Origin of the sequence: Paenibacillus sp. Soil522, from assembly GCF_001428245.1 — a bacterium.
Classification (GTDB): domain Bacteria; phylum Bacillota; class Bacilli; order Paenibacillales; family Paenibacillaceae; genus Pristimantibacillus.
The window spans coordinates 173015-288357 of sequence record NZ_LMRV01000044.1; the positions used below are offsets into that span (position 1 = coordinate 173015).

The 115343-nt window shown below is 48.3% G+C and carries 102 protein-coding genes and 3 pseudogenes (2 of these 105 running past the window's edge); 94 read left to right on the forward strand and 11 right to left on the reverse strand.

All coding sequences use genetic code 11. The features are described from left to right. The 20 genes from ASG81_RS14525 to ASG81_RS30905 form a co-directional block, all read left to right on the forward strand. Positions 1-1056, forward strand: partial view of a glycosyltransferase family 4 protein gene (locus ASG81_RS14525; RefSeq protein ID WP_056635285.1) — the 3' portion only. The gene continues 201 nt to the left of window position 1, outside the view; 1056 of the gene's 1257 nt are visible here — the last part of the coding sequence; its start codon lies beyond the left edge, outside the window; the stop codon is at positions 1054-1056. Positions 1057-1079: 23 nt separating this feature from the next. Then, positions 1080-2429 carry an O-antigen ligase family protein gene (locus tag ASG81_RS14530; RefSeq protein WP_162255030.1) on the forward strand — a complete coding sequence of 450 codons (1350 nt, stop codon included), beginning with the start codon at positions 1080-1082 and terminating at the stop codon, positions 2427-2429. Next, positions 2426-3673 carry a glycosyltransferase family 4 protein gene (locus ASG81_RS14535; RefSeq protein WP_056635293.1) on the forward strand — a complete coding sequence of 416 codons (1248 nt, stop codon included), beginning with the start codon at positions 2426-2428 and terminating at the stop codon, positions 3671-3673. The genes ASG81_RS14530 and ASG81_RS14535 overlap by 4 nt, the downstream gene beginning before the upstream one ends. Positions 3674-3676: 3 nt before the next feature. After that, positions 3677-5050, forward strand: coding sequence for an oligosaccharide flippase family protein (locus tag ASG81_RS14540; protein WP_056635296.1), 1374 nt, complete (start codon positions 3677-3679; stop codon positions 5048-5050). After that, positions 5043-6089, forward strand: a complete 1047-nt coding sequence (locus tag ASG81_RS14545; protein WP_056635299.1) for a glycosyltransferase family 4 protein — start codon at positions 5043-5045, stop codon at positions 6087-6089. Before ASG81_RS14540 ends, ASG81_RS14545 begins: the two co-directional genes overlap by 8 nt. After that, complete coding sequence (locus ASG81_RS14550; protein WP_056635302.1) at positions 6086-6973, forward strand: glycosyltransferase; 888 nt, start codon at positions 6086-6088, stop codon at positions 6971-6973. Before ASG81_RS14545 ends, ASG81_RS14550 begins: the two co-directional genes overlap by 4 nt. Before the next feature lie 30 nt (positions 6974-7003). Further along, positions 7004-9970 carry a chitobiase/beta-hexosaminidase C-terminal domain-containing protein gene (locus tag ASG81_RS14555; RefSeq protein WP_235548874.1) on the forward strand — a complete coding sequence of 989 codons (2967 nt, stop codon included), beginning with the start codon at positions 7004-7006 and terminating at the stop codon, positions 9968-9970. Positions 9971-10115: 145 nt separating this feature from the next. Continuing rightward, complete coding sequence (locus ASG81_RS14560; protein ID WP_056635305.1) at positions 10116-11102, forward strand: polysaccharide pyruvyl transferase family protein; 987 nt, start codon at positions 10116-10118, stop codon at positions 11100-11102. A 23-nt stretch (positions 11103-11125) separates the two neighbouring features. Continuing rightward, complete coding sequence (locus ASG81_RS14565) at positions 11126-12496, forward strand: sugar phosphate nucleotidyltransferase (RefSeq protein ID WP_056635308.1); 1371 nt, start codon at positions 11126-11128, stop codon at positions 12494-12496. A gap of 32 nt (positions 12497-12528) precedes the next feature. Next, complete coding sequence (locus ASG81_RS14570) at positions 12529-13869, forward strand: UDP-glucose dehydrogenase family protein (RefSeq protein ID WP_056635312.1); 1341 nt, start codon at positions 12529-12531, stop codon at positions 13867-13869. A 24-nt stretch (positions 13870-13893) separates the two neighbouring features. Further along, the gene (locus ASG81_RS14575; protein ID WP_056635315.1) at positions 13894-15060 is read left to right on the forward strand and encodes a nucleotidyltransferase domain-containing protein; all 1167 of its coding nucleotides are present in this window, start codon (positions 13894-13896) and stop codon (positions 15058-15060) included. Positions 15061-15187: 127 nt separating this feature from the next. Continuing rightward, positions 15188-16075: an ATP-binding cassette domain-containing protein gene (locus tag ASG81_RS14580; protein WP_155971535.1), complete on the forward strand. Its 888-nt coding sequence runs from the start codon at positions 15188-15190 to the stop codon at positions 16073-16075. Then, the gene (locus ASG81_RS14585; RefSeq protein WP_056635322.1) at positions 16072-16365 is read left to right on the forward strand and encodes a lasso peptide biosynthesis PqqD family chaperone; all 294 of its coding nucleotides are present in this window, start codon (positions 16072-16074) and stop codon (positions 16363-16365) included. The genes ASG81_RS14580 and ASG81_RS14585 overlap by 4 nt, the downstream gene beginning before the upstream one ends. Positions 16366-16433: 68 nt before the next feature. Then, on the forward strand, positions 16434-16856 hold the full coding sequence (locus tag ASG81_RS14590) for a lasso peptide biosynthesis B2 protein (protein ID WP_442952883.1): 423 nt from the start codon (positions 16434-16436) through the stop codon (positions 16854-16856). A gap of 21 nt (positions 16857-16877) precedes the next feature. Then, on the forward strand, positions 16878-18683 hold the full coding sequence (locus ASG81_RS14595; protein WP_056635328.1) for an ABC transporter ATP-binding protein: 1806 nt from the start codon (positions 16878-16880) through the stop codon (positions 18681-18683). Positions 18684-18734: 51 nt separating this feature from the next. Beyond that, complete coding sequence (locus ASG81_RS14600) at positions 18735-20672, forward strand: asparagine synthase-related protein (RefSeq protein ID WP_056635331.1); 1938 nt, start codon at positions 18735-18737, stop codon at positions 20670-20672. A gap of 27 nt (positions 20673-20699) precedes the next feature. Beyond that, positions 20700-20849, forward strand: coding sequence for a paeninodin family lasso peptide (locus tag ASG81_RS30895; protein WP_155971537.1), 150 nt, complete (start codon positions 20700-20702; stop codon positions 20847-20849). A 167-nt stretch (positions 20850-21016) separates the two neighbouring features. After that, complete coding sequence (locus ASG81_RS14605) at positions 21017-22939, forward strand: asparagine synthase-related protein (RefSeq protein ID WP_056635334.1); 1923 nt, start codon at positions 21017-21019, stop codon at positions 22937-22939. 35 nt (positions 22940-22974) lie between these two features. Next, positions 22975-23112 carry a paeninodin family lasso peptide gene (locus ASG81_RS30900; protein WP_155971539.1) on the forward strand — a complete coding sequence of 46 codons (138 nt, stop codon included), beginning with the start codon at positions 22975-22977 and terminating at the stop codon, positions 23110-23112. Between the two features lie 192 nt (positions 23113-23304). Next, entirely contained in the window at positions 23305-23442 is a 138-nt protein-coding gene (locus ASG81_RS30905; protein ID WP_155971541.1) for a paeninodin family lasso peptide, read from the forward strand. A gap of 111 nt (positions 23443-23553) precedes the next feature. On the opposite strand, the gene ASG81_RS14610 is transcribed toward ASG81_RS30905, so the two are convergent. Together ASG81_RS14610 and ASG81_RS14615 are read right to left on the reverse strand one after the other, a co-directional pair. Next, complete coding sequence (locus ASG81_RS14610) at positions 23554-25905, reverse strand: golvesin C-terminal-like domain-containing protein (RefSeq protein ID WP_056635337.1); 2352 nt, start codon at positions 25903-25905, stop codon at positions 23554-23556. Positions 25906-26378: 473 nt separating this feature from the next. After that, positions 26379-26735, reverse strand: a complete 357-nt coding sequence (locus ASG81_RS14615) for a helix-turn-helix domain-containing protein (protein ID WP_056635339.1) — start codon at positions 26733-26735, stop codon at positions 26379-26381. A 449-nt stretch (positions 26736-27184) separates the two neighbouring features. Between ASG81_RS14615 and ASG81_RS14620 the strand changes: the two genes are divergently transcribed. The 11 genes from ASG81_RS14620 (at position 27185) to ASG81_RS14670 (ending at position 41034) form a co-directional block, all read left to right on the forward strand. Continuing rightward, complete coding sequence (locus ASG81_RS14620; RefSeq protein ID WP_235548875.1) at positions 27185-28189, forward strand: LacI family DNA-binding transcriptional regulator; 1005 nt, start codon at positions 27185-27187, stop codon at positions 28187-28189. Positions 28190-28310: 121 nt separating this feature from the next. After that, positions 28311-29243: an ABC transporter permease gene (locus ASG81_RS14625; RefSeq protein WP_056635707.1), complete on the forward strand. Its 933-nt coding sequence runs from the start codon at positions 28311-28313 to the stop codon at positions 29241-29243. Between the two features lie 13 nt (positions 29244-29256). Continuing rightward, complete coding sequence (locus ASG81_RS14630) at positions 29257-30153, forward strand: carbohydrate ABC transporter permease (protein WP_056635345.1); 897 nt, start codon at positions 29257-29259, stop codon at positions 30151-30153. A 102-nt stretch (positions 30154-30255) separates the two neighbouring features. Then, positions 30256-31887 carry an ABC transporter substrate-binding protein gene (locus tag ASG81_RS14635; RefSeq protein ID WP_056635349.1) on the forward strand — a complete coding sequence of 544 codons (1632 nt, stop codon included), beginning with the start codon at positions 30256-30258 and terminating at the stop codon, positions 31885-31887. Between the two features lie 120 nt (positions 31888-32007). Beyond that, positions 32008-33504 (forward strand): glycoside hydrolase family 32 protein, encoded by a 1497-nt coding sequence (locus ASG81_RS14640; RefSeq protein WP_056635352.1) that lies wholly within the window; start codon positions 32008-32010, stop codon positions 33502-33504. 43 nt (positions 33505-33547) lie between these two features. Beyond that, positions 33548-35800 (forward strand): GH32 C-terminal domain-containing protein, encoded by a 2253-nt coding sequence (locus ASG81_RS14645; RefSeq protein ID WP_056635355.1) that lies wholly within the window; start codon positions 33548-33550, stop codon positions 35798-35800. A gap of 14 nt (positions 35801-35814) precedes the next feature. Next, positions 35815-36693 carry an ROK family protein gene (locus ASG81_RS14650; RefSeq protein WP_056635359.1) on the forward strand — a complete coding sequence of 293 codons (879 nt, stop codon included), beginning with the start codon at positions 35815-35817 and terminating at the stop codon, positions 36691-36693. Positions 36694-36915: 222 nt separating this feature from the next. Then, positions 36916-38499 (forward strand): spore germination protein, encoded by a 1584-nt coding sequence (locus tag ASG81_RS14655; RefSeq protein ID WP_442952878.1) that lies wholly within the window; start codon positions 36916-36918, stop codon positions 38497-38499. An 8-nt stretch (positions 38500-38507) separates the two neighbouring features. Next, positions 38508-39674: a Ger(x)C family spore germination protein gene (locus ASG81_RS14660; protein ID WP_056635361.1), complete on the forward strand. Its 1167-nt coding sequence runs from the start codon at positions 38508-38510 to the stop codon at positions 39672-39674. Positions 39675-39685: 11 nt separating this feature from the next. Continuing rightward, positions 39686-39931, forward strand: coding sequence for a hypothetical protein (locus tag ASG81_RS14665; RefSeq protein WP_056635364.1), 246 nt, complete (start codon positions 39686-39688; stop codon positions 39929-39931). After that, positions 39928-41034 carry a GerAB/ArcD/ProY family transporter gene (locus tag ASG81_RS14670; RefSeq protein ID WP_056635367.1) on the forward strand — a complete coding sequence of 369 codons (1107 nt, stop codon included), beginning with the start codon at positions 39928-39930 and terminating at the stop codon, positions 41032-41034. Before ASG81_RS14665 ends, ASG81_RS14670 begins: the two co-directional genes overlap by 4 nt. 98 nt (positions 41035-41132) lie before the next feature. On the opposite strand, the gene ASG81_RS14675 is transcribed toward ASG81_RS14670, so the two are convergent. After that, a complete protein-coding gene (locus ASG81_RS14675; RefSeq protein ID WP_056635369.1) occupies positions 41133-42317 on the reverse strand; it encodes a hypothetical protein in 1185 nt (394 codons plus the stop codon). 135 nt (positions 42318-42452) lie between these two features. Here ASG81_RS14675 and ASG81_RS14680 point away from each other — a divergent pair, with 135 nt between their 5' ends. The 4 genes from ASG81_RS14680 (at position 42453) to ASG81_RS14695 (ending at position 44936) form a co-directional block, all read left to right on the forward strand. Beyond that, positions 42453-43394 carry a VanW family protein gene (locus ASG81_RS14680; protein WP_056635371.1) on the forward strand — a complete coding sequence of 314 codons (942 nt, stop codon included), beginning with the start codon at positions 42453-42455 and terminating at the stop codon, positions 43392-43394. A 188-nt stretch (positions 43395-43582) separates the two neighbouring features. Next, positions 43583-43870, forward strand: a complete 288-nt coding sequence (locus tag ASG81_RS14685) for a HesB/YadR/YfhF family protein (RefSeq protein ID WP_056635373.1) — start codon at positions 43583-43585, stop codon at positions 43868-43870. Positions 43871-44086: 216 nt separating this feature from the next. Continuing rightward, entirely contained in the window at positions 44087-44302 is a 216-nt protein-coding gene (locus tag ASG81_RS14690; protein WP_056635376.1) for a helix-turn-helix domain-containing protein, read from the forward strand. A 343-nt stretch (positions 44303-44645) separates the two neighbouring features. Beyond that, positions 44646-44936: a 4a-hydroxytetrahydrobiopterin dehydratase gene (locus ASG81_RS14695; RefSeq protein ID WP_056635379.1), complete on the forward strand. Its 291-nt coding sequence runs from the start codon at positions 44646-44648 to the stop codon at positions 44934-44936. 121 nt (positions 44937-45057) lie between these two features. On the opposite strand, the gene ASG81_RS32810 is transcribed toward ASG81_RS14695, so the two are convergent. From ASG81_RS32810 to ASG81_RS14710, 4 genes are all read right to left on the reverse strand, one after another. Beyond that, the gene (locus ASG81_RS32810; RefSeq protein ID WP_235548876.1) at positions 45058-45189 is read right to left on the reverse strand and encodes a DUF6254 family protein; all 132 of its coding nucleotides are present in this window, start codon (positions 45187-45189) and stop codon (positions 45058-45060) included. Between the two features lie 115 nt (positions 45190-45304). Continuing rightward, a complete protein-coding gene (locus ASG81_RS14700; RefSeq protein ID WP_056635381.1) occupies positions 45305-46159 on the reverse strand; it encodes an SDR family oxidoreductase in 855 nt (284 codons plus the stop codon). Next, positions 46156-47247, reverse strand: a complete 1092-nt coding sequence (gene uxuA, locus ASG81_RS14705) for a mannonate dehydratase (RefSeq protein WP_056635384.1) — start codon at positions 47245-47247, stop codon at positions 46156-46158. Before uxuA ends, ASG81_RS14700 begins: the two co-directional genes overlap by 4 nt. 20 nt (positions 47248-47267) lie before the next feature. Beyond that, entirely contained in the window at positions 47268-47945 is a 678-nt protein-coding gene (locus ASG81_RS14710; RefSeq protein ID WP_056635388.1) for a GntR family transcriptional regulator, read from the reverse strand. 292 nt (positions 47946-48237) lie between these two features. On the opposite strand from ASG81_RS14710, the gene ASG81_RS14715 reads away from it, so the two are divergent. From ASG81_RS14715 to ASG81_RS14775, 14 genes are all read left to right on the forward strand, one after another. Beyond that, positions 48238-49605 (forward strand): ABC transporter substrate-binding protein, encoded by a 1368-nt coding sequence (locus tag ASG81_RS14715; protein WP_056635391.1) that lies wholly within the window; start codon positions 48238-48240, stop codon positions 49603-49605. 84 nt (positions 49606-49689) lie between these two features. Next, entirely contained in the window at positions 49690-50574 is an 885-nt protein-coding gene (locus ASG81_RS14720; protein ID WP_056635394.1) for a carbohydrate ABC transporter permease, read from the forward strand. Beyond that, on the forward strand, positions 50567-51385 hold the full coding sequence (locus tag ASG81_RS14725) for a carbohydrate ABC transporter permease (RefSeq protein WP_056635398.1): 819 nt from the start codon (positions 50567-50569) through the stop codon (positions 51383-51385). The genes ASG81_RS14720 and ASG81_RS14725 overlap by 8 nt, the downstream gene beginning before the upstream one ends. Before the next feature lie 201 nt (positions 51386-51586). Then, positions 51587-52906 carry an ABC transporter substrate-binding protein gene (locus tag ASG81_RS14730; protein WP_056635401.1) on the forward strand — a complete coding sequence of 440 codons (1320 nt, stop codon included), beginning with the start codon at positions 51587-51589 and terminating at the stop codon, positions 52904-52906. Further along, entirely contained in the window at positions 52866-54698 is a 1833-nt protein-coding gene (locus ASG81_RS14735; protein ID WP_081417348.1) for a sensor histidine kinase, read from the forward strand. Before ASG81_RS14730 ends, ASG81_RS14735 begins: the two co-directional genes overlap by 41 nt. Further along, positions 54673-56289, forward strand: coding sequence for a response regulator (locus tag ASG81_RS14740; RefSeq protein ID WP_056635404.1), 1617 nt, complete (start codon positions 54673-54675; stop codon positions 56287-56289). Before ASG81_RS14735 ends, ASG81_RS14740 begins: the two co-directional genes overlap by 26 nt. A gap of 78 nt (positions 56290-56367) precedes the next feature. After that, positions 56368-57714: a GntP family permease gene (locus ASG81_RS14745; protein ID WP_056635407.1), complete on the forward strand. Its 1347-nt coding sequence runs from the start codon at positions 56368-56370 to the stop codon at positions 57712-57714. Positions 57715-57957: 243 nt separating this feature from the next. Beyond that, on the forward strand, positions 57958-58176 hold the full coding sequence (locus tag ASG81_RS14750; RefSeq protein WP_155971543.1) for a SpoIIE family protein phosphatase: 219 nt from the start codon (positions 57958-57960) through the stop codon (positions 58174-58176). Between the two features lie 94 nt (positions 58177-58270). After that, complete coding sequence (locus ASG81_RS14755) at positions 58271-58879, forward strand: hypothetical protein (RefSeq protein WP_056635413.1); 609 nt, start codon at positions 58271-58273, stop codon at positions 58877-58879. Positions 58880-58957: 78 nt separating this feature from the next. Next, the gene (locus ASG81_RS32095) at positions 58958-59116 is read left to right on the forward strand and encodes a hypothetical protein (RefSeq protein ID WP_200961512.1); all 159 of its coding nucleotides are present in this window, start codon (positions 58958-58960) and stop codon (positions 59114-59116) included. Beyond that, positions 59113-59550 carry an ATP-binding protein gene (locus tag ASG81_RS14760; RefSeq protein WP_056635417.1) on the forward strand — a complete coding sequence of 146 codons (438 nt, stop codon included), beginning with the start codon at positions 59113-59115 and terminating at the stop codon, positions 59548-59550. The genes ASG81_RS32095 and ASG81_RS14760 overlap by 4 nt, the downstream gene beginning before the upstream one ends. A 284-nt stretch (positions 59551-59834) precedes the next feature. Next, on the forward strand, positions 59835-60263 hold the full coding sequence (locus tag ASG81_RS14765; RefSeq protein ID WP_056635420.1) for a DUF948 domain-containing protein: 429 nt from the start codon (positions 59835-59837) through the stop codon (positions 60261-60263). Between the two features lie 37 nt (positions 60264-60300). Continuing rightward, on the forward strand, positions 60301-60744 hold the full coding sequence (rsbW, locus tag ASG81_RS14770) for an anti-sigma B factor RsbW (protein ID WP_056635423.1): 444 nt from the start codon (positions 60301-60303) through the stop codon (positions 60742-60744). After that, entirely contained in the window at positions 60741-61523 is a 783-nt protein-coding gene (locus ASG81_RS14775) for a sigma-70 family RNA polymerase sigma factor (protein WP_056635426.1), read from the forward strand. The genes rsbW and ASG81_RS14775 overlap by 4 nt, the downstream gene beginning before the upstream one ends. Positions 61524-61607: 84 nt before the next feature. Here ASG81_RS14775 and ASG81_RS14780 read toward each other — a convergent pair whose 3' ends face one another. After that, entirely contained in the window at positions 61608-61787 is a 180-nt protein-coding gene (locus ASG81_RS14780) for a hypothetical protein (RefSeq protein ID WP_056635429.1), read from the reverse strand. After that, the gene (locus tag ASG81_RS14785; RefSeq protein ID WP_056635432.1) at positions 61762-62118 is read right to left on the reverse strand and encodes a YtxH domain-containing protein; all 357 of its coding nucleotides are present in this window, start codon (positions 62116-62118) and stop codon (positions 61762-61764) included. Before ASG81_RS14785 ends, ASG81_RS14780 begins: the two co-directional genes overlap by 26 nt. Positions 62119-62513: 395 nt before the next feature. Between ASG81_RS14785 and ASG81_RS14790 the strand changes: the two genes are divergently transcribed. The 26 genes and pseudogenes from ASG81_RS14790 (at position 62514) to ASG81_RS30910 (ending at position 93350) form a co-directional block, all read left to right on the forward strand. Further along, complete coding sequence (locus ASG81_RS14790) at positions 62514-62699, forward strand: YezD family protein (RefSeq protein ID WP_235548877.1); 186 nt, start codon at positions 62514-62516, stop codon at positions 62697-62699. Between the two features lie 11 nt (positions 62700-62710). Further along, complete coding sequence (locus ASG81_RS14795; protein WP_056635434.1) at positions 62711-63019, forward strand: hypothetical protein; 309 nt, start codon at positions 62711-62713, stop codon at positions 63017-63019. Positions 63020-63090: 71 nt separating this feature from the next. Beyond that, positions 63091-63594 carry an aldo/keto reductase gene (locus ASG81_RS14800; RefSeq protein ID WP_056635437.1) on the forward strand — a complete coding sequence of 168 codons (504 nt, stop codon included), beginning with the start codon at positions 63091-63093 and terminating at the stop codon, positions 63592-63594. Beyond that, positions 63573-63788 (forward strand): aldo/keto reductase, encoded by a 216-nt coding sequence (locus ASG81_RS33995; RefSeq protein WP_056635441.1) that lies wholly within the window; start codon positions 63573-63575, stop codon positions 63786-63788. The genes ASG81_RS14800 and ASG81_RS33995 overlap by 22 nt, the downstream gene beginning before the upstream one ends. A 114-nt stretch (positions 63789-63902) precedes the next feature. Further along, complete coding sequence (locus ASG81_RS14810; RefSeq protein WP_056635444.1) at positions 63903-65012, forward strand: ABC transporter ATP-binding protein; 1110 nt, start codon at positions 63903-63905, stop codon at positions 65010-65012. 36 nt (positions 65013-65048) lie between these two features. After that, the gene (locus ASG81_RS14815) at positions 65049-68006 is read left to right on the forward strand and encodes an extracellular solute-binding protein (protein WP_056635448.1); all 2958 of its coding nucleotides are present in this window, start codon (positions 65049-65051) and stop codon (positions 68004-68006) included. Continuing rightward, positions 67996-68892 carry a carbohydrate ABC transporter permease gene (locus tag ASG81_RS14820; RefSeq protein ID WP_155971545.1) on the forward strand — a complete coding sequence of 299 codons (897 nt, stop codon included), beginning with the start codon at positions 67996-67998 and terminating at the stop codon, positions 68890-68892. Before ASG81_RS14815 ends, ASG81_RS14820 begins: the two co-directional genes overlap by 11 nt. 48 nt (positions 68893-68940) lie before the next feature. Beyond that, positions 68941-69744 carry a carbohydrate ABC transporter permease gene (locus ASG81_RS14825; protein ID WP_081417351.1) on the forward strand — a complete coding sequence of 268 codons (804 nt, stop codon included), beginning with the start codon at positions 68941-68943 and terminating at the stop codon, positions 69742-69744. A 12-nt stretch (positions 69745-69756) separates the two neighbouring features. Then, entirely contained in the window at positions 69757-71904 is a 2148-nt protein-coding gene (locus tag ASG81_RS14830) for a YIP1 family protein (RefSeq protein WP_155971547.1), read from the forward strand. Further along, positions 71901-74171 carry a DUF5696 domain-containing protein gene (locus ASG81_RS14835; RefSeq protein ID WP_056635457.1) on the forward strand — a complete coding sequence of 757 codons (2271 nt, stop codon included), beginning with the start codon at positions 71901-71903 and terminating at the stop codon, positions 74169-74171. Before ASG81_RS14830 ends, ASG81_RS14835 begins: the two co-directional genes overlap by 4 nt. Beyond that, positions 74168-75031, forward strand: a complete 864-nt coding sequence (locus ASG81_RS14840) for a carbohydrate ABC transporter permease (RefSeq protein ID WP_056635458.1) — start codon at positions 74168-74170, stop codon at positions 75029-75031. The genes ASG81_RS14835 and ASG81_RS14840 overlap by 4 nt, the downstream gene beginning before the upstream one ends. A gap of 25 nt (positions 75032-75056) precedes the next feature. Then, the gene (locus ASG81_RS14845) at positions 75057-76031 is read left to right on the forward strand and encodes a carbohydrate ABC transporter permease (protein ID WP_056635461.1); all 975 of its coding nucleotides are present in this window, start codon (positions 75057-75059) and stop codon (positions 76029-76031) included. A 175-nt stretch (positions 76032-76206) separates the two neighbouring features. Beyond that, a pseudogene (locus tag ASG81_RS34000) lies at positions 76207-77192 on the forward strand (LLM class flavin-dependent oxidoreductase). Then, positions 77192-78508, forward strand: a complete 1317-nt coding sequence (locus ASG81_RS14860) for an LLM class flavin-dependent oxidoreductase (protein WP_056635485.1) — start codon at positions 77192-77194, stop codon at positions 78506-78508. Before ASG81_RS34000 ends, ASG81_RS14860 begins: the two are co-directional and overlap by 1 nt. A gap of 40 nt (positions 78509-78548) precedes the next feature. Next, positions 78549-79919: an ABC transporter substrate-binding protein gene (locus tag ASG81_RS14865; protein ID WP_081417352.1), complete on the forward strand. Its 1371-nt coding sequence runs from the start codon at positions 78549-78551 to the stop codon at positions 79917-79919. Between the two features lie 20 nt (positions 79920-79939). Continuing rightward, on the forward strand, positions 79940-81262 hold the full coding sequence (locus ASG81_RS14870) for an LLM class flavin-dependent oxidoreductase (protein ID WP_056635497.1): 1323 nt from the start codon (positions 79940-79942) through the stop codon (positions 81260-81262). Positions 81263-81335: 73 nt separating this feature from the next. Further along, on the forward strand, positions 81336-82088 hold the full coding sequence (gene nfsA, locus ASG81_RS14875; RefSeq protein WP_056635500.1) for an oxygen-insensitive NADPH nitroreductase: 753 nt from the start codon (positions 81336-81338) through the stop codon (positions 82086-82088). 38 nt (positions 82089-82126) lie between these two features. After that, a complete protein-coding gene (locus ASG81_RS14880) occupies positions 82127-83494 on the forward strand; it encodes an LLM class flavin-dependent oxidoreductase (protein WP_056635503.1) in 1368 nt (455 codons plus the stop codon). Positions 83495-83530: 36 nt separating this feature from the next. Next, positions 83531-84505, forward strand: a complete 975-nt coding sequence (locus ASG81_RS14885) for an aldo/keto reductase family protein (RefSeq protein ID WP_056635506.1) — start codon at positions 83531-83533, stop codon at positions 84503-84505. 177 nt (positions 84506-84682) lie between these two features. Beyond that, positions 84683-85273, forward strand: coding sequence for a PadR family transcriptional regulator (locus tag ASG81_RS14890; protein WP_056635509.1), 591 nt, complete (start codon positions 84683-84685; stop codon positions 85271-85273). Continuing rightward, complete coding sequence (locus ASG81_RS14895; protein WP_081417353.1) at positions 85270-87096, forward strand: ABC transporter ATP-binding protein; 1827 nt, start codon at positions 85270-85272, stop codon at positions 87094-87096. Before ASG81_RS14890 ends, ASG81_RS14895 begins: the two co-directional genes overlap by 4 nt. Positions 87097-87126: 30 nt before the next feature. Continuing rightward, on the forward strand, positions 87127-88890 hold the full coding sequence (locus ASG81_RS14900; protein WP_056635513.1) for an ABC transporter ATP-binding protein: 1764 nt from the start codon (positions 87127-87129) through the stop codon (positions 88888-88890). Next, the gene (locus ASG81_RS14905; protein ID WP_056635516.1) at positions 88865-90748 is read left to right on the forward strand and encodes an ABC transporter ATP-binding protein; all 1884 of its coding nucleotides are present in this window, start codon (positions 88865-88867) and stop codon (positions 90746-90748) included. The genes ASG81_RS14900 and ASG81_RS14905 overlap by 26 nt, the downstream gene beginning before the upstream one ends. Positions 90749-90821: 73 nt before the next feature. Next, on the forward strand, positions 90822-91766 hold the full coding sequence (gene cysK, locus ASG81_RS14910) for a cysteine synthase A (protein WP_056635518.1): 945 nt from the start codon (positions 90822-90824) through the stop codon (positions 91764-91766). A gap of 375 nt (positions 91767-92141) precedes the next feature. Beyond that, positions 92142-93074, forward strand: a complete 933-nt coding sequence (locus ASG81_RS14915) for an AEC family transporter (RefSeq protein WP_056635521.1) — start codon at positions 92142-92144, stop codon at positions 93072-93074. A 111-nt stretch (positions 93075-93185) separates the two neighbouring features. Then, on the forward strand, positions 93186-93350 hold the full coding sequence (locus ASG81_RS30910) for a hypothetical protein (protein WP_235548878.1): 165 nt from the start codon (positions 93186-93188) through the stop codon (positions 93348-93350). Positions 93351-93496: 146 nt separating this feature from the next. On the opposite strand, the gene ASG81_RS14920 is transcribed toward ASG81_RS30910, so the two are convergent. After that, positions 93497-94681, reverse strand: a complete 1185-nt coding sequence (locus ASG81_RS14920) for an MFS transporter (RefSeq protein ID WP_056635525.1) — start codon at positions 94679-94681, stop codon at positions 93497-93499. 105 nt (positions 94682-94786) lie between these two features. Between ASG81_RS14920 and ASG81_RS14925 the strand changes: the two are divergent. The 19 genes and pseudogenes from ASG81_RS14925 (at position 94787) to ASG81_RS15000 (ending at position 114775) form a co-directional block, all read left to right on the forward strand. Next, positions 94787-95730: pseudogene (locus tag ASG81_RS14925) on the forward strand (helix-turn-helix transcriptional regulator). 15 nt (positions 95731-95745) lie between these two features. Continuing rightward, on the forward strand, positions 95746-96369 hold the full coding sequence (locus ASG81_RS14930) for a protein phosphatase 2C domain-containing protein (RefSeq protein WP_056635527.1): 624 nt from the start codon (positions 95746-95748) through the stop codon (positions 96367-96369). A gap of 15 nt (positions 96370-96384) precedes the next feature. Next, a complete protein-coding gene (locus ASG81_RS14935) occupies positions 96385-96819 on the forward strand; it encodes a DUF4871 domain-containing protein (RefSeq protein WP_056635530.1) in 435 nt (144 codons plus the stop codon). Continuing rightward, the gene (locus ASG81_RS14940; RefSeq protein ID WP_235548879.1) at positions 96816-97286 is read left to right on the forward strand and encodes a GNAT family N-acetyltransferase; all 471 of its coding nucleotides are present in this window, start codon (positions 96816-96818) and stop codon (positions 97284-97286) included. Before ASG81_RS14935 ends, ASG81_RS14940 begins: the two co-directional genes overlap by 4 nt. A gap of 169 nt (positions 97287-97455) precedes the next feature. Next, positions 97456-99141, forward strand: a complete 1686-nt coding sequence (locus ASG81_RS14945) for an alginate lyase family protein (RefSeq protein WP_056635533.1) — start codon at positions 97456-97458, stop codon at positions 99139-99141. Between the two features lie 2 nt (positions 99142-99143). Further along, a complete protein-coding gene (locus ASG81_RS14950) occupies positions 99144-99713 on the forward strand; it encodes a DUF3885 domain-containing protein (protein ID WP_442952884.1) in 570 nt (189 codons plus the stop codon). A 507-nt stretch (positions 99714-100220) separates the two neighbouring features. Continuing rightward, positions 100221-102497, forward strand: coding sequence for an AraC family transcriptional regulator (locus tag ASG81_RS14955; RefSeq protein WP_056635539.1), 2277 nt, complete (start codon positions 100221-100223; stop codon positions 102495-102497). A gap of 426 nt (positions 102498-102923) precedes the next feature. Further along, on the forward strand, positions 102924-104136 hold a 1213-nt coding region (locus ASG81_RS14960; protein WP_235548885.1), incomplete at its 3' end, for an extracellular solute-binding protein. A 1-nt stretch (position 104137) separates the two neighbouring features. Continuing rightward, positions 104138-104303: pseudogene (locus ASG81_RS33710) on the forward strand (DUF3502 domain-containing protein); the annotation flags it as partial. Positions 104304-104552: 249 nt separating this feature from the next. Beyond that, positions 104553-105470: an ABC transporter permease gene (locus ASG81_RS14965; protein ID WP_056635545.1), complete on the forward strand. Its 918-nt coding sequence runs from the start codon at positions 104553-104555 to the stop codon at positions 105468-105470. A 15-nt stretch (positions 105471-105485) separates the two neighbouring features. Next, positions 105486-106361 (forward strand): carbohydrate ABC transporter permease, encoded by an 876-nt coding sequence (locus tag ASG81_RS14970; protein WP_056635548.1) that lies wholly within the window; start codon positions 105486-105488, stop codon positions 106359-106361. A gap of 118 nt (positions 106362-106479) precedes the next feature. Then, the gene (locus tag ASG81_RS14975; protein WP_056635552.1) at positions 106480-107703 is read left to right on the forward strand and encodes a hypothetical protein; all 1224 of its coding nucleotides are present in this window, start codon (positions 106480-106482) and stop codon (positions 107701-107703) included. A 192-nt stretch (positions 107704-107895) separates the two neighbouring features. Beyond that, on the forward strand, positions 107896-109980 hold the full coding sequence (locus tag ASG81_RS14980) for a hypothetical protein (protein WP_056635555.1): 2085 nt from the start codon (positions 107896-107898) through the stop codon (positions 109978-109980). Positions 109981-110434: 454 nt separating this feature from the next. Beyond that, a partial coding sequence (locus ASG81_RS29920; RefSeq protein WP_155971570.1) for a DUF3502 domain-containing protein occupies positions 110435-110654 on the forward strand: 220 nt, incomplete at its 3' end. 45 nt (positions 110655-110699) lie between these two features. Then, on the forward strand, positions 110700-110825 hold the full coding sequence (locus ASG81_RS34005; protein WP_442952885.1) for a DUF3502 domain-containing protein: 126 nt from the start codon (positions 110700-110702) through the stop codon (positions 110823-110825). 406 nt (positions 110826-111231) lie between these two features. Next, positions 111232-111645, forward strand: coding sequence for a hypothetical protein (locus tag ASG81_RS32815; protein WP_056635561.1), 414 nt, complete (start codon positions 111232-111234; stop codon positions 111643-111645). 341 nt (positions 111646-111986) lie between these two features. After that, positions 111987-112241, forward strand: a complete 255-nt coding sequence (locus ASG81_RS32820) for a hypothetical protein (protein WP_235548880.1) — start codon at positions 111987-111989, stop codon at positions 112239-112241. Beyond that, entirely contained in the window at positions 112189-112647 is a 459-nt protein-coding gene (locus ASG81_RS14995; RefSeq protein ID WP_235548881.1) for a hypothetical protein, read from the forward strand. Before ASG81_RS32820 ends, ASG81_RS14995 begins: the two co-directional genes overlap by 53 nt. A gap of 46 nt (positions 112648-112693) precedes the next feature. Continuing rightward, positions 112694-114775, forward strand: coding sequence for a hypothetical protein (locus ASG81_RS15000; RefSeq protein WP_056635566.1), 2082 nt, complete (start codon positions 112694-112696; stop codon positions 114773-114775). Positions 114776-114867: 92 nt separating this feature from the next. Here ASG81_RS15000 and ASG81_RS15005 read toward each other — a convergent pair whose 3' ends face one another. Beyond that, a protein-coding gene (locus ASG81_RS15005; RefSeq protein ID WP_056635567.1) for a DUF5667 domain-containing protein crosses the window boundary here: on the reverse strand, positions 114868-115343 show its 3' portion. 448 nt of this gene lie beyond the right edge of the window; only the last 476 of its 924 coding nucleotides appear in the window; its start codon lies beyond the right edge, outside the window; it ends in the stop codon at positions 114868-114870.

Consider the following 115343-nt stretch of genomic DNA (forward strand, 5'->3'; position numbering starts at 1 on the left):
GGTATGGCCGAAAAACTTTTCAATGTACTGGTCTATTCCTTGTTAATGCGGAAGTGGCCGATACAAGTATCCGTTTATTATTCCCGGAGAACACATCGGCTGATCAAAGAAATCGTCAAGGAAGAGCAGCCGGAATTCATCTTTTATGATATGGTGCGGGTAGCGGAGTACGTTACGGATGGAACCTCGCAAAAGGTGCTCAGCTACGATGATCTTCTGTCATTGCGTTATGAACGGCAGCTTCAATGGTTTCATTACATTCCGTCCGTATTCGGCAGTTTTTCGAACAAGCTCCCAGACGGTATCAAGCGGTTTGCAAATTTGAAGTTCTTTCAAAAATGGCTTGTTGCTTTCGAAAGCAAGCTGCTGGACAAGTACGAGAAACATGTAGCTAATAATTTCCAGCATCTTATCTTTACTTCTCCCAAAGAAGCGGAGACCTTCCGGGATATTGTCCGTCATCGGTCTTGTCTCGGCATCCCGATGAGATTCGACCCGGATAAGAAAATGACAAAGAATCCTCGTACGTATGACAGAAACAAGATCGTCTTTGTAGGGAAAATGGACATCCCGCACAATACCTCCGCTGTAGTCTATTTCTGTGAGAAGATATGGCCCAGGATGAAGCAGCAGGCACCGAAAGCAAAGTTTTATATCGTCGGAAAAAATCCTTCCGCCGAGGTGCTTCAGCTGCAGAAGGACTATCCTGACATTATCGTAACCGGCGAAGTAGATAACGTTAAGCGGATCGTGAGCGATGCCGCTTTAATGATCGCTCCGCTGCTTTTTGGCACAGGAATTAAAACGAAGATCGTCGAGGCTATGTCTTGGGGAGTTCCGGTCGTAACCAATCCGATCGGCAGCGAAGGCATCAACGCAATCAATCATGAGGATCTGTTCGTCTGTGAAACGGATGATGAGATGGTAAAAAATATTCTCCTATTATTGAACAACGAAGAGATAAACGAAAAAGTTTCGCGCAATTCGATCCGTTACGTGACCCAACATTTCAGCAGCTCCGTGACCCGTAAAAATCTGGAGTTGATTCTATCGTAGGGACATTGCGCAAAGAGCAGGTGTTGGTTATTCGAAATCTTGTTATTGCGCTATTTATGTTATCCCTGACGCTCTTGACGTACGACAGCTTGCCATATATCAATTTCTCGGTCTATAGGCCAATATCCATGTTTCCGATGTTCCTTGCTTCTATCTTGCTCCTGTTTACCGACTTCAGGTTTAAGAAGTGGGATATATTTTTACTCGTCTTCGTGATGTACAGCATCGGGCATTCCATGATCGTTGCAACGATAAACGGGGATATCGCCAGCAGTGTGTCGCATATTATCACGCTGCTGTTTGGTCTTTCTATGTATCGGGTATCGGTATATGCCGCTGAACAAGCGAAAGAAGATCCGGAGATTAGAAAGAGCATCGCCAAATGTATTGCTATAGCCTTTATTCCTCCGCTTGCAGCCGGTTTTCTGCAGCTATTCGATGCATTTTTCGTCCGCAACGGGTTTTCCGGAGTCTTTACGGGACTGTTCGCGGATAAAGTGTATCTCCGGAGGATTCAAATGCTGTCGGGCGAGCCTTCATGGGCGGCGATCCATATGCTGAGCGGCGGGTTAATCATGTTCTTCCTGCATAAACAGGGGTTCCGTAAGCAGTTGCTTCTGCTTGTCGCTACTATGCTGCTTATGGTACTTTCCTTCTCCGCTTACGCTTACAGTGTACTGCTGACCGCGCTGGTCATTTATGTACTGATCACGAACAAGAACAGGGGCCGGATGCTGGTCGTTTTGGCGGCCTGCGCCTTTGTCGTCGTAGTGGGCGTGCCTTATCTGATCGAAACATTCAAGGTAAGCGGCTATTTTACGCAGCGGTTTCAATTTAATTTCGATCAACTAATAAATAATGATAATTCGTTTTTTGTTAGGCTGGTGTTTCCGGCCATCGGTTTTATGGAATTTGCCAGACATCCGATCTTTGGAGTCGGCGGCGGTTTTTATTATACGGAAGTTGCCTCCCTCCTACAGCAGCATTTCAGCAGCGGATTAAAATTCAGTGAAGTTTACGATCTGGTATTTATTGATCCCTATTCAGCAACGTCGAGAAATATGGTGTCGAAGGTGTTCGCTGAGGAAGGCCTTATCGGGGTTATCCTTTTTGGAGGATTTCTGGTTTCGATTTTTCGCAGCTGTGGGGCAAATTCGTATTCGAAATTCGCTTTTGCGTTATGCATTTCACTCGTCATGAACTTTGATTCATATGCTTTTCTGGATTTCTGGTTGTTGTTCGGATTCATCCGCGGTGGAGGGTTCGAAACGGAAGCTATACGTACCGGGATGCCTGTACGTCTGCCCGTTCGGGCTAAAGGTCCGATACCACCTGTTAGACCCATCTATAGCGAATGGAGACGAAGGGCATGAAAATCGTTATTGTAAATACTTTGTACAGCCCGCATATTATTGGCGGTGCGGAAATATCGACACAAATCTTAGCCGAAACGTTTGTAACAACGGCTGAAGTGCATGTCATTACGACAGGCGGACAAAAGAGAAACGCCGGTATAACGTCAGAGTCGATCAACGGGGTTACGGTTCATCGAGTTCCTTACAACAATATATATTGGATCGGCGATACGGAAAAACGCGGCAAGCTGAATAAGGTGGCCCGCAGACTTATCGATCTTTATAATCCCATGCAAATCGGGACGGTTGCGAACCTGTTGAAGGAATTAAAACCTGATTTGGTTCATACTCAGAATTTGTCCGGATTCGGGCCTGGGATATGGACAGCTTTCTTCAAAGCGGGTGTACCGATCGTTCATACATTAAGGGATTATTCGCTCATCTCGCCTGTCAGCTCGCCAATATCCTATCCGCTGATGTCGCGGTTATACAGGCTGACTTCTCTTGGATTCAGCAAACGGGTTGCCGCGGTTGTTGGTATATCTTCTCATATTTTGAACCGTCATACAGAAGAGGGATTGTTTCCGAATGCTCAAAAACTGGTCATTCCGAACGTAGTGGATGGCGACATCGTCGCGGGAGAGAAAGATTTCACCCGTAAGCCGCTTCGCATTGGCTATTTCGGCAGAATCGAACCGGAGAAGGGCGTCCGTGAATTAATTGATGCCATCCGCTCGTTACCGGGTGAGGTGATTGAACGCCTATATGTATGCGGTGATGGCAAGCTGAAAGAAGAGCTTTCGGAATCGTGCCGGAATGACGGCCGCATCGTGTTCACCGGTAAAGTGAAGCCGAAAGAGGCGCGGGAGCTCATGGCCCAAGTAGATGTCACAGTTGTTCCTTCGATCTGGGAAGAGCCGTTCGGGCGGGTCCTCATCGAATCCTATCAAGTCGGTACGCCCGTATACGCCTCAGCAGTTGGAGGAATTCCGGACGTTGTGCCGGATCGTCAATTTCTTTTTGCTCCAGGCAGTTCAGGAGCCATTAAAGATAAGTTAAAGGAGTATTACTTATTCTCGGATGAAGAAAAAAGAACGATTCAAAGACAATGTCTGAAACACAGTCTCAAGTTCACCAAACAATCACTGCTTGAACGGCATACGGAATTATATAAATCGGTACTTTCTCAGGTAACCGGTACTGCACATTCGGAAAAGGCTTTTTCAAGTGGAAAAAAAATAAAGGCCGATGTGGGAAGGTAGTCTATGGCACAATTGGCAATCCGTAAAGTATTAAAAGGGAATGGTCTTGTTCAAACGATTTTGCGTACAAGCGCAACTAATTTTATGGTGATGGTCGTAACTACGCTGACCTCCATCGTGACAGCGAGAATGTTCGGCGTCGCAGGCAAAGGGGAATTTTCGGCGATTCTGTTCTGGGCGACCTTCTTAGTAGGGGTTGTTGGATTCGGTCTTCCCACTTCCCTTATTTACAACATGAAGCAGCATGTCGGCAAAGGAGCGGAGTACATTAGAGCAGGCTTTCTGTTCCAGCTCCCGGTCAGCATCATTGTCGGCGTGATTTCATGGATCTATCTTCCGGTTTGGCTGGGTAACTATTCTGCCGACGTCATTCAGACCGCTCGGTGGTACACCGTGCTGACGCTGCCGCTGCTGCTTGCGGTCAATCTGATCGCGGCACTTGCGCAAAGCACGGACAACTTCAAAATCTATAACGGTGTGAGGTTGTTAGTTCCGATTTTTAATTTGGCGGGTATCGTCGTACTCTTTATGACCGGAGTGCTGAATATCCATGCTGCCGCGTTGGTCTACCTGATTACGACGCTGCTAGTCGTCATGTGGTCCTTGTTCCAATTGAGGCGCGAGCTGAAAATCGACTGGTTTAAGCGGATGGTTGACCGGGTAGCGGCAAAGTCGTTGTTCGGTTACGGAAGCAGGGTATTTGGTGTCGAGCTGCTGGGAACCTTGTATTCGCAGTTTGACAAAATCATTATCCTGTCGCTCCTCACGCCGCGGGATTTCGGTCTGTACAGCGTCGTTTATGCGCTGTCCCGCGTTTTCAATACGGTTCAGATGGCCATCTCGAATGTCATCTTTCCAAAATTGACAGGGCTGGACAAGGACAAGATTATCTCAACGGTCGGCCGGGCTTTCCGGTTGTCGCTTATCCTGATGACGATCGTGGTCGTACCGAGTATATTCATAGGCAGATTCCTGATGGGTATTTTATTCGGCCAGGAATTTCTGGAGGCCAGCATAGCCTTTTATCTTCTATCTATAGAATGCATTCTCGGCGGCGGCTCATGGATTCTGGCAGCTTCGTTCAACGCATTGGGCCGCCCCGGTCTCGTGCTAATCCGGCAAGTTATAGCACTTGCGATTACGATCGGACTATTTTTTGTATTTACCCCTTTATACGGTCTGAACGGAATCGCCCTTGCTTTAGTAGTCGGTGCGCTGGTAAGAATGCTGATCACGATAGCCGCGATGAGGGTCGTGTTTAAGGTAAGGTTTGCCGGCATGCTTTTTGATAAAGACGATTTCCGCTTTTTGATCGGTCGTCTGAGAGAAAAAAACATCATTAAAAGAGCGGGAAGAGCAGGTGGAATGGATGAGTAACCCAACAGTTTACATGGCGCCAAAAGTTAGCGAACATAACAAATACTCCGAGTTGCTGACAAAGTCCATCGAGGAAAACGGTCTGCAGGTGGAACATTACGATAAAAAAAATACGCTTAAACCTGCAAAGGGAGACATCGTTCATCTGCATTGGCCCGGTAACTCGTATCGGGCATCCAACTTCCCCCTAACGATCGTGAAGTCTCTGTTATTTGCCGGACTTCTTTTGTTTTTGAAAATCCGGGGTGTACGGTTGTTTTGGACCGTTCACAATATTTGGCCGCATTCGACGGGCAAAAACAAATGGGATTATATGATGCGAAAGTTCATTTTGTCCGTCTGCAACAAAGGTTTCGTCATGAGTGAAACGGTAAAACGAGAAGTTATCGAGACGTTCGGCGTGAGCGCTGATAAGCTGATCGTCACACCGCATGGACATTACGTGGATGCATATGTCGGCAAAGGGACGGATATCCGTAAGCGATTCGGCATTCCGCCGGAACAGTTCCTGTTCTTGTTTGTCGGCAGAATCAACGCTTATAAAGGAATTGAGAAGCTTGTCGAAGCATTTGTATCGATTAAGATGGAGTCGGCTGGACTGCTGATAGCGGGTAAAGTGGATGAGGGTTATAAATTGGATTACATCGATCCGGTTAACGACGGCAGCATCAAAGTTTATCCTCATTTTTTGGATGACCACGAACTTGTCGACTACTTACATGCAGGTAATGTGATGGTGCTCCCTTATAACCAGATAACGACTTCCGGAAGCGCGATTCTGGCTCTTTCTCATTATAAGCCGGTTGTTGCGCCCAAGCTCGGTTCGCTCAGCGAATATGTTTCCGAAGGATGCGGTATCTTATACGATCCTGCTGACCCGGACGGATTACGCAAGGCGCTTGCGATGTCGGTCAACATGAATATGAATGAGGTAGAGAAGAACATTTCGAAAAAATTGGCAGAACTGGACTGGCAGGGTATAGCCGGAAAAATGATAAAAGTTTATACCGGAACAAAACGGTACGAGGTGAACGCATGAAAGCAACGGTAGCGATTTGCACCCATAACAGAGCTGAGGACGTGAAGGAAGCTCTTTTAAGTCTTTTACGGCAAAACTGTACGGATGCTTTTGAGGTGATTGTGGTTGACAACCGTTCCACCGACAACACCAAACAGGTTACTCAAGAAGTTAGTCAGATGACAAGCATCCCGATTATTTATGTTTATGAAGAACGGCTGGGGCTCTCGGTAGCCCGGAATCGTGCGCTTCGAGAAGCGAAGGGCGAGTATGTGCTGTTCTTAGACGATGATGCAGTGGCATCCAAGGAATGGATTAGCGGAATTGTCTCCTTATTTGAGAGCGATCCGCGGATCGGATGCGTCGGCGGCAAAATCGAACCCGCATGGGAAGGGGCGGAGCCGACTTGGCTTTTGCCGGAAAACCGGACGCTCTATACCATTTTGGACTATTCAGATGAAATTGTAGAAATGCAAAAGCCGGCCATACCATTCGGAGCCAATGTAGCATTCCGCAAATCCGTCTTCCAATCGCTTAAACCCTTCCGTGAGGATCTGGGCAGAGTGGGGAGCAACCTGCTTTCAAGCGAGGAAGCCGAGCTCATTGATCGAATCCGCAGCCGCTATACCGTCTATTACACACCTCATGCCTGGGTGCGGCACAAAATTCCGCGCAGCAGAGTTAGCAGAAAATGGCTGCTGCGAAGGATTTATTGGCAGGGTGTGAGCAGTGCAGTCAGCTCGGAGCGGAAATCAGGTATTTTTGTCAAATCCGTCCTGAAGGTTCCGGTGTTTCTGCTGTTGACGATCATTTTTTTCTTCGATAAGCGTCGGATATTCCGCAATGTAAGCAAAATTATATACAATAACGGCCAGATCAATGGAGTATTGCGAACCTTTAACTAAACTAACTAGAAACGAAAGTGGAGGTACATTTTGGATAGTAGAGCAAACTTAAAGAAAAATAATAGAGCACGAGCACGGCTTTATTTATTGTTGATTTGTAGTTTACTTATAACTCTAATACCGACACACAGTTTTGCAGACAACATTACTTCTCCTGAAATAGTAGTTGATGATTTTCAGGATTGGAATCACGTTTACAAGCATTCGAAGACACTTTCTCTACAAGTAAATCCGGATGCCGATGATCCTACCCGGGTGAAACGAGGCTATACGTCTAATGAATACATGACCTACAAGACGAACGGTCCTCTCAGAAATTTTTCTTTATACACGTACTATCGTTCGGGCATCGAGACGTACAATCATCCGAATTTTTATGTTTCCCACGATGGTAAGAATTACGAGAAAGTGACTCCGCAAATTTACAAAGACGGAGATAACATGAATTTTGTCGTGTATGAAGTACAAAATTTACGTTGGGATACAAGATATTTGAAAATAGAATACACCGGCAGCGATATCGTTAAATCGCCGGTAATTGGGAAGGCGGTGCTGAATGGCGCATTGGGCGTAAGTTCCAACCTGCCTTCGGGGTCCGTCCCTTACGGCAGTATGGTGATGTTGGAAAGAGCAACTGCCGGCGATGCCGTATATTACACCACCGACGGCAGCGACCCCAGAACATCTCTTACACGCAAGCTTTATACTTCACCGATTAAGGTGGTGAACGAACTTGTGTTAAAGATTATCGCCGTGAACCATTCGGCTTCGGGCAAAGCAGCGGCCAGCAGGGTTTCCAACTACCGGTATGTGCCGGAAGGTTCTTTGAATACGGAAGTCGGCTTGGACGATCCGCTCGAAAATTTCAAACAGATTGACAGCCGCTCAAGTATATATATTTTGAAAAATAAACCTTATCACTTCGGCAACGATTCGAATCGGATGGTGCGTACTTCAACTAAGCCTGGGAACATCATTTATAAGACGGATTTCGATATTTCTTCCTTTATGGTCTACAGCTACTTTTTCGCTGGAAATGCCATCGAGAAGAATCGTTTCTTTATCTCGAAGAATGGAAAGGATTATACGGAAATTTCTGCTGAAGCCTATTCGGTAGGCTATCCGGTAGCCAATTGGCAGAAATACGCTTACGAGGCTTCATCACTGCCGGCGGGCACGAGGTATTTGAAAGTCGAGCTGCACGGACCGGTGTCTTGGTCGCCTCAAGTTTCGAATGTGATTTTAAATCGAAACACGGCTTCCGTGGACGTTAAATCAACCAGAAGCGACGAATCACTGGAGACTGAACTGTCCACGGCTTCGAGCGGGGCAAAGATTTATTTCCGTTTGAATAAGGCGCCCGCTTTCGAGCCATATAACAAACCGCTCCAACTCACTGGTTATAACGAGCTGGAAACCTATGCCGTTACAGATGGTATGGAGCCAAGTCCCATCCGTAGATATAAGCTCAATGCAAGTGACCAAATTCAAGTGGACAGGTTCGGTCAAATGAAATCTGCCGGGTTTCCCGAGAAGGTGACAAACGAACAGCAGCTTGAAGCGGATGCCGAGGCAGACGCCTCCTATTATGGCGGTTTAACACCGCCTTCGGACCGGGACCATTACGGTGGTCTGGCAGGAAGCGCAGAAAAACATGGTTTGCAAAAAACGGGCTTTTTTGCAATTCAGCAAATGGGAAGCCGCAAAGTGATGACAACACCGGAAGGCAATCTCTTTTTCAGCTTAGGGGTGAACGGACTTACGGCCCATGAAACCTATACGATGGTAAAGGGTCGAGAGGAGCTGTTCGAATCTATTCCTTCTCAACAAGGGGAATATAATTCGGCATTTATCGGGTCCGATAACTTCTCATTCTATTTGGCGAACAAATACCGGAAAACAGGGGAAGTTCCAACCGAGCATGCCATATATTCGGAAGCTGCCGAGCGCCTCAAAAAATGGGGTTTTAACAGTGCGGGAGGCTATTCACCTGAAAAGTACGGCAATGAAAACAACTTGCCTCACGTGCGGATGCTTCCGCTGAACAGCATGAGCTGGGCTAAGATTGACGGGATTTCGATATTCGACATTTTTGCGCCGGATGCATCAGCCAAGATCGATAAGTCGTTTGCAAAAACAGTCAAGCCGAACAAGGACGATCCGATGCTGATCGGGTATTTCATCGACAACGAATACGATTTCCATAAGTTTTATTCCCATGTGCCGAAGCTGAAGGCAAGCCAAGCGGCGATCAAAGGACGTTTGGTTAAAAGGCTGAAGGATAAATATCAAGACATAAACAAATTCAACAGCCATTGGGGAACAAGCTTCCAATCCTTTGCAGACTTGAAAGAAGCGGAACTGCCGATCAAAACATCGGCTGCTTGGAGCGATATGGACGCATTTTTTAGGTATTATCTGGATACGTTCTTCGGAACGGTTTCGCAGATCTACCGCAAATATGATCCGAATCATCTTCTTCTCGGAGACCGCTGGATAACGACGCCTTTCCACAAGGAGAAGTTTCGGAGCGTTATGGCAGAGGTGGAAGGGAAATACGTGGATGTCATCAGTATCAACTACTACACTTATAAGCTCGAAACCGATCTATTGGAAGATGTGTACAAAAAGTCGGGCGGCAAACCGATTCTGCTAACCGAATTCGGTTACGGTACGGCGGAACAAGGATTGAAGCCTCTCCTTCCAAATTCAGCTATGAACCAGTCACAGAGGGGAATGCGTTACCGGAATTATGTGGAGGGGGTAGCCAGTCTGGACTACATTGTGGGAGCTCATGTGTTCAATTATGTGGACCAGGCAGGCCTGGGAAGATATTGGCAGGGAATTTGGGGAGAACACTATAACTCAGGCCTTGTGAATGTCGCCGACCGTCCTTATAAGGAATACCTGAAAGGGATCATGGCGACCAACTACGACATCTACAAGGTGATTCAGGGAGAACGGCCGAAATTTTATTACGATTTCAGCAAAAATTGATCGAAAAAAACTGCAGCTTCTCGATTGTCTCGTCGGCGTTGGCCGTTTTCAGTGGAGTCTCTAGGGAGTAGATTGCAGAAATGGTTTCCGGTTTTTTGACCATCGAATGATAGAGAGAGAAAACAACCTAAAGGAGAGGGTTATCATGCAGAGTACCCCGAATATTCACCCTATGGATGGACTTAAAAATGAGCTTCGCAAAATTTCAAATGTCATTCCGCCGGGCTCCAATATTTACTATATCGATATTCCCGTTCACAGCAACGGCGGCGACCTGCTCATTATGAAAGGCACGGAAGCGTTCTTCAAGGATTATAATATTCGCGTCCGCGCACGCTACAGCGTGCTTGATTTTCCCGATTCGCTGGTGATTCCGAAAGATCATATCATCGTGCTGCACGGGGGAGGGAACTTCGGCGACCTGTATCCGGCACATCAGAAGCTGCGCGAGAAAATTATTACCAGCTATCCGTACCATCGGATCGTGATGCTTCCACAGACGATATTTTATAAGAACGAGTCTGAATACGACCGGACGGCGCAAATATTCAATGGGCATAAAGATATTCATCTCTATGTCCGCGACACGCTGTCCCTTCGCTCGGCATCCGAGAAATTCCATAGATGCAACGTTTATCTATCACCCGACATGGCCCATCAATTATGGCCGATCCGGCACAAAGACAGCCCGGGCAAAGAACTGCTCTGCTTCTTCCGCACGGATATTGAGAAAACGAATGAGCAGGAGCAGCTCGAAGCTGCGGGCCGCGGCGATTATTTGGATTGGGCCTCCTTGTACAACCGGGTGGAGCAGAAATCGATTAATCTCATTGTCAGAATGATTAAGAAAGGCGGCACTCCGCTGCCGATGCAGGCGATTTGGGGCAGGTACACCGATTATCTGGTAGATAAAGCAGTCAAGCGCTTCAGCGGATACCGAACGGTGCAGACGTCAAGGCTGCATGGCCATATCTTGTCCTGCCTAATGGACAAGCCTAATACGCTGCTGGACAATTCTTACGGCAAGAACTCCAACTATTATCATACATGGACAAGCGGCATAGGTTCCGCCCAATTGATTGTGAAGAATGAAGGAAAAACAACAAATTCGAATGCTTCGCAAATCAGTTAACTATTATTTTAGGAGGAGTCACTATGAAAATTGTTCTTCTCTCGGGGGGCTCGGGCAAACGCCTGTGGCCGCTATCGAACGATTCCCGTTCCAAGCAGTTCTTGAAGGTGCTAAGGAATTCGGAAGGCGAGCTTGAGTCGATGGTACAGCGGGTTTGGGGGCAGATTGCGAGTGCCGGGCTTGGCGACCATGCTTTTATCGCAACGAGCAAGCCGCAGGTTGAAATGATCCACAACCAGCTAGGAAGCGAGATTGGAGTAATTGTCGAACCGGAAAGAAGGGATACGTATCCTGCGATCGCGCTGGCGGCCACCTATTTGTATTCGGTTGAAGGTGTCAGCCTGAATGAAACGGTCGTCGTCATGCCGGTCGACCCTTACGTTGAAGAGTCGTTCTTCCACAAGACCAAAGAATTGGACCAGGTCTTGAACGAGTCGGGCGCGGATTTGGCGCTTATGGGAGTAAAACCGACATATCCATCGGAGAAATACGGGTATATCGTTCCGCAAAGCGGGACCACGCATGACGCGCCATATATGAATGTACAAAGCTTCCGAGAGAAACCGAGCGAAGAAGCAGCAGCGGCCATGATTGAGCAGGCAGCACTTTGGAACTGCGGGGTTTTCGCATTCAAGCTGGATTTCATCATTAATATTCTGCTCTCGCACGGGCTTCCGATCCAATACGATGAGATGGTGAAGCAGTACGACAAGCTTCCGAAGACCAGCTTCGACTACGAGGTGGTGGAGAAAGCTAATCTTATCGTCGCGCTGCCATACGAGGGGGATTGGAAGGATCTTGGAACGTGGAACACGCTGACGGAACAAATTGCCAGCCCGCTGATCGGCAAAGGAATCATTACCGACAGTTCATCCAATACGCATATTATCAACGAACTGGATATTCCGATTACGCTGCTTAATTTATCCAATGTCGTCGTCGCGGCGAGTCCGGATGGCATTCTCGTCTCGGACAAGGCATCAAGCCCGATGATCAAGGAGGTCATGAAGCACTCGGATCAGCGTCCGATGTATGAGGAGAGGCGTTGGGGCCGTTACAGGGTACTCGATTACTTGAAATATCCGGACGGGAAAGAAGTATTGACCAAACGGATTTGCATAGAGCCGGGCAAAAATTTAAGCTACCAATACCATTTACTTAGAGACGAGGTATGGACCGTCGTTTCCGGTAACGGGGTGATGATTCTAAACGATAAGCGGTTCCCGGTTAAGGCCGGAGATGTACTCGTTATATCGAAACAGAGCAAGCACAGTTTGCTGGCGGAGACGGAAATGGACATCATTGAGGTGCAAACCGGGTCAGAGCTTATTGAAGAAGATATCGTCCGGCTTGCCTTCGATTGGAATGAAATTATGCAAATATGTGCCGTATAAGTGACAGGATTTCAATATAGGGAGTGATGAGAATGAACATTACGGTCATTGGAACCGGTTATGTCGGGCTTGTATCGGGTGTCTGTTATGCGGAGCTGGGGAATAGAGTTATCTGTGTCGACAAGGATCTTGGGAAGATCGAAATGCTGCAGGCTGGCGAGATTCCCATCTATGAGCCGGGGCTGAAGGAATTGGCGGCTAAGAACCGTTCCGCCGGAAAACTCGATTTCACAACTGATCTGACCGAAGCGGTGCGTCAATCGGATATCATCATTCTGGCTGTCGGAACGCCTCCGATGCCGAGCGGCGAGGCGAATATGGTTTATATCAATCAAGCCGCCCTTGATATCGCCGAAGCGATGAACGGCTATAAAATCATTGCTATAAAAAGCACGGTGCCGGTCGGCACGAACGAACGGATCGGAGATCTGATCCGCACCCGCACATCCGAGCCGTTCGACAGCATTTCGCTGCCGGAGTTTCTGCGCGAAGGTTCTGCCGTCAAGGATACGCTAAATCCGGACCGGATCGTCATCGGCGCTGATACCCAAAGCGCGGCCGATACGATGGCCCAGCTGCATCGGCCGCTGACGGAGCAAATCATCGTGACGGATATCCGCAGCGCAGAAATGATTAAATATGCGTCCAATGCTTTTCTCGCTACGAAGATTTCGTTCATCAACGAGATTGCGAACATTTGCGAGAAGGTAGGCGCAGACGTGACGAAGGTTGCGGAAGGAATGGGCTACGATAAGCGGATTGGACAGTCGTTCCTTAAAGCCGGAATCGGCTATGGAGGCTCCTGTTTTCCGAAGGATACCAGAGCCCTTATCCAAATCGCCGGCAACGTCGATTACGAGTTCAAGCTGCTGCGGTCGGTTGTGGAAGTAAATCAAGATCAACGGTTTAATGTGATCCGCAAGCTGGAGACGATCTTTAACGGTCAGTTGCGAGGTAAGACAATCGCGGTATGGGGATTGGCCTTTAAGCCGAATACCGATGACGTCCGCGATTCACCGGCGATGGAAATCATTCAATATTTGGTAGAGAACGGCGTGAAGGTGAAAGCTTACGATCCAATTGCTATGGAAAACTTCAAAGCCTTATACGGCAAGGAAGGCGTCATATGGTGCAATGAGGCGCTCGAAACGGCACAAGACTCAGATGCGCTTTGTTTACTGACGGAATGGGATGAATTCGCGGAAGTAGATTTGAATCTGCTGCAATCCGTCATGATGCAGCCTATTCTGATCGACGGACGCAATGTATTTAAAGAGGAAGATTTGCTCGGAACCGCATTCGTTTATTATTCCGTCGGCCGTCCGAGCCTGAATCAAGGCGTCAAACAGCAAATTCCTGTTGTGCAATTGTAATTCTAACGATAGCGGGGTTTAATCATGATTAAAGCAGAGAAAATTGATTTAAGCGATATTTCGAATGAATTATCATTTATGCTATTCATTCTGCGCGACGTTCAAGTGTTGGATGAGAAGAGGATACGAGAATACACTTCAAATATGAAGTGGAATTCATTCTTACAATTAACTTTACATCATCGTGTTTATCCGATTGTTTACTTGAAACTAAATCAAATCGATTCATCTCTTATTCCTGCTGACGTTATGGAGAGGCTCCGCTATCATTACAACTCCAATATTCTTAAGATGATGCAGCTAACTAGAGAAATGAATAAAATTTGCGGTGAATTTTCAGACAACGGTATAAGCACCATTTTGTTGAAGGGTCCCATTCTAGCGATTCAACTTTACGGAGATTTGTCGCATAGGACTTCCAAAGATCTGGATATTCTGATCGATGTAGAAGATGTAGAAAGATCAGAGGAGGTCATGACACAGCTTGGATATGAATTAGAGGAGAAACGTTCATTAAATCAAAATTGGAAAGATAAGCATCATCATCTTTCCTACCGGCATAAAGAACATTCTGTGCAGGTTGAAATTCACTGGCGATTAAATCCTTATTCCAAAGGTTCTCATTCATTTGATCAACTGTGGAAACGTAAAAATACAGTTCAATTATTAAATCAGTCATTTCATTGCTTAGGGAATGAAGATCTGCTCTATTATCTTGCTGACCATGGCGCTAGGCATGCCTGGTTCCGATTACGCTGGTTAATGGATATAGATCGTTTAATACCTAAAATAGATAGCGAGAAAATGCATGTTTATTTTAGACAGTTCGGTGGACAAGCGTTCACAGGGCAGGCTTTCATATTAGCTTTCAATCTGCTTGATTCAAATGTTCCTCATTCTTTAAATTATCTGACGGATAATAAGAAGAATCTTCGGCTAGCGAAAACATCTTTGTTTTTTATCAAAAGAATAGTTAAATTAAACCCGGTGCCTGAGAAAAGCGTGGTTTGGCATTATTTACGATACACTCTATCACTAATGACAGGCAGGCAGAGAGTGAGGTATCTGTTGAATTACCTGGAACCTAACAAGCAAGATATGTCGCTGCTGCCGCTATACAAACCGCTTCATTTTCTCTATTTCCCTCTCCGGCCGTTTCTATGGTTTTGGAGACATATAATAAATAATTGATTTTTATAACAAAATGAGACACAAAAAGCATTTTGATTGCGAATAGTATAAACATATACAAAATATATATTATTTGCTAGATGGGGTGTTTACTTTGTTTTATTATCGATTATTCGGATTGAATATAATGAGTAGAATTTTTCTGCCTGAAGGATATGAAATACAGGGAACTAATGAAAAATTTGATGTTGAAATAGAATTAAATATATCGCAACAAGATTGCCAGGATCCATTTACATCGTCCAACTTCCATTTCGACAATGGCCGACTCTATTTTCACATACCTGATACAGCCGTTTACAGCATTACATCCGGCACCCATATCATGGTAACCCCGTATCCGGGAGCGGATGAGGCGAAAGTTAGGCTTTATCTGCTGGGAACCTGTATGGGCGTACTGCTGATGCAGAGAGGGATTCTACCCCTTCACGGGAGTGCTGTTGTCATTGACGGGAAGGTCTACGCGATTGTCGGGGAATCGGGTGCAGGTAAATCGACTCTTGCCGCAGCGTTTGCTCAAGCAGGATACCCATTAATGACAGATGACGTTATAGCCGTCTCCTTATCCGATGATTCGGCAGCAGCTACTGTCAATCCGTCCTATCCGCAGCAGAAGCTGTGGGAGGAAAGCATAGAGCAATTAGGGCTGCTTTCTCAGAACTATTCATCGATTTACCAAAGGGTTAACAAATACGCAGTGCCTATACAGTCCCAATTTTACAGAGAACCTCTCTCTCTCGCCGGGATAATTGAACTAACCAAAACATCTGAACCGGAACCATCTATTAAAGCTTATAACACATTAGAAGGCCTTCACGTCTTAAATGTGCATACTTATCGAAATTCCCTTCTCCATCTGTTGAACCTGCAGCAATGGCACTTTCAATCCATTGCCCGGCTGGCTTCCCAGCTCCCGGTGTACCAGCTCCGCCGCCCGGTTGACGGCTTCTCTGCCTTTAACTTGGTTGATCAAATTGTTAGTTTGACCAATAAAAAGGAGGTTGTTATTTCATGAGCGTTGATATCATTACCGCTAACGAACTTGTTGTACAGTCGGATGGTTACCTGGTAAGCGAAATGAACGGGGAGAAAGTCATGCTGAGCATCGAGAACGGCAAGTACTATAACTTAGGCCAGATCGGGGGCCGGGTGTGGGAGCTGATTGCATCCCCTGTGTCCATACAAGATATGGTGAAGCAATTAGTGACCGAGTATGAGATAGAGCCCGGAACATGCGAACAGCAAGTTCGCCATTTCTTGCAGCAGCTTAAAGCTGAAGGACTCATACAAGTTAGAAAGGAATAATGAACTTGTATAGGAAAGCGACAAGAAAAGTACGAAGATTTATAGCTTACCCCGCTGATTTGAAGTGGATGTTCGTGGAGGCATATTTTTACTTAGCTTGGGGCAGAGTGCTTAAGCTGCTTCCATTCGCAAAAGTAGCGCCTTCTCTTGGCGAACATATGAGGGAGACACCTTATACGAGCACTTTGGAGCAGGATCTCTTACATCGTAAGGTATCCAAGGCCGTTCATGCGATGAGCCGCATCACATGGTGGGAAAGTCAGTGCTTGGTCAAGGCTGTTGCGGCAATGAAGATGCTGAAGCGAAGAGGGGTCGAGAGTACGCTCTATCTGGGCAGCGGCAGGGATGAGGCAGGTAAAATGATTGCTCACGCTTGGCTGCGCAGCGGGTCGTACTATGTAACCGGCAATGAAAGATTGGAGCGGTATGCTGTCGTTGCAGTATTCGGGAATCGCACAGAAGCTGCGGTTCTGTCGCCAATTGAGCGGTAATCCGCATTAGGGGTTTATCTTATGAAGGATTTATCATATTTTTTACGAAAAATGCACCAGGCCTCAGGATTGCGTCTGTACCTTAATATGTTCACTACATTCGTGATCAGCTGTCTGGACGGCATTGGTATCTATCTGATCGTTCCTCTGCTGAGCATTATAGGCGTATTTCAAATGAATATGGATGAAGTGCCGCTTGTCTCCAACCTATTTGCATTCATTGAGTCACGGTCGATCGAGCTGAACCTGCCGGTCGTACTAGCGATATACTTGATCATCGTAGGAGGACAGGCTCTGCTGCAGCGAAGCCAGATGGTATTGAACTCGCGCATTCTGCAGGCCTACGTCCGTTCGCTCCGGACGGAAACGTATCAGGGGCTGCTTGGGGCGAAGTGGGAGTTCTTCCTCCGCAAGCGTAAGTCGGACTTTCATCATGTCATGGTGAACGAGCTTGGACGGGTCAGCTACGGCACTTCCCTCTTCCTGCAAATGGTCACAGGCATTATTTTTACGGTTATTCAAACCGGTCTGGCCTTCTTGCTGTCTCCGCTGCTAACAACAGTCGTGCTTATCAGCGGCGGACTGCTTGCGCTATTCTCGCGCAAGTTTATTAAGAAGGCGGGGCATATTGGCGATAAAGCGTCGGAGCTGTCTCAGAGCTTTTTTGCAGGAATAAGCGATCATTTTAACGGGATTAAGGATATTAAGAGCAACAGGCTTGAAAGCTCCCATATCTCTTGGTTCAGCGGCCTGAGCAAGGAGCTGGAGAGCAACGTTGTCCAATTAGTACGGGTCAATTCTCTGTCCCAGTTCATTTACCGGATCTCTTCCATATCTCTTATTGCCGGATTCGTCTATTTAGCTTTAGAGGTCTTCCATACGCCTGCTGAGCAATTGATTCTGGTAGTTCTCATCTTCTCGCGGCTGTGGCCGAGGTTTATCGGGATTCAGTCGAATGTCGAACAGCTGTCGACCAATCTTCCCGCTTTCAAAGCCATGCGCAAGCTGCAGAAGGAATATGAGCAGGAGAATGAGCTCAGCCTGTCAGGCACTTCGGAGGTAGGAAAGCAATTTCAATTGCAAGACGGAATCGAATGTAGACAAGTCAATTACCGGTACGACCCTAAAGAGCCGGTATTCGCTCTGCGAGATATTAATGTATATATTCCCGCGAATCGCATGACGGCTATCGTGGGGACGTCCGGTGCGGGTAAAAGCACGCTGATTGATATGCTCATGGGGCTTATTCAACCGGAGAGAGGGCAAGTACTGATTGACGGCGTTACGCTGAGAGACGAGAAGCAGCTTCTCTCGCTTAGAAACGCAATCGGCTATGTAGCACAGGATCCCTTTCTCTTCAATGCGAGCATTCGGGATAACCTGAAGCTGGTAGACCCTAATGCCGGGGATACCGAGCTGTGGAGCGCTTTGAAGTTCTCAGCATCCGATGAATTTGTACGCATGCTGCCGCAAGGTCTGGATACGGTCATCGGTGACCGGGGCATTCGGTTGTCCGGGGGAGAACGGCAGCGTATTGTACTCGCGAGAGCTATATTGAAGCGTCCCTCCATTCTTGTGCTGGATGAAGCGACCAGCGCGCTGGACAGCGAGAATGAACGACTGATTCAAGAGGCGCTTGACCGTCTTAAGGGAAGCATGACGATTATTGTCATTGCCCATCGGTTGTCGACCATCCGCAATGCGGATCAGGTCATAGTCATAGAGCAAGGCGAAGTTATTCAGCAAGGCGGCTATAAACAGCTGTCTCAAGAGGCCAAAGGAAAGTTCAGACAGCTGCTTAACTATCAAACAGGCGTTAACAGTTAGTTCGGTTACCCCAACAGCTATTAAATATAACTAGAAATGATTGGAGTAATAATGAGTGCGATAACCGGTGTTTTTAATTGTAATGAAGAACCTGTATCTGTCGAAACGATCGAAAATATGATGCAAGCCTTGCAAAAATACCCTGCCCATGATGTGCGGGTTTGGCATGACCGTTTCGTATTTTTAGGTTGTCACGCGCAATGGATCACACCCGAATCGACTAAAGAACGGCTGCCCTATTACGACGAACAACATAAGCTGGCCATTACCGCAGACGCGATCATTGACAACAGGGAGGAATTATTTAACCGGTTGCAGGTTGAGTATTTCCGGCGGAAAGAGATGACGGACAGCGAGCTTATTTTGGCGGCATACCTGAAATGGGGGAAGGAAGCCCCGCGATACCTGATAGGAGACTTTGCTTTCATCATATGGGATGAGCAAAAACGCCTTCTTTTCGGAGCGCGTGATTTGTCGGGAAATCGAACGCTGTATTATTATCATCATTTACGACAGTTTGCTTTTTGCACGGTGATGAATCCGCTGCTTACTATGACCGGTGTCAAGAAGGAACTGAATGAGTCATGGTTGGCCGAGTTTCTCATGATCCCTATCATTTTGGATACGATCGATGTTCACTCCACGGTTTATCATAATATCGATCAAATTCCTCCCGGCCATTCGATTACGGTGGCGGACGGAAACATTGCATTGGAGCAATACGGGACATTCATTACGCCTGGCGGGACTCTTAAACTAAAAACAAACGGTGAATACGAAGAAGCATTTCGTGAAGTCTTTCAGGAAGCCGTTACATCGAAGCTCCGGACATACCGGAAAGTTGGTGCAAGCTTAAGCGGAGGGTTAGATTCCGGAGCTGTCGTAAGCTTTGCCGCAAACCCGTTGCGGCAGGAAGGGAAGACATTACAAACTTACAGTTATGTCCCTCCCTCTGATTTTGTGGATTGGACACCGAAAAGCTTGATTGCCGATGAGAGTCCTTATATCCAAGCCACGGTCCAACATGTAGGAAATATCGCGCACAACAATTTGGACTTCTCGGGTCGAAACTCATTTGAGGAAATTAATGACCTGCTCGAGTTGATGGAGGCGCCTTATAAGTTTTTTGAAAATTCATTCTGGATCAAAGGGATTCTCGAGCAAGCGGACAAGCACGGAGTCGGAGTATTACTGAATGGAGGGAGCGGGAATTACACGATCTCGTGGGGTCCGGCGATGGATTACTACGCTCAGCTTTTAAGAAAGCTACGCTGGATACGTTTTAACCATGAACTGAAGCTCTATGGCAGAAACATGAGAATCGGGAGATCCCGATTGCTGCCCATAATCAGCAAACTGGCATTTCCATTTCTGGATCCGTCTTTTTTTACGAAGCCTCGGTCGGATATCCCGCTTTTAATCCATCCGGATTTAGCGGAACGAACCAAAGTCTTCGATAAACTTAAAAATCATAATGTCGGATTGACCGAATTTTCAATGAACGAATTTGCAGCAAGAATCGATCAATTCGAAAATTTATCGATCTTAAACCATCAGGGAACGTCATCAACGAAATTATCGTTACGGTATGCCGTCAGGGAAAGGGATCCGACCTGTGATCCGAGGGTGGTTCGATTTTGCTTATCCGTGCCTGTAGAACAATATGTCCAAAACGGTATGGACCGTTCTTTAATTCGAAGGTCGACCGAAAATTATTTGCCCGATAAAGTCCGTTGCAATCTTCGTGTTCGGGGTGTGCAGGGGGCGGACTGGATCCATCGCATGATTCCATCGTGGAGTGCTTTTATGGAAGAACTTCATCAGCTTTGTCGTGATACCGGGGCTTCGTATTTTTTAAATGTGAAACAAATTAAAGAATCGCTTTCGAAAATTGGAAACTCACCCAAACCTGAATACGCCTTTGATCCGAATGTAAGATTATTAATGCAGAGCTTAATTGTTTACCGGTTTATACGGCAATTTTCATAACGCTACGCATGAAAGGAGGTGAGATAAATGAAAAAGGAAATGATGAAAGAATGGCAGCAACCGATGTTGCAAGTCCTTGATGTCAGCGAGACCATGGGTGGAAAAAATGGAGTGTATCCTGACAGAAATGGTAAAGGTAACAATAATGGTCAGCCTCATGAGGACATGGACTCTTAGGATGACTTACTACTAGTCCCATTATTTTCATGGCCCTTATCATATTAACGGATAAGGGCCCCTCTTAAAGATAAAGAAAGTTTTAAATTCACGGAGGCTTACTTTATCTTTAAGAGGGTAAGGAAGAAATGGGTGTTATGAATCATAAGTCGAGGGGGTGTGATTGCATGAGCGTTATTGCCGGTGTTATACAATTCGATAGGCCTCTGCATCCATCCGATGGTACTGCAGATTTCATGGAAGCTGTGCAGCATTTTCCCGGAAATGCCTTTGAGACATGGAAGGATACATCGGCTCTTCTCGGCTGCCGGTCTCAATGGATAACACCGGAATCGGTTGATGAACGGCTTCCTTATCGGGATGAGCAATCCGGACTGGTTATAACCGCTGATGCAATCATCGACAATCGCGGGCAATTGTTCGAGCAGCTCGAGATTGGACGAGACAGAAGAAGCCGGATTACTGACAGTGAGCTCATTCTGCTGGCTTATCTCAAATGGGGGCCGGAGACGCCGCGTTATCTAATAGGAGACTTTGCCTTCGTTATATGGGATGCAAGCAGAAAGCTGCTGTATGGGGCGAGAGATCTGCTTGCAAGCAGAACATTGTATTATCACCTCAGTTCGAATCAATTCTCGTTCTGCAGTGTGATCCATCCGCTATTCTCCCTAGCGGGAATAGATAAGAGACTATGCGAAGAGAGATTTTCCGAATTTTTGGCGATACCGACTCTCTTAGATGCCGTCGATGTCCATACGACCTATTATGCAGATATTTTGCAGCTGCCTCCGGCACACGCTTTTACATTGCAAGAGGGTAAGCTTACGGTTACAAAATATGGTTCGTTAATGCCGGAAGAGAGGCTAACCTTAAGCTCTGATGACGAATATGTGGAGGCCTTCCAGGAAATTTACCAAGAATCGATTCGTTCCAGACTGCGTACCTTCAAGCAGGTGGGAGTCACCTTAAGCGGGGGACTCGATTCCGGCTCGGTTTCAGGGCTCGCAGCGAGGATGCTCTCCAAGGAAGGCAAGAGCTTACAAGCCTACAGCTATGTTCCCGAGCGGGATTTCATCGATTGGACGCCCAGAAGCATGTTTGCGGATGAAAGTCCATACATTCAGTCCATCGTCGATTATGTAGGAAATATTAAGGCTAATTTTCTAGATTTTCCGGGGATAAGTCCTTTTACTGAGATTGATGGATGGATAGACAGTTTAGAAGGGCCTTACAAAAATTTCGAAAATGCATTTTGGGTTAAAGGCATTCATGAAGAAGCGGCGCTTCAAGGAGTAGGTGTTCTGCTCACGGGCGCCAGAGGGAATTACTCCATATCCTGGGGTTCTGCTGTCGGTTATTACAGCTTGCTGCTGAAGAAGCTCCAATGGCTCCAATTATACCGTGAGATTACAATGTATGGCAGACAACTCGGTACCGGTCGTAAACGAATCGTTCGCGCCATAGGGCAGCAGGTTTTTCCGGAAAGAGCAGCCCCGTTTCAACCGGGAGTACCTTCCATCATTCAACCTGATTTTGCAAGGAGCTCCGGGGTATTCGAGAAGCTATCGCAGTATGATGTAGGTTTGCGGGAGTCTACCTATCAAATGCTGAGGGAACGCGAGGATTATTTCAGCAATCAGGCGGTTTTAAACATGCAGGGCACCATTTCGGCGAAGTCATCCTATCGACTGGGAATATGGGAACGGGATGCAACCAGCGATGTACGCCTTATTAAATTTTGTTTGTCGATCCCCGTGGAGCAATATGTTAAGAATGGCTTCGGGCGTTCTCTTATCCGTAGAGCAACCAATAATATTCTGCCGGACAAAGTTCGATTGAATCAGCGAACACGAGGCGTTCAAGGCATGGATTGGGTGCATCGGATTATTCCCCGGTGGCAGTCTATAGAAGAAGAGCTTCGTACGCTGTGCAGGGATGAACAGACTTCCCGCTACCTGAATTTGATGCAGGTGAAGGAATCGATGAGCAAGGTTGGTTCTGCCATTAAGCCGGAGCAGGCTGATGACCCTCACTTAAAGTTACTTATGCGCAGCTTGATTGCCTATCGTTTTCTTAAACGGCTACAATAGAAATACGAACTGCACTTGAAGGGAGGTGAAGTATAATGGAGAAAAAACAATGGACAGCACTTTCCTTGGAAGTGATGAATGTATCAGAGACTATGGCGGGTTTCGGTGTAGCGAAAATGGACTTTACTTATGTTGACGGCAAGCTCGTAGACATGGACGTTTATGATTCCTAGGATTCATCTTACTTAACTGATGTACCAGAAAGCACCGTAGAGGATCACAGCATAAGTTGTGCCTTTACGGTGTTTTTTGTGTTCTGCTTGCCCAGAGGCACACATCCTTTCTATGCGCAGCTTGATTGCCTATCGTTTTCTCAAACGGCTTCAATCGTAATACGAACTGCAATTGAAAGGAGGTGAAGTGTAATGGAGAAAAAACAATGGACAGCCCTATCCCTGGAAGTGATGCATGTATCTGAGACTATGGCAGGTTGGGGTATTTCGAAAATGGACTTTACTTATGTTGACGGCAAGCTCGTAGACTTGGACGTGTATGATTCTTAGGATTCATACTTCGTGAAACAATGCGAAAATCGGCTCTTGATCGCATCCATTGCGAAAGAGCCGATTTTCATTCTTCTCTGGATTGCTTGAAACAGCTAATTGGATGCGCTTTCAGTTCGACGATACAAGGATGTTATCGAAAACAGTCGTCTGATCGTACGTCCGCAAACCGATGTACCCGCTTGTCAAGCTGGAGTCGCTAACGCTGATTTTTTTCACGCCGTTCACGTAACCTTTGAGTGAGCTTCCGTTCATCTCAAGCTTAAGCAAATACCAAGTGCCTGGAGCGGCTGTCATATCCGCTTCCCCGAGTTTGGTCCAATTACTGCTTATTTTTTTGTAGAGTTGGACTTTATTCAGATTAAAATTGATGCGCAGGGTGTACATGTTTGAGAAATCGGAATTTGCCCGGGCAACTAAGCCGGCAGAAGCGTTAACCATTTTATTGTCATACGCTTTAACGGCTATGGTTATGGTGGCGTTGGAGTAGGTCGATCCGGTAACCGTTTCGGCAATGCCCGTGCCCGATTGTTTCAACACTTTACTGGAGACGTCAATGGTGTCGCCACTCACGTCGCTCGTTAAGGACCAGCTGCCGCTCAAAGAGGTCCAGTTGCTTGAACTGTTATTTTGAAAGCCGTCACCAAAATATTGCGGTTCGAGCATGACCGCATCGGCTCTGTAGTTGAAACCGCTTCCGACGGCCAACTTCACATATTCTTCCGGTCCACCGGTGAAAAACACCGTATCAATCAAACGCCACCGGCCATCCGCAATGGTCGTCTGGTCGATGGATACAGTGTTCGTCACCCCATTGTGATAGATTGTATATTGGGCATTCACCGCCGAACCACGATGGTACGGATATCGGACATACACATTGTAGTATCCCGGCGTCGAAATGTTCGGCTTCCACGTTGCCGTACTTCCGAAGGTACTGCTGTAACGGGAGCTGCCGCCATAACTGCCGCTCAGCGTACTAGTCCCCCACGTACCCGTTTCGGCATAGCCGCTGCTTTCATTATCAACGATGGTCCCGCTTTTCGCCTTAATTGGGCCGATTATGTTGGAATACGGGGAATACAAACCGTCTACATTTTTTGCTTTCACCCTGTAGTAATAGCTTGTTCCGTCATTAACAGACGCATCGTTGAAAATCGGTACGGTAAACGAATGATGGCGTGGTGTAGTAATATCGTCCGTTACGTCACTGCCGACTGTTGTCCATGGACCGGAAGAACTGGTCGAACGTTCGACATCATAAGTGCTCGCTCCCGAGACACCCATCCAGGAGAGGGTATGCACGGAATCGACAGGGAACATAACAGGCGCATCCGGTATCGGCCAAGGTGGAACGGTTGAACCTTTTATTGAGTACGCATAGTTACGCAGTAAAGTGATGATGGTCGATTCATTCGCCCAATCGCCGGTTGGGAGACCGGGATAGCGCAAATAGGACCAATCATTTGTATTTTTTTGGGGAAGAGGCCAATGCCATCCGCCCATCTTATGATGGTACATGCTGCCCCAGTAAAATACGCCCGTCGTTCCATTGTTCTGAACGATGTCGAGCAGTTGTTCGGTTTTCGTGGGGGTGTAGTCACCGAATTCACCAATAATCAATGCTTTTTTTCCTTTGGTTTGATTTCTCCACTCATTGAGCTTTGTAACCATATCGACATTGTGGTATTCGTAAATGTGCGGATCAATGATATCGATATGGTTGTCATTCAGCGCATTGGTCTTTATTCCCTGTGCCCGAACATATCCTCCATCGGTTAAAAGGTGGTTGGAATCAATGCTCTTTACGTAAGCAGCCATCTCGCTTACCCAGCTATCTGTGGAGTAAAGTTCATTTCCCAACTGCCATGCGAGAATGGCTTTATCGTTTTTGTACTGTACACCCGTATACGTATTGGTCCGATGGGTCACATAATGAATGAAATTTTTGAAGTCCTGCTTCACGGTCGGATCACTCCAAAACTCACTCGCCGCTTTCCCTCGGAAAGCCGCCCAATCGGCAACCCCTCCGATATAGTTGTGAGTGTCCACGAAGGGCACAATAAGCCGAACGTTGTACTGGTTTGCCAATTGAAGAATCTTGTCCATTATCTTAAATGAGCTTTCATTATAATTGTCGGGCCCCATCACATGCCGGAAAGTTTCTACGGGATCGCTGTTCATTTTCACCTCAAACGGATACAAGCGGAGTACGTTAATCCCTGAGTTGCCGGCCGCGCGAATCGCATCCTCGATCTCAGTCGGATCAGTCCATGCTCTATTCAATAAAGGTGCGTTGGCTCCGATAAAACGAAACGTGGACGTTCCCTCCATCAATGTATCTCCGCTGCGCGTGATAAAGTCTGTGAATCCCGCTTGAGCCCGAACCGGCCACAAGTTAAAGAAGCAATTGAACGTAAGCAGCATAACGGTCAAGGTGACGTATTTCAGCCATTTGTTCATGCCATTTTTCCTCCTTATTATTTGTAGATGTCAATCAATATGAACGCATCTCCAGAACTGGCTATAATAAAGGGTGCATCCCCCCTTAGTTGATTTTATGAAAGCGGATACAAAACCAGACCTATTTAGTAATATAGAAACATCCTGCTGACTCATGTATTCACATAGCGGGCTGTCGGATGTTCTAATCCAAATAGCAAGCGTTTTCAAAACTTGATAGCGAATCAGGAATAGGTACTTTTGCGGATAATGGAGGAGAGAGGCTGCTGAATCGCAATCTTGGGATATTCACATAGCGGGCTTGGCCGAGATGTTCTAATCCGATTGGCAAGCGCTTTCAAAACTTGACTGCGAATCAGGAATGGATGCTGTTTCGGATAATGGAGGAGAGAGTCTGCTGAATCGCAATCTTGGGGTACAGCGGTGGGTACAGCCGACATAGCCGCACCCACGGCGAAAAGGTTCAGAGTGGTTTATTCTTCTTTGGGTAAAGTTCGGTCGCGGAGTACGCGTTCGAGCAAGTTGCGTATCAGATTCAGATCGTCCCTTTCCAAAGGAACCCCGTCCCAATGAAGTTGCTCGTAATTCAAATATTCTTTCGCATTATGGTTTAGTTCTGTTGGCGGATCCGAATACTCGGTGAGCCCTAGAAGATAATCGGCGGATGTGCGCAGCTTGCGTGAGATCGTCTGAATGGATTCGATCGTCGGCTGCCGGTAGCCGGATTCATAGCCCGCATATGTGCTTTTTGCAACTCCTAAGTAATCGGCCACTTCCTGCATGGTCAATTTCCTCGTTTTACGCAGCTGCTTCAGGCGCTTCGCGAACATGATTATCCTCCCCTCTCCGATAGCTTCATATACCATTCTACTTGTTAGGCAAATGCCCACATCATTATAGCATGTTTACCAATTGTATGTACAAGTAGATTGTTAGCCCGTTTCGATAGGTTCTGTACCACTGCCGTTATGGAGCGGTATCTAACAAAACCGGGAAAACCTCTTGCGTGACCTCATGAACAAGCCTGGGCGCATGGTAACGGCTTGTAAGATGCCCGCTAATGCTTGCCCTCTGTTTAAGGCCCTAGTCATTTACTGTTACTTGAAAGAGTTCTCCCATCTTTTACATTATACTCCAATAGCAGTGAAAGGGATAGAATGGGGAATAATTAATGTCATGTAAAACAACAAAAAAATCGCTTGACGAGCCTAATGTAAGCGTTTATAATTCAAAGTAATCGATTACGTAAACGATTACATGCAGAAGGGAGCTTGAGCCAATGAGCATCAAGGAAGTGGCCAAAAGAGCTAACGTATCGACCGCCACCGTATCCCATGTGATCAACGGAACCCGATACGTATCCAATGAGACCAAGACGAGAGTGCTTGAGGTTATGAAAGAGCTGAAGTATCATCCGAACAGCGTCGCAAGAAGTTTGCGCAGCAAGCAATCTAAGATTATCGGCCTTATGGTGCCGATTCTGCCGAATGATACGTCGAGCTTTTTCTTTATGTCAGTTGCCCAAGGGATTGAGAGCGTTCTTATGGAGAAAGGATACAGCTTGTTTCTCAGCAACTCCAAGGATGATATTATAACCGAGCAGGAGCAGGTTAAAGTATTCAATTCTCAATTGATCGACGGTTTGATCATGGCGCCTACCTACGAGGATCATACTTATCTCGATTCACTTATGACGGATGCTTATCCGGTTGTCTTTATTGACAGGAAACCAAAGGATGCACAAGGTGACTGTGTGCTGACGGAAGGAGCTGACGGCGCTTATGAAGCGGTCGCTCATTTGATCAGCAGAGGGCATACCCGAATCGGATTCGTTACGGGCTCGCTGGGATTAACGACAAGCGACGAACGTTTGGCCGGTTACAAAAAAGCGCTTATGCATAACGGTATACCGGTGGACGAGCAGCTGATTCAAGTCGCAGACAGCAGTTATTCCAGCTTTGACAGCGGATACCGGTTAACGGAGACTTTAATCTCCAAACACCGGATTTCCGCGCTATTCGTAGCAAACAATGTCATGACGATGGGCTCGCTTCATTATTTGCAAGAAAATGATATTCAGGTGCCAAACGATATTGCCATCATTGGATTTGATGATTACGAATGGGCCAAAATAACAAAGCCTGCGCTGTCAATGGTGAAGCAGCCGTCATTTGAACTAGGTGAGACAGCCGCCAGAATTTTGCTTGAGCGCATTGAGCAGCCTGATGACGAATACAAGGAAGTACGGCTGCCAACGGAATTGATCATAAGAGGTTCTTCTTGAGAATAGACCTCCTTTTAAGAAAAATGAACGACATTTAAGCTATCGTTTACGTAAACGATTACGTGAACGTATGAAAGGTGGAAACAAGATGAAAACGGCAAGCCCGGATGTTGTGCGTCCGATGAAGGGAAGAGCGGCGGAAAGGTCGGCAAATCATACTTGGGTGAAGATCAAGCAAAATTACGAGCTGTATCTGTTCATTCTGCCGGTCGTGCTCGTGTATGCCATTTTCAAATATTACCCGATGTATGGCGTCCAGATCGCGTTTAAAAACTTTAGAGCGAGCAAAGGGATTTGGGGGAGCGAGTGGGTCGGCTTTGAACATTTCATGCGATTTTTCGATGCATACAATTTTTGGCCGATTATGGAAAATACGATTTTGCTCAGCGTGTATTCGTTGATCTTCGGTTTTCCGATTCCGATTCTGGTCGCTCTGATGCTTAATCAGATGCTCGCTAAACGGTATAAGAATTTTGTTCAAACGGTCATTTACGCTCCGCATTTTATTTCTACAGTCGTGCTGGTTGGGATGCTGAATGTATTTCTGTCTCCGAACAGCGGGATCGTCAACCATATGATTTCGTTTTTCGGTGGGGATCCGGTTTTGTTCATGGCGGATGAGGGCTGGTTCCGACCGTTGTATGTCTTATCGGGCATTTGGCAGGAAACGGGCTTTGCGACCATTATTTACTTGGCTGCTTTGGCCGGCGTCAATCCTGAGCTCCATGAGGCAGCCGTTATGGACGGCGCAAGCAAATGGAAGCGGGTTAAGCATGTAGATATTCCGAGCATTATGCCGACGATCATCATCCTGATGGTGCTTGCGGTAGGCAATATTATGAGCGTGGGCTTCGAGAAAGCGTTCCTTATGCAAAGCGATCTCAATTATGGTGCATCTAACATTATTCCAACCTATGTGTACGAGCTGGGAATTCAGAAGGCGCAATACAGCTTATCTGCCGCAATTGGATTGTTTAATGCGATCATTAACGTGGTGCTGCTCGTAACGGTTAACCGTGTCGCGAAAAAACTGACGGAAACAAGCTTGTGGTAGGGGGCGGGAAGAGATGAATGCGCTGTTAAAAAGAAAAACAAAAGGCGATTTGCTGTTTGATGTCATCAATTATACGACTCTGACGATTGGTATGGTGCTCATTTTATACCCGTTATATTTTGTCTTAATCGCATCCTTCAGTGATCCGAACCGGATTTTTTCGGGAGAGATTTGGTTATTCCCGAAAGGACTTACTTTAGACGGCTATGAACGGATATTTAAAGATGCGATGATCTGGATTGGCTACGGCAACTCCCTTCTGTACGCGATTGCGGGAACGGCCATCAGCGTCACGTTAACTTTGTTGGCTGCCTATCCGCTTGCGCGCAAAGATTTTGTCGGCAGAGGTTTGTTTATGTGGTTCTTCATGTTCACGATGTTTTTCAGCGGAGGGTTAATTCCAACCTATCTGCTGATCAAAGACTTGAACATGCTTAATACGATATGGGCGCTGGTTTTGCCGGGTGCTGCGGGGGTGTTCAATATTATTATCGTCCGCACATTCTTCCAGAGCACGATTCCCGATGAAATGCGCGAGGCGGCCTTTATCGACGGCTGCAGCAACACGAGGTTCTTTGTCAGCATGGTGCTACCGCTCTCCAAGCCAATTATTGCGGTCATGGTGCTGTATCACGTAGTCGGGTTTTGGAACGGTTTTTTTGACGCCATGATTTATTTGAACGAGGAGTCGAAATTTCCGCTGCAGCTGGTGCTGCGAAACATCCTTGTCCAGAATCAGGTTAATTCCAGCATGATGATCGACGTAGAGTCCTATGCCGCAAAGCTGCGGGTAACGGAGCTGATCAAATACGGCGTCATTATTATTGCCAGCCTTCCGCTGCTCGTATTGTATCCGTTTCTGCAGCGTTACTTCGTCAAAGGGGTTATGATTGGCTCGATTAAAGGTTAATCGAGATTGTTCCTTGGTTATCGCCGGGCTCTGTAACACCGCGGATCAGACCCGGATGATGATAGATAAATAAATATATTTCATTAAGGGAGGATCTTTACAATGAAAAAGGCAGGGTCTGTTACCGTAAGTCTACTACTTGCCGCAAGCTTAATGCTCTCGGCTTGCGCGAACAACAAAGTGAATCAAGAAACGAATAACAGCAAAGAAACCGGCAATAAGCCGCAGGAAGAAAGCTTTAATAAAGAAGGTCTTCCGATTGTGAAAGACAAAATTAATCTTACGATGGTATCTCCGAAGGCCCAGTTGGCGCCCGAGTATAACGAGATGGAAATTTTCAAACGTCTGGAGACAGATACAAACGTTCATATTGAATGGAATAATATCCCGGATACCGATTATTTGGAGAAGAAAAACTTGCTTCTGGCCAGCGGCGATCTGCCTGACGCCTTCTACAACTCGCAATTTACCGATTATGAATTGATCACATACGGCGAGGATGGAACGATTATTCCGCTTGAGGATTTAATTGACCAATATGCGCCCAACCTGAAGAAGCTGTTAGAAGAAAGACCGGATATTAAAGCGGCCATTACCGCTCCGAACGGTCATATCTACGGTCTTCCGACTTGGGAAGAGAATGAGCTGGGCACGAATCCGTTCTTCCACGTGATCAATAAGGGATGGCTGGATAAGCTTGGCCTCAAATTCCCGGAAACGCTTGATGAATACACGGATGCGCTGGTTGCCTTCAAGACAAAGGATCCGAACGGCAACGGCAAGGCAGATGAAATTCCGCTGAGCTTTATGCATATGCAGTGGTGCATGGATATTGCCGGCCTGTTCGGAGCATTCGGCTTGCCTGACAACCTGGAGCACCGTATCGTAAGGGACGGCAAGGTCATTTTCACGGTTACTCAACCGGAATATAAAGAGGCATTGAAATATTTTAACGAAAAATGGTATAAGCAGGGCCTGATCGATCCGGAATCGTTCACGCAGGATGCACCGCAATATTTGGCTAAAGGCAAGACAGCCGATGAGACGCTTGGCTCTTATGTCTGGTGGGAAGTCGAAGAGGTTGTAGGAACCGATCGCGCCAAAGATTATGCCCTCGTTCCTCCGCTTACCGGCCCGACCGGGAAGAAAACGATCGGCAGAGGCAATGGCGGCGGCCCGGGAAGAAACGCTTTTGTCATTACGAGCGAAAACGAGAATCCTGAAGTGACGATGCGCTGGATCGATCAGCAGTATGAGCCTTATATGGCCGCTCAAATCCATTGGGGTCCGATCGGCGTGATCTATGAAAAGGATGCAAACGGCAAGCTTGTGAACCTGCCGCTTGCGGATGGCGTATCGATGGGCGAATTCCGTCAGAAGGTTGCTCCAAACGCTGCCGGCGTTATTACGAAGGAGCATTTCAAAACAATCGTAGATATGGAGCCTCGCGCGCAGCAGCGTAAGAAGGATTTGGAGAACGTTTACGATCCGTTTATGGAGAAAGAAAACTATCCGACGATCTTCTTCCTGCCGGAGGAGCTGGATACGATCAATCAGATCGAGCCGGAATTGCTCAAATACGTGAATACGCAAAGAGCTAAATTCATCGTCGACGGCGTGAATGACGCGGATTGGAACAGCTTTGTGAAAACCGTGGAGGACATGGGGCTAAGCAAGCTGATGGCCTTGTATCAAACTGCGCTTGACCGTTATAAGGAAGCGCAAAACGGATAAAGGGCTGCTGCCATCCTCTCGGTGGCAATAGCCATTCTAGCAACGGCATGACGGAACCTTCTGCGGAATGTTCCGTCTGCTCGTATAGATAAACATGATTGATATAGAGGAGAGAGACCTATGAAACCTAATTATGATCATCCCCTACGCCCGCAGTATCATTTTACGCCTGAAGCCAATTGGCTGAATGATCCGAATGGAATGGTATATTACGAAGGCGAGTATCATTTGTTCTATCAGCATCATCCGGAGAGCACGGTATGGGGGCCGATGCATTGGGGCCATGCCGTAAGCAAGGATCTTGTAAATTGGGAGCATTTGCCGATCGCGTTATATCCGGATCACAACGGCACGATATTTTCGGGAAGCGCGGTTGTGGATTGGGAGGATACAAGCGGCTTTTTTGATGGAAAATCAGGACTCGTCGCGATCTACACGCAAACAGAAACGATACCGGATTCCCAGCTTTCCAAGCAGAGGCAGAGCATTGCCTACAGCAAGGATAATGGCCGGACATGGACGGCCTACGCTGGCAACCCTGTTTTAACGGATGAGAGATTTGTTGATTTCCGGGATCCGAAGGTGTTTTGGCACGCTGATACTGAACGCTGGATTATGGTGCTTGCTGCGGGAGACCGGCTCTGCCTTTATTACTCGACAAATTTGAAGGAATGGACGTTTGCCAGCGAATTTGGCGCGAAGGAAGGATCGCATGACGGGGTATGGGAATGCCCGGACTTATTTCAATTACCTGTCGAGGGTCAGGAGGGCAAAGAGAAATGGGTGTTGATCGTCAGCATTGGCGATAATGAGAAGCTGCCTGAAGGGTCGCGAACCCAGTATTTTATCGGAGATTTTGACGGCATAACCTTTACGAACGACGATGAACCGGAAAGCGTGCTGTGGATGGATCACGGCCGCGACAATTACGCAGGCGTAACCTGGTCGGATGTGCAGAGCGGAGATAGGCTGCTTATCGGGTGGATGAACAATTGGAAGTACGCGAATATAATCCCTGCAGGCGAATGGCGCGGCGCCATGACCCTTCCGCGAAGGCTGTCGCTCCGGCAGCAGGAGGAAGGCGTTCGTCTCATTCAGGAAGTGCCGGAGGCACTTATGGAAATGCGGGCGGACCGCTATGAATGGCGGGACGAGCAAATAAGCCCGGGAAGCAATCTGCTTCAAGGCCTTAAGGGCGAGCTGTTTGAAATCGCAGCAGAGTTCGAGACGGATTCCGCGGTTGAATTCGGTTTTAAGCTTAGAATGGGCAATGAAAATGAGACGATTGTCGGCTACGATACGGCAGCGGGCCAATTGTTTATCGATAGAACACGTTCCGGATTACTGGATTTTCATCCGCAGTTCGGCTGCAGGCATGGCGCACCGCTGCATGCCGGGAACGGGCGCGTAAAGCTGCAAATTTGGGTGGACCGCTCGTCCATCGAGTTGTTCGCCAATGATGGCGAAGCCGCGTTAACCGATCTTATTTTCCCGTTAACGGGAAGCGACGGCATCGAGCTGTATGCGAAGGGCGGCAATGTATGGCTGCGTTCTTTGCAGCTGTTTCCTTTGAAATCCGTATATGCAGCGAGCGTATCGGAAGCGGTTAATCAATAGCGAGATGAGAGAGGCGGTAGTTTAAGTGACTATGGAGGAAACTATGAAGGAAGATATTCGGTTGTTTCCAGAGCGTTCAGGCTTAATCGCCTATTGGCCGCTTGATGAAGGGAAGGGGAGCTTGGCGGTAGACGCCATAAGCGGGAAAGCCGATCCCATTTCCTATGCTCTTCTTCATGCTCCGTTTACGGAAGCGCGTGACCCGCAGTGGCGTACGGGCATTCGCGGAAACGCGATGCTGTTAGACGGGTATTCAACGTGGATTACGAGACAGGCCGATGAAATAGATGCACCGCGGGATGCGATCACGATCTCAGCTTGGGTTGCGCCGCGTTCCTATGAGTGGGGAGCGGAGCAGCGGCTTTCGGCCATCGTGAACCAGCATGATAGAGAAGCGAAGGAAGGGTTTGTTCTTGGGATGTACAGGCATGGCTCGTGGTCGGTGCAGCTTGGATTAGCCGGGACTTGGGTAGAGCTATGGTGCCATGACCGGCCGCTTCCGAAGCATAAGTGGTCCCATATTGCAGCTACGTTCGATAAGGAAGAAGCCGTAATAAGGCTATACTTGAACGGGGAGCAGGTAGCGGAGCTCCACACGGCCAAGCAGACTGCGATCACCCCTTGCCGCTCTGACCTGTTGATCGGGAAAAACAACCAGGCTGCCGTGCTTGCCGAAGCGTTCAGGCATAATATGTTTGACGGCTTGATAGACGAGGTAAAGATCTATGACCGCGCATTGCCGGCGTCTGAGCTAATCGCTTCGTTCGAGGCTGATCTTGCTTCACATGCAGGAAAGATTCCTGCAATCGCTGAAGCGGACATTCGGCTGGACCGGACTCCGCTTCTGAAGGACCGGCATCGTCCGCAGTATCATGCCAGCCCTCCCGTTCATTGGATGAACGAGCCTCATGCTCCTATTTATTTTAACGGGAAGTATCATTTGTTCTACCAGCACAATCCGCAGGGACCCTACTGGGCGCAAATTCATTGGGGACATTGGGTGAGCGAGGATATGGTGCATTGGCGCGACCTTCCGATCGCGCTTTCGCCGGAGAGAGATGCCGTCGATCCGGACGGGGTATGGTCGGGAAGCGCAGCTTACGACGAGAACGGCGTTCCCGCTCTTTTCTTTACGGCTGGAGATGACAGCAAGTCGCCGAACCAAAGTGTCGGTTTAGCCAGAAGTACTTTTTTGCAGGACGGCGAATCTGATCTTATACACTGGGTGAAGCATCCGGAGCCGCTGATCGTTCAAGAGCGGGGGCAGGGGATGTTTGGCGACTTCCGGGACCCGTTCGTGTGGAAGCAAGGGGAATTATGGTATTTGCTGATCGGCTCCGGTACGGATGGACAGGGCGGAACGGCACTGGCCTATACGTCGAGCGATATGCTGGAATGGCAGTATAAGGGCCCTTTCTATACGGCTGATTCCGCTATTTATCCGTATCTGGGCAATATGTGGGAGCTCCCGGTGCTGCTTCCGCTAGGCAAGGAAAAACATGTCTTTCTGATTAGCCCGCTCGGCCCTGGTGCTGACGTGGAGGTATTTTATTGGATCGGAACATTCGATTCTGAAGCATTCCGCTTCATACCGGATCAGGAGGAGCCGCAGCTTATCGATGTGGGCGATTTTCATTTTACCGGACCAAGCGGCATGGTTGATCCTAAGACCGGACGCAGCATCATATTTACGATTGCGCAGGGGGAACGAACGCCCCAGCTCGATTACGACTCCGGCTGGGCTCATAATGCGGGCCTGCCTGTCAGCTTAACCTTGCGTGAAGATGGCCGCCTTGGCATTGAACCGATAGAGGAGCTTCAAGCGCTGCGCGGTGCGCATCTTCTCTCCCTTGCGGAATGCTCGCTAATAGAAGCCAATCAACTGCTCAAAAAGGTGCAAGGAGATACGCTTGAAATCCGGATCGAGTTTTCAGCAGGCAGCGCGAATCGGGCAGGTCTGAAAGTAAGACAGTCCCCTGAAGGCGAAGAAGAGACGCTCCTGTATTATGACAGGACGCTCTCCGAACTTGGCGTGGACCGCTCGAAGACGACATTATCACGGGATGAACGCTCGGTTGGCGTGCAAAGCGGCAAGCTGGAGCTTAATGGCGAACATTTATATTTGCACGTATACCTGGATCGTTCCATGATGGAGGCGTATGCGAGCGGACTGAAAAGCTTGACGACAAGAGTATATCCGAGCCGCCCCGACTCCCTTGGCTTACAGCTATGGGGCGATGAAGGTCTCAAGATCAAATCATTGAACATTTGGGAAATGTCGTCTATTTATGCATAAAGGAGAAGCTGGACATGCGTATTGGTGCAATTGAAGCGGGCGGAACCAAAATCGTCTGTGGAATCGGCAATGAACACGGCGGGATTGAGGAGCGGGTGAGCTTTCCGACGGAACAGCCGGAACGGTCGCTTTCAAAGATCATCTCTTATTTTGAAGGAAAAGGCGTGGAAGCGATTGGCATTGGTACCTTTGGTCCCATTAACCTTGATTCCGAAAGCGAAAGCTATGGCTGCGTCACTACGACGCCGAAGCCTGGCTGGTCAGGCTTTCCTTTCCTCGGCACGCTGAAAGCGGCCTTCGATATTCCATTCGGTTGGGACACAGACGTTAACGCAGCAGCCTACGGCGAAGCCATATGGGGAGCCGCGAAAGGATTGGATAGCTGTGTTTACTACACGATTGGTACAGGCATCGGCGTAGGCATATATTCCGAATCGAAGCTGGTTCATGGTTTGGTGCATCCGGAAGGAGGGCATATCAGGACGAGACGCCATGCGGACGATTCATTTGCCGGTATTTGTCCGTATCATGGCGATTGTCTGGAAGGAATGGCAGCAGGTCCTGCAATTGAGCGGCGCTTTGGGATAAAAGCCAGCGAGCTTCATGTTGATCATAAGGCATGGGAGCTCGAAGCCTACTATATCGCTGAAGCGTTGACGACGGCCATACTGATGCTTTCTCCGAAAAAGATTATTTTAGGCGGAGGAGTTATGCATCAGAAACAGCTGTTCCCGCTCATCCGGGCCAAGGTGCAGCAGAGTCTTAACGGCTATGTTTCTTCAGATTCGCTTCTTGCGGATATGGATAACTACATCGTTCCTCCAGGCTTAGGCGATAATGCCGGTTTATGCGGCGCGCTTGCGCTGGGATTAGCGGCGCTAGAGAGGACGTAATAATGGAGTGAAAAAAAATAAGGGTGTCACAGAAGCGAAATGGCTGCTGGGGCACCCCTTTTTGTATATGCAGCATCAAAGTCATAAAGGGACACGTTTTATTAAACGTATCCCTTTCCCTTGTTTATCCTGTCTCCTCTATGTCCATAATAATAGTTGTATCAGTAAAGGATTTAGTTGGAAATCTACAACACTGGAAAAACGATAAAGTGAGGCGTGCACATGGAGCAGGGCGGAATCCTCAGCGGAACAAGCGGTAATACCTCTACGATGAGTACGGCTTTAAATGATCAGGGGACCGGAAACAACGACGACGAAAAAAAACCGATTTCGAAAATTCTTGAGGTCAACCGGCAGCAAATAATGGATAAGTTCCATGATTGTTTCGACTTTGTATTCCTGCCGTGGAGGTATGGTCCTGAACTCGGGAATGAGGCTTTTTCCGTTTATTTTGATTCATTAGTTGAAGATAAAAAGGCTAATTATATGAAAGCCTCGATGCAGGACCTGGTGACCCATGTGATCGGACCGGGAACCGAGGTTACAGCTGAGATGTTCATGAGCTTTTTTGAAAAACACGGCGTCTCTGCTCAAACCGCGATGCTTGTCGATGATTTTGATACAGCCGTCTTAAATATTCTGAACGGCAATATCGTTATTTTCATAGACGGCTGGGATAAAGTGCTGAGCTTTAAGGCCATTGGCGTCCAAACCAGACAAATAACCGAACCCGTCAATGAAGGGGTTGTTTACGGACCCAGGGAAAGCTCGGTAGAAAACCTAAAAAAAAATCTAGGCCTAATCCGGATACGCATTAAATCTCCTCATTTAAAACTGATAACCTTGTCGGGAGGCGGGGAGAGTCGAACGGAGGTCGTTTACGGTTACATTGACGGCAGCGTAAATCCGGAAACATTGGATGAATTTAAAAGGCGAATCGAAACGATAAAGGATAAGGAAATACTGGAAGCTGCTTATGTGGAAGAACTTATTGAGGATTCTGCCTATTCTCCTTTCCCTCAAATCCGATATACCGAGCGGCCGGATGTAGTAGCAGCGGCATTAATTGACGGAAAGATCGTCGTACTCTGTCAAGGCTCCGGCATGATGATGCTTTGTCCCGGCTTGTTTGCCGAGCTGCTGCAGTCAAGCGAAGATTATTATCAGCGGACCATCCTTGCATCGTTAACCCGGATCTTGCGGTTAATCGCGTGTATCATTGCGCTTACGCTGCCCAGCATCTATATCGCCTTATCGACGTATCATCCCGAATTGATTCCGTCGGTTCTTCTGCTGGCAATTATCGATGCGCGGGAAGGAATTCCGTTTCCGGCTTTTTTTGAAGCGCTGCTCATGGAGTTCTTCTTTGAGCTGCTGCGGGAAGCGGGGATAAGGCTTCCACGGCCGGTCGGATCCGCTGTAAGCATCGTCGGCGCGCTGGTCATCGGAGATGCGGCAATCTCAGCTGGAATCGCCTCTCCGATCATGGTCGTTCTAGTAGCCTTGACGGGGATTGCCTCCTTTGCCATTCCGCAGTATAACTCGGCTATCGCACTTCGTCTCTTGCGATTTCCGTTAATGGTCCTAGCCGCTCTTCTGGGAGGGTTCGGACTCTTATTCGGCTTGATCTTCATTCTGCTTCACCTGGTTACTTTGCGCTCGCTCGGCCAGCCTTATTTGGCGCCAATCGCTCCGCTCAGGCCGCGGCAGCTGCTGGATGTGGTGATACGCGCTCCTATTAAGAACCTTATGCGCTCGCCGCGCAACCGGCATATGCATATGCCTATCAAGCGAAGAAAAGGATGACGGAGACGATGGGAAAGCTGTATCTGAAGCTGCTTTTTGTTGCTCTTGTTCTTCTTTCTTCAACGGGCTGTTGGAACAAATTGGAGCTTCCCGAAAGAAGTTTCATTATGTCTTTGGGAATTGACGAAGGCAAGAATGGCATGATTCAACTGACGGCGCAGTTATATAAACCGGCCACTGGACTAAGAGGAAAGGGACAGGAAAAAGCGTTCGTCAACATTCAATCCGAGGACGATTCGATGTTCGAGACCGTGCGCGACCTGACTCTCCATATGGGGCGCAAAGTCCATTGGAGCCATATGCGCATCATTGTCATTGGGGAAGAGTTCGCGAAGAAGAGAGGACTGGAAGAAATTCTCGATTTCTTTTTTCGCAATCAAGAGCTCCGATTAACTACTTATGTCCATATTGCCAATGGAAAGGCCAGCCAATACATGATTACGAAGCCACTGATCGAGAATACGCTCGGCCAGCAGCTGCTGTCCATTCAAGAAGTAGCTTACAAATATTCCGGTAAAACGGCGAATGTGACTCTGCTTGATCTGGGGTTTCAGCTGAAGGGGGAAGTCAATGATGCGATGATTCCTTATCTCTACCGAAGCAAGAAAATAACATACACTACCCCAGTAGCGGGGGCTGCCCTTCTCAAAGAAGGAAAAATGGTAGGGAAACTGTCTTCTCATGATATGGAAAGCGTCTTGATGCTGCGTGATGAGTATGAACGGGGGGTAATCGAAGTCCCCTGCTTAAATCCACCGAAAGGCAAACCGAAAATGAAAGAAACGGTTCAAGTCATTTCAACGAGCACCCAGCTTTCTCCTGTGATCAAGAATAGGTCAGTCACAGTGAAAGCGTCCGTAAATGTCGAAGGCACCGTTACGGAGCTCAAGTGTTCCAAAATAACGACGAGCGAGGAAGAATCGGAATTCCTCAATCGGGTCAAAGATATCGTTGAGCTAGAAATGCTGACAGCGTATGAGGAGCTGAAGCGAAAAAAAATCGATGTCATTAACCTCGGCAATCTGATCTATCGCAGACACCCTGCGTTATGGCAAAGCATGAAGGAAGACTGGCATGAAATTTTTGCGAAGAGTCAATTAGAGATCCATACTGATGTGAAAATTATTAATACCGGGACGACCATCGGCAAATCGGTTTTATCTAAACAAAAATAGGAGGGAAACCCGTGCTGGAGAAAATTTTTGTTCTGTTTGTTATGTTTGCGCTCATTTTCGCTTACGACGGCCCAAGGCTCAAGCAGAAGCAAGCGCGCGAAAAGCTGGCTTACGGGGCTCTTATGCTTATCGCTCTCTATTTCAGTGTGGACTATGTATCCAACCTGGATATGCCGAGGCTGCATATGGTTGTCGTTTACTTGTTATCTGATACGGCGGAGCAGATCACCAGCTATTTAAAGGCGGGAACATCTTGAAAAATCGCGAACCGATTACTGCGGGACAAATGTCCCTCTTATTTTTCACGTTCATGACAGGGTCGTCCATTATCAATATTCCGGCGCCGCTCATCGCTTTCGCCAAAAGCGATGCGTGGCTGTCACTGATTATTTCATGCACGATTGGGGGGCTGCTGCTGTGCTGTATGCTTTATCTGAATAAGCAATACCCCGGCTTAACCATTGTCGAATACAGCCGCAAAGCAGTCGGTACGTGGATCACTCTCCTTCTAATGTTTCCTTTCGTGATCTTCCTGTTCCATATGTGTGCCGCTATTGTGATCGACGTCGACTTGTTTATGACCAGCTCTTTAATGGATGAAACGCCTTTGTATCTCTTTTCCTTTGTTGTACTGTCAGCTGCCGCAATTACCGCGCAGGCCGGTATCGAAGCAATGGCCAGGATGTTCATCATCATCATCACGATCATGCTTAGTTTCGTTGCGGTCATCTTCTTATTAGCCTTTCTTGACTATCGTCCGGAACAACTGCTGCCGATTATGCCGCAAGGAATCAAACCCGTGCTGCATGGAGCGTATTTTTCTTACGGGTTCCCTTATGCAGAGGTGATCGTGTTTGCCGTGCTGCTGCCGTTTGTCCGCAAGGCAGACAGCAAAGAGCTGAACAAGTATATGTATGTGGCGCTCGCCGTAAACGGTGTTATTTTAATCACATCCGTTTTATGCACGATTATGATGTTTGGCCCTATGGCAGGTGAAAGGAAATATTCCCTGTACCAGTTTGCGCGCATTATCCAGGTTGCCGATATTATCGAAAGAATCGAATCGGTCATCGCGATGGCTTTAATCGCAGGATCATACATGAAGGTTACCATATCCTTATATGCGCTAGCGTTAGCCGTGTCCCAGCTGCTTCGTATACAAGATAAACGGATCCTCATATTCCCTATTGCTTTGATCTGCGAGCTGCTCTCGCTCTTGTTATCTGAAGGCATGACCAAGTGGGAAGAAACGGTATCGTCGATACACCCGCTTTATGTGACGATAGCGTATGTGTTTCCTTTGCTGCTGCTGACGCTGGTCACCTGGATCAAATCCATTGGTAAGCAACCGAGCGTATAGTTTTTTGAGATTTTCACAACTAAATAACCCCATAGCTAAGGATACTCCGGTTCGTTCGGATATCTCATAGCTATGGGGATTTTTTGTTTCGCTAATCGTTAATTCACTAATATATCTTGGATACGCCATGGCGAGCCTATGGACTCGCGTTTAAAAAGAAAGGTATAGCTGCTGTTCCGCCGAGGTTCGTTAAGCTGATGAATCGAGACCGGCAGCTTAATTTCAGTCGTTAGCGCTTCGTCCAGATTGCTGTCATCGGACGAGGCCTTCCCTTTTGCTTTTGCCGGAGTTTGCTCCCGTATGGAGACAAGCGATTCCATTAGCTTCATGAAGGAAGCAAGTTTTTCCTTTGGCAGTTCTTTTGTCAGCTCAAGCAGCAATTCCTCATCCTTATGATATAAGGCTTCAACGAAGCTTTTGGCCATAACAAGCGGGGCGGCGGAGTCAAAATATCGCTTTATTTGGCCAGCCGCCTTATGAACCATCATCTGGTGTGCGGGATCCGGGCTATCGGATTTATGGGTTGAGCTGCCCAGAAAGTGAATGCAGAAATGACCGGAGAAGCCATTCTTCGGAATGCCATCCCCGCCATGGGGCATCCCGTTCATAGAAGCTGCGATCCAATCGTCACCGGAGTGGATCAGTACGGCCTTCCTCCTCCAGCTCCACTTGCCGTTATAAATTTGCTTCATAATACGTGTATCTTCCTTCGTTAACGGCTGAACGTCGGCATGATCGCTTCCTGCCCGCCGCTGTACGTGAAAGCTTAGTCCCGTTTCGAGCTCAGTCACCGAGAATTTGCTTTTGTTAGGCAGGATTTGCGTTGCTTGCTGCCATGAAAGCAGCTTGCCATAGTGCTGAGTCCGCAGCGCTTCTGCAAGTCCGACTAGCTTTCCGGAAATCTTTTTAGGCAAAATGGTTGTTGTGGCCGTTGTTTCGTTCCAAAGATTTCCTGAGTGCTCCAAGCGAAAATGCTTCGTTCCGTCCGCCAGCCGCAGCGCGATATCGATATCGGGAAAATAGACGGCTTCAGCAGCAGGCATATGTTTAGCCTCAAGCAAAGCGGCATTGATTTCCCGGCTTTCGATTTGAAGATCGCTGATGAATGCGGCATGCTGTCCTGAACGAACGGTCATGATAATCGTATTTTGCTGATTCTTCTCACCCATAAAATTCGGCTTCTGAATTAACGCCTGAGCATGAGCAGAATGTGGTTGTACGGTCAGCAGCGCTATGAGAACTAACGTGATTACAGCTGCTGCTTGCTTCCCTATTCGGTTCATCCGCTGCCCTCCGTTCGTTTTTTTTCTATTTTCAACAAAGCCGCCGTTAATTATGTAGCCATTAGATCATGTATGGTTCTGTCCAAAAAGATTCATACTAGCATGGATACTACTGTATAGGGGAGATTAACGACAATGGGGCTGCAGTGGATTTTAGCCATATATCTTTTGTTTCAGCAAGGGCATTATCCTGATCCTTTGATTATCGAGCATGAAGGACATACCCTCTTAGAGATGAATCGGGCTAAGTATAGCGATTCTTTGACTGGAATTCCGCTCGTTGATCAGGATAAGCTAAATAAATCGATAAATGACCTGGAGAAACGGGTGCAGAAGCCGCCGGTTAATGCAACGCTTGACGGAGCCGGGAGAATTTTGCCTGAGCATACGGGAAGCAAGCTTGACCGAAGGTCGTTTACGGAGCAATTTTACAGCTTTATTTTTGAAGGGGGATTTTCCCGGCTCGAGGTTCCCTTGCTGACGACGTACCCGAGAGTGGACAGTGAGCTGCTCTCAACCATAAAGGTTAAAAGGATCGGGCAATATGCTACATATTACAATGCGAGAAACAAAAGCCGCTCTCATAACGTTGGCTTAGCGGCAAAAGCGATCAATAATTATGTCGTGTTTCCCGGCGAGCGGTTTTCGTTCAATGAGGTTGTCGGAAAGCGTACAAAGGAAAAGGGGTATTTGCGTGCTCCGGTTATCGTCAGAGGGGAGATGTCGGAGGATGTGGGCGGCGGCATATGCCAAATATCGTCGACGCTCTTCAATGCCGTAGACCGTGCCGGGCTGAAAATAATCGAGCGCTATTCCCATAGCCGGAATGTCAAATATGTGCCGTCCGGCCGCGATGCGACAGTAAGCTGGTACGGCCCTGATTTTGTATTCCAAAATGAATACAACCAGCCGATTCTAATCCGGGCCTATGCGCATGGCGGACAGGTGAGCATCGCCATTTGCTCAACCGACGACATTAATGTGAAAACCAGACAGGTGCCGAGCGCCTCGAAAAAACTTCCCGAGGAAGTGAAGCTGGAGATGGATGCCAGCGGCTTGAAACAAAAACTCAATTAAGGAATAGAAGCAAATCAGCTGGCGGCTGGTTTGCTTTTTTTTGTTGCAGCTTATTGAATACTAGGCGTGTATGGAAAAGTCATTCATAATGACTAGCATATTCACGTAAGTTTATAATTGAAGGGTTGACACCTTCAAGCTTATTCGTGATGATGGAATGAAGTATGCAGTGGGAGGAGATGACCGCGATGAAATTAGTGGTGGAGCAGTCAGCAGCGCGTTGGTATAAGACGGAAATGGGTCTTTCCGACGGAGAATTCATTCGCATTTATGTCCGTTTGGGCGGGTGCGGCAGCGTTCATCCGGGTCTTTCGCTTGGCGTCGTGAAGGATGAGCCAAGGAGCATTGGCCTAAGCGTGAACGAGGAGGGCATTACTTTTTATATAGAAGAAGATAATTTGTGGTATTTGGACAATAAGACGCTTCGGATCTCATTTGACGAGCAGTACGAAGAAATAAATATGACTGTGGCGTAATAATAGCATAGTCAATGGAAGCGTTTTCATAAAAACAAGGGCTGTGTTCGCACCCTTGTTTTTTTGTATGTTCATATGCAAAAAAAATCGGGGAGCCTCCTAGGAGAAGTTGCCTTCGCACTGCTGATTTGGGCAACCGGGTAAAGGATGTTAATAGAAAAAGGACGGCTTGGTTAAACTGGTATTGTACGTTTTACTACTGGAGGGTGCAATACGATGAAAATAGAGCTCGGTCACTGCTTGCTCGAGCAGCGCTTGGCGGAAAGCGGCATGTCGAAGGAGCAGCTGGCGGCAGCGCTGCTCATTAGACCAGAGCGGATAGGCGATTATATCGATAACAAGCGAATCATGCCTCTCAAAGCAGCGATAGCAATAGCCGACACGATTGAATGCAATGTCCGCGACCTCTATGAGCTGCATTCACTTCCTTGAAAAAAGAAGGGGTCTCAGAAGCGAAATCGCCGCCGGGACTCCTGTACCACTGCAGGATAGGAGGTTCCAAACAGCTGAATGTCTGTTCAAACGATACGCTATCATGCAAATGCACAATATACCGCGTCATCCATGTCATCAACATTAAAAGTTTCTGTAAAAGCGCAATATAGCATCCCTGACAGTAACTAAAAATCAATTATTCTTAACTTAAAAAGGAGAATGAACGGCTATTTATAGCCTAACCTCATATACGAAACCATTGTTTTTCTTGCCGCACCGCTGTAGGCGACTATTGTATAATAGAGTTTAACAGGATGAAACAGCGGAGGGAGCGAAACGAATGAAGCTAACTGAAGAGCAAATCGAAGAGAGGCTGGCTGCAAGCGGCGGATGGAAGCGGGAGGATGGCAAATGGATCGTCAAAAAATACCGGTTCCGCACCTTTTTAGACGGCATCGACTTTGTAAATCTTGTATCGCAGGCTTCCGAGCAGCTTAATCACCATCCCTTCATATCCATCGATTACAAAATGGTGACGCTCCGCATGACGACATGGCGTGACGGCGGGCTTACGGAGCTGGACTTCGCGGCAGCGGCGGCGTTTGACCGGGCCTATGCGCTTGAACAATAAGGCCGCGGTTCGATCGGGCGGATATTCGTTCGTAAAATCCGCTCATGAACGAAACCTCCATTCCGGGCACATGCGCGGTATGGAGGTTTTGCTTGTCCATTGACAGAAAAGGCAGAGCTTATTATTCTTGTTTGGATTTAGAGCTGACGCCTTCTTGGCTTAATTCTTCGAGCGACTTCACTTTGCCATGCGGCTGCTGCGTATGCTTTCGCTGGTGCCAAGTATTTTCACGGCGGTTTTTGGACGATGTCATTGCGATTCCTCCTCCTTTCTTCCTGTAGGGTGGCATAATGCTGCCTAACTCATACGGAGGAGAAAACGGAATTTGAGGAGGATAACGAAAGAGCGATTGATCGATAGTTCCCGCTTTAAACGCCCGAGTAAGCTAAAAACCCGCCATCAACGGGTATCGTCGTTCCCGTGACGAAGCCGGCGGTTGTCTCGTCGGCGAGCCAAAGTAGAGCGCCTAACAAATCCTCCGGCTTGCCGAAGCGGCGCATCGGGGTGTGCGAAATGATTTTGCCCGAACGCTCGGTCAATGATCCGTCTTCATGCAATAGCAGCTTGCGGTTCTGTTCCGTTAAGAAAAAGCCGGGGGCGATCGCGTTAACGCGAATGCCCGATTCTGCAAGGTGAACGGCCAGCCACTGCGTGAAGTTGACGATCGCCGCTTTGGCCGCGCTGTAGGCAGGAACCTTGGTCATCGGCGATGGAGCGCTCATGGAAGAAATATTAATGATGACTGCACCTTGCTTACCAAGCATCTGCTCCGCAAATATTTGCGTAGGAATAAGCGTGCCTACAAAGTTGAGATCCATGACGCTGCGGAACCCGTCAACGCTTAAGTTAAACAGCGTAGTCGTATTGTCCGCGTTCAGATGCCCTTGCTTAAAGGTTTCATTCGTCGTATTCGCACTCGGATGATTGCCGCCTGCGCCATTGATCAAAATATCGCAGCGGCCGAGCTGCTCGAGCACGGCTGCGCCGGCTGCTCTGGTGCTTTCCGTGCTCGTCACGTCGCAAGCAACGGCAATCGCTATTCCGCCGGCAGCCTTAATCTCCGCGGCTACAGCCGCGCCCTTCTCTGCCGTGCGATTGAGTATCGCAATCTTAGCGCCTTGGCGGGCCAGCTCAAGCGCCATTACCCGGCACAGCACACCGGCGCCGCCGGTTACGACGGCTACCTTGCCAACAAGCGATTCATGCCTTGGAAGCTGTGTCATAGCTGCGCCACCCGCTCTCCAGCGGAAACCGCCGCAAGCTGATAAGCATCCCAAAGTCCCCATAGGTACATAATGCCGAGAGCGCGGTCATAAAGGCCATACCCCGGTCTGCACTGCTCATCCCAAATATGGCGGCCGTGGTCAGGTCTTGCATAGCCCGTAAAGCCGATCTCATGATAAGCGCGTACGATTCCGGAGATATCGACTGTACCGTCCTGCGTCCGGTGTGAGGTCTCAATAAAGTCTCCGTTTTCGTAAACGCGGACGTTACGGATATGCGCGAACGGAATACGATCCGCAAACTCATGGATCATTGCAACAATATCATTGTTTGGATTCGCGCCAAGCGAGCCGCTGCAGAGCGTGATGCCGTTATACGGGCTGTCGTACAGCTTTAAAAACGTTCTGAAGTTTTCCTGACAGGTCATGATGCGCGGCAAGCCGAACAAAGGCCACGGCGGATCATCTGGATGAATGGCCATTCGGATGCCGCAGCGGGCAGCTACAGGAATGATTTCATTTAGAAAATAACGAAGATTTTCCCACAAATGCTCTTCCGTCACGCCTTGGTAAGCCTCAAACAGCCTCGTCAAATGCTGAAGCCGCTCCGGCTCCCAGCCGGGCATCGTGAGCGCCGAGTTCGCATTAATCTCCTCGACCAATTGGAAAGGGTCGGCATTAGCAATCCGGCTATTCTCATAAAATAACGCCGTTGCGCCGTTGCCCATCGGCTTGTGCAGATCGGTGCGCAGCCAGTCGAAGATCGGCATGAAGTTGTAGCAGATCACTTTGACCCCGGCGCTGCCAAGCTTCTCGATCGTCCTCTTATAATTTTCGATGTACAAATCGCGAGAGGGCAGGCCAAGCTTAATATCCTCGTGAACGTTAACGCTTTCAACGACATCGATATGCAGGCCGGCTTGCTCCGCTTGCCGCTTTACCTCCAAAATCCGCTCCAGCGGCCATTCCACTCCAGCCGCCACATCATGCAGCGACCAGACGATGCCGTCCGTGCCTGGAATTTGCTTAATATAGCTAAGGGGAACGGTATCGTTACCCTCGCCGAACCATCTGAATGTCATTTGCATTTGAATCGGACCTCCCGTTATTATTTGTAATAATTGGGGTACTTCACCCTCAGCAGCGCTTGATCGGCTATATTCAGAGTAAGATGCTCGGTCATCAGCCGTTCGGCTGCTGCGCCATCCTGCGCCTTTACCGCATCGGCCATTAAGCGGTGCTGATCATAAAGATGCTCCCAGTTGTGATCGTCCACGAGACTCAGCATGCGGCTTCGATTCAAGTGGGCGTTCATTTGCTTCATGATCGTCCAGGTATTGCTCTTGCTGCAGCCGTCAAACAAAATGCGGTGGAAAGCCTCATCAAGCTCGAACATGCTCTTGTCATCCTTCTTGCGGACGCACTCACGCTGTTGATCAAGGTTCATCTCCAGCTGCAAGAGCGCTTGCTCCGGAAAATGTACACAAGCGAGCAGGATGACAGCTCTCTCCAGCTGCTCCCGCATAAAACGGGCTTCTTCAACGAGCGCTGTATCGATTAAAGAAACGAATGTGCCGCGCTGCGGAAGCACTTGAACCAGTCCTTCCTGAGCAAGCCGCAGGAAGCTTTCTCTTACGGGCGTACGGCTGACCTTGAATAAGAGAGCGGTTTCATTTTCCGATAGAGATGTTCCTGGCGGCAGCTCAAGCTTCAATATTTGTTCTCTTAGCTGCAAATAGACAACATCCCTGGTGGAAACGGGCTGCGGGCGTAGACTGAGATCCATACACTCATTCCTTTCGTTTTCTAACTACCATACTACCATACAAGTTTGTTAGTGTGAAGCGGGAAAACGCTAGAAGGGCTGTCCCAAAAGTAGATGATCTACTTTCTGAGACAGCCCTTCAATGATCTGGAGTTAGCTTTTAATTAATATTGAAAGCCTTTTGCTTGCGGACGAATAAATACCTTAAAGTGTAGTTATCAATGTTTAGTCATAGTTATATAATCCGTCGTCATGCATCTGTATACTTCATATTGAAAGCGCATACAAAAAAGATTGCATGGGAGGGTTATGTATGAGAATGTTCAGAAAACGCTGGCTAGGCCAGGGATTGAGCATCGTGCTTGCTGCAACGATGCTGGCAGCGTGCTCAAACGGCGGTGGACAAACTAGCAACACAACAACGGGCAAAGAGAAGACGGCAACGGATAGCATAAATAACGCCGCGCCAGCTGCAAAACCGTTTGAAGGCAAAAGTATCACATTAGTAACTGCGAACCACCCTTGGGGAGATGCGATTAAACCGTACATTCCCGAGTTTGAAGCCGAGACGGGGATGAAAGTAAAAGTGGAGAGTTATTTTGAAGATCAGTTGACACAGAAGCTAACGGTCCAATTCACCACGGGCTCCAATACGCCGGATGTGTTCATGTATCGTCCGCTCCAGGAGGGCAAGCTGTTTTTCAAAAACGGCTGGGTATATCCTTTGGATGAATACGTGAGTAAAGACCCCGAATACGATTTTGCCGATTTGTCCAAATCCGCTGTCGGATCGGCGACCGTAGACGGAAAGGTAGCCGGCATTCCAATCATTACAGAGCAGGAAATCTTATATTACCGTAAGGATCTGCTGGAAGCGGCAGGGATCGCGGTACCAAAAACGATTGATGAATTGGTTGCTGCGGTTAAACAGCTTCATGACCCAGGTAAAGAGATGTACGGTTTTGTAGCCAGAGGACAGCGCTCTCCGCTTGTCACGCAAGTCTCTTCATTCCTGTATTCCGAAGGCGGAGATTTCACGAACGGAGATAAGGCGGCGATCAACACGCCGGAAGCGATTAAAGCTTTTACGACCTACGGCACCTTATTGAAGGATTACGGCCCTCCGGGCGTACTCAATATGTCATGGCCGCAAGCGATCGGCATTTTCGCGCAAGGCAAGGTGGCTTTCTATACGGACGCAAACTCAATCTATAAGAATGCAACGGATCCTGCAAAGTCGCAAATTGCCGATAAAATAGGATTTGCACCGTTCCCGGCCGGATCGGCCGGCTCCAAACCGTATAACATTACCTCATGGGGATTGGCCATGAATGCGAATGCAGTCAATAAGGAAGCGGCATGGGCATTCATTCAGTGGGCGACAGGCAAGGAGATGGTCTTGAAAACCCAGCAAGCAGGTAATCCCGGAGCGCGTTCTTCTGTCTGGGATAACCCTGAGGGTTCAACCGGATTTCCGTCTGAGCTGGTAAATGTCATCAAAGAAAGCGTGAAGGGCGGTATCGACCATGACCGTCCGACCGTCATTAGTGTCGGTGAAGCACGCGATGCAGTAGGCGAGATCGTTCAGCAGATCATGACTGGAGAGAAGAACATTCAACCGGTTGCAGATAAAGCTAATGAAGCCTTGCAAGTGATTATCGATAACGAAAAAACAAAATAAAGGCGGGACGGCCTAATCATCAAAAGGGTCATTCCGTGACCCTTTTGATTTATGATTTTGATCTGGGGGAAAGGGGAGTTCCATATGCAGTACAACTGGTTTGATCGAAATTTGAAATGGATCTATACGATGCCTGCAGTGATATTCGTGTTGGTCATGATGGTATTCCCAATCCTATATACCGTACGGATAAGTTTCTTTGAGTGGAGTATGTCAGCCATAACGCCGCCAAAGTGGGTTGGGCTGGGCAACTACATTACGCTTTTGAACGACAGCCGGTTTTGGGGGGCGGCACGCTCCACTATGTATTTTACGGTTGCGGCGCTTGCCGTTGAAGTCGTGTTAGGAGTTTCAATTGCCTTACTGCTCTCTAGGGATTTCCGTGGCAAAAATGTGATGAAAACGATCTTCCTACTGCCAATGGTGTCAACTCCGGTTGCGATGGGGCTCGTGTGGCAGTTGATTTATGAGCCGACAATCGGCGCGGCCAACATGATATTGAAAGCGATCGGACTGAAGCCGCAGCTGTGGCTCGCTTCCCCCAATCAAGCTATTTCTTCGCTTATTATCGTTGATGTCTGGCAGTGGACTCCGATGATCGCTCTTATTATCATGGCTGGGCTGGCTACGATTCCGACCGACCCCTATGAAGCGGCTGACGTCGACGGGGCCGGCAGATGGAGAAAGTTCATTTCTATTACGCTTCCGCTATTAAAGCCAACGATCATGGTTGCTGCGATGCTGCGCTTGATCGATGTGTTAAAAACATTCGATATTATTTATGCGACAACGCAGGGCGGACCGAATCTAGCTACCGAGACGTTGAACATATACGGTTATGTATTAGGTTTTCAATACTTTAAGCTGGGAATGGCTTCCTCGCTCCTTGTCCTATTCTTCGCGTTGGTCATGGGCTTGACGATAATTATGATCTTGATGCGCAAAAGAATGGAGGGGCCCTATGAATAAGCATAAGAAGGCAGCAAATCTGATTTTCGGCGCTTTAACAATGGTTGTGCTTCTTTTATTCGCTTTTCCTTTCTTCTGGATGCTGCTGGCTTCTTTCAAAACGCAGGGGCAAATCATGTCGACGGATCAGTTGTTTGTGTTTATACCGACGATGGACAATTATACGGATGTATTCAAGGAATATGATTTTCTTAAATATATTTTCAATAGTTTCGTTGTCGCGCTTGGATCGACGCTGTTTGCCCTCCTGCTTGGGCTGCCGGCGGCTTACGCAATCGCCAGACATAACCTTCACAAGTTAGGGCTTGTCATTCTCGTAGCCCGAATTATTCCCGGGATTACATTCTTGATCCCCTGGTTTATTTTATTTTCGAAACTTGAGTTGATAGACTCATACACGTCTTTGATCCTCAGTCATATGCTCGTGGGGCTGCCATTCATTATTTGGATCATGATTTCCTTCTTCGAAGCGCTTCCTACCGAAATCGAGGAATCGGGTCTAATTGACGGTTGTACGCGTCATCAAGTTTTTATGCGGATCATTTTACCGATTTCCGGTCCCGGTATCATTACGTCTTCCCTGCTTTCGTTCATTTTCTCGTGGAATAACTTTATGTTTTCGATTATTCTTGCCGGTAATAAGACAAAGCCGCTGCCGGTGGCGGTATTCAATTTCATGTCGTATTCGGAAATCAACTGGGGCGGGCTTATGGCGGCTGCATGTGTAATCACCCTTCCCGTACTTATAATCGCCTTGCTTGCGCAGCGTTATGTCGTCAGCGGTTTAGCGGCCGGCGCAGTGAAGGGCTAAACGCCTTTAAGTTTTGAAAGTATATGCTATTGATTGTATCAATGTAGGGAAGACTGGTTGTGACCGGAATGTCAAAAGATTATGGACATGTCGAAATTTGCTTTACTATTGGTTATCGATGTTTAGAATTAGTTATATCGGAAAGAGATGAGTTTGAGTAATCTTAATATTATCGGGTGTCGCGATAAGGAGGACAGATCTATGAAGCGATTTCGCAGCCTGTGGATGCTTACGGCAATCTGGACTCTATTGGTTTCCGTTTTGGCGTCGGGTTGTACAGGCATCTCCCATTCCGGGGATAACAGGAGGGAGTCACCTCAGCCGTTTCAAGGCAAAACCATTACACTGGTAACGGCTAATCATCCTTGGGCGGACGCAATCAAGCCGCTCCTTCCCGAATTTGAAGCCGAAACGGGCATAAACGTGATCATACAAGGTTTTTTCGAGGACCAGCTGACCCAGAAGCTCACTTTGCAGCTGACAACCGGATCGGAAACGCCGGATGTATTTATGTATCGTCCCCTGCAGGAAGGGAAGCTTTTTTATAAAAACGGTTGGCTGGAGCCGCTTGATGACTATGTTCAAAAGGATGCCAAGTACGATTACAGCGATTTTTCAGGCGAAGCAATCCGCTCTGCAACCGTTGATGAAAAGCTTGCGGGCATTCCGGTCATAATGGAGCAGGGAATCTTGTACTATCGGAAAGATCTGTTGCAGAAGGCTGGCATTCCGGTGCCGGATACGATAGACGAGCTTGTATCCGCAGCCCGGAAGCTGCATGATCCGGATAGCGGAGTTTACGGCTTTATCGCAAGAGGGGGGCGTTCCGCTTTGGTGACGCAGGTTTCGTCCTTTCTATATTCCGAAGGCGGTGATTTCACCAACGGGCAAAAAGCGACCATCAATACGCCGGAAGCGATGAGAGCGTTCACCATATACGGAAGCCTTCTAAGAGATTACGGTCCTCCGGGAGTAATCAACATGTCCTGGCCGCAAGCGAGCGCGCTATTTGCCGAAGGCAAAGCCGCCTTTTATACGGATGCGAATTCGATTTATAAAAGCGCAAGCGATCCGGCGCGTTCAACGATATCCGAGCATATCGGATATGCTTCTTTTCCCGCCGGCAGAAGCGGCTCSCGAACTTACAATATTACATCCTGGGGACTGGCCATGAATCCGAGAGCCGCCGATAAAGCAGCGGCGTGGGCATTTATCCGCTGGGCGACGAGTAAAGAGATTGTGCTTCAAACGCAGCGCAAAGGCAATCCGGGTGCGCGTCATTCCGTTTGGAACATGTCCAAGGGAACGGCGGGGTTCCCGAAAGAGATGGTTGAAGTAATCAAAAAATCCGGCGTCGGCGGTGTAGACCACGACCGTCCTACAGTTATCAACGTGGCGGAGGCCCGGGAAACGGTCGGAGAAATCGTTCAACGCGTCATGATGGGGGATCCCGATCTTCAGCAGGCGGCGGACAGAGCAAATGCCGCACTGCAAGCGATATTGGATAAAGAAGCGGAATGAGAAGGTGATCGTCATACATTACAGGCTATCGATATTCGGCAAGATTATTATGACGATCATTCTTCTGCTTATCCCGGTTCTGTTCTTGTACAGCTACTCCAACCGGATTGCGGGCAGTGTAGTAGAGGAGCAGCTCCGCTCATCCAATTTGAATGAATTGTCATTTTTTTTGAACCGGATGGATTCGAACATTGAGAATTTGTCCTTGTTTCCGGTTATTTTAAGCTACGATCCGCATATTCGGGATTTTATTGGGGGAACCGGCGAGGCGGTCGGCAACCTGTTAAAGGCGCAATCCCGCTTAACGGAGAAATTGAGCCTTCAGAGCGTGTCCAGCAGCTGGACCAATGATTTGACAATCGTGATGCCTAAGAGCAAGCAGGTGCTGTCCTCTAATATTTATATTAACGGTATTGGGGAGTGGAAGTGGGATGTCCCCATCCGGAAGGCGTGGTCATACGAAGAGGATTATTCCCGCGGATTTCCGGCAGGTACTTTTATCCGGGAGACTAGCGAACCCGCCAATGCGGCAGCCACCTTGCAAGCCGATGCGGTATTTCAGGTTCGTTTCCCGGTGGAAACCATTACCGACCTGCTGGACATTTACCGGAAGGACAAGCATAGCGATCCATTCCTGTATCATCCGGATTACCGGCCGATTCGGAATAGCACGCCTGACTTGCTGATCGAAGAACCGATTATACGAGATGTGCTGAACAGGTCCTTGTCGGATGCAGGTCAGGAAACGGTTGTAATCAACGATCAATCGTTTTTGGTCAGCTATGTAAAATCACGCCAACTAGGCTGGTATTTAGTTGATTATGTTCCTGTCCAAAGGATATTGTCTCCCATTACAACGGCGCGCAATTGGTTCTACGGTTCAATTGCCTTTCTGCTTATGATCGGTTTATTCGCTTCGTTTCTGCTTTACCGTAACGTCCAGATTCCGATCCAAAACATGATCAGAGGCGTGAAACGGATGAGCAGAGGGGATTTATCCTCGCGTATTGATTATAAAGCAAAGAACGAATTTGATGATTTAATCCGGCATTACAACGAAATGGCCGGCCGAATTCAGGTGTTGATCGAGGATGTTTATACGGAGAAGCTGCGGTCGCGCGAGGCGACGCTGAAGCAGCTGCAGTCTCAGATAAACCCGCATTTTCTGTACAATTCGCTGTTTTTTGTCATCAATTCCGCCATGCTGGAGGATCGGGATGCAGTTATCGCCATGACCGAAAATTTGGCCGAGTATTATCGTTACAGTGCAAGGGTTGAGAACCAGCAGGTTACCCTTCGGGATGAACTCGATTTGGTACGTCACTACCTGAATATCCACCATTTGAGGATGCAGCGTCTTACGTTTACGATAACCGTTCCGGAAGAAATGATGGATGAGCCTGTCCCGCGCCTCCTTCTTCAGCCATTAGTTGAAAATGCCATTGTCCATGGTATTGAGCATCGGGTGGAGGGCGGCGCCATTACCATAACAGGCGAGCAGAATGACAGATGGAACCGGATCATCATAGCCGATAATGGATCGGGGCTGTCAGAGGCCGGGCTGCGCAAGCTGGCGATTCAACTAAATGAACCGATGTCCGATGAACTCGGCTGCGGGACATGGAACGTACACCGGCGTTTACAGTATCAATTTGGAGAAGGCTCGGGATTAACGTTCAGGCATGATCCAGGCGGAGGGCTGGCAGCCGTTCTGACATGGAACCGGACAAGCAGCCCTGCGAAACCGAGGCTAGAGGAGGGAGACGATGACTCAACTATTGATCGTGGATGACGAAGCTCACGTGGTTGATCGTTTCTCTACCACGATTGACTGGAAGGCCGTGGGCGTCGAGCAGGTTTTCAAGGCATATTCCGGACTGGAAGCACTCGCGCTCCTCAGGCAATTTTCCATCGATATCGTCATCACCGATATTAAAATGCCAGGCATGACGGGCTTGCAATTGATCGCGGAGGTCCGCCGGCTTTGGCCCAAAACAAAATGCATACTATTGTCCGGGTACTCGGATTTCAATTACGCCAAAGAGGCCATTCTGTACCAGACCGAGGATTACTTGCTGAAGCCGGTAAAGGAAGAGGATTTGCTGACGGCCGTTAAGCGGGTCCTGGTAAAGCTGGAATTGGAATGGGAGGAAGTCATATCCAATCAGAAGCTGACCTATACGTTCAAGGAAAATCTTCCTTTGCTTAGGGCGAATTTGCTCCTTGAGCTGCTTCAGGGCCGAAGATGGGAGACAGACGTTCTTCATAACAAAATGAAGATGCTGGAGCTTTCCGATCACGAATGGCAATCCTGTTCGCTCATGGTGGTACGTTTGGATGAACTTTTTCTCCAGTATGATCTTCAAGATCTATCCTGGAAGGAATATGCTATCAGCAATATGGTCGAAGAGTTGTTTGGCGGGCGATATGCGATCTGGTATGCCAAAGATGCTCTTGATTATCTTGTTTTTGCGATGACAGCAAAACGGGAGGCGGCCGAAGAGAACGATACCGTCTGGTTCGAGCGTATGGCGGCTGCCCTACAAACGGCGGTGGGCACGTATTTGAAGGGCAGAATCTCCGTTATGGTCTGTCATGACGGACGGTTTCCTAATGATCTGGCAACGCTATACAGCCGTTCAATTGGAGCATTCCGTAAACGGATCGGAAGTGAACGGGAGCTATTTATGCGGCTGGAGGACGATCTTTCGGAAAAGGGGATAGAGTCGCTGAAAAGCCTCTACGAACCGCCTGCGTTGATTCATTTGCTTGAGGCGGCGAGGTGGGATGACATCGTAGAGAAGCTGCGGCTGATCTTTGACGACATGGAGGATATCCAATCCGGTTCGCAGGAGCATCTCCTTGAGATCTATTTCACGATCGCTTCCGCCTATTCGTATATTGCGCATAAAAACGGAAGGCATTTATCGGAATTGCTCGGTGATGAATACGAAAAAATGACGGAAGGTCTTCCTTTTCGTTCCGTGAACCAGCTCCGCGAATGGTCGCTTCGGACGCTGCATAGAATTCGCGAGGACATGGATCAGGAGACGAAGGATTCAAGAACAACCTTGATCCGGGAGATCCAGGCTTTTATTGAACAAAACGTCCAGCAGGATGTTTCCTTGCAAGCGGTCGCCGATCATGTGCATCTTCATCCGGTATATGTTTCGAAGGTGTACAAGCTGGAAACCGGTGAAAATTTAAGTGACTATGTGCAGCTTGTGCGCATGAACAAAGCGGAATATCTTCTCAAGCACAGCGTGGACAAAATTTATGAAATCGCTGCAAGCCTTGGCTATCAGCGTCCGCATTCCTTTAATCATGCTTTCAAAAAAAAATTCGGCATGACCCCTCAGGAATACAGAGACCGATTTTCTTAAGACCATTTTGTATAAGCGGTATGCGGCTGTTATGGCCTATACCTGCAACTTAATCATACTATTTCGGGAGGTTTGCTTGTGTTATTATTTATCGTTCTAGCAGCCATTGTGGTGCTGCTGCTTTTGATTACGGTTGCGAAGATGAATCCTTTTGTCGCCCTTATCGTGACGGCGATTGGTACCGGGATTGCTGCCGGCATGCCTTTGTTCACTACGGAAGATCATCCGGGTATCATCGATTCAATCAAAACGGGTATGGGCAATACGCTCGGATTTCTGGCTGTCGTGCTTGCACTTGGCACCATGCTGGGTAAAATGATGGCAGAATCTGGAGGAGCGGAGCGTATCGCCCGGACTCTTATCCGTCTGTTTGGCGAAAAAAATGTCCATTGGGCAATGATGTTCGTCGCCTTTTTCGTCGGCATTCCGGTGTTTTTCCAAGTCGGCTTCGTCCTGCTCATTCCGCTTGTATTTACGATAGCCAGACAAACCGGCGTATCGCTTATCAAAATCGGTGTGCCGCTTGTCGCCGGTTTGTCGGTTGTGCATGGACTTGTTCCTCCTCATCCGGCTGCGATGGCAGCCGTAGGTATTTTTAACGCAGATGTTGGAAGAACGATTTTATATTCCATTATTGTTGGGCTTCCGACCGCTATCCTTGCAGGTCCGTTGTATGGAAAATGGATCGGCAACCGGATTCATAAGACCGTCCCTAAGGAAATGGGTGACCAGCTGACGGAGAACGGCGATACAAAAAAACTGCCTGGTTTCTTTAATACGTTATTCACCATTCTCGTTCCTGTATTTCTCATGCTCATCGCCTCGATCGCGGATTTGGCTCTGGAGAAAGGCACAATCCTGTTCCAGGCATGTAAATTTGTCGGCGACCCTATCGTTGCGCTGCTTATCGCTACGATCTATTCCTTTTTCAGTCTCGGCTTCTTCCGCGGCATGAGCCGTGATTCGATTCTCAAATTTACGAACGATTGCCTGGCACCTACGGCTACGATCCTGCTCGTCATCGGTGCCGGCGGCGCATTTAACCGGGTGCTGCTCGATTCGGGCATCGGTGATTATATCGCGGAGATTGCCACTGCTTCACATATGTCGCCGATTCTTCTCGGTTGGGGAATCGCGGCTATGATCCGTGTCGCTACAGGCTCGGCCACCGTCTCGATGATGACGGCGGCAGGTATTGTCGCTCCAATCGCGGCTATTGTGCCGGGTGTAAATGTCGAGCTGCTTGTTCTGGCTACCGGCGCCGGTTCACTCATTTTATCCCATGTCAACGACTCCGGATTCTGGCTCATTAAGGAATACTTCGGTATGACTGTCAAGGAGACGCTTATGACATGGACGGCCTTAGAGACGATCATTTCTGTTGCAGCGCTTGCGTTTATCCTTGTGTTGGACATATTTGTTTAATCGAAGGAATCATTTAGGACGAACTGTAGGGGCTGTCTCTCAGGTCATTAGACCTTTGAGACAGCCCCTTTTGCTTAAAAAACGATTTATTTTCAAACGGTTAATCCGTTTTTTCCTCAGATTCTCGTTTTCTCACGTTCGAGCAGCGTCTGCAAATAGGTGGATATGACCCTTGCAAGCTGATCGTTTACGGAGGGCTGCTGCGCGGTCGGATTGTTTGAAACCATCGAAATCCGCCAAGGAATGATTTCATACGGGGATCATATGAAGATTATTCTCTATACCGATGGGTTAAGTGAATCAATGGGCGATAACGGGGAGGACAAGCTGGATCTGTTAGTTGAGCAGCTAAGCAGCAGAGAAAGCGCTGAGCCTTCGGCTATCGTCCGCGACTTTATTTCCGGGCAAAACAGCGACAATCAGAAGGATGATATATGCTTGGTTATGATTGCCGAGAAGTAGAATGGCGCATCCTGTTTCAATGAGCCGGGAACGGTTTATATATACCTATAACCAAAAAAGGAAGAAGGACATTCCCGCATAGGAGGGAGATCATATGAAGAATATTATTTTAATCGGCTGTTTGATCGGAGGCATTGTCGCTTTTACGGGAGAGTTCGGACATGTTGCCGTTATGACCCGGGCGACTGATTCAAGCCCGGCTAAGTCGGAAGTATCTGCCGAGGCAGTGAGTAAAATAATAACCTCTTCTATGCCTTCTTCGACAGTAACAAAGGATACCTACGCAGCAGAAGCAAGTTCAGCTGAACCGGCGAAACCGGATTTTAAGCTTCAAACGGTCAACGGCATTTCGCTTTCCGATACCCCAAGCACCGTTGCCCGGAAGCTCGGTGAGCCGCAGCGCATTACGGAGGACCCCTACTTAAGGGAATTGTTGATTTATCAATATCCGAATATGGATGTCGTCTTTAACGGCGGAATCGTTTATTCCGTTGAAATTGCGGGGGACTCCGGGACGCTGCTGCTCGATGGCGTTGAAATTCCAGCCACGATTGAGGCAGTAAAGGGAGCACTGGGACAGCCTGATTATGTGACGGAGGACGGTATCGTGTTCGAGCGGAATGAAGCCTTGTTAAAGCTATTTATCGATCCGGAAACACAAAGGCTGACATCGATTCATTACTTCGACAGCTTCTCGATGTAAGGAGCCGGCTGTACATCTTGTACAAAGAGAACGATCTTTGATACTATTTACTAAACAAATGCGAGCGGAGTGAATCGAATGAGGAATGAGCCATTTCAAGTTGTGCAGGAAGAGACGCAGGAGCAATTTGTTCTTTATGTGAGCGGAGAGCTCGATTTATCTCCTGCCATTCAACGCCTATTTGATATGACAGGCATATCCAGATACTTAACCGAAGGGACAGAGGCTCAAGCATGAATGCCATTCGTTTACAAATCCCGGCCCATGCAGACTATATCGAACTGGTCAGAATTTGTCTATTTGGAATCGCCTCGAAGATGAGCTACGCCTTTGAAGAAATTGAAGATATAAAGGTAGCTGTTTCGGAGGCGTGCAATAATGCTGTTATCCATGGCGCTCAAAGCGCTGATCAGGATGTAATCGACATTTGCTTTGAAACGGGCGACGCCGGCCTTACCATAAAAGTGAAAAACAGCGGGCCGACGGTTCTCGTTCCAGATGCGCTGGAAGAGGCTGCTCCGCTGCCTGATGCAGACGTATGCGGGCTCCGCGCTGGCGGACTTGGCATTTACTTGATGCAGGCGCTGATGGATGAGGTTGAGGTTAACGCATCGGAGAGCGGAACGGAAGTTGTGATGACGAAATATTTGAATGTAACAGCAAAGCAGTAGGCTTGCAGCTGCAAAATTAAAAGAGGAAATGACATCATCGTCATTTCCTCTTTTTCTATTTCCGCTAGCTTCACGTCTTCGTGTATCAGGGTCATTAGACAGATACTGGTACAAAATATTGTAATTGGCCAGCCAAAGCATATGTTTTCCAGCATCGTTCTCTCACTTTATAGCATGAATGCGGCATCGGACAATTTTGTTCCTTCTATTAATAAAGCGAGTATACACTGTTTCAAATGAAGCGATAGCGGGTAACTTATGAAAAAAAGGAAGTGATGAAAACAATGGAACTGCTTATGCAAATCAGTATGGCTGTTATAGCGATTGCTTTCCTGGTTCTCTTGTACTCTATCATTCAGACGCTGAAAATATTACGGGGAGCGCTTGCTGAGATGCAGCAAACGTTAAGCTCGCTGAGAACAGAGGTTACGCAAATTAGCGTCGAGGTGAAGGAGGCCGTTCATCATACGAATGCGATGACGCTCGATGTGCGAACGAAGCTAAGCTCATTAGACGTTTTATTCGCCTCAGTCAATGATCTTGGTCATGTCCTGCATTCGTTTACCGGAGCAGCCAAGGAATCAGCCGCAAGCGTAGTAGCGACTATAAAAGGCGGGAAGAAGAAGCCTGCCGGAGAGCCCGGGGTGTTAAGCACAATCTATGACGGCGTTATTTCCACTATAAGAATTTGGAATAAAGTCAAAAAAATATGAGTTACAATAGGAATATACAAGAGAGGATAGAAGAGATATGAACTCATTCATTCGTTTAACGATTCCGGCACGGGCGGAGTATATCGATATGGTTAGGCTTGCATTATTTGGCATTGCGAATAAAGCAGGCTTCTCCTATGAGGAAATTGAAGATATGAAGGTAGCGGTAACGGAAGCGTGCACCAACGTTGTGCTCCATGCTTACAGCGATGGGCAGCCAGGTGTAGTAGACATCATCTTCGAGCTTGAGAAAGAAGAGATATCGATCCGGATAAAGGACGAGGGCACCAGCTTTCAATATGAGCCATCCCCTGCTGGCAAGCCTGTCTCTCTTCACGATAAAGAGCTAAGCGAAGTGACTGCAGGCGGGCTTGGCCTATTTATGATGCATGCTCTAATGGATAAAGTTGAAGTGCTTTCGGAAAGAGGTACAGAGGTGATTCTCACCAAGCTAATTGGTAGGAAAGAGGAGATGGCATGAACGCAAATTCATCCTGCCTGGATCCAGAAGAATCGATTAAAAAAATAAAAATATATCAGGAAACGAACTGCAACGATACCGCTACGGTATTGTTGCAGCATTTTGAACCGATCGTGAAGATGGCAGCCGCTAAAATGTCCCGAAGCCGTCCTGATCTCTATGAGGATCTGTATCAGGTCGGTCAGCTTTCCATGCTCCGCTTGTTTAAGCAGTACGACAGCTCGCGGGAAATTCCGTTTGAAGGCTATGCGATGAAAAGCATTATTGGCCATCTGAAAAACTATTTGCGCGATAAGTCTTGGTATATCCAGGTGCCGAGGCGAATCAAAGAGAAAGGCCTGCTCATTCAGCAGGCGATCGACCACTTAACGGTAGAGCTGGGATATTCGCCGAAAATGGAAGAGATCGCTGTTCATCTTGGCCTCTCGGTAGAGGAAACGATCGAAGTGCTGTCCTGCCGGGAATCCTATCATTACGTATCACTGGATACACCGTTATCCAGCGAAGGGGAAAGCGCAGCGACGATTGGTGATCTCATAGGCTCGGACAAGGATGATTATCAGAACGTTGATAATCGTCTGGATCTGGAGGAAGCGCTGGATCAATTGAAGGAAGAGGAGAAGACGGTGCTGCTGCTCGCCTATCATAACGGCCGATCCCAGCGGGATATTGCCGATCAGCTAGGCGTATCGCAGATGAGCGTTTCCCGTATACAGAAGCGGGCGATTGAGAAGCTGAAGCTGTTGTTAATAGAGAAGCGCCAGGATTTTAGCACGTAAAGTGTCCATAACTGTGATATGCGATTAAAAACACTCTTTCCATCTTGATAATGGAAAGAGTGTTTTTGGTTTTCGCTTGCTTCATTATTGAATAGGATCGGGAACCATGCCGCTTTCGATAACTTCCGCATTCGTTTCCATCTGCTCCATGTCCGCGCCGAGCTTAATCATTTCTTCTTCTGTAGGCGCCATTGAATTTATTGTTGTTTTTGTTGCTTTGAGGCCGCTCTTCTTCGCTTTATCTCCCGGTAGCAGCAAGATCATCCTTGATCTCCTCCTTCGCGGATGTGAGGGAATCCATGACATGCTGGTTGGATTTTTTGGCGTGATCCGCCAGATCACCGGCTTCCTCTTTGATGCTGCCGGTGAGATCCTTCGTGTTTTGTCCGACGTTTGCTGCGAATTCTTTTGTATGATGTCCTACTGTGGTCGCAATGTCCTTCGTTTTCTCGCTGATGGCTTTGAACTTGTTCGAGAGCTCCTCCCGAAGGTTCGCGCCTGTTTTTGGGGCGAAAAGCAGAGCCGAAATGGCACCGATAGCACCTCCTACAATTGCGCCTATCAATACGCCGTTACTAGAGTTTTCTCGTGACATTGGTCATCTCTCCTCGTTTTTTATTCGCTGATCGTGGCGATCAACGTTTGCTGCAGCATTTCTTAGTATTATGTAAACGCCAATCGTCTTTTTGAAACACAAACAAGCGAAAATCTATTGGCTATAAACGGAAGAGATGAGGGTGTGCAGCTTGACTCGAAGGATAAGTGTTGACGAACGGAAAACAACATGTTAAATTATATTTATCCTATTGAATTAGTCGGGAATAAAAAGATTACAGCGGAAGTATAGCATTCCTAATGCTGTCGTTTACTGTAATTCGCGCTCACTAGAAAACTGGAGGCGCATGAGAGCCGAATGCCGAATCGGTTGTTGTGCGTCTTCTTTGCGTGTAAAACCGGTTTGTTACACACAAAAATTTGGAGAGGATGTTGATGATGTCCCAGACAGTAGAGGTTGCTGACGAGTGGTTAAAAAGAATTAAAGAGCAATTGGCAGGAGTTCAATACGGCATTGTTCAAATTACGGTTCATAATAGCCAAATTGTGCAAATCGATCGGACAGAACGCAGCCGCTTCGATACGGTGAAGTCCCCTTCCCCTGTTAAGCGGCAGAGATAATGAGGTGACGGATGAAAAACAAACTGAATTCAAGCTTATATGAATGGCCTGATCTGGCCTTTCATCATTATTGCCTGCACATGTACCGGCTGAACCGCGGAACTTACAATACAATCGATCAATGGTTATTCGACAACGGTTATCCTGAAATTAAACGCAGACGGAAGATGATCATCCATTTTTTGGACCTGATGGCACAGTCGCAAGCGGCTGAAGGGCGAAAGTTTCTCTCCTTTGGAAAAGGGAATTTGATTGTGGAGTTGAGTCAGTTTACAGCCGGGCACGACATGCGTGTTAGTGGCGTATTGGCTGCTTATTAAACAATAAGCTCTTTCATACAGGTGACTGCTGACATAATTACATTTTGATCGATCACGGGAGGAAAATGAAAATGGAATATCGTAAATTGGGAAGAACGGGATTAAAGGTATCCGAGGTAAGCTTGGGTACGATGGCATTTGGCCGGTGGATTGATGAACAGGCTTCGGCAGCGATTTTGGATTTAGCGCTTGATAACGGCATCAATCTTGTAGACACTGCGAACGTGTACGGGGCAGGGGAGTCCGAACGTATTCTCGGCAATTTGCTAAAGGAGCGGCGCCAGCAAATCGTTCTCGCGACAAAGGTTCACGGCCGTGTAGGAGAAGGTGTTAATGATTCCGGGCAGAGCCGGTATCATATTTTCAAGGCGGTTGAAGACAGCTTGAAGCGATTGAAAACGGACTATCTTGATCTGTACCAGGTACACCGCTTCGATCCGAACACTCCGCTTGATGAAACGCTGCGGGCTTTAGACGATCTGGTTCGTCAAGGGAAGGTGAGATACATAGGGGCTAGAAAAATGCGATTCAGCTGGCAGAGGCAATCCGGCCATTGGCAGAAGAACGCGGCCTGACTCAGGCGCAATACGCTTTGTCGTGGGTGCTGAGCCGTCCGGGAATTACATCAGCCATATTGGGCGCTTCGAGGCCGGAGCATATTACGGAAGCGGCAAGGAGCTGGCATGAAAGATTGAGCGCGGAAGAGCTGGCGAGGGTAGACGAAGTAACATCAAGCCTGCAATTAGCGAAGGAGACGGTTTTGAGCTAATCAGCTGTTCATTCAACTGCATACATTCTACCGTATCAATGGAGGATATCAGAGCACCGCGTGATATCCTCCTTTTGTTTTTTTGGACATAAAGACTTGAGGGGAGGCTGTACTGTGGCGGGAGTTACGATTAATCATTTATATAAGCGCTATGGCAAAGACAAGCACGCGGTTGTGCAGGATTTCCAGCTGGAAATTAAGGATAAAGAATTTATTGTGTTTGTAGGGCCTTCCGGCTGCGGGAAGTCGACGACGCTAAGAATGATTGCCGGTCTTGAGGATATATCCGAGGGTGAAATTTATATTGGGGATCAACTGGTCAACAAGCTTCCTCCTAAGGACAGAGATATTTCAATGGTTTTCCAAAACTATGCGCTTTACCCGAATCTGAGCGTATATGAGAATATTGCATTTGGTCTAAGGATGCGGAAGCTGCCGAAGCACGAGATTGATTTGGCCGTGAAAAACGCAAGCCGGATTTTGGAAATCGAGCCATACCTGAACCGCAAGCCGAAGGACTTGTCGGGTGGACAACGTCAGCGGGTGGCGCTCGGCAGGGCAATCGTACGTGATCCGAAGCTGTTTTTGATGGATGAGCCGCTGTCAAATTTGGATGCCAAGCTCAGAGTGACGATGCGAATGGAAATAACGAAGCTGCACAAAAAATTAGGCACGACCTTTATATTCGTTACGCATGACCAGGTTGAAGCGATGACGATGGCCGATCGTATCGTTGTCATGAAGGGCGGCATCATTCAGCAGTGCGATACGCCGGAGGCCGTTTACTCCAAACCGGCGAATACGTTTGTTGCGGGCTTTATCGGCTCTCCCCAAATCAACTTCATCAACGGCCGCATCCAGGAAAATCCGCAAGGAAGATTGGAGTTTCATACGAATCGCTTCCATCTGAAAATGAATGAAGCGATGGAGGACATTTTGCGCAAAAATAGCCAAGTAAACAAATCGGTTATATTAGGGATTAGACCGGAAAACGTTAAGCTCGAAGGTTTATTTTCGGAGACGATCATTACCGGAATCTACCGCGATAATGAGCTGATGGGCGCGGATCGTTTTCTTTATTTGGACATTGGGCAGGAGAAGCCGCTGATCGCCCGCGTGGATCCGGATAACCGTTTTGCCGAAAATGAGAAAGTGAAGGTTGAGCTGGATATTTCGAAGGCTCACTTTTTCCATAAGGATACGGGAACAAGATTTACAGACTGATCGGATTTCTGCGAAGGAGGGAGGCGGCTTCTCGTTATGAATAAGAAACGGAAATGGTTCGTGCATGGCGGAAGTATAATGATTGCGGCATTGCTGCTCTCATCTGGAGCGGCAGTAAGCACGGTATCAGGCGAGAAAACCGAGACCGTCAATTATGATGGTCTCGTCACTACATTTGATTATGAGGTTGATCCTTATTTTAGCGAGGCACTGGCGAAGTGGCAGGAGCAAGGGCTGAAAAACGCAACCGCGTCGATACAGGTGGAGGGGGCGAAGCCGTCAAGGGTGTCGAATGATCAGGAAATTAAAGCCGGCGGGTATGAGGGTAAATTGAATGTACTGCTTTGGAAAACGAGCGATACGGGCTGGGTCGAATATAAAGTTGACGTTGCAGAGAGTGCGCTGTATGAAATTCATGTATCTTATAATCCATTAAAGGATGCCCGGCGCAAGGGGCCGATAAGGTGGGAGGTGACGATTGACGGTCAAAGGCCGTTTAGGGAAGCCTCCTCCATATCGTTATACCGCGCCTGGGAGGATGTCCGTCCTATATTGAAAAACTCGGATGGCGATGAGATCCGTCCCCGTTCGATTGACGTTTCGGGCTGGAGCGAAAAGCCGTTAATTGATTCGGGAGGGGCATATGCGCAGCCTTTGCAATGGCAGTTCACACAAGGAACGCATACCATTCGTTTGCAAGGCTATGATCCTGTTGCGATTGAGAGAATTGAACTCCTGCCAAGCAAAACGATTCCGTCGTACGAGGAGGCTGCAGCTCAAAATGCCAATGTGCCTGCCGTTGACGGAGACGTGTTGACTCTTCAGGCGGAGGCTTTTACTTCCAAGAACGATACGGCGATTAAGCTGTATTCGGATAAGAACTCCCGCACCCTACCGCGATATAAAGGAAGAATTATTTACAACACAGTAGGCGGGCAGCGATGGCTGGAGCAGAATCAGGAAATTACCTGGTCGTTTGAAGTGCCGGAGACCGGATTGTATAAAATAGGATTTCGCGCTTTGCAAAACACAATCGCGCAGAAAACGTCCTATCGGGCTATTCGGATCGACGGAGAAGTGCCGTTTAAGGAATTACTGGCATATGGATTTCGTTATTCAACAGGCTGGAGAGGAACGGTTTTGCAAGATGAAAACAAACAGCCGTATTTGATAAAGCTTGAGAAGGGGAAGCATACGTTGTCGCTCGCGGTTACGCAGTCCCCTGTAAAATCGATTATCGTCGATGTGGAGAAGCTGATCGCCCATCTGGATGCGATTGATTGGGATTTGCGCAACATTACGGGGGCCAGCACGAAGAAGGCGATAGACCGCAACCGTACGTGGAATATGGATCAGGACTTTCCTGGTCTGACAGACCGGATGGCGCTTGCGGCAGACGTTATGGTTTCATTGTCTAGGCGGGTCGTAGAGGCTAACGGAAACAAGGATTCGATTAGTCAAGGACTCGATACTTCAGCGAAGGATTTGCGGGCATTGCTCCGCAAGCCGGAGGAAATTCCTTATCAGGTTGAAGAGATATCCTCGATGAGAGAGAAATTCGGAACGTTTATCGACACGTTGCTGAAGCAATCGCTGCAGCTGGATGAGATTTATATCATTCCGGAAAAGGCTGATGATCCTAAGATGGAAGCGGCTTTTTTTAGCCGTGTTTGGGGCGGGGCTGAAAATTTCATCTACTCGTTCGACGCAAGGGACAGCCTGAAAGAGCTGGATGATACAAAGCTGAATATTTGGGTGCAGCGGGGAAGGGATTACGTCGATCAGCTGCAGCAGTTGGCCGATGAGTCGTTCACGCCGGAGACAGGCATAGAGGTTAAGGTTAATTTGCTGCCGAATCCGGAGCTTTTGCTCATGTCTAACGCAGCGGGCGTTCAGCCCGATATCGCTCTCGGGTTGACGCAGGATTTGCCGGTTGATTACGCCATTCGCGGCACGCTTCAAAATTTGGCCGAGTTTAAGGATTTTAATCAGCTTTATCCTAAGTTTAGTCCCGGCTCATGGCTGCCGCTTCATTACGATGGCGGTTATTACGGCGTGCCGGAAACGCAATCGTTTCAGGTTCTTTACTATAGAAAGGATATTTTGCAGCGCTTAGGGCTCGAAATTCCCCAGACCTGGGAGGATGTATATGATTTACTGCCTACGCTACAGCAAAATTTCATAAACTTCTACGTGAACCCGAAGGAATTTACACACTTCTTCTATCAAAACGGAGTGGAGTTTTATGAGACTGGAGGCGTGAAATCGGGGCTGGATTCGCCGGAGGCGTACCGCGCGTTCAAGCAGTGGACGGATTTATTCAATACGTACGCTGTGGAGAGGGAGGTGCCCAGCTTCTATCAGCATTTCCGCAGCGGAACGATGCCTATCGGCATATCTGATTACAACATGTATGTGCAGCTGTCGGCGGCAGCGCCGGAGTTGAACGGCCGCTGGGGAATTGCGCTTATTCCCGGCACGCAGCAAGCGGACGGAACGATCAGCCGCTGGGCTGGAGGCGGGCAGCGAACGGGCGTTATTTTCGATAAGTCGGGTAAAAAGAATGAGGCATGGCAGTTTCTGAAATGGTGGCTCTCCGCCGAGGTGCAGGAGCAATACGGCTCCGATCTGGAGGCTGTGAACGGCGTTGCTTTCCGCTGGAATACGTCTAACGTGGAGGCTTTCACCAATCTTCCGTGGAAAAAGGAGGATGCTGAAATCATTTTGAACCAGTGGAAATGGTACAAGGATATTCCGAACGTGCCGGGGGGGTATTTCCTTGAGCGCGAAACGAATAATGCATGGATCAGATCGGTTGTAAAAACGGCGAATTATATGTCCTCGTTAGAGCAAGCCGTCAGGGACATCAATCGGGAGCTGCTGAGGAAGCAGCAGGAATTCGGCTTTATCGATGAGCAGGGCCATCAGGTTAAAAAATTGGACATTCCAATTGTCGATCAGCCTTGGGAAGGGATTGATCGTTATGTGGAGTAAGCTGTGGTCATTTCGGATTTCGTACTTATTCATTGCGCCTTTCGTCATTTGCTTTGCCTTGTTTATTGTCATACCTATACTGGCTGCGGTCGGCTTAAGCTTCACCTATTACAACGGGATCGAGCCTCCGCGATTTATCGGCTGGAGCAACTTTCAGTATTTGATTGCGCAGGATTTGCTGTTTTTGAAGTATGCGCTGCCGAACACATTCAAGTTTGCCGTTATTGTCGGTCCCGGCGGCTATGCCGCTGCCTTCCTGCTCGCTTGGCTCATTTCGCGGCTGCGCGGAAGCTACGGCAAATGGGTTGCGCTCGCCATGTATACGCCATCTCTTACCGTAGGGATAGCCATGACCATTATATGGCTCCCCTTGCTATCGGGCGATAGAATCGGTTATTTGAACAGCTTCCTCTTAAAACTCGGTCTAATCGACGTTCCGAAGCTATGGGTAACGAGTCCAGATCATCTCATGAACTCGATGGTCGTCGTAACGCTTTGGTCGAGCATGGGCGTTGGCTTCCTGGCGATGCTTGCAGGCATTCTCAATGTGGATGCGACGCTGTACGAAGCGGGAAGAATCGACGGGATCAAAAATAATTTACAGGAGCTGTGGTATATTACGATTCCGTCCATGAAGCCGCAAATGCTGTTCGGCGCCGTCATGGCGATCGTTACGACCTTCAAGACAGGGGCCATCGGCGTCGAGCTGTCCGGCCAAAACCCGACGCCGGAATATGCGGGCCATTTGATCGTCAACCATATTAACGATTACGGCCTGATCCGCTTCGAAATGGGCTATGCGGCGGCGGTTTCCGTGTTTCTTCTTATATTAATGTACTTTGCGAACAAGCTAAGCTGGGGATTGTTCGGTTCGAAGGAGGAATAACATCTGAAACAGTCGAGCCTCGCTGCAAAAATTAGCTTTAACGTCATCATGCTTGTTATGTCCGTCATTATGATCCTGCCTATCATTTATATTTTTAATCATGCATTCAAGCCTTATCATGAACTGTTTATATATCCGCCGAAGTTTTTCGTGCAGGAGCCGAACCTTCAGAACTTTGTAGAGTTATTTTGGGTAACCTCAAATTCGGTCGTTCCGGTATCGCGTTATTTGTTTAACAGCTTGTTCATCTCGGCTGCGAGCGTTATTGGCGTAACGGCGGTAAGCGCGCTCTGCGCCTATCCGCTCTCCAAGCACCCTTTTCCAGGGCGTAAATTCATCTTTGCCGCCATTATTCTCATGCTGATGTTTACGCCGGAGGTCATTCAGATTCCAAGGTATCTGGTCGTCAGCCATTTAGGCATTATGAATACGTATTGGGGCCATCTGCTGCCTGTGCTATCGCTGCCTGTAGCCGTCTTCCTGCTTAAGCAGTTCGTGGATCAGATTCCGGATTCGCTGCTGGAAGCGTCAAGAATTGACGGCGCGAATGAGTTCATCGTATTTGCCCGCATCGTCATACCGATGTGCATGCCGGCAATCGCGACGGTCGCCATTCTGGCGTTTCAAAACTCATGGGGCAATGTGGAGACGTCGATGCTGTTCATGCAGGACGATGAAATGAAAAACTTTCCGTTCTTCTTGTCCACGTTGACCAATAATCTTGCGAACAACGTTGCCCGTCAGGGCGCGGCTGCGGTAGCGGCGCTCATTATGCTCGTTCCGAATTTAATTTTTTTTATTATTCTTCAAAGCAAGGTCATTTCTACAATGGCGCATTCGGGTATTAAATAGGGGGGGAATCGTTTGAAGAACAGGAGGCTGCGGATTCATCCGGTCATCATGGTCCTGATTACGGCGATTTACATAGCGTGGCCCGGCTTACAGGCTTCGGCCTCGCAGTTACCGTACGAAACCTACTATAAGGATGGATTCGGACAGCTGGTGAAGATGCAAGCGGCTTATATTCCCGCCGGTATCATCGGTACGAATGTGTTGATTGCGAAAGCAGACCAAGCCACTGATGCCCCGGATAAGCTGCAGTTAAATCAGCCTAAGGATATATTTGTGGATGAGAAGGATCACATTTATATTGCGGACACAGGTAATAATCGTATCGTTCATTTAGACGAGCAGGGACATTATATTCGTGAAATAAAGGTGAGTGAGAGTCCGCTTAAGAAGCCGAGCGGGCTGTACGTCGACAAGGCGGGAGAGATCTACGTTGCGGATACGGGAAACAATCGGGTCGTGCGGCTTGATCCGGACGGCAAGCTGCTGAAAGCGTTTGGGCGTCCCGAATCCAGCTATTTGCCGGCGGCATTCAAATACGATCCGGTCAATCTTATCGTAGATAAGCGCGGCTTTATTTATGTAACGACGCTAGGCGCATACCAGGGCCTGGTGCAGCTTGACCCCGAAGGAAATTTCATAAGCTTCTTTGGTCCAAATAAGGTAGCCTTTTCTTTGTTCGATGCGTTCAAACGATTTTTCTATACGCGGGAGATGTATCAAAGAGAGCTAAAGAAGCTGCCGGGCGCCATTGCCAATTCAACGATAGATAACAATGGCTTTATTTACACCGTAACGAAGGAAATTCAGACGGACCAGGTCAAAAAGCTTAATATTGCAGGCTTGGATCAGTTGAAAGGCAAGGGTGAGTTTGCAGCGCAGCAGCCGGTTCGATCCTACGGCGAGTTTTTTCATTATTTTCAACGCGGCATTAGTCCCCAGTTAAACGATATTACGGTCGATTCAGACGGCAACATGACGGTTATCGATTCGGTATGGAATATTATTAGCCAGTATGATCTGAACGGAAATCTGCTGTTCTTCTGGGGCGGGGATGTCATTACGGCAACCTCGAAAACAGGGGTCGTTAAAACGCCGGCAGCGATTGCCGGCAATTCGAAAGGCGAGCTGCTCGTGCTCGACAACGTCAACAATTTGATTCAAGTGCTCCGGTTATCGGAGTTCGGCCATTTGGTCCATGAGGCAAACCAATTGACGCAGGAGGGCAGGTACGAGCAAAGCGAGCCTTTGTGGAGCGAGGTTCATCGTTTAAATGCCCAGTATACGCCGGCCTTGATCGGTCTGGCGAAGGCTGCTTATAAGAAAGAGGATTACGCGAGAGCCGAGAAACTCTTTTATCAGGCGGGCGTCGTCGGCGGCTATTCCGAATCCTTTTGGCAAAACCGGCTGAAATGGTTCCAAAGCCATTTTGGTCTATTGATGAATATCGCGCTTGCGCTTGGCATCGCCTATCTGTTATGGAATGCTTTTGCCAGAAAGCTTCGCCTAAAACGCAAGTGGAGCGCTAAGCCCCGTCCGAAGCATCTGCCCGCCGAGCAGCTGAAGCATGTGTTCTATTTAATCAAACATCCGGTGGACGGTTTCTACGCGATTCGGTACGAGAACAAAGCTGGCTTCGTAAGCAGTCTGATCCTGTTTGGATTAGCGGCAGCATCGTATGGATATATGCAAGCCGGCACCAGCTTCATATTCAATCCTGCTGTGCATGCCGGCATTGACATATTGCCGATTGCGGTTCAATTCATAGGGATATGGCTCGGCTGGGTCGTTTCCAACTATTTGATCAGCTCGCTGCTTAGAGGCGAGGGACGGTTCAGGGACGTATTTTACAGCAGCTCCTATGCCTTATTTCCGATTATTCTCATAGGAATACCGGTTACATTATTGTCGAATGTGTTGACCTTGAACGAGCTTGCCATCTTCCAATTCTTGAGGCTGTTTATTGTCTTATGGGTCGTTTGGCTGTTTATTTGGATGGTTCAGGGGATACATAACTACACCTTTATCGAAGCTATTTTTATTATTGTCCTATCGCTGCTGGCGCTCACCATGATTGTCATTTTAATTTTCATCTTAATAAGCCTAAGCATAGAACTGGTTAACTTTATAAATTCCTTGTACCAGGAGGTGATCATCCGATGACGGTCCGCAAAATAAACTTTACGCTTATCGCAAAGCTGGCGCTCATAACCGTTTTGCTGGCCTTGATAGGATGGCTGGCTCTAGTGGCAGGAGGGTCATGGGGCAAACCGTCTGCCGAAGCTGCCGATGTCACGGGCCTGTTCGATGCAAAGGACGCTAGTCCGTATAAGGCCGGCTTGCCGGCGGAAGGGAGCTTTGAACAAATTGCAGAGTCAGACACGCTAAAGCTGCTTGCGGATAAAACGACGGCTCATTTCCAGGTGATTAACAAATCGACGGGCAAGGTATGGCGATCTTATCCGGATCCGCAATATTGGAAGGATGAGACGGTACCGAACACTTGGAAAAATAATTTGTCTTCGCCGATCATGGTTGAATATGTCAATGCGAAAAACTATAAATCATCCTCGGTAACGGCGGGATTAATCGAAAACCAAGGCTATTTGGAAAATTTCCAGGCTACCGAAACCGGCTTTACCGTTACCTTTACGCTGCCGAAGGCGGAATTCAAAATTCCGGTCGAGGTGAGTCTGCATAAGGATTACGTAGAGACGAGAATCGTTGATTCGGGCATTGTAGAGGGCGCTTTGAGCTTATTGAATGTAAAGCTGTATCCCTTGTTCGGTGCACAGCCGTCAGTCGGTCAGGAGGGTTATATTGTACTGCCTGACGGCTCCGGCTCGCTGATCAACTTCGCGCAGGATCGGATTATGCCGCAGCTGACCTATAACGAAAGCGTGTATGGGCAAGATTTATCCTACTACAACGAGAATACGGGCAGACAGCGAATCGCGATGCCGGTATACGGAATAAAGTCCGGCGATCAAGCCTTCGTTGCGATCATCTCGCAAGGGGAAGCGTTCGCGAACGTTTACGCTGCGCCTTCAGGTGCGGTGGGCCGCTCGAACTGGGCGACGACCGAATGGCAGTACCGCAAGCGGTTTTTCCAAAGCGTAAGCAAAAGCACGGGGGAAGGCTTCTACACCTACAGCGGCGACAAGTTTATTGCAGATGCCCGCGCGACACGCTATTATCCGCTTCCTCCGGAGAAAAGCGATTATGCGGGGATGGCAGAGGTTTACCGCAACTATTTGATCGATGAACAGGGCGTGAAGCCGCTGGAAGCGCCGAAAAAGGACATTCCGCTGTTCGTTGATATAGTAGGCGCGGACATCGAGAAGGGTCTATTTGCGGACTCTTACTTAAAAGCGACGACGACGGCAGAAGCGGAAGAACTGGTTCGTCATATTTATGACCTCGGCATCCGGCATCTGCAGGTTAACTTCTCAGGCTGGCAGCAGGACGGCTACAGCACGCATGGCGGCTATTTTCCTGTAGATAAGCGGTTAGGCGGGAACAGCGGGATGAAGAGCTTCATTTCCTTCGCCCATTCCTTGGATATTCCGGTCTACTTAACGGCGAACTATACGCTCAATACGAATGGTGATGACCGGTTTTGGTGGAGACGCGACGGCCTGCGCAATTTAGCGGGAACGGTGCTGGAGGAACAGAGAAATTCCGATCAGGATGCCGGTACGTTTGTCAGCCCCAGGTTTTATGAGAAGGTTGTCGCTGCCGATTTGAACGATTATAAGAGCTTAGGGGCAGACGGCATTTATTACGAGGACGGCATCGGCCAGCAGGTGAATACCGATTTCAACAGCCGGTATCAAGCAAGCCGGGAAGACGTTGCCTTGGTACAGCGCACTATTTTGAAAAAGACGAAGGAAACGCTCGGCTCGCTCGCAGCGAATAACGTGAACTTCTATGCGCTTGATCAGATTGATCATGTTCACCGGTTAACGGACGATTATTCGTATGATGTATTCATCAGCGAACAAATTCCTTTTGCCCAAATGGTGCTTCACGGCTTGCGTACTTATACGCTGGAATGGTCGAATTTGCGCAACGAATTCGGCGATGGATTTTTGCGGAGCATCGAGTATGGGGCATATCCGGCCTATGTGCTTAGCGGTGATAAGGCGGCTGATTTGAAAAAGTCGTATTCCTTATGGTATTACAGCTTGAATTATAAGGATTGGATCGATGATTTAAAGGATGAATACGAGAGAACGAACGAAGCTTTGGCAGCTGTGCAGGACCAGTATATAACGGCCCACCGTACGCTCGCTGCCGGCGTGAAGGAAACGGTGTACGGCAGCGATTACCTTATTATCGTCAATTATAATCAGACGGATTACAGCAAGGACGGCGTATTCGTTCCGGCAAAAGACTTCGTGGTCATTAAAGGAGGAACGAAGCTATGAAATGGAGCCGCAAGTTTGACAGCACGACGATCCGGAAGCTCGAGGGCTCGTTGTTTATTGCGCCGTGGGTGTTCGGCTTCCTCGTCTTCGTGGCGTTTCCGCTCGGCTACTCGCTGTACATGAGCTTTCATCAGGTCAAAATCACGGTAAACAGCGTCAATTATACGTTTATCGGGTTGAACCACTACAGAGAAATACTGATCGCGAACGGGAGCTTGCTCTATGAAGAGCTGATTCCGTTTCTAAAGGAGTCGGCTATGATGATTCCGATCATCCTGGTCTTTTCTCTATTAGTCGCGATTTTGCTCAATTTGCGCTTTCCCGGCAGAACACTGTTTCGGGTCGTCTTCTTTCTTCCTGTCATTTTCTCCTCCGGCCAGATCGTGCAGGAGTTTATCGCCCAGGGCGAAGGCTCGCTCAGCATTATGGAAACGCTGCGGATCGACTATTATTTGCAGGAGTACGTGCCGGGAGCGTGGGCAGCGCCGATTCAGAAGGTCATGAGCTCGTTTGTGCTCGTCCTTTGGTATTCGGGCGTTCAAATTTTGATCTTTCTTGCGGGCAGGCAGACGCTTCCGGCTTCGGTATATGAAGCTTCCCGCATCGACGGCTCGGGTCCGTGGAATACCTTTTGGAAAATAACGCTTCCGGGGCTTGTTCCTTACATTTTCTTGAATTTAATGTACACGGTTGTCGACTTGTTCACATTCCCTTCCAATCCGATCGTCAGCAGGGTGAATACGAGCAATTATGGCAGCTCCAGCGCGCTGGCATGGATTTATTTCTCTATTATTTTGACATTCGTGCTCTTGACCCTGTTTATTTACAGCCGAGTCGACAAATCGTTTTCAGGAAAATGATAAATAGGAAAGAGAGGCGAGCTTCATGAAAATAGTCAGAAGAGGCAGTGAGGCGATAACAGCGCTATATTCCGGGGAAAAGCTGCGCAAGGACCTTACCTTGCTTAAATACCGGCTGCTTGGTGCGGAGGTCGACAAGGGGCTGGTCTTTAAGCTGTTTGTTTATGTCATTTTGATCAATGTCGCATTCATTTATATTAAGCCTATTTTGTATATGGTGACGACGATGGTGAAGGATGCGAAAAATATTTTGGACCCGACTGTCATATGGGTGCCGAGAACGATATTTCTGGGTCATCTCCAGCAAGCAAGCGAAATGCTGAATTATTCGAAGAGCTTTCTCATCAGCATCTCGCTCGCTTCCTCCGTTGCGGTGCTGCAGGTGTTTTCCTGCGCCATTGCCGGATATGCGTTCGCGAGGCATGATTTTCCGTTCAAGAAAGTATGGGGAGCCCTGCTTTTATTTACTTTTATCATGCCGCCTCAAATTACAATTTTGCCGTCTATTATGCTCTTTAAGGAGTTCGGCTGGCTGAACACGTTTTTGCCGATGGTCGTGCCGGCTGCATTCGGTCATGGTCTGAAGGGGGCGATGTTCGTCATCATCTACCGCGCTTTTTATTCCACGCTGCCGAAGGAGCTGGACGAAGCGGCGCGCATGGACGGAGCGGGACCCTTCCGCATGTTTTTTCGCGTCATGTTTCCGATATCAAGATCGGCTACCGTTGTGGTGGTGTTATTCTCGTTCGTCTGGAACTGGAATGATTTTTATTTTCCGTCGCTGTTTATGTTTACGGCTGAAAACGTTCCGCTGTCGATCACACTGGCGAGGATGGCAGGCGAGATGAAGCTGGCCGAGGGTGCGGGCGAAATAACGGTATATGCCGAAGCGATCAAAATGGCGGCCTCCTTCCTCATCATTATGCCGCTGCTCGTCATCTATCTGTTCGCTCAGCGATGGTTTATTGAAGGGGTGGAGCGCACGGGCTTAGTGGAGTAGGGCATGAAAATAACCGTTGACAGAATCATTTCGAGATGATAAATTCATAGCACTTGCAATAAATCTTATAAAACATATTGTTTTACTAGGAAATTATCGACCGGATAGCCGGAGATTGCCTTAGGGCAGCTCCGGCTATTTTTTTTTCAAATTCTCATAGGGGGGATATAAGCACATGACCGTATCGGAACGAAAGCTTCACCTAAACGCGTTTCTGGCAGCGTCCGGCCACCATGAAGCCTCATGGCGTCATTCGGACACCGAGCCGGAGAGAGGAGTGAATATTCAGCACTATTTGAAGCTAACCCGAATTGCCGAGAAGGGCTTGCTGGACTCTGTTTTTCTGGCTGACGGCTATTGGGCGAATGCAGGAACGCTTGAGCCGTTTACGCTGTTGTCCGCATTAGCGGCAGCAACCAAGCATATCGGGCTTATTGCCACAGTTGAAACGACCTACAACGAACCGTTCCATGTTGCGCGAAAGTTTGCTTCTTTGGATCATATCAGCAAAGGCCGGGCGGGCTGGAATATTGTGACCGGAGCCGGACCGGCTGCGGAGCAGTTCAGCAGGGAGCAGCATCCGGAGCATCATGAGCGCTATGAATCGGCTGAGGAATTTGTGGAGATCGTTAAGCGGCTGTGGGATAGCTGGGAGGATGACGCGGTAAGCAATGACAAGATAAACGGCGTCCTGATCGATGTAAGCGTCTTTCCGACCGCCCCGGAATCGACTTATCGAATCATTCCCTTGATGATTTTGTAAGCCTTGACGGCGCGCAGTCTGCGGATCAGGTCAATGGCATGAAGAGCAGACATCAGCTCATCCTGGATTTGATCGAACGGGAGCGGCCGACGCTGAGGCAGTTAATTAACCGCCTGGCGGGGGCGAGAGGACACTTCACCTTCACGGGCACGCCGCTGCAGCTGGCCGATGTGATCGAGACGTGGTTCCGCAGCGGCGCTGCCGACGGCTTTAACGTGATGCCCCAAATTTACCCGAGCGGCCTGGAGCGTTTCGTAGATCAGGTCATACCGGAGCTGCAAAATCGCGGCTTGTTCCGCACTTCCTATGAAGAGCAAACGCTGAGAGGCAATCTGGCACTTGCGCGTCCGGCGATCGCCGGCCGCTATTATAAAGCTGAAAAAGAGGTGTATTTATAATGAGTGAAGCAAATCGTAAGGTTCATTTGAATGTATTTTTACGGGCAACGGGACATCATGCCGGCGCTTGGCGTCATAACGACTCCCATCCGGAGCTGGAGCTCGACATTGATTACTTAGGCCATCTGGCGATAATTGCCGAGCGCGGCAAGCTGGATTCCGTATTTCTCGCGGATGGCTATGCAGGTGGCGGAAGCAAGCTGGAGCCGTTTACGCTGCTATCGGCATTAGCCTCCGTAACCGAGCATATCGGCTTGATCGCAACGGTCGGAACGGTGTATAACGATCCTTTCCATGTAGCAAGACAATTTGCGTCGCTGGATCACATAAGCGGCGGCAGGGCAGGCTGGAACATCGTGACGGGCGCCGGCTCCGCAGCACATAATTTCAGCAGAGACGAACATCCCGAGCATGCCGAGCGCTATGAGACGGGCGAAGAATTCGTTGAAGTCGTAAAGCAGCTTTGGGACAGCTGGGAGGACGACGCGCTTATTTTCGATAAGAAGGGCGGCAAATTAGTAGATCCGGACAAGGTGCATGAGATCAACTTCAAAGGCCATACCTATTCGGTGAAGGGGCCGCTTAACATTCCCCGTCCGCCTCAGGGCTATCCGGTGCTCGTGCAGGCCGGCTCCTCCGAGCAGGGCAAGGAGCTTGCCGCCAAAACGGCGGAAGTTATTTTCACCGCGCAGCAGACCTTCGATGCGGGCCGCGAGTTTTACAGCGATGTGAAATCGCGTTTGGCCAAATACGGACGCACCGCTGACCAGCTCGTTATATTGCCGGGTCTTGCTCCGATCGTAGCCGATACGGAAGCGGAGGCGCGCGACATTGAGGAGGAGCTGCATTCGTTCGTGGATACGAAGCGGGCGCTGGATAGTTTATCCGAGAGATTCACCGTTAATCTGAACGACTATCCGCTTGATGCTCCGGTGCCGCTCGATAAGGCAAAGCCTGCCGAGGAGTTCAACGGCATCCGCAGCAGGCAGGAGGTTATTCTCGACGCGGCGCGCAGAGAAAATTTCACGGTTCGCCAGCTGCTTTACCGCAGCAATGGCGGACATGGTCATATTACGTTTACAGGCTCTGTCCTTCAGACGGCTGATTTAATCGAGAAATGGTTCAAAAACCATGCGGCCGACGGCTTTAACGTCCTGCCGCAGCTGTTCCCGACGGGGCTCGAGACCTTTGTCGACAAGGTCATTCCCGAATTGCAAAACCGCGGCTTATTCCGCACCGAGTACGAGGGAACGACTTTGCGCGAGAGCCTTGGCCTGAGGCGCCCGGCCAATACGCGGCATTTTCAACAAATATAACTTTATCCGCTATTAAACTACAGAAATGAGAGGATATACGATGAGGAAGTTAGGGTCTGTTATGGCTATTTTAATTATATTTGCTTTGGTTGCTACTGGTTGCGGAGGCGGAGGCGGCAGCAATTCTCCTTCGGGCCAGAACGCAGCGGCGGATGCCGGGAGCAGTGCGCCAGAAAAAGCCGACTTCAAAAAGCTTGGCGACGAGCCGCTTACGCTTACGCTGTACAATACGGGCGCGACGTTCACGGACGTAGAGTTTGAGGCAATGATCGCCGGTCCGATCCATGCGAAGTATCCGAATGTGACGATCGAACGCATTACGCCTGCCGCTACAACTACCGTGGAGGAAGTGCTGTCTACGCATGTGCCGGATATTTTATTCGGCAGCGTTTCGCAGAAAGTACTGCGCACAGGAGCATACGAGGATTTACGCGAGCTGATCAAGAGACATCATTTTGATGAAAGCCGCCTGAAACCGATCGCCTACAACTATATTAAGGAGATTACGAAGGGCAAAGGGGACGCCGTTCTTGCGCTTCCGTTTAACGTAAACCAGCATGTGCTTTATTACAATAAGGATATTTTCGATAAATTCGGTGTGCCTTATCCGACAGAAAAGCAGCTTACATGGGATGAAGCGGTTGAGCTTGGAGCGAAGCTGACAAGAACCGAAAATGGCGTTAACTTTATCGGACTTGTTGTAGATAACCTGACCGGATTAGGCAAATCGCTGGGCTTGCCGTATCTGGACCGCGAAACGGGCCAGGCGGCGCTGGATACGCCGGAATGGCGGCGGGTGTTCGAGCTGCAGAAGAAAATTTTGGAAACTCCGGGCTACGTTACGCCGGACGGCACGTGGAACTGGACGCGCGACCACTTCATGAAGGATCAGAACATCGCAATGCGCGCCGCTTGGCTGGCAAACATGGTTGGTCCTTTGGAGGAGCTGCGCCAGCAGGGAGTGGAGTTTAACTGGGACATTACCCCGGTTCCTAACTTCAGCGATCAGCTGGGCAAAACGCGAGAAGCGCAAATCCATGCCATTGCCATTAACAGCCAAAGCAAGCACAAGGATGAAGCGTTCCAGGTTCTTGCGGAAATCTTATCGGACGAAGGCCAGCGCATTATTGCGAAAAACGGCCGTATCCCGGCGGTCATTAATCCGGATCTTCAAAAAGACTATGGTGCGGATATACCGGTGCTTCAAGGGAAATCGGTACAAAACGTATTCCTCGGCGAGCCTTTACAAGAGCACTACATTCACCCTTATGAATCGGAAATCAGCGTGAGGCTGAGAGAGGCAACAGAGGATTTGGCGATTAACGGGCTGGATGTGAACTCGGCTATCCGCAAAGCGACGGATGCGATCAACAAGGATGTAGAGACGTTAAAAACAACGATAGGCCAATAAGCTTGGAGAGGGGATAAAATATGAGTCATTCGCAGCGTAAGTTGAATCTCAACGCCTTTTTGTTCGGAACCGGCCACCATGAGGCGTCATGGCGGCTTCCGGAGGCCGAGCCGGACCGCAATCTCGACTTTAAGCATGTGCTGCAAATCGTGCAGACGGCGGAGCGGGGATTGATGGATTCCGTGTTTTTGGCAGACGGATATTCCGGCCGCTCCAATAAGCTGGAGCCCTTTACGGAGCTGGCTGCACTTGCGAGCAGGACGAAGCATATCGGCCTGATCGCTACCGTCGGCACAACCTATAACGAGCCGTTTCACGTTGCGCGCAAATTTGCATCCTTGGATCACATTAGCAAAGGGAGAGCGGGCTGGAACATCGTTACGGGCGCCGGATCGGCAGCGCATAATTTCGGCAGAGATGAGCATCCGGATCATGCGCTCCGCTATGAAGAAGCGGATGAATTCGTGGAGGTTGCCAAGCAGCTATGGGATAGCTGGGAGGATGAGGCGGTCATTAACGATAAGGCGGCGGGTACCCGCATCGTGAAGGATAAAGTCCATACGATCGATTACAAGGGAAAATATTATTCGGTGAAGGGCCCGCTTAACATTGCCCGTCCGCCGCAGGGCTATCCGGTGCTCGTGCAAGCGGGATCCTCGGAGAGCGGCAAGGAATTTGCGGCCAAGGTGGCGGAAGTTATTTTCACTGCTCATCAGAGCATTGAAAGCGCGCAGGCCTTCTACCAGGATGTCAAAGCAAGGCTGCCGAAATACGGCAGAACAGCTGACCAGCTGAAGATTTTGCCGGGCATTAGCCCGATTCTTGCCGATACGGCAGAAGAGGCGCGGGAAATCGAGAATGAATTGTTCGAGTATGTAAATAAAGACGGCGCGGTTAAACGATTGTCGGAGCGATTGGGGCTTGATTTATCGGATCATCCGCTCGATAAGCCGCTTTCGCTGGACGGCGTGAGAGAAACGGAGGAGGTGAACGGCAATAAGAGCCGGCATCAGCTCATACTGGATCTCGTTCGCCATGAGCATTTGACGCTGAAGCAGCTTATTAATCGTTTGGCGGGAGCAAGGGGACATTTTACTTTTACCGGCACGCCCCTTCAGCTTGCAGACGTAATCGAAACGTGGTTTCTTAACGGAGCTGCCGACGGATTTAACGTCATGCCGCAAATTTATCCGAGCGGACTTACGCAATTCGTAGATAAGGTCATTCCAGAGCTGCAAAACCGCGGCTTGTTCCGGACGGAATATGAGGGAGCATCCTTACGCGAGCGTCTTGGCTTGAAGAGACCTGCCAATGTCCGCTTCGAGACTAAAGCTATTTTATAGGAGAAAAATTACACATGAATAAGCTAACTACATTAGGCGATAAGTAGCCCGGTAAAGAAAAGGAGGAGAACCGATGAACGAAGTAATCGATTTATTAAAAAAGCACCGCTCGATTCGTAAATATAAGCCGGAGCCGATTCCCGATTCCCATTTGGAGCAAATATTATATGCTGCCCAAGCAGCCTCAACCTCCTCGAACATTCAAGCTTACAGCGTAGTGGCTGTTAAAGACCCGGAACGGAAGCGGAAATTCGCAGAACTTGCGGGAAATCAGCAGCATATCGCCCAAAGTCCCGTCTTTCTCGTATGGTGCGCGGATTTGAAAAAAATCAGCATTGCGGCGAATTTGCATGAGGATGTGGAGCTTCACCAAAATGTTGAGCTGTTTCTTCTCGGTACGATCGATGCCACTTTGGCTGCGCAAAACGCGGCAATTGCCGCGGAGTCGCTTGGCTACGGGATGGTTTATATCGGAGGAATCCGGAACAATCCGCAAGGAGTTACCGATTTGCTGGAGCTGCCGCCGCTCGTATATCCGGTATTCGGCATGTGCGTAGGCGTTCCGGATCAAGAGCCCGATATTCGTCCCCGATTACCGGTTGCGGCTGTCTATCACAAAGAGGTGTATAAAGAGGAAGGGCTGGAGAGCGAAATAAAAGCTTATGACGATATCACGCGCGTATACTACGCGACCCGCAAGGGCGGCGGCAAAGGCGGAGAGCAGGAAACGAAATGGTCGCGCGAAATGCTGAGAAGGTTTAAGGCGAATCGGCTTCGCGGCCATCTCCATGATTTCCTCGTTGGTCAAGGCTTTCGATTGAAATAACCTTTTTTTATGATCTGAATGAAAATGAGGGTTGACAAATGAGTGATGCAAAACGGGACAAGAAAGCACATTTTAACGTATTTTTACGGGGCGCAGGGCATCATTCAGCAGCTTGGAAGCATCCGGATTCAAGCCCAAAGGAAGATTTGGATTTGGATTATTACGCAAACATAGCAAAAATTGCGGAAAGAGGGCTGTTCGATTCCTTGTTTACAGCGGACAACTATTCCGGTCTCGGCAGGAGGCTTGAGCCGTTTACGCTGCTCTCCGGCCTGGCTGCGCTAACGAAGCATGTCGGTCTGATTGCAACAGTCAGCACAACGTACAATGATCCTTTTCATGTGGCAAGGAAGTTTGCCTCGCTGGATCATATCAGCAAGGGCAGAGCAGCATGGAATATCGTAACGGGCCATTCGCAAACCGATGCCGAAAACTTCAATAAGCCCGAGCATCCCGAAGTGACGAAGCGTTATGAAATTGGCGACGAATTCGTCGAAGTAACGAAGCAGTTGTGGGACAGCTGGGAAGAGGATGCGCTTATCTATGACAGAGAAACGGAGGTCACGTTAGATACGAGCAAGGTGCATGAAATTAACTTTAAGGGCAAGTACCACTCCGTGAAGGGTCCGCTCAACATTCCGCGTCCGCCGCAGGGCTATCCCGTACTGGTTCAAGCGGGCTCCTCGGAAAGCGGCAAGGAGCTGGCAGCCAAAACGGCGGAGGTGATTTTTACGGCGCAGCAAACGTTAGGCGCCGCGCAAGCGTTTTATGCGGATGTAAAGGCGAGATTGCAAAAGTATGGACGATCGCCGCATCAGTTGCTCATTATGCCCGGGCTCAGCCCCATCGCAGCCGATACGGAAGCGGAAGCGCGGGATATCGAGGACGAGTTTAATTCGTTGTTGAATCCGAAGCAAGCGCTGAAGCGTTTGTCCAACTATTTTACGGTCGACCTGTCGGAGTATCCGCTCGATAGTCTAGTTCCGATTGACAAAGCAAAGCCTTATGGAACGATTACGACCGGCATTACAAGCCGTCAGGAGGTCGTGGTCGATGCTGCTAAACGCAACAAAATGACGATTCGTCAGTTCCTTGCCCGCAGCGCTGCTGCTCACGGACATGTATCGTTTACCGGCTCCGTTATCCAGACAGCGGATTTCATCGAAAGCTGGATTAGAAATAACGGCGCTGACGGCTTTAACATTTTGCCTCATATTTATTACAGCGGCTTTGAAACCTTCGTGGATAAGGTTATTCCCGAGCTGCAAAACCGCGGACTCTTCCGTACGGCATATGAAGGCAGGACGCTCCGGGAAAATTTGGGGCTGGCTAAGCCGGAAAATAAACATAAAGCGATTTGGGCTTTAGGTAAGGATGCCGGACAGCTAAAATCGCAAAACGGTTAACCAAAATTATTAGTCATATTAGAGGAGGCTATTAAAATGTCAGTTAAATATCGGAATTTGGGTGCAAGCGGCCTTAAGGTCAGCGAAATCAGTCTTGGAAGCTGGCTGACCTACGGCGGTTATGTGGAACGGGAAAACGCGGTGAAGTCGATTCAGAAGGCATATGAATTAGGCATTAATTTCTTTGACACGGCAAACGTATACGCGAAGGGAGAGGCGGAGAAGGTAGTTGGAGAAACGCTTCGCGCTTATCCCCGTGAATCTTACGTGCTCGCAACGAAGGTTTACGGCAAAATCGGCGACGGACCGAATGACCGCGGCCTCTCCCGCAAGCATGTTATCGAATCGGCGAACGCAAGCCTGAAGCGCCTTGGAGCCGAGTATGTGGATATTTTCTACAGCCACCGCTTCGATACGGAGACGCCGCTGGAAGAAACGCTCCGCGCCTTCGAGGACTTGGTCAGGCAGGGCAAGGTTCATTATGTAGGGGTCAGCGAATGGACTGCGGCGCAAATTACCGAAGCCTTTGCGATTGCCGACAAGTATTTGTTAGACCGTATCGTCGTTAACCAGCCGATCTATAATTTGTTTGAGCGCTATATCGAGAAGGAGATTATACCGCTAGGCATCAAAAAAGGCTTCGGTCAAGTTGTGTTTTCGCCTCTTGCGCAAGGACTGCTCACAGGCAAATACGGAGCGAATCATCAGGTGCCTGACGAATCCCGCGCGGCGAAGCATGAAAACTTTAAAAATAAAATTACAGAGGAGAAGCTGGCGAAGGTTGAGCAGTTGAATGGGATCGCCTCCGAGCTTGATATTACGGTCGGCCAGCTGGCTCTCGCTTGGATTTTGCGTCAGCCTAACGTATCCAGCGCTTTGGTCGGCGCGAGCCGTCCGGAGCAGATTGAAGAAAACGTGAAGGCGTCGGGCATCGAGCTTGACGAACATACGCTAGAGCGTATCTCGGCTGTTATCGATAATGATCCTGTTACTTCCAGAGGAAGCTTCTAAATTCATTTGGCCATGATCACACAAAATCCAGTAAAGTACGATTATTTACTGGGTTTTTTCATGGAAAAAAATCCGGCTGCGAACGATGTGGATTTCGTAACAAGTATTGCCAATTAACGATATATCGTATAGTATTTAAAGTAATACGATATATCGTTAACGGAGGAGAGAACAGAAATGACGGATGAATGGCAGCCAGAGGAACGATTGTTTTTGCATCATGCCAATGAAAGGGAAGTTTACGGTTCAGGCAGACGGTATTTTAGCCGCGGCGGGGTGAAATATGCTTTGCTGGAGCTGCTAGAGCAGGAGAGCATGCATGGCTATCAAATGATGAAGGCGCTTGAGGATCAATCGGGAGGCACTTACAAGCCGAGTGCCGGCTCGATATATCCTACCCTGCAAATGCTGCGGGATCAGGGACTGGTGGAGTCCTCCAAGCAGGACGGCAAGAAAATATTTGAAATTACGGATAACGGTCGGGCTTATTTGCTTGAAGAGAAGGAAGCTGCCGTTAACGGGCCCGACCGCCGGGAGCAAGGCTGGGCAGAGGAGGATGGCGCCCCATGTGACCGGAACAAGCCGAACCGTCGGTTAACTCCGGCCGGCAAAGAGCTGCTGCATTTGCTGAAGGCGGCAGAACGGGCCGTCGTGAGCGACGGGAGCAAGGCTGCGCAATTGCGGGCCATCCTCGGTAGTCTGCGTCTCTCGCTTCGCCAAATCGCGGCGGATGCGGAAAGCGGCAGCAAAGAGGGTGAACAAACATGAACGACCATTACAATTCCACCCCTATGTTTAGGCAGGGCGGCGGCATGAGGCGGTTTGGAACCGGAGAGAAGGCGAAGCCCGCCAGCATATACGGCATGTTCGCGCAAATATATACCCATGCCCGTATGCAATTGCCCTCGCTGATCGCTGCTGTAGCTTGCGTTATAGCGATTTCGCTGCTGGAGTTCATCGTTCCGCAATTAACCCGTTATACGATAGACCACATTATTCCGGATAAACTTTTTAGCAAGCTGCTTCTTATTGGCAGCGGAGTATTAGGCGCGGCATTAGCGCTAGGCGCCCTGCGCTATACCAGTACTTCCCTCATGGCCTCTGTTGGCCAGAAAGTGCTTTATAATCTTCGCAATGATTTATACCGGCATATGCAAAGTTTGGACGTTTCTTTCTTTGACCGCAATCGCACCGGCGATCTGATGTCCCGGGTCACGAACGATGTAAGCATTCTTCAGCAAATGATCTCCTCCAGCATGATGCAATTATTTACCGATTTCTTCACCTTTACGGCTATTGCGGTTTATATGCTTTGGATTGATTGGAAGCTAACGCTGCTTCTGCTCGCAACCTTCCCGTTTATGATTTTGACGACCAAAATATTCGGCAAAAGAATGCGCTCCTCGTTTCGGACCGTGCAGGAGTCCGTAGCCGATGTCAGCGACCATTTGCAAAACACACTGACCGGCATTCGGCTTATCAAAGCGTTTACCGCCGAGTCCTATGAGTCGGACCGATTCTCGGAGCGTACCCGGCGGAATATGGATGCGAATATTCAGGTGACCCGCTTGCGGGCCGCTTATGAGCCTATTATTGATTTTCTGAATTTTCTCGGCCTCGCTATCGTGCTTGTATTCGGCGCTTGGCTGGCGATGAAGGATCAAATGACGGTTGGCACAATCGTTGCTTTTATCGCTTACCTGCGGCTGTTGCAAAATCCGGTCCGTCATTTTAGCCGGATTATGAATACGATTCAGCAATCGGCTGCTGCCTACGAACGAATTATGGAGGTTTTGAACACGAAGGCAGAAATCGTCGAGAAGAAGGGAGCAGTTAAGCTGCCGCCGGTACGCGGGCATATCGTTTTTAATCATATTGATTTTTCTTATTCCGGCGATTCGGCCGTTTTGAACGCTTTTCACTTAGAGCTGGAGGCGGGCAAGGTGACCGCGCTTGTCGGATCATCGGGCTCAGGTAAAACGACGATTGCTCATCTTATTGCTAGATTTTATGATCCTCAGGGGGGAGAAATAACGATAGACGGCTATTCGTTGAAGGATATTACGTTGGCCTCGCTCAGGGAGCAAATCGGAATCGTATCGCAGGATATCGTTTTGTTCAACGGAACGATAGGGGAGAACATCCGTTACGGCAACCATCAGGCGACGGACGAGGAGGTCATCGCTGCAGCTCATGCGGCGAATGCCGACGGCTTTATCGATTCATTCCCGCAGGGTTATGAAACGCAAATCGGCGAGCGCGGCGTGAAGCTGTCCGGCGGACAGAAGCAGCGGCTTTCCATTGCAAGGGCGATTTTGAAAAACCCCCGGGTCATAATCCTTGATGAGGCAACGGCTTCACTTGACACCGAGTCGGAGCAATACATTCAAGATGCTTTGGCGCAATTGCTGCAGGGCCGTACCTGCCTTGTTATTGCCCATCGCTTATCGACGATTCAGCAGGCGAATCAGATTTATGTGCTGGAGCATGGCCAGATCGTAGAAAACGGAACGCATGATGAGCTTCTAAACCGTCAAGGGCGCTACAGTCAGCTGTATGAATTGCAATTTCCGCAAACGGATGTATCGTAAAACATTCTTTTACTAGGAAGTGGTCGTTTTTTGAAATCAAAAAGAATATTGAAAGATTTTTTTCGGAAAACGTGGTATGTATACCTGTTATCGATCTTTTTCCATTTGATTTCTAATTTGATTAACGTTTTTTATCCGAAGGTATTGGGTCAGTTTACGGATAAGCTGCAAATCGGCGGCTTAACGGGCAAGCTGATTGTCGATTACAGCTTAATGCTGCTGTTAATAGGCGTTGGTCATGTGCTGTTTAACGGCTTAGCGATGTATTTGATTATGTACGTGGGACGAAGGTTTGAATTTCTCGTTCGAAGAGGGCTTTTCAAGCATTTTACACAAATGGGCGAAAGGTTCTATTCAAAAAACGGCGTCGGCAAGCTGCTCAGTTATTTTATGAATGACGTGACTGCGGTTCGGGAGTCGATCTCCATGGGAGTCAATTCGACCGCGAACGCATCGATGCTGCTTGTAGCGGCAGTTACGATGATGCTTGTCAGCCACATTCCTTATTATTTGATTTTGGCTTCCGTATTTCCGCTCCTGCTAATCCCTGTAATCGTTGTATATTTGGGGCCGATTATTAGAAAGAGGTCGCTTGAGGTGCAGGAAGCGCTCGGCACGATGACGGAAACAGCGGAGGAGCAGTTTGGCGGCATTCGGGTAACGAAGAAATTTGCGGTTGAAAACATTATGAACGAGCGTTTTGGCAAAACAGTGGACCAAATCCGGCTCAATCAATTGCGGCTGGTACGCGTTTCATCCTTTTTTCAGGCGTTGATTCCGTTTCTAGGTGCGATCGCTTTGATCATCGCGCTTGCCTTTGGTGGCTATTTGACGATTACGAAGCAGATTACGCTTGGCAATTTCGTCGCTTTAACGCTCTACATTCGCATGCTGATGAATCCGCTCCAACAAATCGGCAATGTCATTAACTCGATTCAACGCTCGCGAGCTTCTTTGGAGCGTTTGAACGGTTTGTTAGCTCAGCGTTCGGAAATTGTTGAACCGGAAGATGCTAAAGCTGTAAACCTGCTTGATGCGGGCATCACGATCCGGAATTTGTCGTTCGCGTACGATCAAGCTGACATCGCTGTGCTTAAAGATATCAACCTGAGCGTTAAGCCGGGATCGACGCTTGGCATAATCGGCCGTACCGGCAGCGGAAAGACGACGCTTATGAAGCTGCTGCTCCGCATGTACGATCCGCCGCCTGGAACGGTTTGGTATGGAAAGACGGATGTGAGGGAGATGACGCTGGAAAGCCTGCGGAACCAGATTGCCTATGTCCCGCAGGACGGCTTTCTGTTCAGCACGACGATCAGAGAAAATATCGCTTTCTCCGATCGCGGGCGGGATCTCGAATCCGTAGAGGCTGCCGCAAAGTCTGCTCAAATTTACAATAATATCGTCGATTTGCCGAATAAGTTTGAAACGCGGCTGGGCGAGCGCGGCTTGACCTTATCCGGCGGCCAGCGTCAGCGTACCAGCTTAGCCCGCGGAATGATGAAGGATGCTCCGGTTATGATTCTCGACGATAGCGTCAGCGCAGTGGACGCCGTCACGGAGAAGGATATTATTGAAGCGATCCAAACCGAAAGACAAAATAAAACGACTATCATTATTGCGCACCGCATTAGTGCGATCAAGCACGCCGATGAAATCATTGTGCTCGATGACGGCGTGATTGTGCAGCGGGGCACGCATACGGAGCTGCTCGAGCAGCAAGGACTCTATGCGACACTTCATGCCATACAGGAGGAGGGGAGTCAACATGCGACCGGCACAAGCCATTCATAATTGGCAGGCGGATCAGAAGGCTGATCCTAACCTGCCGGAACAGAAGCCGGAATATGTATCGGCCTTTCGCACGCTTTCCAGCTATGCGAGACCGCATCTTTGGGCGTTTACCCTTGTATTCTGCTGTACGCTAATCGCTATCCTTTCGGATTTGCTGCAGCCTTTTTTAATGAAGATCGCGATCGATGACAATTTGCTGTCCGGCAAAAACGATTACAACGGGCTGCTTACGATTTGCGCTATTTATTTGGGATTATCTTTATCCAGCCTGTTATTCACGTATTTGCAAAACAATTTGCTCCAAAATATCGGGCAAAGCATCGTGTCGCGCATTCGGAAGCAGCTGTTTGGCCATATTTTGAAGCAGTCCATGCGCTATTTCGACCGCATGTCGAGCGGCAGTCTCATCACTCATGTCTCAAGCGACACAGAGGCGCTGAACCAGTTTTTTAATCAGGTGCTGCTTAGTCTGTTCAGGGATGGGCTTACGCTAATTTTTATCGTCGTCATGATGTTTCAGCTCGATACGAGACTGGCGCTTTATTGTCTTATTTTGCTGCCGATTATTTGGGTGATCGCGATCGCCTTCCGCTCCTTTATGAGAACGACCTATCAGCTTGCCAGAACGAGACTGTCCCGTCTGGTCGCTTTTGTCGCGGAGAATCTGTCGGGGATGAACCTGGTTCAGGTGTTCCATCAGCAGAAGGAGCAGGAGAAGCAGTTCAACGAGCGCAACGGCTTGTATTTTAAAGCTAATATCCGGGAAATTCGGACGAATGTTGTCTTTGGCCGCACCTTTGACATATTGAGCAATTTATCGATTGCGTTCGTTACCTGGACCGGCGGGAACGCCGTGCTCGGCCAGCATCTTGAATTCGGCGTCCTGTATGCGTTCATTACGTATATCCGCCAGTTTTTTCAACCGATTAATACGATTACGCAGCAGTGGAATACGCTGCAGTCCGCAACAGTCGCCATTACAAGAATTTGGAGCGTGTTCGCGAATAAGCCGGATGTTACGGATCGCGAGCTGGAGCCGGTGGATCTGCAAAAACCGGAAACGGATGATGAAGCGGATGAACGCCAGGCTTCGCTGCCCGGCTTTAGCTTGGATCAGGTGAAGGGCCGCATCGACTTTGACCGCATTTCCTTTTCTTACGAGGAAGGGATACCGATCATTCGCGATTTGGATTTGCATATTAACTCCGGCGAGCTTATTGGCGTCGTAGGAACGACCGGGGCGGGCAAAAGCTCATTAATCAGCCTGCTGTGCCGGTTCTATGATGTGAAGGAAGGAAGCATTCGGATCGATGAGACGGATGTGAGAGATATTCCGCAAGCGACCCTCCACCGGTTAGTCGGGCTGGTGCAGCAGGAGCCATATCTTTATTCCGGAAGCATAATCGAAAACGTAAGAATGTTCGACAGCTCGATTTCCCGCGAGGAAGTCATTCGCGCCTGCGAGTTTGTCGGGGCGGATATGGTTATTAAGAAGCTGAGAAACGGCTATGATACGCTGCTGTCAGAGCGCGGCAGCGGCCTATCCGCAGGCGAGCGTCAGTTGATCTCTTTTGCAAGAATTATCGTCTTTAAGCCCAAGGTGCTTATTTTGGATGAAGCGAGCGCCAATTTGGATTCCCATACGGAGCAATTGATTCAGAATGCTCTTCATGTCGTCTCGCAGGACAGAACGACGATCGTCATTGCGCATCGTTTGTCTACCATTATGCAAGCGGACCGAATTATTGTGATGAGCCACGGCGAAATCGTGGAGCAGGGCAATCATCAGCAGCTGCTTGAGCATGACGGGCATTATAAAGAGCTGTATGAGCATTCGCAAGGCAATATCGCGGTGTAACCGACTGCATTTACGCTATACCGATTTCGGCACATGCCGCAGGGCATTTCATCAATAATAGGAGGTAGATAAGATGAGTCTAGCAGTTAACAATATTACCGATTTGATAGGAAGCACGCCCTTGGTGCGATTAAACAAGACGGTACCGGACGGCAGCGCGGAAATTTACTTGAAGCTGGAGTTTTTTAATCCGGGCAGCAGCGTAAAGGATAGAATTGCGATCAGAATTATCGAAGAGGCAGAGCGCGAAGGGAAGCTGAAGCCGGGCGATACGATTATCGAAGCGACAAGCGGCAATACGGGCATCGGCATTGCCTTGGTTGCGGCGGCCAGAGGCTATAAAGCGATTTTGGTTATGCCGGAGACGATGAGCTTGGAGCGCCGCAATCTGCTGAGGGCTTATGGCGCAGAAATCGTACTTACGCCGGGAGCAGGAGGCATGAAGGGGGCGATTCGGGTAGCGCAGGAGCTGCAAGCGAAGCATCCTGATTATTTTCCGGCGCTGCAATTCGATAACCCGGCCAACGTGAAAATCCACCGGGAAACGACCGGCCCGGAAATTATAAGAGCGATTGAATCACTGGACGGCAAGCTGGACGGCTTCGTCGCGGGCGTCGGTACCGGCGGCACGATTACGGGCGCCGGCGAAGTATTGCGCGATCGCTTCCCGGATATTCAAATTACAGCCGTTGAGCCGGCTTCATCGCCCGTTCTGTCTGGAGGGGCTCCGGGGCTGCACAAGATTCAAGGTATCGGAGCAGGCTTTGTGCCATCGATTTTGGATACGAAAATTTATGATGAAATTATTCAGGTAAGCAATGAGCATGCTTTCGAAACGGCAAGAAGAGTGGCCAAGGAGGAAGGCATTCTAGGCGGCATTTCTTCCGGAGCAGCCATCTACGCAGCAATACAATTGGCTCAGAGGCTGGGTGCGGGCAAGCGGGTTGTCGCTATTATTCCGAGTAACGGCGAGCGTTACTTGTCGACTGTGCTGTATCAGCAGGAACAGCAGCTGTAGAGGCGTGAACGATCTGAGGGGGCTGTCTCTTAAGGTTTTTAGACCTTTTGAGACAACCCTTTTTTGTTTTTTGGATTTGTGCAAGAGGAATAGCTCTATTTTGCAAACGTAATCGGTCATTTTTAGAAGCCGCTCTCCCAAAATGCTATATTATTAAGTGAAATCAAACTAAATCGCCGTTTTCGGATAACCTTATGCAAATAGTTTCATAGAATCAAATTACACCGCCCGGCGGTGAACGATGCTTAGGTCTGATATGGCGGCAAAACGTTTTCTTGCTTAATTGAGCACTAACCTATTAAAATTAGTGAAGCGGTTTAGAAGGGGCATTCCGGGCTCATTCACAATTTATTATAGAAAGAAGCAGATGCAGCAATGAATATTTTCTTCCATATTTTAATGACGAATGTGCTGCCGATGGCTATTATGATAGCTCTTGGCATTATCATTCAAAGAGCTTTTCAGCTGGATATCAAGACGCTGTCCAAAATGAATTTTTATTTGTTTTCACCGGCCATTATGTTTGATTTACTGTACAATACGGCGATCTCGGTTTCGTTAATCGGCAAAATCATGTTCTTTTTAGTATTGTTTATGGTAGCGCAATATATCATCGTAGAAGCTGTCATACGAATAAGAGGGTATAGTCCGGGCATGAAAAGCGCGATGCGGAACAGTGTGCTGTTCTACAATAGCGCAAACTATGGCATACCGCTCAACCAGCTCGCTTTTGCAGGAAACGAGAAGACGCTGGCTATACAGATCATTATTATGATGATGCAATCGCTCGTGCCGAATACGTACGGTATTTACAATGTGAATGCGCACAAAGCCGATATGCGGGCTATCAGGCGTACGATTCTTTCCATGCCCGTTATTTACGTCATACCGGTTGCGCTGCTTTTAAGAAACTTACATGTCACGATTCCCCAGTCAGTGGCTACGCCGATCGACTATTTATCGAGTGCATTCATTGGAACGGCGCTTATTACGCTCGGCGTTCAGCTGGGCAGTATGGAGTGGAAAATCAAACGGTCCCTTTTTATTGATGTAAGCTTATCGGCTGTATTGAGGCTCGTTGCCGGACCGCTGCTGGCATGGCTGATCGTATGGCTAATGGGACTGGATAAATTAACGGCGGCGGCATTGATCGTTTCCTCGGCCGTACCGACCTCTCTCAGCAGCGTGCTGCTTGCGGTTGAATTTGATAACGAGTCGGAATTCGCCTCGCAATCGGTGTTTGTTTCTACCATTTTAAGCATCATAACAGTGACGGCTGTCATTTTCTTTTTAAAGCTAAATATATAATTAATTTGGATAAAACTCTACCTGTTACAAAAGCGTTTGTTTCAGAAAGGGATGATTATTCTGCCAAAAATATTAAATCTTTTTATTGGATTTGTTGTAGGGGTGGTTTTAATGCTTCTTCCTAAGCCCCATATTTTTATTGTTAGCGATGTTTTAAATTCGTTAAGTGGAGGAGACTTGATTGGTTCTAAAATACAAGGAATTTTAGATACATTAGGACTCATTCTGGTATGCATTTTTGGCTATAAAATCGTTAAATTGGCTTATAAAAATTAAATCCTTTTTAGCTTATATATGTATTCTTAGCTATATGGATTGGTTAGCAAACTCGGCTGGATCTAACAACCGTTCAGCGGAGCAACGAAAGAGCAGTCCTTCGGCGGCACATGGCCACTGAGGGACTGCTCTTTGCCTTTCTCGGCCTAGGAAGCGGATGCCGATTCCGCGCCAGTACGCGCCGATTTTCTCCCTAGGACGCCGCCGAACAGGAACGTCCCGAGCGAGAGCGCAATGCAGACCGCCGAGAAGATGCCGATCGACGAATATCCGCCGAGTTGGACATAGAGCAAGCCGGCTATCCATGCGCCGAGCGTGTTCGCGCCGTTCATCGTCGAGTTGGCCAAGCTGGAAATGGTTCCCCGGACGGAGGCGTTTAGCGAAGTGAGCATCCCCATGACAATCGGAAATATAATCCCAAGCGTCGCGAAAATGATTAGATAGACGATCGTCACGATAGGGAGGTTCATCAGATGGGGCATAACTGTGTATAGTACCATGAGCATCGACATTCCTACTACGACCGCGTTCGCATGGCCCAGCTTTCGGATCGCATATGTGCTAATCATGCTTCCCAGCAGAGTGCCGAATCCGAGGAACATCATCACGGTACCGATCTGACCAATTGGAAGTTCGAAGCGATCGGCCATCCATTTGCCAACGAAGGCAAATGCGGTACCGCTGCCTAGGTGAAGGAGCAGGTAGGCAAGGAAGCCGCTCCTTGCTTTGCCGCTCGTGATCAGCGGGAGATACCGGCGAAGGATTGACGTCCGCTCGCGCGTACTAGGTTTCATGTCGGGCATCGAGTAAAAGGCGACGGCGATGAGCAGCAACGAAGCGATTCCAATCGTCCAGAACGGAACGGACCAATGGGCGACCGCGAGCCAGCTTCCGATCGGCACGCCAAATGCCTGCGAAGCAGCTAGTCCTGCGAAGGCGATACCCATCGTCTTCGATACTCTGGACGCCGGCATAATGGCGGGAATGGATGCCCATACCTGGGGTGCCGTGAACGCCGCGCTGACACCGGCAAGGAAGCGAAATAGGCATATCGTCCAGAAGCTGTCCGCGAAGCCGCACAGGATCGTCGAGATGGAGAATCCGAGCAAGCCGCTAAGCAGAACGGTTCTTCGGTTCCATCCGTCAGACAGAGGCCCGGCGATCAGGGCGAAGACGGCCGATCCGAGCGTGTAGGAGCCGAGCATCCATCCGGCGATCCCCGTCGAGACACCAAATTGCGTCTGCAGTGTCGGGAGTAAGGGCGAAATAAGGAAAGTATCGGTTCCAATCATGAACATAATGAGGAAGAATAATGCGGCATATTTACGCATGGTCGATCACTCCTATTGGTATAGTGTTGCTTGCTGTTTCTATCGTAAGGCATAATGGTGACAGAACCTGTCACTCATTTATTTATAAAAAGGGAGGTATTCAGGATGCTCAAGTCCAAAAGGCTGATGGAACTGATGATGACCGTCAACCGGAAGCGGCGTTCAAGGTTCAGGAGCTTGCCGACGAATTCGGGGTCTCAAAGCGCACGATTCTAAGGGATCTGCAGGAGCTGAGCGAGCTCGGAGTTCCCCTTTATTCGGAAGTAGGTCCGCATGGGGGCTATCAGGTCGTAAGGGAAAGGGTACTGCCTCCCATCGCTTTCACGGAGGAAGAGGCCGTGGCGATGTTCTTCGCGGTGCACGCATTGCGCCATTACTCCTCGCTACCGTTCGAAGCGGAATCCGCCTCGGCGCTGAGCAAATTCTATCTCCATATGCCCGGGGACGTTAGAGATCGAATCGACGGCATGAAAAACCGGGTCGACTTCGTTACACCGACAAGAAGGGGCGATTCCCCTTGCTTGGCCATTCTTCTTGACGCGGCTGTACACCGGAAGGTGCTGATCGTCGAATACGAGTCGAAGGAGGAGGAGGCGAGTAGCCGCCAGATTCAGCCGGTCTGTATTTATGCGAACAATGGTTTCTGGTATTGTACGGCCTACTGCTTCCTGCGCCAGGGTTTCCGTGTGTTCCGGTGCGACCGGATTCGTGAGGCGGCGTATGACGCGTCCGGTACAGAGCCGCTTGAACTGGGCGACATTCGCCTCAGCCGGCGGGATGCTGCAGAACCGCGGGAGCCTGTTCGCCTTCGCGCGGGGTTGAGCCGATCCGGCGTCCAGCGTTGCGAAGCCGAGCTGTGGCTTGCTCCAATGCTGCATGTGCGCGAAGACGGAAGCGGTGCGATCGATAAGGACGTGTCCCGCGACGACATCCCTTTTTTCACGGAGTTCTTCATTGGACTAGGGGATGAGGCCGTCTTGGAGGAGCCGGCTGAATTGAAAGAAGCGATCCGTAGAAGGCTCTCCGATATGCTGGTCCGATACCAATGATCGGGCGCTATTATCTTGATTTTCGGTGATATGTCCCATCTATCCAGGATATCTAAGATCAGCTGGATTGGATCTGAAAAACCTTACCTAGATTGCCCAAACATAGAGATGCATGACCACTTAGTTGTAGGACGCTATGGTGGAAACACAAACGCGGGAGCAAATAAGAATGAAGATGGATTCCTTGTTTGGTCAAGTGCTGAACAAAATTGGGAATTCACTGTCTTACTTGATGCTCATGCAACATGTGATAGCGCTAAATTAATAATTAACGTTTTAAAAGCACAACACGAGTCGCTATATAAAACTCTGTCAAGCCCAGTTCCTCAAATATTTCAAGATATTAAGAAGACGATTATAGATATATTTACATCAGATCAATTTTTGACAGCTTGTAAGAAATTAAATGGGGAATCATCCTGTTTAATTTGTTTGCGAAAAGAAAACTATCTTTGGTGGTTTTCTGTTGGAGACTGCATGTTATTTTTATCTCACGCTGAGTTGGCTCGGTGGGGCCAAACAATGCTAAATCAACGGAATTTCTATGAATGGATAGGGAGAGTAAACACTTTTGATCTTACCGTTCCTTGTTATTCTTCTGGAAGAAGGGATACTTCGATACTATTATTTGGAAAATAATTTTGGGGGTTATTGATGTTGAATATTTACCGTACTTGTCTATTAATAGCTGTTTTGTTTATTTTCAGTGGTTGTACTGAAGCTGCGAATACCGCCGTTGAAATCAGTCCGACTTTCACAAGCGAGGGACTTGAAATGCAAGGAATCGAAGGGAAGATCGGGATTTTGGGATCCGAATTCATTGCGGGGAAGCCGAACAAGCACATGTGGCATTTTTGGGGAACAAAAGAAGAGTTGAGCGCAAATTTTAGAGTTGAAGCTGTCAACACGAATACTGGTGAAAAAATAAACCCTTTCACGCTGGATAATCCTACTCCTATCGGAGGTCCTAATAATGGCGCGGATGGTCATGTACCATCTTCAATGGAACTGCCCGAGCCTGGGGTTTGGCAACTGGATGCTTATTTAGACGCCAACCTGTTCGGGAGCATTACTGTTGAGGTGAAATGAGCGTTGCGCTAACGGAGAACAATGCTGAAGGTATTGCTATTGCTCATATTGACAGTTGGAGGAGCACATACAAAGGAATTATTTCCGACTCAGTTCTTTCAGAACTGTCGGTGGAAAAACGGAAAAACAGTTGGTTATGGACATTTAATAATCCTAATGATGATGAGAAAATATATGTAGCTGAAGACATTAATGGCGGAATTATTGGATTTGCAAATGGTGGTCGCAGTCGTAACGATGAGTTTAAACAGGACGGGGAATTATATGCGATATACTTGATGAAGGATCATCAGGGATTAGGAATTGGTAAATTACTACTAAATGTAATTGTTAACTCCTTAAAAGTTAATAACTATTCCTCAATAATGCTCTGGGTTCTTAATGATAACCCATCAGTGGGATTCTACCAAGCATTAGGGGGGAGGGTTATTGGACAGAAGGAAATCATAATTGGTGAGACAGCTTAGTTGAAATTGCACTTGGATGGAACAGTTTATCAGAAATTAAACTGTAGCGTTCATTCCTTCTTCTTTAAAAACCGCAATTCCCGCTTAAAAAACCTCATTCTTGTTGGTCTATGGTTATGATAACGTTATTCATGAAAGCGATTTCTTAAAAATTGGAGGAGTTAATGTAATGAGATCGGTACGACTCGTAACGAAAAAACGTCTGACTCTTGTTTTGATCCTGTGTATGCTGCTGTCTTCCGTGCCCTCGATTGGCTCGGCCCAATCAATGGACTCCGCTTCATTCTTGCATCCTGGTATGCTCTATACGGCAGAGGATCTGGCACTTATGAAGGACAAAGTCGCCAAGCGCCAATCACCCTGGTACCCCGAATGGCAGTTGATGCAAACGAATAAACTCGCTCACCCTACTTATTCGAATACCTTTTATCCAACGGTATACCGTAATGACCCGGTTAATAGAAACAAGGGGAACGCCGACCTGCAGAACAGCTCCTCGGCAGCGCTTATGCTCGCAATCGAGTGGTCGGTAACCGGCGACCGTGCCTACGCCGATGCTGCTTTGCGCATTTTAAACGGCTGGTCCGGTTCCCTGACGTCTATTCAAGGGCGTGACGCCCAGCTTGCCGCAAGCTTATATGGTTACAAGCTTCTGAACGCAGCGGAAATTATGCGTTACAGCGATGCGGGGTGGACGAACGCGGAGATCGACAGGTTTACATCCATGATGATGAATGTATTTTATCCGCTTACCCAAACTTACGGTTATGTGAACGGCGGCTGGGCGAACGGAAACTGGGACGCAGCTGATGTTCTGTTTAATATGAGTCTGGGCATTTGGAGCAATAACGAAGAGATTTACAACGAAGCGGTGGACTACTTCAAACACGGCTACGGAAACGGATCCGTTATCCACTACGTCCAGAACGAAGAGGGTCAGCTGCAGGAAAGCGGGCGGGATCAAGCCCATGCTCAGCTTGGACTCGGTCTGTTGACGATGGCGGCGGAAATCGGCTATACGCAGCGCAGCCGTAACCCGTACGGCGCCGACATGGTATCGTATCCGAATGAAACTTATCCCCTCGTGAAGGCTGCCGAATATACGGCCAAATATAATCTAGGTAACGAGGTTCCGTATACGCCGATACCTGGTGTCGGCTATACTCTGGAGGATATGGGAAAAGGGTACTCGTGGCTGTCCGGCCTAACGATATCGCCAAAAAATAGAAGTCAAAACCGGCCGATGTTTGAACAGATCTGGCATTTATTCCGCAACGAGGTCGGTATTCCGGAGTCGAAGTTGAAGTTCACTAAGGAAGTGATCGATCGCATGCCTGTAGGTATCTTTTACTTAGACCACCCATCGTTTGGGGGTTTACTGGATGCTCAGTACCCTACGGCCGAGCCGGTAAAGATGACGGTTAATCTTCAGTCGCAAAGCAAGGTGCTGAAGGATCCTGCCACGGGTACGCTGGCTGCCGCAGACGATTCATTGACGCCGCTCGCCGTTACGGGCATGCAATCGGATGCCGCCACCGGCTTCGAGGCGGTTTACCTGGATGCTAACCGCTTCGCATTCCGTTCGCTTGCAACGAGAAAGTATTTAACCGTTACAGATGATGGAACGCTGCTTGCAGCAGCAGATCGGGTTGGAACCTCCGAGATATTTGCATATACGGATACAGGCAACGGAAATGGTGTTCTACAAGCACTCGTGAACGGTCGTTACTTGACTTTAAACCCGGTTACTTATGTCATGAGTGCGAGTGCAGTCGAAGTTAAGGACGATTACGGGCGCTGGATTCTCCTATATCCCGGAAAGGTTAAACACCATTATTCTACAACTGGGATGTAGGAATTCGATTTGAACTTGGGGATTCAAATGCGTATGATTTAGATACAAATCTCTATATGGAACGTGTATATAAACGAGCTATTGAGTTATTCAAAGCTATCAATGAGATAAACGATGATATTATTATTGTTACAAATGCCTTTTTTGCTTATAACCTAAAAAACAAAGTTAGAAAGGTAAATTTATATCGAAAATACCTTAAGAGTAAACACTTATTAAGAAATCTAAAGCTTAATGTTATTCCCGATGTCTTTGCTGATGAAGATGAAATACCAGATGAATTAAACAATACTTTTAGATATATGATCAATTGTAAGGTTAATGAGCTAGATTATCTCAATTTAATTAAAGCTATTTGTAACCAAGATGTAGGGATCAAGCCTTCAATTCATCACGATGTTTTCTTTCTCAATATTAGAAGAGGAACAATTTATCATATTTATGATGATCGTGGATGCGATGTGATTTCCAATTCAATTTCAGGAATTAAAGATATTTTTCTTAAATACAACGATTGGATATTAAATTATGATAGGGAATCCATTAATAAAACATTTGATGAAGTCTTCTAAATTGCCAGTAACATCATCTAATTTTGTTTTTTGGGTTAAGTACATGCATCATTAATCTGACGGGTAACGACAGTGGAGGAGCTTGCTATGCGGCAGCTCCTCTTTCCAATTGAAGAGCAGTAATCCTTAGTATTATATAACCCATGTATACCGTATTGTGGTAAAATTGAATACAATACACCTGGAATAGCTGCAAAAGGAAGTCTAACGAACATAGAGCTAAAAAACCAGCAGCTACCGGCAAATCGGCAGCTTTTTTTTTCGAAATCCAACGTCCAAGCTAACGCTGAAGAAACCGCAGGCTTTGGTTTGCATATTGGCTAATTCCTAGAACTAACCGAGACCCGCATCGATTGCTTGGCAGTTGGTTTTAATGCGTGTACCTTTTCAATTAGATAAGAAAGCTCTATCATGTAATAAAATCCAGACTTCTGTAATACATTTCATACTGGACAAGTTAGGTATACTATCCTATTGTTTTTTACGGGAATAGGAGGGGAGACGTCAATGTGGAGCTGGATAAAGCCGAAGAAGACGTATTCCAGCATTTTTCTTTACTCTTGCATAGCAGTAAGCTTGCTCACCCTGGTGTTCACCATGTTCCTGAGCCGGCAGTTCGCTCAAAGCGCAATGGATGAAATCAATAAGTCTAACCAAGAGAAAATGAACCAGGTCGTGAAAACCTCGCAATTTACTTTACAGAAATTGCGTCAGTTTGCCTTGAGTATTTATTCGGATGAAAATATCGCACTGTGGACCAACATGAGTGAAAATGATTATTCCCCACTGGCGTTAAATAAAGCGGCCGAAAGCGTAAGGAAGTTTAGGAGCAGCGAGCCTTTCATAGACGGCATTTATTTATTCAACTTCAATCTCGGCCAAATCTATACTTCAGACTCAAGTATTTATACGATACAGGATTTCTATGACCAGGCCATGCTGAATTACATTAAGAGTCAGAAAACTCCGTATCTGCAGTTTGTCAACCATGAGGTGAAGGGCAAATCGCATCTAGCGCTTGTCGTACCGGCAGCCGGGCCTAATCAGAACTATTATGGATTCGTGGCGATTCTGTTCAGCAAGCCGCTGCTGAATGAGCACATGCTGCAAATATCGGAGGAAGATCAGAACAAAATTTTTATTGAAGGGACAGATAAGGAGTTCATTCTGGGCAATACGGATGCCGCGTTGACGGAAGCTCTCATGGGGACGGATAAGCCGGAGGCGGCGGAACAGGGCTGGAAATGGGAGTCCGACAATGAAACCTGGTCCATTCAGACGGCACAGCTTCCTATTGAAGGATGGAAGGTTTATCATTTGTCACCTATCTCTCTATGGCAAGCGAAAATAACCAAGATCCTGACGGAAATTATCGTTTCCTCGATCATTCTGCTGTTCGCTTTGTTGTTGTTCTTGTTCTGGCAATCCTACCGCAGCTTGAAGCCCATTAGCGACTTGGCCTTTCAACTACAAAGCAAGCTCGGCAAGAAGCATCTGATGGCGCAGACAGCGAATGCCAATAATGAGATTGAGTGGATTCATTCCGGCTTCCATTTGCTGGTCGAGCAGATCGAGCAATTGGACTTGTCGATCAAGAGCAGCAAAGCTTTGGTGAAGGAGGATTTCTTACGTCAATGGATTCTCAATTCGAAAGCTTCAGGGCCCGTCGAAGCGTTTATTAGAAGTGAAACGAAAATCCTCCAGACGGGCTCTTTCCGCATGGCGGTCGTACGGCTGGAATCATACGGGCGGTTCAAGGAATGTTACGATTTCGCTTCGCGAAAATTGCTCCGCTATGCACTGGGCAATATTATGATCGAAGTTCTTGAGAATCACGGGTTTGCCGCGGAAACGGCCGATTTCAGCTCGGATCACCTCGTGGCGCTTATTTCTTCGTCCGCTTCGGGTGAAGATACGGCGCTGGTCATCGCAGCGATGGAGGAGGTAAGAGCTCAGATCAGACGGTGGCTGAAGCTGGAATTGCATGCGGCTGTCAGCTCCTTACTTCATATGGAAGACAATATGCACACCGTTTATACCCGGATGTACGAACTGACTTTGATCGGATTCATTTATAACGAGGATCGGGTATTCACCTCCGAAGATCTGGAGCGGAATCAGCTGGGCGAAGACAGCAAGCTCGATGAAGACTTGCTGAAGCAGGTGATTTATTCCGTTCACCTTAAGAACGATAAGGCTCTAAAGAGGTACCTGGATAAACTTACCTTGCATATGCAGGCGCTAAGCTATGAGGAATGCAAACTGCAGCTGACTCATATTATTTATTCGATTATGAAAAGCTTCAAGAACTATAAGACGTTCCAAGGAATGAAGAGCATCCATACTTTCTTGGAGCAATTTGCAACCATTGGAGAAGTAAACTCGTGGATGTACGGGGAGCTGCTGCAGATCATGGACCAGCACCGCAAGAAGAATACCTCGAGCCGAAAGGACGAGGTCGCCGCCGAGATGATCGAATATGTGCGCAACCATCTTCACAATCCAATGCTTTCCGTGGACGACATTGCCGCTCATGTATCCATATCTGTAAACTATGCCCGGCAAATCTTTAAGGAGCATTTTGAGTGCTCATTATCCGACTATATTACAAACCAACGGATCGAGTACGCGATCAAGCTGCTTACAACGACCGATTGGACGGTAGCCGATATAACGGAACAGTCCGGTTTTCAAACCAAGAGCACCTTCTATTCCCTGTTCAAACGGGCAACCGGAATGACGCCGAACCAATACCGTACTGAAAATATGCAAGCCAAAGAGTAGAAATCCGTACTTCAGCCAGTTGGAAAATGAATACTTGCCATTTATCAGCTTTCGTACCAATTGTTAGATACCGGACTGTACGGAAGCTGAACAACCCGTGTATGATCAGACAGAAGCGGGATGAGCGGGTCATGACGGAAATCGTCGCGGCCGCCGCCCGGATGATCATCAAGCAGGAGGGGTAAAGCCATGAAGTTAAGAAAAAGAGGGTTCTTGTTAATGGTCGTATCGCTAATCCTGACAGGAATATTGGCCGGCTGCAGTTCGAATGGGCCGGCTCCTTCCGAAACAGGTGAATCGCCGCAGGCTTCCGAGGACGGAAAATTGAATCCGGTTACATTGAAGATCATGTTCCCCGGAGACCCGCCAGCGGGCTGGGATGAAGTCAAGGCGGAGATGGAGAAGCGTCTGGCGGGTACGCTTAATATGAAGCTGAACGTGGTGTTTATCCCATGGACGGACGTTCTTCAGAAGCGTCAAGTTGCATTATCCTCCGCGGAAGACTACGATCTGATCTGGGACAATAATCCGGTGCAAAATATGGCCGCCGGCCTCTATGAACCGCTGGACGAATTGATCGAGAAATATGGGCCCGATATCAAGGGCAATCGTTCCGCGGAGCTGATGGAAGCCAATAAGGTAAACGGTAAATTGTATGCGGTCCCACTTGAAGTGAATTTCATCCGCCCATGGACGTTTGTCATTCGCAAGGACATTCGGGAGCAGCTGGGTGTCGAACCGATCAAGAGCTATGACGAGCTGATCGAATTTATGTATTTGGTGAAAGAGAAGGTTCCGGAAATCACTCCGTTCATTCCTAACGGTCCGGAGCATATCGGCTTGAGGCTTGCAAACATGCTTGATCCGACGGCCAACCTTGCCGCCGTATTGAACTATCCCGGATTGTACACCAAAGGGAACGACGGAAAGGTCTATAATATTTTCGATAACATGGACCCCATGATTATGAAAAATTTCGAGCAATATCGCAAGCTGTATCAGAACGGAATATTAGCCAAAGACGCCCTTACGCTTAAAAATGCGGAATTTTCCAAAGGAAAGGCGGCTGTTTCCACATTTTTCGATTTTGGCGTCAATCTGAATACCCGCTCGGCGCTTGAAAAATCGGTTCCTGGAGCTTCTGCCGAAGCTTTCTCCTTATACGACACCGGCATGAAGCTGAGCTCGACCTATAAAGCGGGCAATTTTATTGCCGTTCCGGTGGTCAGTAAAAACAAAGAACGCGCCATTCAATTTCTTAATTGGCTGAATCAGAAGGATAATTACGATTTACTTGCCTATGGTATAGAGGGGAAAAACTGGGAAGATGCGGGAGAAGGTCTTTATAACCCGATCAAAGATAACCCTTATGCGGGCATTCCTTTCGCATGGGGCTGGAATCCGAAGCTGGATCGAATCGATGCCAGCCTGCCTGAAGATGTTATTGCGCTGAATAAGTGGCAGAGGGATCCGAGTAACTTCACAACTGATATTCTGACGGGCTTCACCTTCAATCCTAGCCCGGTAGCCAATGAAGTGTCACAACTCAGCAATGCGGGCGTGGAGTTTTATAATCCGATCGTGATGGGGCTGGTGGAACCGAACGAGGGTCTGGCCAAGTTTAAGGAAAAGGCCTATGNACAACTCAGCAATGCGGGCGTGGAGTTTTATAATCCGATCGTGATGGGGCTGGTGGAACCGAACGAGGGTCTGGCCAAGTTTAAGGAAAAGGCCTATGGCGATATAAAGAAAGTCCAAGCGGAGTATCAGAAGCAACTGGATGAATATCTGGCTGGCAAGAACTAGTAAGCCATCAAAAAAGCCGGCGGCCTTGAAACAAGGCCGGCCGGTTTTTTTGAAATTGTGCCCAGTGGCACGAATCATCTAGTTGGTGAGTTTACTCAAGTATCGGTAAACTCCGTACTTTTCGCGAGTGATAGAATTCGAACCTTTACAGGGTGTTGCCGTTCATACCTATTGATAGATTCAAGACTATACGTACGGCATCACGAATGCGTAATATGCAAGTACAGAAGAAAGGAAAGGAGGCTTGAGATGGGGATTCTGCAGCAGCTGAGGAAAAACAAATGGCTTTACGCGATGTCGCTTCCCGTCATTGTTTACGTGTTTATTTTTTCTTATTTGCCGATGTCCGCTCATATATTGGCCTTCAAGCAGTTTACACCGGCAAAGGGACTCTGGGGAAGCGAGTGGGTCGGCCTTGACAATCTGACGTTTTTTTTCACCGGTCCGGATTGGCTGGGGGTTACGTTGAATACAATTTATTTGAATCTTCTGTTCATTGTATCGGGTACTGTATGTTCCCTATGCATTGCGCTGCTGCTGAATGAAATCCATCATTCCTTATTTAAAAAGGTGACGCAATCGCTCGTCATTCTGCCGCATTTTATTTCCATTATCGTCCTTAATCTGATGGTCACGAATTTCTTTAACGGGCAGGACGGGATGGTTAATCGCTTAATGAAGGAATTCAGTTTTCAGACGATCTCCTGGTTTCAAACGCCGGACGTTTGGCCTTGGCTGCTCACGATCATATTCGTATGGAAGGGAGCAGGGTGGGGCTCGATTATTTATCTTGCAACCTTGACGGGTTTCTCCGAGGAATATTATGAAAGCGCTAAAATCGACGGCGCCAAGCGATGGCAGCAAATTTGGTATATTACGCTGCCGCTGCTGCGGCCGACCATTATCGTGCTGACCCTTCTCTCGCTGGGACGCATATTTTATGGTGATTTCGGCTTGATTTACGGCATCATCGGAGACAATTCGCTGCTTTTCGATTCTACGGATGTGATCGATACGTATACGTACCGGTCTTTGAGGTCCACGAATATGAACAGCTACAGCAATGCTGCGGCAGTCGCCTTATTCCAGTCGGTTATGGGGCTGATCACCATTCTGTTCTTCAATTGGGTTGTCCGCAAGGTCGATAACGATTCGAAGCTATTCTAGAAAGGGAGTGATTGTATGAGCATGAAACAGAGGGATACTTCGCAACTTGCCGTTTCCGCAGCGGCTTATCTAGTCATCGGCATTTTCGCTCTGATTTGCTTTATTCCTTTCTGGCTTATGTATATCGGGTCGTTCACGGCGGAGAGCCAGATTGTCAAGGGCTTTCGTATGCTGCCTACGGAATTTACGCTTGATTCCTACCGCTTTTTGTTCCAGGGCAGTCAGGTGTATTACAGCAGTTTCGTTTCTGTTTTTATTACGGTGGCCGGCACTGTCGCAGCCGTGCTTATGACTTCCATGTTCTCCTATGTTGCGGCCCATCAGAAGGTAAAGTACCGGTATGTCCTTTCCTTCTACATTTATTTCACGATGCTGTTTCCGCCCGGTCTGGTCGGCTATTATTTGCTCATTTCCAACTGGTTGAACCTGCGGGATTCGCTGCTCGCATTGCTGCTGCCGCTCTTGTTCTCTCCCTTCAACGCCTTCTTGATGACATCATATTTCCGGACGCTTCCCTTCGAATTGAATGAAGCGGCAACCGTGGACGGTGCGCATGAGCTGTATATCTTCTTCCGGATCATCTGGCCGATTTCCATGCCGGTTATCGCGACGATCTCCCTGTTCTATGCCCTTTCTTATTGGAACGACTGGTTTAACGCGCTGATGTTTATCGACGATCCGCAAAATCATCCGCTGCAGATGATGCTGCGAAGAATCGTTTCCAATTCGGAGAATCTGGATTATTTGAATGCGAATGTCAATATTCCCGTCTCGACGACAGGCGTTCAGCTTTCGACGGTTGTTATTACGATCGGGCCGATCATTTTCTTGTATCCGTTTCTGCAGCGCTATTTTATCAAGGGGATGACGATCGGAGCCGTTAAGGGATAGGCGGGAACATGAATATCTGCTTCCAGCAGGAAAAAGCTTTTATTGGCAAGACTGGCGGAGCGGGACCAATCTTGAACATCGTATTTATTTGATTCCATAAGACGGAGGAGACAGATAGATGAAACCTCATTTCCGGTATACCCCGGAGCCGGTGCTGGAGCCGGTTCCGGGCTGCGAGTGGGCAAGCAAAATGGTGCTGAACCCGGCTATTGTTAAAGAACCGGCTTCCGATCGGCTGCATATGCTCTTCCGGGCAACGGGCCCATGGTCCCGGAAGCGCAAAGAAGGCAAGCATGAACCTTATCCGATCTTTCTCGGATATGCGGCGAGCAGCGACCTGGGGAGAACGTGGACTGCCGATTTCTCCCGGCCTGCCATTGCTCCTGCCCTGAATGAGCGGTATGAAGACATTTATATTACGGATATACACGGCAACCGCGTACGCGATTATTCGAACGGCTGCATCGAAGATCCGCGCATTTTTCCGGTAGAAGGGGAGCTGTATCTGTCCGTGGCATGCCGACTGTTTCCGCCCGGCCCTTATTGGCTTATCGATCAGGAGCCGCCGGTCGATACGCGCAACGACTATGTGCCGGAATGGGTGCATGAAGGTGACGATCCTTTCCGCGTGACCGCCCGCTCCAACCCGACCGTAACCGTGCTGTATAAGCTGGACCTGGATAAATTGAAAGAGGGCTGCTATGAGGAAGCCTTTGCCTATGTATGCCCGTTGACGGAGGGCCATGTCAGCGATAACCGCGACGTTTTCCTGTTCCCGAACAAGATGCTGATTGGCGGGAAGCTGCAATATGTAATGCTGCATCGCCCGATGACGCCTGCCTTATTCCCGCAAGGAGCCGGGGTAAAGAAACCGTCGATCTACCTCGCTGCGGCGGAGAAGTTGGAGGATTTCGCGAGCGGCCGGGCAACCCACCGTCTGCTGGCGACGTGTAAATTCCACTGGGAAGAGAATCGGATCGGGGCAAGCTGGGCGCCGCTCCAAATTTCGGCTGGCGAATGGCTGGTTTCTTATCATGGCAAGAAAGATGCCAGCTTCGGCTATACGCAATCCTTCATGATTTTGCGCGAGCAGGATAACGATTTCCCGGTTGTAGTGCATCGTAGCTCCGAGCGATTGATGTACGCCAGCCAGGAGTGGGAGATGCCGAGCGATTATCCTACGCCTTGCTTATTTACAACGGGAGGAATAGTTATCGGAGATGATCTGATTATGTCTTATGGAGCAGCCGATAAGAAAGCAGGCATTTCTTGGGTGAATTTTGCCGGGCTGGTAGAGTATATCAAGCAATTTGACGCAGAAGGCCGTAAGATTGAGAAGTAGAGGTATTAACTAGTAAAATTGGTTAATTTACTATAAAAAGAATATCTGTAGTTGTGTAAGCATACATACATTAAAGACGTTCTCGCGGTTGCTCTAATGCGACGGAGAGGTATTTTTATGTAAGCGCTTTACATGATTATTTAACTGATTAACTGTCTCAACAATGTCAATCTATTTAGATGGAGGATAATTATGAGCAAATGGTATAGATGTTATCGTGGCAATGCTTTTAAACTATTTCTAGCAATTGTGCTGGTATCGTCGTTTATCCCTGCCGGAGGAGCTGCTCTCGCGGAAGGTACGCTGCTCAAAACCGGAAACTATTATTACAGCCCTGCCCCGGATGCAGGCAATATTCCCGATAAAGGGGCTACCGGCTTGGTATCGTCAGAGAGCGGCATACTTTTTGACGGCTTAACGACGACTTATGCCGGATGGATGGGAAGCGCGACCGCCAAAGGGACGGTGCAGGTGGTGTTTGACCTGTTGAAGGACTATCCGCTGGACAGCATAAACATCGTATTGAATTCGCCCAACAGCTTTTGGGGGTTTAATCAATTTACGGTCAAATACCGCCCCGAGGCTGAGACGGAATATTACTATATTGCCGGCAAGCATGTAAAATCAGGAACCGCCTTGAACTATTCGGTCAATATCCCGATGAACAACAAGACGGCAAGGTTTATTGTTATCGATATTAAGCGTTCGCACTCCTTTCAGCATATCCCGCTTACGGAAGTGCAAATTTATAAAGGCACAGGCGATGAAGGGCAGAATCCGGCTCCTGCTTTTACCGTAGAGCAGATGCAGGCTGAGCTTAAGAAAGACGCTTTGATGGTGGATAAATACGGTCAGTGGGTTTATGAAACGTGGCCGGGAAAGGTTGCAACTGACGCGCAATTGCAGCAGGAATATGCGAATGAGGCGAAAGCGCTGTCGAAAGTTGTGCTGGACCGAAACAAATATGATCAGTACGGCGGGATTAAAGGCGGGGGACAGTACGCAGGTTCCGGATATTTCCGCCTTGAACAAATCGATAATAAATGGTGGTTTATTACGCCGGACGGCTATAAATTCATTTTAAAGGGCGTGGATGCGGCAAGCATGTGGGAGTGGGGATACGGTACGCCATATAAGAAAGCGGACGGTACTCCCCGGAAGGTGTTCGAGGAGCTTCCCGATCCGATCGCCTATGCTCCTGCTTACGCCAATGACTTAAATGGCGAAAGAGTCAGCTTCGTCATTGCCAACATCATGAAAAAATACGGCAGCAGCTATGAGTCGAAGTGGGAGGAAATCACCAAGAAGCGGTTGATCAATTGGGGCTTTAATGCCTTTAGCAAGTGGACCAGGCCTAATAATGTCACGTTTCCCTATATAGAGGTTCTGCAAGATCCGTCAACTTTGAAAAGGATTCAATGGACGTACGATGTGTTCGATCCGCAGGCTGCATCCATTATCGACAACGCCTTGAGCGCACAGCTTCAAAAGGCGAGGAATGACCGGTGGCTGATCGGCTACACCTACGATAATGAGGCCGGATGGACGACCGATATTGTAAAAGATATTTTGAAGTTTGATTCGACCTCTGCGGCGAAGGGCGCCTTTGTAGATTTTCTTGCGCCAAGATATAACAATGACATTGCCGCCGTCAACCAGCTTCTTGGCACGAACGCCGAATCATTTGACGCATTAAAGAATACGCCGATCGCAATCACGAGCGTTCCGGCTGCGGATGTATCGGACTATATCAAGCTGGCATCCAAAACGTACTTCTCGACGATTAAGAATATTATCGAAAAGTATGATACGAACCATTTGTTCTTAGGTTCTTCTATCGTTCCCACCTGGCGCACCAGTCTGGATTGGGATTCGGCAGCCATGGAATTTGTGGATGTTTTTTCCGTAGATAATTATACGAAAGATCCGGGCTGGATTTCCAGATATGAAGCTTTCGGAAAACCGCTGTTGAATCTGGAATATACATTTAGCACTAGCGAGCGAGGGTTATCACCTATCAATGGGGCTACAACCACAGCCAGTATAGCGGACAGAGGCATGGCTTACAAAGCTTTCATCGAGAGCCAAACAGCACATCCGCTGTATGTCGGCTCGGGCTGGTTTATGTACTATGATCAAGCGGTTACCGGGCGAAGAGACAACGAGAATTTCAATACTGGCTTGGTAAACCAGCAGGATCAGCCCTATACGGATATGGTCAATATCATGAAGAGCGTAAATGCAGGGCTGGAAACGGTCCATGCAAACGGGGGCTAAACCCGGCTCAGGCGAAATCAAATTATAAAAGGCAGAAAATACGTTTAGAGGCCTAAAATTGTTAGCAGGCCTCTAAACGTTCTGACTTATTTGTTATTATGATTTTTTTGATTACGGTTATTTTCATGTTCTTTCTTCTGCTTCATGAGCATTTCTTGCTGTTCAATCTTAGCCACCTTTTCAATCTTAGCTTCCTTGTTGGTCTTAGTTCCCTTGGTCTTTGTTTCCTTTGCCTTTGCTTCCTTCTCCGGTTTCGTTTTCTTGTTTAATTCTTTGCGTCAGCAGGAACTATCGCCTGGTCAGCCAATGGCTCAGAAGCTTGCTCTTCTTGAGCCTTATTTTCGAGCTTGGCAAGCTTTTTCTCCAAATGGCGGAAAGACTTTAGACCTACAAAGCGGGCAATTTTATTGATGCCAGCCTGCCTGAAGATGTTATTGCGCTGAATAAGTGGCAGATGGATCCGAGTAACTTCACAACGGATATTCTGACGGGCTTCACCTTCAATCCTAGCCCGGTAGCCGATGAAGTGGCACAACTCAGCAATGCGGGCGTGGAGTTTTATAATCCGATCGTGATGGGGCTGGTGGAACCGAACGAGGGTCTGGCCAAGTTTAAGGAAAAGGCCTATGACAATGTGAAGAAAGTTCAAGCGGAGTATCAGAAGCAGCTGGATGNCACAACTCAGCAATGCGGGCGTGGAGTTTTATAATCCGATCGTGATGGGGCTGGTGGAACCGAACGAGGGTCTGGCCAAGTTTAAGGAAAAGGCCTATGACAATGTGAAGAAAGTTCAAGCGGAGTATCAGAAGCAGCTGGATGAATATCTGGCTGGCAAGAACAAGTAAGTCATCAAAAAAGCCGGCGGCCTTGAAACAAGGCCGGCCGGTTTTTTTAAAATTGTGCCCAGTAGCACGCATCATCTAGTTGGTGTATTTACTCAAGTATCGTTAAACTCCGTACTTTTCGCGAGTGATAGAAATCGAACATTCACAGGGTGTTGCCGTTCATACCTATTGAGAAATTCAAGACTATACGTACGGCATCACGCATGCGTAATATGCAAGTAAAGAAGAAAGGAAAGGAGAGCTTAAGATGGGGATTTTGCAGGAGCTGAGGAAGAACAAATGGCTTTACGCGATGTCAATTCCCGTCATTGTTTAAGTGATTATTTTTTCTTATTTGCCGATGTCCGCTCATATATTGGCCTTCAAGCAGTTTACACCGGCAAAGGGGCTCTGGGGGAGCGAATGGGTGGGCCTCGACAATCTGACTTTTTTTCACCGGTCCGGATTGGCTGGGGTTACGTTGAATACGATTTACTTGAATCTTCTGTTCATTGTTTCGGGTACTGTATGTTCCTTATGTATTGCGCTGCTGCTGAATGAAATTCATCATTCCTTATTCAAAAAGGTGACGCAATCGCTCGTCATTCTGCCGCATTTTATTTCCATTATCGTCGTTAATCTGATGGTCATGAATTTCTTTAACGGGCAGGACGGCATGATTAATCGCTCGCTGAAGGAATTTGGTTTCCAGACGATCTCCTGGTTTCAAACGCCGGAGGTTTGGCCTTGGCTGCTCACGGTCATATTCATATGGAAGGGAGCAGGGGGGACCGATTATTTATCTTGCAACTTTAACGGGTTTCTCCGAGGAATATTATGAAAGCGCTACGGATGTGATCGATACGTATACGTACCGATCCTTGAGGTCCACGAATATGAACAGCTACAGCAATGCCGCGGCAGTCACCTTATTTCAGTCGGTTATGGGGCTGATCACCATATTTTGTTCTTCAATTAGGTTGTCCGCCGGGTCGATAACGATTCGAAGCTGTTCTAGAAAGGGAGTGATGGTATGAGCATGAAAAAGCGGGATTCACTGCTCGCGCTGCTGCTGCCGCTCTTGTTCTCCGCTTTCTGGAGCCGTTAAGGGATAGGCGGCCGGTCTTCAGATCCGTATCGAAATCGGAGGATTTAATTCCATAAGACGGAGGAGACGGATAGATGAAACCTCATTTCCGGTATACCCCGGAGCCGGTTCCAGACTGCGAGTGGGCAAGCAAAATGGTGCTGAACCCGGCTATTGTTAAAGACCCGGCTTCCGATCGGCTGCATATGCTCTTCCGGGCAACGGGCCCATGGTCCCGGAAGCGCAAAAGGAGCCGGGGCAAAGAAACCGTCGATCTACCTCGCTGCGGCGGAAAAGTTGGAGGATTTCACGAGCGGCCGGGCAACCCACCGTCTGCTGGGGACGTGTAAATTCCACTGGGAAGAGGATCGGATCGGGGCAAGCTGGGCGCCGCTCCAAATTTCGGCTGGTGAATGGCTGGTTTCTTATCATGGCAAGAAAGACGCCAGCTTCGGCTATACGCAATCCTTCATGATTTTGCGCGAGCAGGATAACGATTTCCCGGTTGTAGTGCATCGTAGCTCCGAACGATTGATGTACGCCAGCCAGGAGTGGGAGATGCCGAGCGATTATCCTACGCCTTGCTTATTTACAACGGGAGGAATAGTTATTGGAGATGATCTGATTATGTCTTATGGAGCAGCCGATCAGAAAACAGGCATTTCTTGGGTGAATTTTGCCGAGCTGGTGGAATATATCAAGCAATTTGACGCGGAAGGCCGGAAGGTGGAGAAAATAAACGCTTTACAGGAATGATTAACCGTCTTAACAAAATCGATGACTACTATGATGGAGGTTAATTATGAACAAATGGTATAGATGGTATCGAGGTAATGCTTTTAAACTATTTCTAGCAATCCTGCTGTTATCATCGTTCATCCCTGCCGGAGGAGCTCTCGCGGGAGGTACGCTGCTTAAAACCGGAAACTATTATTATGGCCCTGCCCCGAATGCAGGTAATTTGCCCGACAAAGGGTCAACCGGCTTGGTATCGTCAGAGGGTGGCATACTTTTTGACGGCTTAACAACGACCTATGCCGGATGGATGGGAAGCGCGACCGCCCAAGGGACGGTGCAGGTGGTGTTTGATCTGCTGAAGGACTACCCGCTGGACAGCATAAACATCGTATTGAATTCACCCAACATCTATTGGGGGTTTAAACAATTTACGGTCAAATACCGCTCCGAGGCTACAACAGATTATTACTATATTGCCGGCAAGCATGTAAAATCAGGAACCGCCTTGAACTATTCGGTCAACATCCCGATGAACAACAAGACGGCCAGATTTATTGTTATCGATATTAAGCGGTCGCACTCCTATCAGCATATCCCGCTCACGGAAGTGCAAATTTTTAAAGGCACAGGCGATGAAGGGCAGAATCCGGCTGCTGCTTTTACCGCAGAGCAGATGCTGACTGAGCTTAAGAAAGACGCTTTGATGGTGGATAAATACGGGCAGTGGATTTATGAAACGTGGCCGGGAAAGGTTACAACTGACGCGCAATTGCAGCAGGAATATGCGAATGAGGCGATAGCGCTTGCGAAAGTTTCGCTGGAACGAAAAAAATATGATCAGTACGGCGGGATTAAAAGCGGGGGACAGTACACATGCAGCGGATTTTTCCGACTTGAACAAATCGATAATAAATGGTGGTTTATTACGCCGGACGGCTATAAATTCATTTTAAAGGGCGTGGATTCGACAAGCATATGGGAGTGGGGATACGGAACACCGTTTAAGAAAACGGACGGTACTCCCCGGAGGGCGTTCGAGGAGCTTCCCGATCCGAGTGTCTATGCTCCCGCTTACTCCAATGACTCAAATGGCGAAAGAGTCAGCTTCGTCGTCGCCAACGTCATGAAAAAATACGGCATCAGCTATGAGTCGAAGTGGGAGGAAATCACCAAGAAGCGGTTGATCAATTGGGGCTTTAATGCCTTTAGCAAGTGGTCCAGACCTAATAATGTCACGTTCCCCTATATAGAGGTTCTGCAAGATCCGCCAACTTTGAAAAGGATTCAATGGACGTACGATGTGTTCGATCCGCAGGCTGAATCCATTATCGACAACGCCTTGAGCGCACAGCTTCAAAAGGCGAGGAATGACCGGTGGCTGATCGGCTACACTTACGATAACGAGGCCGGATGGTCGGCCGATATTGTAAAAGAGATTTTGACGTATAATTCGACATCTGCGGCGAAGGGCGCCTTTGTGGATTTTCTTGCGCCAAGATATAACAATGACATTAACTCGGTCAACCAGCTTCTTGGCACGAGCGCCGAATCATTTGACGCATTAAAGAATACATCGATCGCAATCGCGAGAGTTCCGGCTGCGGATGTATCGGACTATATCAAGCTGGCATCCAAAACGTACTTCTCGACGATCCGTAATATTATCGAAAAATATGATACGAACCATTTGTTCTTAGGTTCTTCTATCGTTCCCACCTGGCGGACCAGTCTGGATTGGGATTCGGCAGCCATGGAATTTGTGGATGCTTTTTCAGTAGATACTTATACGAACGATGCGGGATGGATTTCCAGATATGAAGCTTTCGGAAAACCGCTGTTGAATCTGGAATATACATTCAGCACTAGCGAGCGCGGGTTATCGCCCATCAATGCGTCTACAAGAACAGCTAGTATCGCGGACAGAGGCGCGGCTTTTAAAGCTTTCATCGAAAGCCAAACGGCACATCCGTTGTTTGTCGGCTCGGGCTGGTTTGAGTACTATGATCAAGCGGTTACCGGGCGCAAAGACGGCGAGAATTTCAATACAGGCTTGGTAAACCAGCAGGATCAGCCCTATACGGATATGGTCAATATCATGAAGACCGTAAATGCAGGGCTGGAAACGGTCCATGCGAACGGGGGCTAAACCCGGCCCCTAGCGAAATCAAATTATAAAAGGAAGGAAATACGTTTAGAGGCCTAAAATTGTATCAGGCCTCTAAACGTTTTAACTTATTTTTAGTTGTGGTTTTTTTGATTTTTTTCACTGCGGTTATTTTCATGTTCTTTCTTCTGCTTCATGAGCATTTCTTGCTTTTCAATCTTAGCTTCCTTTTTAATCTTAGTTTCCTTGGTCTTTGTTTCCTTGGCCTTTGCGTCCTTCTCCGTTTTCGTTTTCTTGTTTAAAGCCGTTTGTTGCTCCGCCTCGGTTTTGATTGAGGAGGCTACAATGGCATCACTGGAAACAATGGTATCCGGATTTGCGTCAGCAGGAACGACCGCCTGGTCAGCTAAAGGCTCGGAAGCTTGCTCTTCTTGAACCTTATTTTCGAGCTTGGCAAGCTTTTTCTCCAAATGGCCGAAAGACTTTATAATATTTTTCAAGAGTGATTTTTGGGCTTGCGGGTTTTTCACCTTTTCCAGCGCAGCGGTTAGAGATAAAATATTATGCTGCAAGTCGGATTTAACCTCTACCGCCTGTTTTAGATCCTCAT

Coding starts and splice junctions, on each gene's coding strand:
- ASG81_RS14800 (WP_056635437.1), top strand. CDS start 63,091: ATGGAATATCGTAAATTGGGAAGAACGGGATTAAAGGTATCCGAGGTA.
- ASG81_RS14935 (WP_056635530.1), top strand. CDS start 96,385: ATGTTGAATATTTACCGTACTTGTCTATTAATAGCTGTTTTGTTTATT.
- ASG81_RS14980 (WP_056635555.1), top strand. CDS start 107,896: ATGAGCAAATGGTATAGATGTTATCGTGGCAATGCTTTTAAACTATTT.
- rsbW (WP_056635423.1), top strand. CDS start 60,301: ATGAACTCATTCATTCGTTTAACGATTCCGGCACGGGCGGAGTATATC.
- ASG81_RS14970 (WP_056635548.1), top strand. CDS start 105,486: ATGAGCATGAAACAGAGGGATACTTCGCAACTTGCCGTTTCCGCAGCG.
- ASG81_RS14790 (WP_235548877.1), top strand. CDS start 62,514: ATGATGTCCCAGACAGTAGAGGTTGCTGACGAGTGGTTAAAAAGAATT.
- ASG81_RS14905 (WP_056635516.1), top strand. CDS start 88,865: ATGCGACCGGCACAAGCCATTCATAATTGGCAGGCGGATCAGAAGGCT.
- ASG81_RS14870 (WP_056635497.1), top strand. CDS start 79,940: ATGAGTCATTCGCAGCGTAAGTTGAATCTCAACGCCTTTTTGTTCGGA.
- ASG81_RS14720 (WP_056635394.1), top strand. CDS start 49,690: ATGCAGTACAACTGGTTTGATCGAAATTTGAAATGGATCTATACGATG.
- ASG81_RS14660 (WP_056635361.1), top strand. CDS start 38,508: ATGGGAAAGCTGTATCTGAAGCTGCTTTTTGTTGCTCTTGTTCTTCTT.
- ASG81_RS14740 (WP_056635404.1), top strand. CDS start 54,673: ATGACTCAACTATTGATCGTGGATGACGAAGCTCACGTGGTTGATCGT.
- ASG81_RS14725 (WP_056635398.1), top strand. CDS start 50,567: ATGAATAAGCATAAGAAGGCAGCAAATCTGATTTTCGGCGCTTTAACA.
- ASG81_RS14710 (WP_056635388.1), bottom strand. CDS start 47,945: ATGGATCTCAGTCTACGCCCGCAGCCCGTTTCCACCAGGGATGTTGTC.
- ASG81_RS14785 (WP_056635432.1), bottom strand. CDS start 62,118: ATGTCACGAGAAAACTCTAGTAACGGCGTATTGATAGGCGCAATTGTA.
- nfsA (WP_056635500.1), top strand. CDS start 81,336: ATGAACGAAGTAATCGATTTATTAAAAAAGCACCGCTCGATTCGTAAA.
- ASG81_RS14610 (WP_056635337.1), bottom strand. CDS start 25,905: ATGAACAAATGGCTGAAATACGTCACCTTGACCGTTATGCTGCTTACG.
- ASG81_RS14625 (WP_056635707.1), top strand. CDS start 28,311: ATGAAGGGAAGAGCGGCGGAAAGGTCGGCAAATCATACTTGGGTGAAG.
- ASG81_RS30895 (WP_155971537.1), top strand. CDS start 20,700: ATGAAAAAGGAAATGATGAAAGAATGGCAGCAACCGATGTTGCAAGTC.
- ASG81_RS14895 (WP_081417353.1), top strand. CDS start 85,270: ATGAACGACCATTACAATTCCACCCCTATGTTTAGGCAGGGCGGCGGC.
- ASG81_RS14760 (WP_056635417.1), top strand. CDS start 59,113: ATGAATGCCATTCGTTTACAAATCCCGGCCCATGCAGACTATATCGAA.
- ASG81_RS14605 (WP_056635334.1), top strand. CDS start 21,017: ATGAGCGTTATTGCCGGTGTTATACAATTCGATAGGCCTCTGCATCCA.
- ASG81_RS14690 (WP_056635376.1), top strand. CDS start 44,087: ATGAAAATAGAGCTCGGTCACTGCTTGCTCGAGCAGCGCTTGGCGGAA.
- ASG81_RS14835 (WP_056635457.1), top strand. CDS start 71,901: ATGACGGTCCGCAAAATAAACTTTACGCTTATCGCAAAGCTGGCGCTC.
- ASG81_RS14655 (WP_442952878.1), top strand. CDS start 36,916: ATGGAGCAGGGCGGAATCCTCAGCGGAACAAGCGGTAATACCTCTACG.
- ASG81_RS14715 (WP_056635391.1), top strand. CDS start 48,238: ATGAGAATGTTCAGAAAACGCTGGCTAGGCCAGGGATTGAGCATCGTG.
- ASG81_RS14965 (WP_056635545.1), top strand. CDS start 104,553: ATGGGGATTCTGCAGCAGCTGAGGAAAAACAAATGGCTTTACGCGATG.
- ASG81_RS14755 (WP_056635413.1), top strand. CDS start 58,271: ATGAAGAATATTATTTTAATCGGCTGTTTGATCGGAGGCATTGTCGCT.
- ASG81_RS14890 (WP_056635509.1), top strand. CDS start 84,683: ATGACGGATGAATGGCAGCCAGAGGAACGATTGTTTTTGCATCATGCC.
- ASG81_RS30905 (WP_155971541.1), top strand. CDS start 23,305: ATGGAGAAAAAACAATGGACAGCCCTATCCCTGGAAGTGATGCATGTA.
- ASG81_RS14545 (WP_056635299.1), top strand. CDS start 5,043: ATGAGTAACCCAACAGTTTACATGGCGCCAAAAGTTAGCGAACATAAC.
- ASG81_RS14865 (WP_081417352.1), top strand. CDS start 78,549: ATGAGGAAGTTAGGGTCTGTTATGGCTATTTTAATTATATTTGCTTTG.
- cysK (WP_056635518.1), top strand. CDS start 90,822: ATGAGTCTAGCAGTTAACAATATTACCGATTTGATAGGAAGCACGCCC.
- ASG81_RS14540 (WP_056635296.1), top strand. CDS start 3,677: ATGGCACAATTGGCAATCCGTAAAGTATTAAAAGGGAATGGTCTTGTT.
- ASG81_RS14640 (WP_056635352.1), top strand. CDS start 32,008: ATGAAACCTAATTATGATCATCCCCTACGCCCGCAGTATCATTTTACG.
- ASG81_RS14820 (WP_155971545.1), top strand. CDS start 67,996: ATGTGGAGTAAGCTGTGGTCATTTCGGATTTCGTACTTATTCATTGCG.
- ASG81_RS14575 (WP_056635315.1), top strand. CDS start 13,894: ATGATTAAAGCAGAGAAAATTGATTTAAGCGATATTTCGAATGAATTA.
- ASG81_RS14650 (WP_056635359.1), top strand. CDS start 35,815: ATGCGTATTGGTGCAATTGAAGCGGGCGGAACCAAAATCGTCTGTGGA.
- ASG81_RS14735 (WP_081417348.1), top strand. CDS start 52,866: ATGCCGCACTGCAAGCGATATTGGATAAAGAAGCGGAATGAGAAGGTG.
- ASG81_RS14645 (WP_056635355.1), top strand. CDS start 33,548: ATGAAGGAAGATATTCGGTTGTTTCCAGAGCGTTCAGGCTTAATCGCC.
- ASG81_RS14750 (WP_155971543.1), top strand. CDS start 57,958: ATGATTTCATACGGGGATCATATGAAGATTATTCTCTATACCGATGGG.
- ASG81_RS14560 (WP_056635305.1), top strand. CDS start 10,116: ATGCAGAGTACCCCGAATATTCACCCTATGGATGGACTTAAAAATGAG.
- ASG81_RS14550 (WP_056635302.1), top strand. CDS start 6,086: ATGAAAGCAACGGTAGCGATTTGCACCCATAACAGAGCTGAGGACGTG.
- ASG81_RS14580 (WP_155971535.1), top strand. CDS start 15,188: ATGAGTAGAATTTTTCTGCCTGAAGGATATGAAATACAGGGAACTAAT.
- ASG81_RS14940 (WP_235548879.1), top strand. CDS start 96,816: ATGAGCGTTGCGCTAACGGAGAACAATGCTGAAGGTATTGCTATTGCT.
- ASG81_RS32820 (WP_235548880.1), top strand. CDS start 111,987: ATGAAACCTCATTTCCGGTATACCCCGGAGCCGGTTCCAGACTGCGAG.
- ASG81_RS14880 (WP_056635503.1), top strand. CDS start 82,127: ATGAGTGATGCAAAACGGGACAAGAAAGCACATTTTAACGTATTTTTA.
- ASG81_RS14955 (WP_056635539.1), top strand. CDS start 100,221: ATGTGGAGCTGGATAAAGCCGAAGAAGACGTATTCCAGCATTTTTCTT.
- ASG81_RS14975 (WP_056635552.1), top strand. CDS start 106,480: ATGAAACCTCATTTCCGGTATACCCCGGAGCCGGTGCTGGAGCCGGTT.
- ASG81_RS32810 (WP_235548876.1), bottom strand. CDS start 45,189: ATGACATCGTCCAAAAACCGCCGTGAAAATACTTGGCACCAGCGAAAG.
- ASG81_RS14535 (WP_056635293.1), top strand. CDS start 2,426: ATGAAAATCGTTATTGTAAATACTTTGTACAGCCCGCATATTATTGGC.
- ASG81_RS14765 (WP_056635420.1), top strand. CDS start 59,835: ATGGAACTGCTTATGCAAATCAGTATGGCTGTTATAGCGATTGCTTTC.
- ASG81_RS14780 (WP_056635429.1), bottom strand. CDS start 61,787: ATGATCTTGCTGCTACCGGGAGATAAAGCGAAGAAGAGCGGCCTCAAA.
- ASG81_RS14630 (WP_056635345.1), top strand. CDS start 29,257: ATGAATGCGCTGTTAAAAAGAAAAACAAAAGGCGATTTGCTGTTTGAT.
- ASG81_RS34005 (WP_442952885.1), top strand. CDS start 110,700: ATGGGGCTGGTGGAACCGAACGAGGGTCTGGCCAAGTTTAAGGAAAAG.
- ASG81_RS30910 (WP_235548878.1), top strand. CDS start 93,186: ATGCTTCTTCCTAAGCCCCATATTTTTATTGTTAGCGATGTTTTAAAT.
- ASG81_RS14590 (WP_442952883.1), top strand. CDS start 16,434: ATGTTCGTGGAGGCATATTTTTACTTAGCTTGGGGCAGAGTGCTTAAG.
- ASG81_RS14860 (WP_056635485.1), top strand. CDS start 77,192: ATGAGTGAAGCAAATCGTAAGGTTCATTTGAATGTATTTTTACGGGCA.
- ASG81_RS14685 (WP_056635373.1), top strand. CDS start 43,583: ATGAAATTAGTGGTGGAGCAGTCAGCAGCGCGTTGGTATAAGACGGAA.
- ASG81_RS14675 (WP_056635369.1), bottom strand. CDS start 42,317: ATGAACCGAATAGGGAAGCAAGCAGCAGCTGTAATCACGTTAGTTCTC.
- ASG81_RS14885 (WP_056635506.1), top strand. CDS start 83,531: ATGTCAGTTAAATATCGGAATTTGGGTGCAAGCGGCCTTAAGGTCAGC.
- ASG81_RS14775 (WP_056635426.1), top strand. CDS start 60,741: ATGAACGCAAATTCATCCTGCCTGGATCCAGAAGAATCGATTAAAAAA.
- ASG81_RS14695 (WP_056635379.1), top strand. CDS start 44,646: ATGAAGCTAACTGAAGAGCAAATCGAAGAGAGGCTGGCTGCAAGCGGC.
- ASG81_RS14680 (WP_056635371.1), top strand. CDS start 42,453: ATGGGGCTGCAGTGGATTTTAGCCATATATCTTTTGTTTCAGCAAGGG.
- ASG81_RS14565 (WP_056635308.1), top strand. CDS start 11,126: ATGAAAATTGTTCTTCTCTCGGGGGGCTCGGGCAAACGCCTGTGGCCG.
- ASG81_RS14635 (WP_056635349.1), top strand. CDS start 30,256: ATGAAAAAGGCAGGGTCTGTTACCGTAAGTCTACTACTTGCCGCAAGC.
- ASG81_RS30900 (WP_155971539.1), top strand. CDS start 22,975: ATGGAGAAAAAACAATGGACAGCACTTTCCTTGGAAGTGATGAATGTA.
- ASG81_RS14920 (WP_056635525.1), bottom strand. CDS start 94,681: ATGCGTAAATATGCCGCATTATTCTTCCTCATTATGTTCATGATTGGA.
- ASG81_RS14595 (WP_056635328.1), top strand. CDS start 16,878: ATGAAGGATTTATCATATTTTTTACGAAAAATGCACCAGGCCTCAGGA.
- ASG81_RS14845 (WP_056635461.1), top strand. CDS start 75,057: ATGAAAATAGTCAGAAGAGGCAGTGAGGCGATAACAGCGCTATATTCC.
- ASG81_RS14840 (WP_056635458.1), top strand. CDS start 74,168: ATGAAATGGAGCCGCAAGTTTGACAGCACGACGATCCGGAAGCTCGAG.
- ASG81_RS14615 (WP_056635339.1), bottom strand. CDS start 26,735: ATGTTCGCGAAGCGCCTGAAGCAGCTGCGTAAAACGAGGAAATTGACC.
- uxuA (WP_056635384.1), bottom strand. CDS start 47,247: ATGCAAATGACATTCAGATGGTTCGGCGAGGGTAACGATACCGTTCCC.
- ASG81_RS14815 (WP_056635448.1), top strand. CDS start 65,049: ATGAATAAGAAACGGAAATGGTTCGTGCATGGCGGAAGTATAATGATT.
- ASG81_RS14570 (WP_056635312.1), top strand. CDS start 12,529: ATGAACATTACGGTCATTGGAACCGGTTATGTCGGGCTTGTATCGGGT.
- ASG81_RS14915 (WP_056635521.1), top strand. CDS start 92,142: ATGAATATTTTCTTCCATATTTTAATGACGAATGTGCTGCCGATGGCT.
- ASG81_RS14585 (WP_056635322.1), top strand. CDS start 16,072: ATGAGCGTTGATATCATTACCGCTAACGAACTTGTTGTACAGTCGGAT.
- ASG81_RS15000 (WP_056635566.1), top strand. CDS start 112,694: ATGAACAAATGGTATAGATGGTATCGAGGTAATGCTTTTAAACTATTT.
- ASG81_RS14600 (WP_056635331.1), top strand. CDS start 18,735: ATGAGTGCGATAACCGGTGTTTTTAATTGTAATGAAGAACCTGTATCT.
- ASG81_RS32095 (WP_200961512.1), top strand. CDS start 58,958: ATGAGGAATGAGCCATTTCAAGTTGTGCAGGAAGAGACGCAGGAGCAA.
- ASG81_RS14795 (WP_056635434.1), top strand. CDS start 62,711: ATGAAAAACAAACTGAATTCAAGCTTATATGAATGGCCTGATCTGGCC.
- ASG81_RS14945 (WP_056635533.1), top strand. CDS start 97,456: ATGAGATCGGTACGACTCGTAACGAAAAAACGTCTGACTCTTGTTTTG.
- ASG81_RS14620 (WP_235548875.1), top strand. CDS start 27,185: ATGAGCATCAAGGAAGTGGCCAAAAGAGCTAACGTATCGACCGCCACC.
- ASG81_RS14825 (WP_081417351.1), top strand. CDS start 68,941: ATGCTTGTTATGTCCGTCATTATGATCCTGCCTATCATTTATATTTTT.
- ASG81_RS14700 (WP_056635381.1), bottom strand. CDS start 46,159: ATGACACAGCTTCCAAGGCATGAATCGCTTGTTGGCAAGGTAGCCGTC.